Source organism: Corallococcus exiguus (assembly GCF_009909105.1).
Lineage (GTDB): Bacteria > Myxococcota > Myxococcia > Myxococcales > Myxococcaceae > Corallococcus > Corallococcus exiguus.
The window spans coordinates 1-111,726 of record NZ_JAAAPK010000011.1; the positions used below are offsets into that span (position 1 = coordinate 1).

The following is a 111,726-nucleotide window of genomic DNA, read 5'->3' on the forward strand; positions in this document are numbered from 1 at the left end:
CGGCATGCGGCGCGGGTGGCGGCGCGTCCCGGGCACGTGCTCCTCGTTCAGTCCCTGCAGCGGGCATTCCTGGGAGGCGCCGCCCAACTGCTGCCGCTCATGGGCGGAGAGGCGCTGCGCGAGTGTGCCTTCCGCGCGATGGCGATTCTGAACGAGCGCGACATGCAGGCACTTCAGCATGAGCTGCCAGCGCTGCTGAAGGCTCGCGATGAGCGCGTGCTGAATGCCTTCGCTCCCGTCCCCATGAAGCCTGCGTCCCCCGAGGCCCCATGCGCCCAGGAGGGACTCGTTGGTGCGCCCGTGGCAGCCACTGAGATGGCGGACGCGCCGGAGGTACGCCCTTCTGTCGAGGAGCGGAGCCCCGGTTGCCTTGAACCGGCCTCCGAGGACACCGAGACGCTCGGGGTTGCGCCGTGCCCTCAGGTGCAGGCCCTCTCCGTGGCTCCGGCCAGCGAGCCACTGCTATCTCCAACAGCTCCGGGGCCTACTCCCCCTGAGGTTGATGGAGCGCGCGCCGAGAGAGAGGTAATGGGCTCGGCCTTGGGCAACCTGTCCAGCTGTCGGGCTGATGGGGACGGTTCGTCTCCGGAGAGCGGCCTCCCGCGGATCGACGCTTCAGCTACCGGCCCTTGTGGACCACCCTGCGCGAGCCTTGCTTGCGCGCAGGATGGGTCAACGTGCCTCGGGCCTCCTGATCAGCCGCCGTAGCAGTTCAGGGTCGAGCCGCCACAGTAGCTGGAGCCGGAGTTGCTCCAGGAGCCCGCCGAGTTGGTGCAGATCTGGTTCTGCCGGCGCTCCAGCGTGGGCGTGCAGCAGCCCACCTTGATGGTGCGCGTCTGGCCGGGGATGCAGCCTGCCTGCGCGGACACCTCCTGCGTGTCCTCCTGCAGCGGTGCGCCCTCCTCCGGCGCCTCCACGCCACAGCCCACGGTCCCCAGCAGGCAGCCCACCAGCAACAGTCCCCGCTTCAGCGTCTTCATGTGTCGCTCCCGGTTGTCGTGCTTCACGGCGGCCCGGGACGCTATCAGGGACTTCCGTCTTCACCAGGATGAACGGGATTGCCCGAACCCGGGAGTCGGGCCCACAACACCGTGGCGTTGGGCCGGGCGGGCTCCGGGGTGATGCCCAGCCTCTTGAAGTCCTTCGAGTAGCGCGAGCCCTTCAACACCACCACCCGGCGTGCCACGCGCCGGGCTTGGTCCACCGTCTCGCGCGTCAGCGGCGAGTAGTCCGCGTGGCGGCGCAGCGCTTCGAACGCGGCGGAGGACTTGCGCTCGCGCTCGAACATCGGATCGAAGAGCACCACGTCGAACGCGCCGTCTGGCAGCCCGCGCAGGAACTCCGCCGCGTCCGCGTACACCGCGCTCACCGCGCAGGCGGCCGGGTGGCGCTCGAGCCCCTTGAGCCCGTGCCGCACCAGGAGATACAGCGCCGGACTCTTCTCCAGCGCGATGACGCTTCCGCCCGGCCCCACCAGCCGCGCCGCCACCTGCGCATCCGCGCCCAGGCCCAGCGTGCAGTCCAACACGCGCTCCCCTTCGCGCAGGGCCGCGACGCGCACGAGCTGGTCCTCCATCACGCCCGCGTCCAGCTGCTTCACTCGCAGGTGCGCCAGCCCCGGTGAGAAGCGCAGCGTCCCTTCCGCGTCCACCAGCGACACCGCCGTGGACTCGAAGACAATGAGCGCGTCCGCCATGTCGGTGAGCAGCTTCTTCAGGGGCAGCTTGTGGTGGCGCTCCACATACGGCACGCCCACCGCCTCCGCCGCACTCCGCGCACGCTGTGCGAGCGGTGCGTCCACCCGGTCCGACGTGGTGACCACCAACGGCTGGCGGGAGGAAGTCTGCGTTCCGGGCGGAAGGGACATGGGACGGCACAGCCTACCCCGCGCGCAAGCCGTCCCTCCGGGACATGCGCCTGTCCACCGCCCATCACCCCACCGTCCCCCGGGACGCATGGCCCCACCCGGCGCCCCTTCTTACTTCTTCAACACCACACGGGGATGTCACGGAAACCGTGTTCATACGGCCTTGCCGGTTCAGGGCCGTGAATCGTGAATGAAGAGGGGGATGAACATGAGACACCCACGAATGGCCCATGCGGGAGTGATGCTGTTCAGCGCCGCGGTGCTGATTGCCATGGCGCTGCCGCGGATGGCGGCGACTGCACCCCAGCCGCTGCTGGACGCGCCTCGCGCCTCTCCCACGGGGATGGGGCCTCGCGCCGTGGCGCTGGGCGATTTCGACGAGGACGGGCGTCTGGACGTCATCACGGCCAACCACACCGCGGGCACCGTGTCCGTGTTGCGGAGCCTGGGGGACGGAACGTTCGCGCCCGGCATGGAGCGGCCCACCGGGGCGTTGCCCGGCGCGGTCGCGGTGGGGGACTTCGACGGGGATGGCCACCTGGACGCGGTCACCAGCCACTTCGGAGGCACGGTGTCCGTGCTGCTGGGGCGCGGGGATGGGACGTTCGGCGCGCGGACCGACCACTCCGTGGGCGCGGAGCCCTCGGCCGTGGACGTGGGCGACCTGGACGGCGACGGACGCCTGGACGTGGTGACGGCCAACTCGCTCGACGACTCCGTGTCGGTGCTGTTGAACCGGGGCTCCGGACGGTTCGTGCATCAGAAGGATGTCAACGCCGGCACCAACCCGTTCGCGGTGAAGGTGGCCGACGTCAACCACGACGGGATGGCGGACCTGGTCACCGCGAACTTCGTGGACACGGTGTCGGTGCTGCTCGGCAACGGGGACGGGACGTTCCGGCCGCGCATGGACTTCGCCACGGGCAACGCGCCCTACTCCGTCGCGGTGGTGGACGTGGATGACGACGGGAAGCTGGACGTGGTCACCGCGAACTTCCGGGGCCAGAGCGTGTCCGTGCTGCGCGGCACAGGCGCCGGTACGTTCCCCGTGCGCGTGGATTTCGCCGTGAAGGGCGGGCCGTACTTCGTCGCGGCCGGCGACTTCAACGGCGATGGGATGCCGGATCTCATCACCGCGAACTTCAACGAGGACACCGTGTCCCTGCTGCCCGGCCAGGGCCACGGTTCCTTCGGCGCGCCCACGCGCCTGGCCACCGGCGAGGGCCCCGCGGCGCTCGCGGTGGGCCTGCTCGACGGCGACCTGAAGCCGGACGTCGTCACCGCCAACACCCGGAGCCATGACGTGTCCGTGCTTCGGGCCGCGGCCTCCGCGGACGTGGAGGTGACGCTCACCGCTGTCCCCAGGCCGGGTGTGTCCGTGCCGCGCATCGACTACACGCTTACCGTCACGCAGCACGGGCCGGATCCGCTGAACCGGGCCGTCATCACCGTGGCCCTGCCCCCGGGCCTCCAGGCCAGCACCCGGGACTGCCTCATGGCCGCCGGCACGCTCCAGTGCGAGGTGGGACCGATGGCCGTGGGCGACACCGCCCTCCTGCGGTTCTCCGCGCCGCTGCCTCGCTCCAGCGTGGGCCTGTCCTACCGCATCACCGCCACGCGGACGCTCAGCGTCCCCGAGGACCCCCACTCCGCCAACGATGCCGCGAGCCAGGACTACGTGTCCCTGGGCGGACTCGCGGCGACGTGGTGGTAGCGGTCCAGCCGGAGCGCCTTCCCTGGAGCGCATCAGCCAACGACGTGGCGAGCCTGGACCGCGTGTCCCTGGGCAGGCTCGCCGCGACGTGGTGGTAGCGATCCAGCCGGAGCGCCTTCCCTGGAGCGCTTCAGCGCGGGCGCTTCAGCTTGGACCACATGAGCCCGACGAAGGTGTCGGGGGCGGGCTCCGCGGTCATCAACTCCTCGTCTTCGTGACCGCGCGCGGGTGGCGGCAAGGGCTTGGGGGCCACGGGAAACGGCAGGGGCTCCGAGGTGTTCAAGCCCTGTGCCTGGCGCTCCATCACCTCCGCGAAGGAGCGCTGGGGCGCGTTGCGCTCCGCCACCGGCGCGGCGCCTTCCACGCTCTGGAGGGCCCGGATGCGAAGGATGACGCTGGCGCCTTCCGCGCGCGAGATGCCCGTCACCCGCCCGATTGGACCTCGCGGCCCGCGTTCCCGGCTCATCGGTTCCCTCCCGGTCTTCGCTAGAACCGTAGCGCCTCCGGCCCCCCGCCGGCCACTGCCCGGCCCTCCGGCGAGCCACGGAGAGGCCCGCCCGGCCGGCAGGTCATCGTGGCCCCGCTGTAACCGTTCCCCGGTGTCGCGCGTAAGTTGGAATGGCGCCCTTTCTTCCGACGGCGCCCGGAGGCTTCGCGACCCATGTCGTCCGCCCGTGCAGTGCCGTCTCCCACCCCGCGGCCCGTGGCGCACCGGCTATGGCCCGCCCTGCTGGTGCTGGCCGCCGCCCTGAGCGCGTGCACCGAAGCGCGTGGTGCTCCGCCCGGCGAGAAGCCCGCGGCCACCGCGTACGCCCCGCCACAGGACGGCCGCGCGTACACGAAGCCGTCCGACGCGGAGCTGAAGCGCAACCTGTCCCCCCTCGCCTACCAGGTGACGCAGCACGAGGCCACCGAGCCGCCCTTCCGCAACGCGTACTGGAACAATCACGATGAAGGGCTCTACGTCGACGTGGTCAGCGGCGAGCCGCTGTTCTCCTCGCGCGACAAGTTCGAGTCCGGCACCGGCTGGCCCAGCTTCACCCGCCCCCTGGACAAGGCCCACGTGGTGGAGAAGCGCGACAGCACCCTGGGCATGGAGCGCGTGGAGGTTCGCTCGAAGGACGGCGACTCGCACCTGGGCCACCTCTTCGAGGACGGGCCCAAGCCCACGGGTTTGCGCTACTGCATCAACTCCGCGTCGCTGCGCTTCATCCCCGTGAATGAGCTGGCCGCGAAGGGCTATGGCAAGTGGCTGCCCTCCTTCGGCCGAGCGGCCCCGAGCGAACCCCAGGGCACGCTCGCTCCCGCCGCGGGCGCCGTCGTGCTGGCGAAGGCGACGGCCCCCACGGAGGCCACTCGCGAGACGGCGTACCTGGCGGGCGGGTGCTTCTGGGGCATGGAGGACATCCTCCGGAAGATCCCGGGCGTCATCGACACGGAGGCCGGCTACACGGGCGGCTCGAAGAAGGACGCGACCTACGAGGACGTGCACACCGGGGAGACGGGGCACGCGGAGGCTGTGCGCGTTGTCTTCAACCCGAAGCTGCTGACGTACGAGGCGCTGCTGGAGCAGTGGTTCTTCCGCATGCACGACCCGACGACCCTCAACCGTCAGGGTAATGACGTGGGCTCGCAGTACCGCTCCGCCATCTTCTATCTGTCGGACGACCAGCGCCGGACGGCGGAGGCGGTGAAGGCCCGCGTGGACAAGTCCGGCAAGTGGTCCCGGCCCGTCGTCACGCAAATCACCGCCGCCAGCGAGTGGGTGCCCGCCGAGGGCTACCACCAGGACTACCTGGTGAAGAACCCCGGCGGCTACACCTGCCACTACCTGCGCGACTGAGAGCCCCGCCGCGCCCTCAAGCGGCGCGGTCGTGCACTTCGAACGTCATGCCCGCCTTGCGCAGGCGCTCCACCAGCACCATGCCCATAGCGGACGCGGGGGTGAGGACGCCGCCCCGCTTGGGGATGGTGTCGAAGGCGAGGCACAGCGCGGACTCCGCGAGCATGCGCGCCGTGGCCGCGTAGCCCGGGTCGCCCTTCGACGCGACCTTGCCCTCCACCTTCACGCGCTGGCCGCTCTTGGGCGAGTGGCCCTCGCCCAGGAGCCGCACCTCGAAGAGGCCGCGCTCACGCACGGTGGCGGACGGACCCTCGCCCGGCGCGGGCAGCACGTGCTTCTCCAATAGCTCCCGCGCGGGGTCCACGTTCGACAGGAGCATGAACCCGCCCAGCCCCGCGGTGGTCGCCGCGGCGAGCGCCAGGCCCTTGGGCCCGGGACCGAAGTCGGAGACCTCCGAGTAGAAGAAGTCGCGGCCCCACGGGTAGCCCAAGAGCGCGTTGGAGCGCCGCACGACGCGCGTGTTGACGGAGGCCATCACGAAGGGCGCGGTCCACGTGCCCGTGTCCGGGCTCTTCTTCACCGTGGCCAGGTCGCGCTCCTCCTTCGTGCCTCGGGAGGGCTCCGGATCCAACGCGTGGGCGCTGGTCAGCACCTTCTTGAGGGCAGGCTCCGCCTTCACCGCCGCCAGGGTGTCCATCATGCTGGCGATGGTGCCGCCGCTGAAGCCGCCGCGCATGCGCGTCAGGTGGAAGCGCACCTGGTCGCAGTGGCCGCCGTGCTTCTCACGCATGTAGTCCTGGACCATCAGCGTGCCCAGGTCGGAGGGGATGGAGTCGAAGCCGCAGGTGTGCACGATGCGGGCGCCCGTCTCGCGCGCCCGCGCGTCGTGGGCGTCGATGGTCCCGCGCATGAACTGCACCTCGCCCGTCAGGTCGCAGTAGTCCGTGCCGGCGCGGACGCAGGCGTCGACCAGCTCGTTGCCGTAGCGGGCATAGGGCCCCACGGTGGAGATGATGACGCGCGTGCGCGCCACCATCGCGTCCAGCGAGGCCGCGTCCTTCGCGTCCGCGAGCACCACCGGCAGGTCCGCGAACTCCGGCCGCACCTTCACCAGCTCCGAGCGGACCTGATCCAGCTTCGCCTCGTCACGCCCGGCGATGGCCCACTTCGCGCGGTGCGTCTCCTGATTGCGAGCCAGGTACTCCGCCACCAGGCGGCCGGTGAATCCCGTGGCGCCCCACAGGATGATGTCGAACGCGGGCTTCTTGTCGTGGGCCATGGGGCGGCGCGTAGCCGGACCCTCCATGTGAGCGCAAGCGCGATTCCACGGCCCGTGAACGCCCTGTGCGGGGCACCACATCAGGCGCGCAGGCGCAACCGGATGGGCCCGCGCGCGGTGGAGGGCTCCACCACCCTGCCCCCCTGGACGATGTCCAGCACGCCGCGAGCGACGAGCCTGCGCGCTGCCTCGCGCACGGGCTCCATGCACGCGCGCCAGTCCTCGCCGCCGGACGCGCGGGCGACTTCAGAGGGGCACACGGTGGCGCCGCCTGCCCGCTGGGAGAGCAACTCCAGGATGCGCGCCTCCCACGGGGAATCCCGCGCCTGGGTCCGCTTCCCCCGGCACGCCTCCGAGCAGTACCGCACCTGTTCCCAGTCGCGCGCCCACTTGCGGCGCCAGGTGATGGCGCGGCCGCAGACAGCGCAGGGCTTGGGAGGCGGAGGGGACGTCATGCACTCCCATCGATGCGTCCCGCCACGCCGGGTTTCAACCCCCGCCGACGTCGATGACCGGGATGCGTCAGCCCAGCGCCGCCTCCACCTCCACGGCGCGGTGCGCGTACGTGTGCTCGGCCAGCACGCGCCGGAGCGCGGCCTGTCCCATGCGCCGGGCGTCTTCCGGGGTGAGGCGCTTCACGTGCTCGGCGACCTCTTCACCGGAGCGGGCCACCAGGACCTCGCGGCCGGGCTCCAGGAATTGCTCCACGCCCTCGAAGGCGTCGGTGATGAGGCAGGCTCCCGCGCCCGCGGCCTCGAACACGCGCGGGGACGGTGAGAAGCCGAAGCGCGCCATGCTGTCGCGGTGCAGGTTGAGCACCGCGCGCGCCGAGCTGTTCACCGCGTTGTGGTCCTGCGTGTAGACGTGGCCCAGGCGCCCGACGTTGGAGGGCACGACGCGTTCCTCCCAACCGTTGCCGCCCAGGAGCATGCGCGAGCGGGGCAGCGACTCCGCGACCTTGAAGAAGCAGGCCTCCACGCGCGCCTCTCGGTCCGGCAACCGGTTGCCCAGGAAGGCCAGGTCGCAGGCGAAACGCGACTCAGGCGCCACGGGGTGGTGCGTGTCCGGATCCACCGCGGGGTGGATGGCCACGCAATGCTTCGCGCCCAGCTCGCGGTACGCGTTCACCACCGGCGCGCCGCCGCCGGACGTGAGGATGTGGTCGAAGCGCGGGATGAGCTGACGGAAGAGATGGTGGGCGTCCTTCGCCACGTGCTCCAGCGTGGCGGGCGCGCTCATGTCCCAGAACACCACCTGCGTGCCGGAGCGGCGCAACTCCAGCACGCGCGAATCCAGATACGCGTCGAGGGCGCCCACGCCACTGGCCTTCACCACCACGTCCACGCCGAAGGCGTCGTCCAGGCACTCGTCCACCGAGCCCAGGTTGTTGGAATAGACGACGACGCGTGCCTGGTCCGGCCCCTGGAGGTCGCGGTGCTCCTGCCGGCCGGAGGCATCCGGTTCATAGAAGGTGACCTGGTGTCCGCGCGCGTGCAGGGCGCGCAGCAGGCCCCGGTAGTAGGTGGCAGCGCCGTTCCACCAGGTGGACACGAGGCTGGAACCGAAGAAGGCGAAGCGCAGGCCACGGCTCATGCGAGGACTCTTTCCGAGGACAGCGGGTGAAGGACGTCGCCGGACATCCCCAGCTCCTGACAGAAGACGAGCAGCGCCTCCACCCGGTGCGCGCAGGTGTGCCGCGACAGTACCGTGCGCAGGCCGGCTTCCGCGAAGGCGTGCCGCATCTCCGCGTCCGCGACCAGCGCGGACAGGTGGCGCCGCATCTGCGCCCCGTCCCGGGCGACGAGGTAGTCCTTCCCCGCGGTGAACAGCCCGTCCGAGTCCTCCCACGGAGCGGACACCAGCGGGATTCCGCACGCCAGCGCCTCGAAGGGGCGGATGGTGGGGACGCCGGGCAGCAGCGTGGCGTAGGGCCGCCGGGGGATGTGCACGGTGACGCGCGCCTGGGAGAAGGCCAGGGGCACGCGGTGGTTGGGCAGCCAGCCGGCGTACTCGATGCCGGCGTCGAAGAGGGCTCGCAGGGCGGGGACCGGGTAGCGCACGCCATGCACTCGCGCGGTGAAGCCTCGCTCGTGCACCGGCTCCACGAGGAACTCCTGCAGCTCCTTCGTGCGCTCGTCATCCCCCCAGTTGCCAATCCAGACCAGGTCCCGCACCTCGCGGTTGCGCGGGTGCGGGTGGAACACGCGCACGTCGGCGGCCTCGTGCCAGGTCCACGCCCGCCGCGCCCAGCCCCGCTCCAGGTAGAGGTCCCGGAGCACGTCTCCGGAGGCGAGCACCCCGTCGTACCGGGACAGATCGTAGCCGGCCATCACCTCCGGCGCGCTCACGCTCCGGTGGAAGGTGTCGTGGAAGAGGAGGCGGAAGCGGCCGCCGTCACGGCGGTGCACTCCGATACGGCGCACCAGGTCCGGCGGCGTCCAGGCGTGCACCAGCACCAGGTCCGCGCCATCGAGCACCGCCTCCAGGTCCAGCGTGTCGGGCGCGTACCGCTCCGGACGCACGTGTGGATAGAGGGCGCGGACCTCGTTGAGCGCGGCCACGCCGTGGGGCTCCTCCAAGAGGCACTGGAAGCTCCCCGAGTCCTCGGGTTCGAACACACGCACGGAGTGGCCTCGCGCGACCAGCTCCGTCGCCACCCCGCGCAGGAAGTGGGCGTCACCATGGTTCCAGTCCGACAGCAGGGAATGACAGAAGAGGATGACACGCATCGATGGACGACTCCTCGGGCTCCCCGCCGCGTGGCCATGGCCCGGTCGGGAAAACGGTAAACACCCCGCCGTCCGGTTCACCCCTCCCTGATGGCTTGTCTGGGCGTCAGCCCTCGGGGACGCCCTTTCCCCTCCCTCCAGGGTCCCTTGTTCGCGAAGTACGAAAGGCTTCGTTGACACCTACGAAATCGTTCGTATAACTATGCGTAGGAAGCGGTGAGGAGAGAGGAAGCCATGAGCCGAGGAAAGCTGCCGCGACCCACGGATGCCGAGCTGGCCATCCTGCGGGTGCTGTGGGACGGGGGCACGCGCACGGTGCGCGAGGTCCACGAGACGCTCCAGGACGGGAGCGGCTACACGACCGTCCTGAAGACGATGCAGATCATGACGGAGAAGGGGCTGGTGACGCGCGACGAGTCCCAGCGCGCGCATGTCTACAGCGCCCGGCTCCCCCGGGAGAGCACCCAGCAGCAGCTGGTCACCGATCTGATGGACCGCGTGTTCGGCGGCTCCCCGGCGCGGCTCGCCCTGCAGGCCCTGTCCACGAAGAAGACGTCCCCGGAGGAGCTGGCGGAGCTGCGCCAGCTGCTGGATTCGCTCGAGAAGGAGTCGGAGTCATGAACGGTCTCATCCTGGAAGCGGTGGGTTGGGCGCTCGTGCACCTGGTGTGGCAGGGCGCGCTCGTGGCGGTGGCCCTGGCGCTGGCGCTCCGGTGGGTGGGGCGGCGTTCAGCGAACCTGCGCTACGCGCTGGCGTGCGGCGCGCTGGGCATCATGCTGGCGCTGCCGGTGGCCACCGCGTGGCGGCATGCCTCGCGCGCTGTGGAGTCCCGTCCGGCAGTGAGCACGGCGTCCGTCCCGCGGACCGTGAAGCCCATGGCGGCACCGGTGTCCGTTGCACTGACGCAGCTGCCCGCTCCGCGTCACCTGAAGGAGACCGCGACGCTGCCCCGGCTGGACGGGGTGTTCCAGCAGGTGGGCGAACACCTGCCCTGGCTGGTGCTGGCGTGGGGCCTGGGCGTGGCGGCGTCGTCGCTGCGCCTGCTCAAGGGCTGGATGGGATTGCGCCGGCAGGTGGACGAGGCGGTGCACGCGTCGTGGGAATGGCAGCAGCGGCTGGAAGTGCTGGCGCGGCGGCTGAACCTCACGCGTCCGGTGCGCCTGCTGGTGTCGTCGAAGCTGGATGTGCCGTCCACGCTGGGCTGGCTGAAGCCGGTGGTGCTGGTCCCCACCGCCACGCTGACCGGGCTGGCCGTGCGGGAGCTGGAGCTGGTGCTGGCCCACGAGCTGGCCCACATCCGCCGTCACGACTTCGCGGTGAACATGATTCAGACGCTGGTGGAGACGCTGCTCTTCTACCATCCGGCCGTGTGGTGGATGTCCCAGGTCATCCGCGTGGAGCGCGAGAACTGCTGTGACGACCTGGCGGTGCGGCAGGGCCCCGGCGCCCTCCCCTACGCCCGAGCGCTCACCGCGCTGGAGGCGCTGCGGTTGCAGGGCATGGACGCCAGCGGGCCCGCGCTGTCCGCGCTGGGCGGTTCGCTGAAGGACCGCGTGCGGCGGTTGGTGGTGGCGCCCACGTCGCGCTGCTCGTCGCGCTGGGCGGCGGGGGTGTCCATCGTCACGCTGGCCAGCAGCCTGGCGCTGGCGGTGCCGCTGACGGCGCTCGCCGTGCAGCCCACGAAGCCGCCGGAGGTGAAGGCCCTGGCGTCTCCCGCCGTAAGCGTTACGCCCCGTCCCCACGTCTCCGCGCCCGCGCCGGTCGCGGCTCCGGTCCTCGCGGCGCCCCCTGCTCCGCCACCCGCGCCCGCGCCGGTCGTCGCGCCGGCTCCGAACCCCGCGCCCTCCTCGAAGGAGAAGGCCCGCGCGGCGAAGAAGGATTCCGATGATGCCGACGAGAAGACCCGCGTGGGCGTGGATCCGCTGAGCGTGGACCAGTTGGTCGCGCTGAAGATCGCGGGCGTCACGCCGGAGGTCGTCGACCGCATCACCGCCATGGGCTACGAGCCCACGGTGGACACGCTGGTGGGCTTCCAGCACGCAGGCGTCACGCCGGACTACGCGAAGTCCATGACGGACCGCTTCGGCCGCTCCATCCCCGCCGAGCAGCTGGTGGCCATGAAGCACCTGGGCGTCACGCCGGAGTGGCTGGGTCAGATGGCGGCCCTGGGCTTCGGCAAGGAGGACTCCGACGACCTGCTGTCCGCGAAGGCGCTGGGCATCAACGCCGCGTGGCTCAACGAACTGAAGGCCGCGGGCTTCGGGAAGCTGAGCCTGGATGAAGCCGTGCAGCTCCGTGCGCTGGGCGTCGACTCCAGCTACTTGCGCGAGCTGGAAGGCGCGGGCGTGAAGCCCGCCACCGTGGATGAATTGGTGCGCCTGCGCACCGGCGGCGTGGACGCGGACTTCATCCGCCGCATGCAGAAGTCCCGGAAGTAACCCCTCCCTTCCTCTCCCAAGCGGCCCCACCGCGCGCTCCATCCCGAGCGCGCGGAAGGGCCGCGCCTTGCCGAAAAAAGGAGTCGCCGTCATGACGTCGCGCCTGTCTCCGTGGCTCACCCTGGTCGTGATGCTCCTCACCCTCCCCGTCCTCGCCGCCGAGGCCCAGCGCACCGGCACGTGGGGCGCGTACGTGAAGGAGCAGCAGCTGCAGCTGTCATTGCAGCCCAAGGACCGCCCTGATTCGCACCATGGCTTCTCCGCGCCGCTCGCCGACTTCCAGGGGCTGTCCACGGCGGAAGGAAGCAGCGCCCCCTTCAAGCTGGTGCGTGAAGCGGGCACGTTCGATTTCGAGGGCCGCTTCAAGGACGGTCAGGGCGTGGGCACCTGGCGCTTCACCCCGGACGCAAGCTTCACGAAGAAGCTCGGGGAGCTGGGCATTCCCAAGCCGGACGCGGACGAGCAATTCCTCCTGGCCAGCGTGAACGTCGGCCCGCAGCGCGTCCAGGCGCTCGCGGCGGTGGGCCAGAAAGTCATCACCGTGGATGAGCTGGTCCAGGTGGGCATCTTCAACGTCACCCCGGAATACGTCCGCGCCATGGCGGCCGAGGGCTACCCGAAGCTGACCATCGAGCAACTGGTGAGCTGCCGCATCCACAACGTCACGCCGGAGCGCATCCAGGGCCTCGCGGCGATGGGATTCAAGGGCCTGCCCCTCGACTCACTCCTGGCCATGAGCATCCACGGCGTGACACCGGACTTCGTCCGCGAGATGCGCGGCCTGGGCTTCAAGGACCTGAGCGCGGATGACCTGGTGGCCATGCGCATCCACGGCGTCACGCCCGCGTTCGTGAAGGAGATGCGCGACGCGGGCTACGAGAACGCCACCGCGGAAGACTTCGTCTCCATGCGCATCCACGGCATCGACTCCATCTTCGTCCGCTCCATGTCCAAGAAGCGCAAGTAGCCAGACACGGTGTCGTAGGTTTCCCCTACGTCATCCGGCCTACCCCGCTTGTCATGCGAACGCGGCCATGCCGCAATCCGCCGGTGCAAGGCATTGCCGCCTTGCACCGACCGGAGCGTTGCCCATGCGCAGCATGATTCGAGCGTTGTTCGTGATGAGCCTCACCCTGGGCGTCGTCACCGCCTGTGGCCCCGCCACGGGGGCTGACGAAGCCGGTCTCCCCAGCGGCGAGGGCCAGGTGGAGCAGGAGATCGGCACGGATCCCAACTGCCCCTCCTCGCAGATGCAGTCGATGATCACCTGGCAGGCCGCGTGCAAAACGTCCTGCTCGAACTCCGCCGGGTACGACGAGCCAAACACCACCTACGGTGGCTATGGGTTGCCCGGCACCAAGTACAAGCGCTGCTGTCCCCCGGGCGGCAGCTGTACGACCTGGAAGCTCATCGGCCCGGTCTGCCAAGTCTGCGAACTCAACTAGCCCACAGCCAGGGCCCCGCCCGGCCGGACGCACGGCCGGGCGGGGCCTTGACGTTTGGAGCGCCAGGCCTTAACACTGAACCAAATGGTTCAGTCTCAAGTCGCCCTCGACCGTACGTTCGCGGCGCTGTCAGACCCGACGCGCCGGGCCATCCTCCTGCGACTGGGGGGAGGGACCGGCACGTCCATCGGCAGCCTGTCCGAGCACTTCGAGATGACGCTCACGGGCTTCCAGAAGCACGTGCGCATCCTGGAGGAGGCGGGGCTCGTCACGACGGAGAAGGTCGGACGGGTCCGCCAATGCAAGCTCGGGCCGAAGCGACTGGAGGACGTGGCGAAGTGGATGGCCACCTACCGGACCATGTTGGAGCAGCGCCTGGACAACCTCGAGGACTTCCTCGAGCGCACGAAAGGAACGCCATGACGACCCAAGTCGCGAGTGCATCCCCCAACAAGGCCATCGTCACCCAGACCGCGGAGCGGGAGCTGCGCATCGAACGCATCTTCAACGCGCCCCGCGAGCGGGTGTGGAAGGCGATGACCGACCCCGCGCTCGTCTCCCAGTGGTGGGGCCGGGGCAACAAGGTGGTCGTCGAGCGCATGGACGTCCAGCGCGGCGGCCACTGGCGCTTCGTCGAACACACGCCTGAAGGCACCCACGGCTTCGAGGGCCGCTACCGCGAGGTGAAGCCCATGGAGCGCATCGAGCAGACCTTCGAATGGGACGGCATGCCAGGCCACGTGACGGTGGAGACGATGACGCTGGAGGACCTGGGCGACGGCCGCACCAAGCTCGTCAACATCTCCCTGTTCCACACCGTGGAGGACCTCCAGGGCATGGTCGGCTCCGGCATGGAGCAGGGCCTCAACGAGAGCTACGCGGCGCTGGACAAGCTGCTCGCGCGGCCCAACTGAGGCAGGGCCCCAAAGGCGGGAGGCTCCGGGCCTCCCGCTCCCCCTGGGTCCAGCAGGAGCTCCGGCGGATTCCGCACACGCAAAGGTCCGCTGCCGGATGCTCCGGCGGCGCGGAGTGGTACGCGCCGCACATCCCTCCCACCCTTCAATCCGTCGTACCGTCCACCCGCTTTTCGGTGTATCCCTGGCTCCCCCTCAACGGGCTTCCCCCCTGCCCGGCCCATCAGGAGCGAGCCATGCATCACAGCCGACTCAGCACGTTCGTCATCGACTGCAAGGTCGAGGACTTCGACGCCGCCACACGGTTCTGGAGCGCGGCGCTGGGGCGGGCGGTGAAGCCGGTGGATCCGGACTCGCCCACCTACCGCGAGCTGGAGGCGAAGGACACCGAGCCCATGCTGCTCCTCCAGCAGGTGGAGCACGAGAGCCGCATCCACCTGGACATCGAGTCGGATGACCTGGACGCGGAGCTGGAGCGGCTGGAGGCCCTGGGCGCGAAGCGCGTCGCCTACGTGCAGCGCTGGTGGGTGATGGAGGCCCCCACCGGCCAGCGCTTCTGCATCGTCCGTCCGCAGCGCGGTCCCCTGGCGGGCCGCGCCAACGTGTGGGACGGCGAGGGTCGCTGAAGCGCGCCCTACCCCGGGCCCAGCGCGGCCTGGAGCAGGTCCAAGAGCCCCGGCCACTCCTCCGCGGACAGCCACAGGCCCTCCGGCGCGTGCTCCGCGGTCATCCGCAGGGAGGAGGACTCGAAGAGGCGGGCCGCCAGCGCGCCCTCCTTCGGCAGCGCCCCCTCCACCCGGAGCACCTGTCCGTCCCAGGCCAGTCCCGGCGGCAACAGCTTGCGCGCCAGGGCCTGGAGCGCGGCCTTCCCGGCCCCCGTGCGCAGCGCGCCCATCAGCAGCGATGACGCGCCGGGGGACTCCTCCAGCTCCACCCGGCCGGGCGTGGCCAGCCACAGCGTGTAGCGCCCCCCGGCCAGCTCCACGCGCTGGGGGGTGGTCTCCACCCGCAGCTTCCAGCCCCGCACGTCCAGGCGCAGGTCGTACACGGACGGAGTGATGTCCCAGGAGCGCAGGGTGAGCCCCTTCACGCGGCCCAGCACGCCCCGCGACAGCGCCTCCACCCGCGCGTGCGACAGGCGCACCCGCCGGCCGCTCACGTCCACCGCCACCTGGTTGGACAGCCCCGCCGGCAGGGCCCTGGCCCACGCGACCACCCCGTCCAGCATCTCCGTCCACGGCTGCCCCGCCATCTCGCGTCACTCCCTGGGGGCCCGGCCGGGGCACCCGTCGGGTGCACAATGGGGGACGCGGGCCCCCCGTGCAAAGCATCCGCGCGGTGCTACGGTGCGCCCCGTGCCCCAGAGCGAGTCCCTGTCAGAGCGGGTGGAGCGGTTGGAGCTGCCCTTCAACGAATACGGTGTCGACCCCTACGGCATCTCCAAGAAGCACCTGAAGCTGGCGCTGGAGTTCTTCGCCTTCCTCTACCGGAACTACTTCCGGGTGCGTTGCACCGGCGTGCAGCACATCCCCAAGAAGGGCCGCGGCATGCTGGTGGGCAACCACTCCGGCGGCGTCGCGGTGGACGGGATGATGGTGCTCACCTCCACGATGCTGGAGATGGACCCGCCCCGGCTCGCGCAGGGCATGGTGGAGCGCTTCATCCACAAGTTCCCCGTGGCCTCGCTGTGGGCCAGCCGCACCGGCCAGTTCACCGGCCTGCCCGAGCACGCCGTGCGCCTCCTGGAGGACGACCGGCTCCTCATGATTTTCCCGGAGGGCGCCCGCGGCACCGCGAAGCTCTACCCGGACCGCTACTCGCTGGTGGACTTCGGCACCGGGTTCATCCGGTTGGCGCTCCAGACGCGCTCGCCCATCATCCCCTTCGCCTTCCTGGGCGGCGGCGCGGCCATCCCCACGGTCACCAACGCGTACGCGCTGGGCAAGCTCTTGGGCGTCCCGTACGTGCCGCTGACGCCGTACCTGCTGCCGCTGCCCCTGCCCATTGGCCTGGAAATCCATTACGGCGAGCCGCTCGTCTTCGAAGGCACGGGCGACGAAGAGGACCACGTCATCCAGGGCTATGTGGACCAGGTGAAGGCGAGCATCCAGCGGCTCATCGAAGACAACCGCGCCGAGCGCAACCTGCGCCGGGCCCGGAGGCTGTTGCCATGAGGGTGTTGATTGCGGGCATCTCCGGCGGCATCGCGCGGAGGCTGGCGCTCAAGCTGCGCGACAGCGGCCATGAAGTCGCGGGCATCGACATCCGCCCGTGGAGGGACGCGCCCAAGGGCATCGAGGTCCACCCGGTGGACATCCGCAAGCGCGCCGCCGAGGACCTCTTCCGGCGCTGGAAGCCGGAGGCCGTGATTCACATGGCCACGGTGACGGCGTTCACCGTGCAGGGCCACGAGCGCGGCCGCATCAACCTGGACGGCACCAAGGCGCTGTTCGACCACTGCGCGGCGCACGGCGTGAAGCAGGTGCTCTTCGTGGGGCGCCACACGTTCTACGGCGCGGCGCCGGACTCGCCGCTGTACCACTCCGAGGACGAGCCCCCGCGCGCGCTGGAGGCCATCCCGGAGCTGGCGGACCTGGTGGCCGCGGACCTGTACGCGGCGACGGCGCTGTGGCGCATGCCGGACGTCACCACCGCGGTGCTGCGGCTTGTCTACACGCTGGGCACGCCGGGCACGGGCACGCTCGCGAACCTGCTGCGCGGCAAGCGCGTGCCCATGGTGCTGGGCTACGACCCGCTCTTCCACGTGCTCCAGGAGGAGGACGTGGTGACGGCGCTGCAGTTGGCGCTGGAGAAGCAGGTGCGCGGCATCTTCAACGTGGCGGGGCCCGCGCCGGTGCCGCTATCGGTCATCATCAAGGGCACGGGCCGCACGCCGGTGCCGCTGCCGTCGCCGCTGTTCTCCGTGCTGATGGGGCGCGCGGGCTTCCCCCGGCTGTCCGTGGGGGCCACGGACCACCTGCGCTACCCCATCGTGGTGGACAACAAGCGCTTCCTGGAGGCCACGGGCTTTCAGGCCACCTACGACGAGGGCCGCATCCTGCGCGCCTACGCGGACGCGCTGCCGGTGGACCGGGCGGGCAATGGTGGCTGACAGCGTGGGTGCCTCGTCCGCCGCCACGCCGGGCCTGCTGCGCCGGGTGGAGGCGGTGGTGTTCTTCACCGTGTTCCTGGACCTGGTGGGCTTCGGCATCGTCATCCCGATGCTGCCCTTCTACGTGCAGTCCATGGGCGGCTCGGCGCGCACGGTGGGCATCCTGCTGGGGTGTTTCAGCTTCACGCAGCTGCTCGCCACGCCGCTGCTCGGTCGCTATTCGGACCGGCACGGGCGGCGGGCGGTCATCCTGCTGAGCCTGTTGGCGAACGCGGTGGCCATGGCGCTGTTCGCGCTGGCCAGCCACGAGCTGATGCTGCCGCTGCTGTTCGCGTCGCGCATCCTGGCGGGGGCGACGTCCGGCAACATCGCCGCGTGTCAGGCGGCGCTCGCGGACGTGACGACGAAGGAGACGCGCGCCCGGGCCATGGGCCGCATTGGCGCGGGCATTGGCCTGGGCATGGTGCTGGGGCCTACGCTGGGCGGCCTGTTCTCCGGCCTGGGCCCGTGGGTGCCGCCGCTGCTCGCCGGAGGCCTGGCGCTGGTGGGCTTCGTGGCCGCGTTCTTCGCGATGCCGGAGACGCACCCGGTGGAGAAGCGCGTGGCGGCGAAATCCCAGACGCGCTGGTCGGCGTTGCAGGACCCGTCCCGGCGCAAGGCATTGGGGCTGGTGCTGGGTTTGTTCTTCGCGGTGTTCCTGGCCATGACCACGCTCCAGGTGGCGTTCGCGCTGCTGGTGCAGGCGCGGCTGGGCTGGGGCTCCAAGGAGGTGGGCTACACCTTCGCGGTGGTGGGTGGCCTGGGCATGGTCATCCAGGGCGGGCTGATTGGTCCGCTGTCTCGCGCGGCGGGTGAGTTCCGGCTGCTCATCTGCGGAGCGCTCCTGCTCGCGGGCGGGATGGCGGGGCTCGCGGTGTCGTGGCAGGCGATTCCGATGATGCTCTCCGTGGTGCTGGTGGGCGTGGGGATGGGCTTCCTGCAGCCGTTGATTTCAAGCCAGGCCTCCCAGGTCGCCCCGCCGTCGCAGCAGGGCGCCGTGCTGGGTCTGGCGCAGTCGTGCGGTGGACTGGCCCGCACGGTAGGTCCGGTGGCGAGCGGCTGGATGTATGCGTCATGGAGCACCCAGGCCCCCTTCCTGACGGGCATGGTTTCAGCGCTCGCGGCGGCCGGATTGGGACTGCTTCTCCATCGGGAAACCGGCGACGACGCAGGGCGGTAAAGCCTTTCAGACCCACCCGGGTCTCTTCCTTCCCGGAATGCCATACCTCCTTTGGGGGGCTTGTCTTCACCCAACCCGTGGGAGCAGTCTTTTGCTCACGAGGGGCGGTGAAGCCATCACTCCCGGGGGGTAGTGCTTGCCATTGGCGGGTGAAGTCGCGCTGCTGGATGCATTGGACCGCCAGGCCCGGCGCCGGGCGGAAGGCATCGCGACCCTGAGCGTGTTGGAGGGACCGGAGGCCCTGGGAGGGACCCTCTGGAGCCAGTGGGCCGCGAGGCACGGGCTGACGGTGGTGGAGGTCTCCGGGGAGGACCCGCACGAGGCGGCGCTGGGCTGGGCCCGGGCGCTGGCGGCGACCCGGGACCTGGGGGCGGACGCGGAGGCGCTGGCGACGTTCAGCCTGACGGCGGCGAATCCCAGACACACGCCGCGGTTCCAGGGAAAGACAGCACATGAGCGGCGCGTGCTGCTGGAGGCGCTGCCGCCGCCCTCGATGCTGGCGGACGCCACGTGGGCGCTGTGCCGGGAGCTGGTGATTGGCCGTGAGGCGGTGGAGCCCGGAGCGCTCCCGAATGCCGTGCGCACGGCGCTCGCGAGGAACCTGGGCGCGGGGCTGCGTGCGGTGCACGCGCTCGTGCCGCCCGGGAAGGCGCCGGCGGTACGAATGGCGGTGGGGGAGGCGCCATCGTACCGCGGGCTCCAGGTGGCGGGGGTGTTGAGCAGCGCGGTGCCGGCGCTCGCGGTGGCGTGCGTGGTGTCCAGCGAGGCGCTGGGGGCGTTCCTGGCGGGCGGGGAGACGCGGCTGAAGGCGCTGGTGCGCGAGGGCGTGCTGGAGGTGCCGGCGGAGCCCTCGGAGACCGCGAGCGCGGTGGCGACGCTCCGGAAGCTGGAGCGCACGGGCGCGCCCGAGAAGCAGCGGGTGAGCGCCGCCGAGGTGGCGCTGGCGGTGCTGACGGGCGCGGGCGCCGCGGGCGCGGACCGGGCGCGGAGCAAGGCGGAGGCGTACCTGCGCGACCGGCTGGAGGAGCACCGGAGCACGGCGGGCCTCTTCGAGCTCAACACCCGGCTGCACCCCGAGGACAAGCGCAGCTGGGAGGTGGACCTGCTGTGCCGCTCGCTGCGCATCGCGGTGGAGATCGACGGTTACCACCACTTCCAGGATCCAGAGCGGTTCCGCCGCGACCGGCGCAAGGACCTGGACCTGCAGCGCGAGGGCTACTGGGTGTACCGGCTGCTCGCGACGGACGTGCTGTCCCAGCTGGAACACATCCTCCACACCCTCGACACGTTGATTGAAGCCCGCGGGCGCGAGCCTGGCGGGCGGGAGCCACGACATGGACACCGACACTCCTGACACCCGGCTTCAGGGCCTGGCATTGGCCTGGTTGGCGACGCGCTCGGAGAAGAAGGCCGGCACGCGCAACGAGCTGACGAAGACGCTGCACGCGTTCGTGGAGCACCGCTGGAGCCGGGGCGAATGGACCGGCCGGTTCGACGCGCTGCTGACGGAGCTGCTGGAGGACAAGCTCGTGGAGGCCCGGGGCCGTTCGGGGCTGGCGTTGACGGGGGCGGGCCGTCAGCGGGCGTTGAAGTTCCTGCGGGTGGATTCCCCCAAGGGGCTCACGTGGAAGCGCGTGAAGCAGCAGCACCTGCTGGCGAAGGGGCTGGGCCTGCCGGGTTCCAAGTCCGCGCTGGGGCGCTTATCGGACGCGGACGGCGTGCGGGCGCTGGTGCTCAAGCGGGCGCACAGGCTGGAGGGGCCGGAGACGCCGACGCTGGCGCAGGTGCGTGACCAGCTGTTGTGGCGGCAGCTGGGCGTGGAGACGGACGAGGCGTTCTCGCTGCGCGCGGTGCAGGCGCACCTGTTGGGCAAGCTGCTGGGCCAGGAGGTCCGCGACCCGAAGCGCGGCTTGGAGCAACTGGCCGCCCGCGCGGTGGGAGCGCCGCGAGTGGACGCGGAGGTGGTGCGGATGGCGGCGATGCGGGAGTGGGTGCTGGCGGAGGCGGACAAGGTTTCCGCGCCCAAGCCGAAGCTCGTGGAGTCGGCCGTGAAGGTTGCCCCCAAGACGCCGCCCACGGACACGGTGTCTTTCGCCCGGCGGGTGCTGGACGCGGCGGGAGCCGTGCCCCCTACGGGCCGCTTCGGTGACAACAAGGTCTTCATCTCCCACGTGTGGAAGGCGCTGCAGCCGGAGTGGGCGGACCGCCCTGCGTTCAACGAGGCGCTGCTCGCGGCCAACCGCGCGCATCAGCTGTCCCTGGGCCGGGCGGACCTGCTGGCGGCCATGAACCCCCGGGACATCACTGAATCCGAAGTGCGTGCCGCCGGCGCCAGCTTCCACTTCGTCGTCCTCTAAGCGGAACCCGTTCTCAGGAGCCCCCCATGTCCAATGACGCCCGTCTGAAAGCGTTCCTGTCCGATGGCCCCGAGATCTTCAACAGCGTCCAGCAGGGGCAGACGCTGTGGAAGCGGGATCCGTTCGACGTGCCCTCCATCAATGCGCCCGCGCGCGCGGCGTTCGAGCGGCTCGTGAAGCGCGCCACCGCGCAGACGCCGCCGGAGGACGGGAGGATCCTCCTCTTGAAGGGGGACTCCGGAAGCGGCAAGACGCACCTGGTGCGCGCCTTCCGCAACAGCGTGCATGAGAGCGGCAAGGGCTACGTCGGCTATCTGCCCATGACCGTCGATGTGACGCACTACGACCGTTACATCCTGTCGGAAGTCATCGACTCGCTGGAGAAGCCGTACGACCACGGACACGTCGAGGACACGGGGCTGATGCTGTTGTCCGAGGCCGTGCTGAAGCGTTGCACGAACATCTTCGCGGCCCACATCCCGGACGAGGACGTGCTGGACGACGAGGAGTTGCACGGCAACATCCGCGCGGTCGCGGACGACCTGCACGCGGACCCTGCGTTCCGCAACATCGACGTCAACCTCCTGCGCGCCCTGCTCTGCCTCCAGCGCCGCGAGGCCCGCTTCCACCACCGCATCGTCCAGTGGCTGCGCTGCGAGGAGATGTCACCGGAGGACCGGGCCATCATCGGAAACCTGGTGCCTCGCAACACCGAGGAGTCCCCCAGCCGGATGCTCATCCAGTTGGGTCAGCTCATGGGCATCTTCGGCAAGGCGATGGTCCTCTGCGTCGACCAGGTGGAGGACATGCTCGACTTCGAGAAGAAGCCCCAGATGGAGCCCTCCTTCCGCCGCGCGATGAGCACGCTGGTGGCGCTGGCGGCCCAGGTGCCCTCGGCCATCGTGGTGGTCTGCTGCCTCTCCGACTTCTGGGTCGCGACGCGTTCGCACCTCAACCGCGCGATGCTCGACCGCATCGAGCGCAACCCCGAACCCGTGGACCTGGAGATCAACGTCACCGCGCAGACGGGGCGCGACATCGCGGCCCGCCGGTTGAAGTCCCTGTACGAACAGCAGGGCATCGCCTTCAACCCGGCCCAGCCCACCTACCCCATTCCGGCCCAGGGCTTCGAACTGCTGAGCGGACAGCGGACGCGAGACATCCTGAACGCCTGCCACCGCTACCGGGAACAGGCCATCCAGGACGGCAAGCTGCCAGCGGCGTTCCCCCTGCCGGAGAAGAAGCAGCAGACGCCCACGACGGGAGTCACCGTCTCCCCCAAGGAGCCTCCGGCGCCGGACCTGGACCAGGCCTGGACGGACTTCAAGGCCAACTTCAAGACAAGGGTGCCGGAAGGAGACGCGGACATTACCGCGTTGCTCGCCTGGGGCATCAAGGCGAGCGCGGAGGAACTGGGCGACCCGAACCGCTTCAAGGTGAAGGCCCGCGATGAAGGGGACTCGCTCGACGTCACGGCCCAGCCCGGCGACGCACAACTGCATGTCGCGCTCTGCAACAACACGCCCAAGGGAGGCTCCCTGGGCAAGCAGATGACCCAGGCCATCAGGACCGCGGCCAGGAAGCTGCCCGTGCTGGTGCGCACCACGGAGTTCCCCGGCAGCCTGGGCACGATGGTGGCGGAGCAGACCGCCGTGCTCCAGCGCAAGGGCGGTCGGCGCGCGGTGGTGGCCCCCAGCGACCTGCGGGAGCTGCTCGCGTTGCAGGCCTTCCGCAAGCAGCAGGTGGAGTCCGTGTTCCTCGGGTGGAGCCGCGTGGCCCGCCCGGTGACACGGCTCCAAGGCATCACGGACCTGCTGGCGCTAGAGAAGCACGCTCCCGCCGCTGTCACGCCTCCCGCGCCCCTGGTGGCCAGGCCCGGCGCCGTGAATGAATCCGTCGTGTCCGACGGCGAGTCCGAGTGGGAGGTGACGCCGGCCAGCCAGATTCTGCCGGTCAAGCCGGACAGGGCCCCCGAGCCCACCAGCAAGTCGAAGAAGGACGACGGTCCCAAGGGCCAGATGCGCGTGGGTATCTCCGAAGGCGTCTTCTCCAACACCGTCTACATCCAGCCGGATGAACTGAAGCAGCACAGCGCCTTCCTCGGAGGGCCCGGCAGCGGCAAGACGACGCTCGCGCTGAACCTGGTCGAGCAGCTGTTGATTCAAGGCATCCCCGCCATCCTCGTGGACCGCAAGGGCGACCTCGCCGCCTACGCGAACGACACAGCATGGGAGGAGGCATTGGACGACCCGATGATGGTCGAGCGCCGCAAGCTGCTGCGGGAGCGCGTGGACGTAGCGCTCTACACGCCGGGCCGCTCGGACGGACGCCCGCTGTCGATTCCGGTGGTGCCCCGAGGGCTCGACAAGCTCTCGCCCGAGGAGCGCGACCAGATCCTCCAACAGGCCGCGGACGCCCTCTCCACCATGCTGGAGTACAAGAGTGGTGCCCGGGACAGGGCCGCGAAGGCCCTGCTGGCCCTGGCGCTGCGGCTGCTGGTGCAGCGTCCGTCCGGCAAGGAGATCACCCTGGACCTCATCCAGCGCTTCGTCGCCGCGCAGGACATGGCGCTCGTCCAGGAGGCGCATGGGCTGGATGACAAGGTCTTCACCAAGCTGGCGCAGGACCTGGCGACGCTGCGACTCAACGCGCAGACCCTGCTCTCCAACAACGGCGAGAAGCTCGACATGAACGAGCTGCTGGGCCTGGGCACCGCGAGGGTGCCGGGCAAGACGCGGCTCACCATCATCAGCACCAAGTTCCTGGGCGGACTGCACAGTTCGCTGTTCTGGGTGTCACAGTTGCTGGTGGAGGCCAATCGCTGGGCCAGCCAGAACCCCTCCCCGAAGCTCCAGGCCGTGCTGCTCTTCGACGAGGCGGACATCTACCTGCCCGCCATGAGCGTCCCCGCCACGAAGCAGCCCATGGAGAACCTGCTCCGGCGGGCGCGTTCGGCCGGCGTCGGCGTGATGCTCGCGACGCAGAGCCCGGGCGACCTGGACTACAAGTGCCGCGACAACGTGCGCGCCTGGTTCGCGGGCCGCGTGAAGGAAGAGGTGGCGCTCAAGAAGCTCAAGCCGATGTTCTCGGAAGCGCGCGTGGACCCCTCGGTGCGGCTGCCTCCACAGAAGACCGGCCAGTTCCACGTCCTGCGTGAGGGCCAGGTGGAACAGCTCAAGGCGGACCGGAACATCATCAAGACGGAGCAGCTGTCGGAGGAGGAGATCCTCCAACTGGCGCACCGCTCCGGTGAGCAAGGCATCCGCCACGCGGGGTGAGCCCGGCCTGCGACGCCCGCGAGCAGGACACCTGACGTCCGCCTCACAGGCTCCCCTTCTCCGTGGGCTTCCAGGCCCGCGGGCAGGGGGGCGCTCCCCTTCCGGGGACGGGACTGGCCCACGAGCGGGGAGCCGTCCTCGCGCGGCTTCGCGCGGCAGCAACTCCCATACTTCCCTCAAGTGTCTTTCATGAGGGGGTGGAGGAATGGCCGTGCGACAGGGCCACGAACGGACCTCGCTTGAGCGCCCGGCGTCAGAGGCTCCCTCATCCATCCAGGCCCTCGATGCCCTGGAGCGCATCTCGGACGCGGTCTTCGCGCTCGACCGCTCCTGGCGCTTCACCTACCTCAACTCGAGCAGCGAGTGGATGCTGCGCCGCCCGCGCGCGGAACTCCTCGGGCGCGACGTGTGGGAGGAGTTCCCCGAGGCGCGCGGCTCCTTGTTCGAGCAGGAGTACCGGCGGGCGCTCACGGAGCAGGTCCATGTCGCGTTCGAGTCCTACTACGAACCCCTCGATGCCTGGCTGGACGTGCGGGCGTACCCCTCCTCGGGAGGCCTCACGGTCTGCTTCCGGGATGTCAGTCCCCGCAAGCGCGCCGAACGTGCACTGCATGCGTCGGAGAAGTTCCTGCGCTCCACGCTCGACTCGCTGTCCACGCACATCGCCATCCTGGATGGACAGGGCACCATCATCGCCGTCAACGCCGCCTGGAGGCGCTTCGCGCGCGACAACGGCTGCGCGGACGGGGACAGCCGCTGCGGCGTGGGCGCGAACTACCTGGAGGTGACCGAGAACGCACGGGGCGAGTACGCCGAGGAAGCCGCCGCCGTGGCGCAAGGCATCCGCGACATCCTCGCGGGCCGCAGCGAGTCGTTCCTCCTGGACTACCCGTGCCACGAGCCTGGAGGAGGCAAACGGCGCTGGTTCCTGCTGCGCGCCACGCGCTTCGTCGGGTCGGGCCCGCTGCGCGTGGTGATGGCCCACGAGGACATCACCGCCCGCTACGAAGCAGACGAGGCGCGCAACCGGCTGGTTCGGGAAGAGGCCGCCCGCGAGGAGGCGGAGGTCGCGCGCGAGCGGATGAACGCGGTGCTCGAGCGCATCACCGACGGCTTCGCCGCGTTCGACCGGGACGGGCGCTTCACCTATGTGAACCGGCCCGCGGAGACCCACTTCGGCCTCAAGCGCGAGGTGCTGCTGGGTCGGCGGCTGGAGGAGGTCTTCTCCAGCGACCACGGCTCGGCCATGGCGGCCCTGGTGCGCCGGGCGACGGCGGCGCAGCTCCCCGTGGAGGAGGAGCAACCCTCGCTCGTGGACAGCCGCTGGCTGCGCGTCGTGGCGTACCCGTCCCCGGAGGGGCTCTCCGTCTACTTCCGAGACATCACCGAAAAGCGGCGCGTCGAATTGTGGGGCCGCTTCCTCTCCGACATGGGCGCCGCCAGCACGCGCTCGCTGGACTGCGGAGAGGTGGTCCGCACCGTGGTGACGCTCGCGGTGCCCACGCTCGCGGACGGCTGCGCCATCTCCACGCGCAGTGGCTGTCTGGATGAGGAGTCCTCCACCGAGGTCGCCGCCGTGACGCACGGACTGGCGGACGCGCTGCGAGCGGCATGCGCCCCTGGAGCCGAGACCGTGTTGGGGCGGACCGTGGCGCAGGCGCTGCGCACGGGGTCGGGGGGGCTCCTGCAGGGGCCCTCCGCGGACAGCCCCGGAGTGGAGTCCGCGGTGGCCGTGCCGCTGGCCCTCCAGGACCATTCCCTGGGCGTGCTGCTGCTGGTGTCCGCGCACCCGGGCCTGCGTTACGGGAAGGAGAGCCTTCCGCTCGTGGAGGAGCTGGCGCGGCGGACCGCGCTGGCGCTGGAGAATGCGCGGCTGTACCGCACCGCGAAGCAGGCCATCGCCGAGCGGAACGAGACGCTGGGCATCGTCTCCCATGACCTGCGCGCGCCGCTGAACACCATCACCCTCCTGTCCCAATCCGCGGAGCGCAGCCTGGTCCGGACGCACCAGGAGGCCCATGCCACGGAGGCCCTGCGCAAGGTCCGCCTCGTGGTGGGCAACATGGAGGGGCTCATCGACGACCTGCTGGAGGTCGCGCGCGTGGAGTCAGGGCGCACGGTGCTGGACGTGGAGCCGCTGGACGTGCCCCGGCTGCTCCACCAGGTGCAGGCCTTGAACGAGCTGTTGGCGGCGGACAAGGCGCTGCGGCTCGAAGTGGAGTCCGAGCCGGACCTCCCCCAGGTGCGCGCGGACCGGGCACGCATGATGCGCGTCTTCCAGAACCTGGTGGGCAACGCCATCCGCTTCACCCCGGCCGGGGGCCACATCCTCCTGAAGGCCGAGCGCCGGGGGGACCATGTGTGCTTCCGCGTGAAGGACTCGGGGCCGGGCATCGACTCGCAGTCGATGCCCCACGTGTTCGACCGCTTCTGGCAGGCCATCCACACGCGCAAGGCGGGCGCCGGATTGGGGCTCGCCATCGTCAAGGGGCTGGTGGAGGCCCACGGCGGCCGCGTCTGGGTGGAGAGCCAGCCGGGCCACGGCGCCGCGTTCTTCTTCACGCTGCCCGGCATCCCGGCGGCCTCCGCGAGCCTTCCGCTCGGCGATGCAGCCAGCCCGTGAAGCCTGGCGCTGGCCTAGAATGAGGCCATGCACCCGCAGCCCGCTTTTCATCTGCCGCCGTGGCTCTTCTTCGTCATGTTCCCGGGGATGTTCGTGCTCGTCTCGTACGTCCTCGCCGCGATGGGAGGCTGGCGGCGGCTCGCGCGGGACTACCGTCTGGACAAGGGCGGAGGCTTTCCGTGCAGCTCCTTCGTCTCCGGCGAGGTGGGCGGGGTGTCGTACGGCAACTGCCTCACCCTGGGCGGCGACGCGCGGGGGCTCTACCTCGCGGTGTTCTTCCTCTTTCGCCTGGGCCACCCGCCGCTGTGCATTCCCTGGGCGGACGTCCATGACCGCGTTCGCGAGCGGCGATTGTTCCTCTTCTCCTGGGACACCTTCAGCGTGGGACCCGACCGGGTGAAGCTGCGCATCCCGAGCACCGCCACGGCACCGCTCGACGGCTACCTGCCCGCCGTCCTCCAGGCCTGATCATGTTCTCCACCGTCTCCGTCGATGGCGTCGTCCAGCGCTGGGAGGACCTGCGCCTGCACGACTTCTCCCAGGGCTTCTTCTTCGGCGCGGGCTTCTTCACCACGTTCCGCATCGACGCCGGGCAGCCGAGGTTCCTCGCACGGCACCTGTCCCGCCTGCGCGGAAGCCTGGACGCGTTCTCCACGGCGGTGCGCGCTCCGGCGCCCTCGCTCCTCCGCGAGGACGCCGTGCGGGAAGCCCTGCGCCGCTGTCTCACCGCGGATGCGGCGATGGGTCCCCGCTTCACCGGCGTGGGCAAGCTCGCGGTCAGCGACGGTCACGTGCTGTGCACCTTCCGTCCCCTCCCCGCGGAGCTCGAAGCCCTGCACCGGCAGGGCCGCGAACTGGAAGGCGTGGAGGCCGGGGCCTACCGGCGCGCGGAACGCACGGTGAACCACAAGGGCCTGGCGTACTTCCGCCAGCACGCGCTGCTGCCGTGGATGCCCGTGCTCACCAACGAGGCAGCGGAGGTCTGCGAGCTGCCCACGGCCAACCTCTTCGTGCAGTTGGACGGCGCGCTCGTCACCCCGCCGCTGTCCGCGCCGTGCCTGCCAGGCATCGCGCGCGCGGTGCTGCTGGCCATGGCGTCCGTGGAGGGCCTGCCGGTGGTGGAGCGCGTGCTGCCGCTCGCGGACCTGTCGCGGGCGCAGGCGTGCTTCTACAGCAACGCGGTGGCGCTGGCCGTGGGCGTCCCCAGGCTGCTGGGCCGGGAGCTTCCCGACAGCCTCCGGCTCGCGGAGCGGGCCCGTGCCGCGCTCGAGGCCCGGGCCATTCGCGAGGGCTGAGTCCATGTCCCACCCGCGCCCCGGGAGTGCCGCGGGACACAAGGCGCTTTCGTGGAGGCCGGGAGCCATTAACCTGGGGCGCATGTCCGCACCCTTCGTCTCCCGCGTCCCCTTTGAAGCGGTCCACCCGAAGACCCTGGCCGTGTACTGCTCGGACGGGCGCTTCACCGAGGCCGTGGAGGACCTGGCCCGGCACCTGGGCCACCCGCGCATCGACACGCTCACCCTTCCTGGAGGCCCCGCGCTCCTCAACCGCTGGGCGTCGGACTACCTGGAGAGCGAGGGCTTCACGAAGGCCGCCCGCTTCCTCATCGAAGGCCACCACATCGAGGACGTGCTGCTGCTGGCGCACGCGGGGTGCGGCTACTACCACGCGAAGCACAGCGCGCTGGGCCCGGACATCGCCGTGGAGCAGCAGCTGAAGGACCTGCACTTCGGCGCGAAGGAGCTCCAGACGGCGTACCCGCACCTGCGCATCCACCTCTATTACGTGCGCCCCCACGGGAAGACGATCGAGTTCGAGCCCATCCCCCGCGAGGGTTGAGCCCCGAAGCGACAGGCGTCCGCCGACCTGATACGGGGCCCCCCATGAAGCAGCAAGACGTAGGAAGGGCGCTCCTGGCGCTGTCCCTGGGTGGCTTCGGCATCGGGACGACCGAGTTCGCCACCATGGGCATCCTCCCGCAGATCGCGAGCGGGCTGGGGACGACGATTCCCCGGAGCGGGCATGTCATCGCCGCCTATGCGCTGGGCGTGGTCGTGGGAGCGCCGCTGGTCGCCATCGTGACCGCTCGGATGTCGCGCCGGGCGTTGCTGCTGCTGTTGATGGTGGCGTTCACCCTGGGCAACACGGCCTCGGCGCTGGCACCGACCCTCGACACGCTCGTCGTGGCCCGGTTCATGGCGGGCCTGCCGCACGGCGCCTACTTCGGGGTGGCCTCCGTCGTGGGAGCCGAGCTGTTGGGAGCCGGGCGCAAAGGGCGCGCGGTGGCGCTGATCATGGCCGGGCTCACCGTCGCCAACATCATCGGCGTCCCGGTGGCGACGTTCCTGGGGCAGCAGCTGGGCTGGAGGAGCACGTTCCTGCTGGTCGGTGCCATCGGACTGGTGACGCTCGCGGCCCTGTGGCTGTGGGTGCCACACGTGGCGTCACTGGGAGGCAGCAGCATCCGTCAGGAGTTGTCCGCGCTGAAGCAGCCGCAGGTGTGGTGGACGTCGCTGGTGGGCGCGGTGGGCTTCGGAGGGCTGTTCGCGGTCTACAGCTACATCGCGCCGACGCTGACGTTCGCGTCGGGCCTGCCCGAGTCGGCGCTGCCGTGGGTGCTCGCCCTCTTTGGCGTGGGCATGACGACCGGGGCGATGCTGGGAGGCCGTCTGACGGACCATTCGGTGTCGCTCGCGATGTGGGTGGGGTTTGGCGCGACGACGCTGGTGATGGCCCTGTTCGCGCTCACGGCGACGTCGCCCTGGGCGGCGGTCCCGCTCGTGTTCCTCATCGGCATCTCGGCGCAGTTCCTCGCGCCCGCGGTGCAGGTGCGGCTCATGGAGGCTTCGCCCGGTGCGCCCTCGCTGGCCGCGTCGATGTCGCACTCCGCCCTGAACATCGCCAACGCCGCGGGAGCATGGCTGGGCGGCGTGGTCATCGCGGCCGGGTATGGATACCTCGCGCCGGCCTGGGCCGCCGTCGCGCTCACACTGGTCGGAGCCGGGATCTTCGCGGTCTCGAACCGTGTCGGCGGCCGTCCCGCGCCGGCACAAGTCGAGCACGCGTAGCCATCCGAGGCAGCACGGCAGTCCCGAGGACAGCAGCGCTCAGCGCGTCCCGTCCTCACGGGATGCCGCGTCCTGGAGCCCACGTCGAAGCGCGTCCAGCAGCGACGGCGGGTCACCCACGCGGAAGGCCTGGAGCCCCGCGTCGAAGTCCGCGCGAGCGCCCGTGACATCGCCACGCTGAAGCCTGAGCACGCCCCGCTCGTGCAGCAGTTCGGGATCCACCGCGTCACCGACCTGGGACGCGAGTGCTTCGGTGAGGTCCGCTTCCGCGGCATCCATCCGCCCCGCGCGGGTGCGACTCCGGGCCCGCTGCTGGAGCAGCCACGGATTGCCCCGGTCCTCCGCCAGGGCCGCCGTCCAGTCCGCCTCCGCCTCCGTCAGCCGCCCCAGCACTTCGAGCGACTCCGCGCGCTTCATGTGCAGCACCAGCGCCTTGCGGAACCCCGCGGCCTCCACCTGCGCGAACTCCTCCACCGCCTCCGCGTGCCTGCCCAGTCGAGCGAGCGTGAGCGCCCGGTGGTAGCGCGTGGCCACGTGGCCCGGCGCCAGCTCCAGCACGCGGTCGAACCAGGGCAGCGCCTCCGCCGGCTGGCCACCCCACACCCCCAGCGTCAGCCCCACCTCCACCAGCCCCCGCACCTGCGTCGGATGCGCCTCCGCCAGTGTCCGCGCCAGCGCCAGCGCCGACGTGTAGCGGCCTCCCCGGCGCAGGCGGTCCACCTCGCGCAAGGGCTCGGAGAGCTCCGGGGGCCACGCCTGTCGTCCGTTGCGTTCCATGGGGTGGGGGCGGTCGTCCGCATTTCGCAGGCACGTCCCGGGGTGTCAAGGCGGCGACTTGACCCGGAGGCCCGGTCGCGCGAAGAGCGCTGGCATGAAGCCCTGGGAAACAGTGGAGCGAGCGCAGTTGCCGGACGTGGGCGAGGTCGTGCTCGCCAAGCGGGACGAAGAGTACGTGCTGCGCGTGCGCGGCCAGACGTTGATGTCCAGCCGCCAGCATGGCTCGGAGATGGCCATGGCCGACGCCGGCTGCGCGAACTTCGCGGCGGACGCGCCCGCCCGGGTGCTCGTGGGCGGGCTGGGCTTCGGCTTCACGGTCCGCGCGGTGCTCGACCGCCTGGGACCGGGCGCCCGCATCGTTGTCGCGGAGCTGATGTCCCCGGTCGTGGAGTGGAACCGGGGTGTGCTCGCGTCGCTAGCGAACGCGCCGCTGGAGGACCCGCGAGTCACCGTGGTGGAGGGTGACGTGGGCAAGGTGATGCGCAGGCAGCAGGGCGCCTTCGACGCCATCCTGCTCGACGTGGACAACGGCCCGAAGGCCCTGACCCACCCGGACAACGACAGCCTCTACGACCTCACCGGCGTGTCGCACGCCTTCAACTCCCTGCGCTCCAACGGAACGCTGGTGGTGTGGAGCGCCGGGCCCTCGCCCGCGTACGTGAAGCTGCTGGAAGAGGTGGGCTTCACCGTCAACCTCCTCCACCCCACGGCGCACGGCACCAAGGGGCCGCGGCACACCCTCTTCGTCGCCCGGCGCGTGCCCAAGGCGAAGTCCTCGTCCTCGTCGTCCCGTTCGCCGTCCCGGCGCTGAAGAACCCGAGCATTCATCCCTTCCAGAGGTGGCAGCCCATGCGGTGTGTCCGTCTGTTCCTGCTCGCCGTCGTCCTTGTCAGCGGCGTGACCCATGCCGCTGAAACGGAGCCGATGCCTCCGCACGCGACCTTCACGCTGCCGTCGAAGAAGCTCCGGGAACCGCGGCGCATCAACGTCTACACGCCGCCCGGCTATGACTCGGCGAAGGGCGTGCGCTACCCCGTCCTCTACATGCCCGACGGCGGCGAACAGGAGGACTTCCCGCACGTCGCCACCACGGTGGACTCCGCCATCCGCGCTGGGGAGATGCGGCCCGTCATCCTGGTAGGCATCGAGAACACCGAACGGCGCCGGGACATGACCGGCCCCACGCAGGTCGCGGAGGACAAGAAGATCGCCCCGCGCGTGGGTGGCTCCGCGGCGTTCCGCGCCTTCCTGCGCGACGAACTGATGCCCCACGTCCGCCGCAAGTACCGCGTCACCGACGAGACGGCCATCATCGGCGAGTCGCTCGCGGGGCTGTTCATCATGGAGACGTTCTTCCTCCAGCCCGGGATGTTCGGCACATCCATCGCGCTGAGCCCCAGCCTCTGGTGGAACAACGAGGAATGGGTGCGCAAGGCCGGCGACCAGCTCAAGGCAAGGCCGGGCCTGAAGGCCACGCTCTACATGGCGTCCGCCGGCGACGACGTCGCAGCCGAAGCCGGACGCCTGGCCGAAGCGTTCCGCGCGAACGCGCCCACGGGACTGAAGTGGAAGTACGAACCCCATCCCGACCTGCTCCACGCCAACATCTACCGTTCGCTGGAGGCGAAGGTGCTGCGAGAGGCCTTCGCGCCCGCCTCCACGAAGGCGGTTCCTTGAGCAGCTAGCCAGACGCAAGTCGCCGCAGGAACAACAGAGGACGCAGGGGCTGTCGCCACTCACGAAGCAGGCAGACCCAGGGTCATGGCAATGAATCGCCAGAGGCGAGCAGCCCACCAGCCCAGGGGGACCCGGCCGCCGTGAAGCGGACCCGCGTCCGTGTGCCCCGCCCCCTGAGAGAAACCGCGAGAGCCCCTGGGCACGAGTTGCTCCTCCACTCCCAAGGCGGCAGAACCTGTCCGACAGCAGGACACGTCGCCCACGGCCGCGCTCACCGAATCCCCGTCACACGCCCCATCTGGCTCACAGGGTACGAGCCCGATGGATGCTGGAGACCGTAGCGGCCCGCTGGTTTGCTCCACGCGGAAGCCGTGTTCCTGGACGAGCCCCTCACTGCTCTCGACTGCTGGGGTGGGACAGTCAAGGCCACGCTCCTCCACGCCGGGGCGTGCTTCCACTGCATTGACCTGCGCGGTGGCTGATGCAGGGGCAGGGGGGATTTCCTCCTGGGCGCGGTTGTCCTGAGAGGATGAGCGCCCCTGAGGAGCAGGAGCGAAGGCATTCAGCACGCGCTCATCGCGAGCCTTCAGCAGCGCTGGCAGCTCATGCTGAAGTGCCTGCACGTCGCGCTCGTTCAGAATCGCCATCGCGCGGAAGGCCCACTCACGCAGCGCCTCTCCGCCCATGAGCGGCAGCAGTTGGGCGGCTCCTCCCAGGAAGGCCCGCTGCAGGGACTGAACGAGGAGCACGTGCCCGGGACGCGCCGCCACCCGCGCCGCATGCCGCAGCAACTCGAACTCCACCTGCGCGCAGGTTTCCCCTGACTCCCAGTGCGCCGCGTCCTGGAGCTGGTAGCACGTGCTCCCCAGCCGGTCCAGGTCGAGGTCCGAGGCCCTCGCGCAGCAGTCGGCCAGCAGCTCCACCAGCACCTGCCGCTTGAGGCTGAAGTAGCCCTCCAGAAGCCACCGGGCATCCGGGTTGCTCGCGTCATGCAGCGCCAGCCCCAGGTTCTCCAGCGTCAGCGACTCATCCAGCGGCACCGCGCGCGTCTTGCGTCCGGAGCGCTGCACCACCAGGCCTCGCGCCGCCAGCCGCCGCAGCGCCTCGCGGATGGTGCCCCGACACACCTCATAGCGGCGCGCCAGCTTCGCTTCGGAGCCGAATTGTCCGCTCGGGTGCAGACGCCCCAGCGCGATATCGCGCTCGATTTGCGCCTCCACATAGGCCACGAGTCCTCGCCGTTCCATCCCCATTCCCCCTCCTCGTCACAGCATCGCCATCCAACCACAGGGGTCTGACATGGACGTGCGGGCCCACCCTTCTCATTGCCAGCCAGGGGGCACCCTCCGGGCCCGGTCGGAGAAAAACCTGTCCGACTGTCGGACAAGTTCGCGGGCCGCATGCGGCAAAAACCTGTCCGACTGTCGGACAGGTTTTGAGGCAACCGGCCCCGGGCGGGGCATCTGTCCGTGCCCACGTTCGCGTCCGCGTACGGCCACGACCGCAGCCCACCATCGAGGTGGGGCTTCATGCGGAGCATCCCTGTCCGACTGTCGGACAGGTCTTGAGGTAACCGACCCCGGGCAGGGGCCTCTGCCCGTGCCCCACCTTCGTGTCCGCGTACGGCCACGACCGCGGCCCACCATCGAGGTGGGGCTTCATGCGACGCATCCCTGTCCGACAGTCGGACAGGTTTCCGGAAAGCGTGCCCGGTGGGCGGCGCTGTGCTCCTCGCGGAGAACTTCAGGCCATGCCAACCCCTGTGCAAGTCGCTGCACGTCCGGGCGCCGGAAGGACGGGGTCTGGAGTTCGCGACGGCTGAGGGCGCCATCGACACGGCGTAGTGGCTCGACCCGGCCGTGGTGGCCTTTCGTGGTGGCATCAGTCCTTCGGAGCTGGAGGGCTTCGTTCGTCTTCACTGGCAAGTGGGCCCAGCGCAGCGAGGCCTTCTTCCAACTCACCGACCCGCAGCTCGCCGCTGCCCTGGACTCGCCCACGCCGCCAGTGCTGAAACGGCGTCCGGCATCCTGAGCCTGGGCACGCCGCTACGGCGCGAGCCGCGCGGTGCCCGTGCCCACCGTCTCCGGAGGCCGCATCATCCCGGCCGCCACGCGCAGGCCCAGCCAGCGCGGCGTGAAGCGCGTCAGGTTCGCTTGCATCCAGTTGCGCCACCCCGGCACCACCGACGCGCGGCCCTGGTCCAGTGCCTTGAGGGCGTGCAGCACCACCTCCTCCGCTGTCGCCATGGGACCGACCGCGGCCTGCTGGGTGCCCACCACCTCGAAGAAGGCCGTCTTCACGGGGCCCGGGCACAGCGCGAGCACACGCACGCCTCGCTCGCGCGTCTCCTCCGACAGCGCCTCCGTGAAGGACAGCACGAACGCCTTGCTGGCCGCGTAGATGGCCATGTACGGCACCGGCTGGAAGCCCGCGATGGACGCCACGTTGAGGATGCCGCCCACGCCGCGCGCGAGCATGTCCGGCAGGAACAGGTGGCTGGTGTCCGCCAGTGACGTGACGTTGAGCATCACCTGCTCGTGCTGCCGCGCGAACGGCGCCGCGTCGAAGGCGCCGTGCGTGCCGAAGCCCGCGTTGTTCACCAGCAGATCCACCCGCAGGCCCTTCTCCTGGCAGCGCGCGTACAGCTCGCGGCCCGCGCCCTCGCGGCCCAGGTCCAACGCGATGACCTCCACCTGGATGTGGTGGGCCTCCGTCAGCTCCGCTGCCAGAGCGCGCATCCGGTCCTCGGAGCGGGCCACCAATATGAGATCCATCCCTCGCGCCGCCAGCTCGCGGGCGAACTCCACCCCCAGGCCGGACGACGCGCCCGTCACGAGCGCGCGGTGGCCTGCGTAGGGGAAGGCCTTGCCCCTCGGGGCGGACGGCGAGACAGACGAACGAACAGGGGACTGGGACGAGGTCGTTTGCATGGGGTTAGAATGTGAGCGATCGCTCACGTTCTCAACTCGCGTGGTGCTCACATTCCCTTGAGGAGGCCTCATGCCCCGCCGTCCCCCTCCCTCCCGTCGCAGAGCGCCCCGCCAGGAGCGGGCGCAGGCCACGGTTGACGCCATCCTCACCGCGACTGCTCGCGTTCTGCTCAGGGACGGCTACGAGGCCGCGAGCACCAACCGCATCGCCCAGGAGGCGGGGGTGAGCGTGGGCTCGCTCTACCAATACTTTCCCAGCAAGGAGGGGCTGGTGACGGCGCTGATGGAGCAGCACCGCGCGCGGTCGCTGGCGGACTTCGAGTCCGGGCTGGTGCCGCTCGCCGGGCAGCCGCTTCCGGTGGCGATGCGCGCCATCATCCGGCAGGTGCTCGCGGTGAAGCGGGAGAACCCTCGCCTGCAGCAGGTGCTTCACGAGCTGATGCCGCGGATGCGGCAGTGGGGCCTGTCGGATGCGTACTCGCAGCGGCTGCACCGGCTGGTGCGTGCGTTCCTCGCGCCCCGCTTCGAGGACCTGCGCCCCCGGAACCTGGACATGGCGGTCTTCATCCTGGTGAACACCGTGGAGGCGCTGTGCCATACGGCGCTGACGGACCGGCCGGACTACGTGGAGGACGATGCGTTCGTGGATGAAATCGCCGCGCTCGCGGTCGGCTACCTGCGTCCGGAGCCGGCCCAGGCGCGTCCAAGGCGCGCGACGCGGGAGCGCGTGGCCCGCGTGTGAAGGGCACAACGTCCTTCCGCGAGGAGGGTCCGACGCGTGGCCTTGGAGGGGCGTTCTCGCGCGTGGACACCCTCCTCGCGGGAGGAAGGCCGTGTGTCAGGGCGGCGCGGGTGCGCGGCCCAGGGGAATCACCAGCGGTCCGGGCAGGTCCGGCCGCGACACCACCTCCACCTGCAACCCGAAGGTGCCCGCGATGAGGCCGGGCGTCAGCACGCCCGAAGGCGTGCCCGTCTCCACGCACCGGCCCTGGTCCAACACCGCGATGCGGTCCGCGTACCGCGCGGCCAGGTTCAGGTCATGCAACACCGCGAGCACCGCGCCGCCGTCCTGCGCGAAGGCGCGGGCACGCTCCAGCACCAGGTGCTGGTGGGACAGGTCCAGGCTTGCCGTCGGCTCGTCCAGCAGCAGGTAGCGGTGGCCGTGCGCGGGCGGCGTCCACAGCTGGGCCAGCACGCGAGCCAGTTGCACGCGTTGCCGCTCGCCACCGGAGAGCGTGGTGTACGCGCGCGAGGCCAGGTGCTGCGTGTCCGTGGCATCCAGCGCCGCGCGGGCGATGTCCAGGTCGGACGCGTCACCGCCACGCCGGGCATGCGGGCTGCGGCCCAGGGCCGCCACCTCCAGCGAGGTGAAGCCGAAGCCCAGGGATGACTCCTGCGGCAGCACGCCCAGCCGCTGTGCGCGCTCCAGATAGGGCCACTGATGCAGCGCGCGACCCTCCAGGTACACGTCGCCCGTCTTGCAGCGCAGCTCGCCCGACAGCGCCGCGACCAGGGACGACTTGCCCGCGCCGTTGGGGCCCACCACGGCCAACACCTCGCCGGGCTGGACCTCCAGCGACAGCGGACCGGCCACCCTGCCCCGCCCGCGCCACACCTCGATGCCGCGAGCTTCCAGGCTCATGCCGCCCCCTTGCGCGCGAGCAGTCCGATGAAGGCGGGCACGCCCAGCACCGACGTGAGCGCGCCCACCGGCAGCTCCGATGGGGAGGACAGCGTGCGCGCGAGCAGATCCGCCGCGAGCAGCAGCGAAGCCCCCGACAGCGCGGACGCGGCCAGCAGCCTGCGGTGGTCCGGACCGAGCGCGATGCGCAGCAGCGCCGGCACCAGCAGGCCCACGAAGCCAATCATCCCGCAGAACGACACCGCGGCTCCCACGCCCAGCGCGGCGGCGAGGATGAGCTTTCGCTTGAGCCGCTCCACGTCCACGCCCAGGTGCCACGCCTCACGCTCGCCCAGGAGCATCAGGTTGAGCGCCCGGGCCTCGCTCAAGAGCAACCCCAGCGTCACGACCAGCGGAATCGCCGCGGCGCCCACGGTCTCCCACGACGCGCCGCCCAGGCTGCCCAGGCTCCAGAAGGTGATGGTGCGCAACTGCGCGTCCGACGCGACGTGCGTGAGCAGGCCCATGCCCGCGAACGCGCCCGCGCTCACCGCCACGCCAGCCAGCAGCACGCGCGGCGCGTCCGTGCGCCCGCCTCCCGTGCCCAGCCGCAGGGCGAGCACCGTCGCCGCCAACGCGCCCAGGAAGGCCGCCCCCGGCACCACCAGCATCCGCAAAGGCCCCACGTGCGCGGCCAGCGTCACGTCCAGCACGATGGCCAGCACCGCGCCCAGCGCCGCCCCGCTGGAGGTGCCCAGAAGGCCGGGCTCCACCAGCGGATTGCGGAAGAGTGCCTGGAGCGCGGCGCCCGTCGTCGCCAGCACCCCGCCCACCATCACGGCCATCAGCATGCGCGGCAGGCGCAAGGTGAGCAGCACCGCTCGCTGCATGGCGTCCAACTTGTGGGAGGCCTCGCCCAGGCCCAGCGCCTCCCAAAGACTTCCGAGGATGGCGGACGGCGGCACCGTCATGGAGCCCACCGCCAGCGACGCCAGGACCATCAACGCCAGCAGCAGCCCCAGCGTCCCCCAGGGCCCCGCGCCCGGCAGCCGCGAAGGCACCGGACGCGAAGCGGGCACGGGCATGGCCTCCGACGCGCTCATTTGCCGCCGCCCTTCGCCGGAGCCGAAGCCGGGGCCAGCGCGTCCTGCACGCGGGCCACCGCCTGGCCCAGGTTGGGCCCCAGGCCCATGAAGTCCACGTCCTCCACGGTGACGAGCTTCCAGCCCTTCACCTGCGACAGCCCGGGCAGCTTCGCCAGCCCCTCCGCGCCGCCCACGGACGGCACCGAGCTCGCGGGCAGCAGCACGAACTCCGGCGCCGCCGCCACCACGGCCTCCGCGCCCAGCGGCTTGTAGCCCGGCAGCGAGTCCGCCGCGTTCATCCCGCCCGTCAGGCGGATGAGCGTGTCCGCCACGGTGCCCGAGCCCGCCACCATCATCGTGCCCGCGCCGCGAGCGTAGATGGCGAGGATGCGCGGCGGCTTCGTGCCCTTCACCTGCGTCGCGCGGTCCGCAGCCTTCTTCAGGTCCGCGTCCAGCTTCGCCACCAGCGCCTTGCCCTGCTCCAGCGTGCCCAGCCGCTCCGCGATGCCCTGGATGCGAGCGCGCGCCCCCTCCACCGTGGGCTCGTTGGCGAACGTCTCCACCTTCATGCCCGCCTGCGTGAGCTGCTCCAGCACCGGCGGAGGCCCGGCCTCCGCGGAGCCCAGCAGCAGGCCCGCGCCCAGCGACAGCACGCCTTCCGCGGACAGCGCGCGCTGGTAGCCCACCGTGCGCACCTTCGACGCCTCCGGCAACGCCGCGCTGGAGTCGTCCACGCCCACCACCCGGTCGCCCGCGCCCAGCGCGAACACCGTCTGCGTGATGGCGGGTCCAATGGTGATGAGCTTCGGAGCCGGTGCGGGCTTGGGGGCGGGAGGCGCCGCGTGCGCCGCCAGCGCGAACAGGGCCGTGGCGAGGCCCCACTTCCAGGCCGTCCGCCTCATGACGCCACCTCCACCGCGGGCAGCGTCCGGACCAGCTCCTCCATCAGCGTCCGCCACGCGGGGGACTCCAGCTCGCCCGGCTTCCGCTTGCCGAACAGCAGCGCGATGTTCTCTCCCGCCTTGTCGAACAGCTCCAGCGAGGTGACGTCGCCGTCGCGCGTGGGCTTGCGCACCACCCAGGCGGTGTGGACGTGGTCCGCGCGGACGTGCAGGTTGAAGCCCGGGTCCATCACGTTCATCCACGGCCCCATGGGCCGCACCGTGCGCACCGGGCCGGTGTGGATTTGGATCGCGCCCGGGTTGCCCACGAACACCATGATGGGCAGCTCGCTCGCCGCGGCGCGCTCCAGCGTCCAGCCCAGCGAGTCCGGCGTCACCGGCTTCGCGAACTCCGTCCCGGCAAGCCGCAGCGCCTGCGTGCGCGCCACCTTGAACTTGCCGAGCAGCGCGAAGAACTCGTGCGTGTCCTGGAGCGCGCGCCAGCCGGCCTTGAGCCCCAGCGCGTCGATCTCCGAGTCCGGCCGGGGCTCGGCGGGAGGAGACACCGGCACCACGTCCAGCACGTGGCTCTGGTCCTCGTGCTGGAGCTCGCGCACCAGCCCCTCGAAGGCGGCGACGTTCGCGTCGTCCTGGAGGTAGATTTTGTGCACCGCCGTGCCGGCGGCGTCGAACACCTGGAAGCTGCGGCGCACCGTGCCGGAGAGGTCCTCGCGCAGCGCGAAGACGAAGCACCAGCGCGACAGGAACAGCCGCAGGTCGATGTCCTCGTCCAGCACCAGCGCCCGGGCGCCGTGCAGCTCCACCTTGCGGTAGATGCCCTTCTTCTCGTGCACCGCGGACGCGTTGCGCGTGAGCGCCATCACCCGGCCCAGCGACTCCAGGCGGGGCAGCAGCACGTCCAGGCGCGGTTCCAGCCGCACCAGCTCGCCGTTCAAGCCGGTGGCGAGCAACTCCGCCTCGCTCACGCCAAGCTTGTCCGCCGCGTCGCGGATGCGCATGCGCGGCTCGGATTCACGCAGGGCCACCCAGCGCTCCCGCAGCGCGGCGAGCGGGCTCCCCTCCCCCGTGCGGCCCATCACGGCTGCCCCCCGGCCGGCGCGGCCACCTGCGCCCAGAGCAGCTTCATCATCGCGGGCGTGCCGGCGGCGTCGTAGTACGACTGCACCTGCACCTTGAAGTACGTCCCGGAATCCGAGCGCACGACGTAGAGCTGCTCACGCGGCGTGAGCGTATGGGTCGGCAGGTCGTAGACGTACCAGCCGTCCCCCAGGTTGAAGACGGTGTCCGGGCTGTCGCCGGTGTCCGGGCCATCCGCCGCGTCCGTCATGTAGCCGGACGCGGGCGCCTGGGTGAGCGCCGAGAACGTCGTGCCCGGCACGATGGCCACCTGCACATTGCCCGTGCCGCTGACGCCCCCGCGCGCCTTCACCGTGTAGCGCTGGAAGGCCAGGTCCCAGACCGCGTCCTCCGTCGCGCTCACCTGCTTGCCCGTATCCAGGTCCATGCCCACCCAAACGGCCCCGTCGGTCGCATCGACGACGGAGGTGAACGAACCGTCGCCGTTGTCCTGGTGCTTCAGGTTCGCGCCGTCCTGCGGCGTGACGACGGGGTTCTCGTCCTCGCCAGGCCCTGGCGTGGGCTGGAGGTCGTCACCGCATGCGGTGCCCAGACCCGCGATGAGCAGCGCCGCGCAGGCGCGGCCCAGGAAGCCGGGACGGAAGGGAATGAGGAACATGCGGACTCCTTCAGTGTGCAGGGGTGAAGAATCAGAACCGGGTGGAGACACCGGCCTGGAGGGTGCGGGGTGGGATGGGCAGGTCCGTCGGATTGCCCGCACCGGTGAGGTTGCTGCCCACTACGAAAAGCTGGAGCCCGCCCGCTGGCATCAGCCAGGCGACTCGGGCATCCAGGGAGACGGTGGGGCTGGCACGGTAGGAATCCGCCACACCGTCTCCGTTGGTATCGGGATAGAAAGGACGCTCGCCAGTGAGCGCGCCGCGCAGGTTGGCCTCCAGGCCCCACTCGCGGTGGCGCCACGTGGCCTGCGCGGTGAGCCGGTGCCGCGCCTGCCCCTCCAGCGCGCGGTCCAACTCCTGGTCGGTGCCGTCGGTGAGCGTGTAGCCCAGCTCCACCTGGATGCGGCCGGGCAGCGTCTGGCGCAGGCCCAGCTCGCCACCGCGCACGCGCGCCCGGGCGATGTTGATGTACGAGTAGCGCAGGAAGTCACCCTCGGACTGCAGCGACGCGGAAATCATGTCGCGCAGCGAGTGCTGGAACACGCCCACCCACACCACGGAGTCGCGCGTGGGGCGCGTCTCCACGTTGAAGCTGAAGCTGCGCGAGCGCTCCGGCTTCAGGTCCGGGTTGCCGCGCACGGTGTAACCCACGGAGGGGTTCTCGAAGTCGATGAGCAGGTCCTGGAAGCTGGGCGCGCGGTAGCCCCAGCCGTAGCTGCCGCGCACGGTGAGCCACGACAGGGGGTCCACCTTCAGCGCGAAGCGGGGCGTGAGCGCGAGCCCGAACTGCGAATCCACATCCGCCCGTCCGCCGCGCATCGCTACCAGCCCCTTGCGCTCCCACAGCGTCCAGCTGTCCTGCGCGTACAGGGAGCCACGGCCGCGCCGGCCGCGTCCGCCGTCCAGCCGGTCCGACTGCAGCCATTCGCCCAGGTACTCGGTGCCCACCACCAGCGCGTGGCCGCCGCCGGGACGCGCGTCCATCTGCGCACCCACGCGGGCCTGCTGGTCGCGCGTGTCCTCCACGGTGTCCAGCGCGGAGGCGTTGCGCTGGTCGCGCAGGTAGCGCCGCTCGTAGTGACCGTAGGACACGTCCGCACGCAGGTTCACCTTCTCCCCCAGCCGCCAGGACGGAGACAGGCGCGAGGCGAAGGTGTTGTCGCGGGTGGCCCGGTCGAACACCGCGCCGGCGGCGCCCAGGTCCACGCCGCGCTGGATGCGGTGCGAGTAGGAAGCAGTGCCCTCCAGCGACATCGTCTCCGAGCCGCGCCAGTCACCGCGCGCGGACAGGTCGTAGCCACTCAGCGTGCTGCCCGTGGTGCCAATGTCCGTGGTGTCCAGGTCGTAGGCGTCGCGCCGCTGGAGTCCGGCGCTCATGCGCAGGCCCCACGCGTCGCCGCGCGTCTCACCAGTGGCGTCCAGGTCCAGGCGCCCGAGCGTGCCGTACGCGGCGCGCAGGTCCGCGCCCAGGGTGCGCTGCGCGCGGCGGGTGATGAAGTTCACCACGCCCGCCACCGCGTCGCTGCCGTACAGCACGGACCCGGGGCCCTTCACGATTTCGACCTGCTCGATGTCCTCCAGCGACAGGCGCGACAGGTCGATGTTGCCGTCCACCTTGCCGGTGACGCGCTCGCCGTCCACCAGCACCAGCACGTACTCCGGAGCCAGGCCCTGCATGGACAGCCCGGAGCCCGAGAAGCCCTGCTGCACCACGAAGCCCGGGCGCGCGTTCAACAGCTCCGACGCGTCTCGCGCGCCGCTGGCGACAATCTCCGAACGGGTGATGACCTCGGTGGCCACCGGCGTCTCGCGCAGACGCTCCTGCGTGCGAGAGCTCGTCACCACCGTCTGGAGCGCGGGAGGCTCCTCCACCGGAGGCGTGGCCTCCACCGCTTGAACGGGCTTCGCGGGCACGGCCTCCGCGGACACGGAGGCGGCATCCGGCTCCGACGGCGATGCGGGCACGGCCTCCGCGGACACGGAGGCGGCATCCGGCTCCGACGGCGACGCGGCCACGGGCTCCGCTGACGTGGCGGCCTCCGCGGCGGGCGCGGACTCCTGCCCCGGCGTCTCCCGCGCGGACTCCTGCCCCGGCGTCTCCGGCGCGGACTCCTGCCCCGGCGTCTCCGGCGCGGGCTCCGCGTCAGACAGCGACGCGGGCTGCGCCACGCCTCCGTTCTCGGACGGCACGTCCTCCGCCCGGGCCAGGCCGGACACGGCACTCCACAGCAGCGCGCACAGCCACCAACGCCCGGACATCCCACGTCCTCCCGGCACGAAAGCCGGGGGCCTCCGCTCACGGGAAGCCTGTCGGGCGCTGGGCTCAAGGGCCTCGGGCCGCAGGAAACACACTGCCGCGAGCCCCTCACCGAAAGGCCCGGTCCTTCAAAGCGTCTCAGCCGCCATTGCCTCGGGGGGCACCGCCGCCCCGTGGCTCCGCCGACGAACCCGGCTCCAGCGGAACCACCTGCGTCCGGTGACACCGGCGGCACTTCAGCTCCACGCCGCCCGGCACCAGTCGCGCCAGCAGGCTGCCGCACATGCAGCGCAGCTCTCCGGCACTTCCCTGTGGCCCGCATCCCTCGTGCATCGCGGCTCCCTGCGTTTGATGGGGCCGGACGATATTGATACTGACTATCAAAGTCAAAAGACTTCCAGTGAACGCTCCAGGTAGGCGTCTGGAGGAGGACCGTCTACTTCGTCCCCGTCTTCGCCTCGGGGCGCGGGGCGGGCGCGGCGGCCTTCGGTGTGGGGAGCAGGGGCACCCGGCCTTCCGGGTAGAGCGCGGTGAGTCGGTCGCCGCGAAGCTCCAGCGCGGCCAGGTGGCGGCCGTAGTGGGTGCTGAGGCCGGTGTCGATGACGATGACGCGGCCGCCGAAGCGGACGGAGAGCCGGCCATCCTTGGACGGCGTGTGGCCCATCACGATGCGGCGGGCGCCGAAGCGCTCCAGCACCTGGGTGAGGCCCGCGTCCCACTTCGCCTCGTCGTCGATGGCGTAGCCGCGAAACCACACCGGGCCCTGCGGATCCACGCCGCCGCCCGGTGCCTGCCCCGGCGTCAGGTCCTGCCACACCCAGCGGTTCACCTCTTCCAACGTGGTGCCGGGAACGGTGGGCGCCAGGCCGCCGTGGAGGAAGAGCGTGTCGTTGATGCGGATGACGGCGGGGTGCGAGCGCAGCCACTTCCCGTAGCGCCCGTCCGCGGCGTAGGCGGCGGCGTGGCCGTGCAGCCCCTTGGGTTCTCCCGGGCCGTCAGCGACGGAGGACTGGTCCGCGAAGGAGGCGAACTCGCCGGGCGTGACGTAGCGCAGGTCTCCGCGCATGTTCATCAGCTCGTGGTTGCCCAGGAGCGGGTGCACGCGGCCGCCGGCCTTGCGCGCCTCGGTCTCCAGGCGCATCAGCAGCTCGAAGGCGTCGCGGGTGTGGTCGCCCCGGTCCGGCAGGTCCCCGGTCTGCACCAGGTGCGCCTTGCCGCCAATCCAGCGGTCCTTCGCGTCGATGAGGCCCGCGAGCCGCAAGACTTCCTTCAGCGCGTCCACGTCGCCGTGCACGTCCGCCACGGCGACGATGCGCTCCACGCCCGTGAACACGAAGGGGTCCTGGGCCTTGGGGGCGGCGGCACCCACGAGCGCGGGCAGGAGCAACAGGGACAGGAGAACGGGACGCACGGGCTTCCTTCCTTTGAAGAGGGAGGAAGCCTAACGCACGTCCCGCCTGGGCCTACGCGTTCGCGGCGGCGTAGATGTCCAGCAACGTGATGCCCGCGACAGCGCCGGTGGCGGCGAGCAGGCGGCCCTTGCGCACGCCGGGCTCGCGCAGGCCCTTGCCCATGGTGGCCAGGTCGAGCGCGTCACCGGCCACGCGCGCCCACAGCCACGGACGCTTGTTCGCGGGGCTCAGCAGGGCCGCACCGGCGGCGAGTTCCCGGGCGCCGTAAGCCCGCACCCACCTGTCGCCGCGCGAGATGCCGAAGAACCGGAGCAGGTTCCACGCACCCAACAACTCCGTGACGCCCAGGCCCACGCTGAACCACCCCAGCGCGCGCGGCAGCTTGCTCATCGCCTTCGCCATGTCACCGTCTCCTCGAACAGAAAGGTCCGGTGGAAAGCTGAGGGTGTCCCCGGCGCACGCCAAGGCCCTTGGCTGTCCGGGCGCTGACGCATGCTGGAAGGCAGGCAGGCGACGGAGCCTCTGACCTACGGGGAGTTGCCGCGGAAGCGGGCCGGAATGGCGCGCAGGAGCTGCGGATCCTTCCAGTCCCAGACGCGCTCCGTCGCGAAGTCCACGTCCACCGGCACGGAGTTCCACGCGTGCACGTCGTAAGAGGTGGAGGCACGCCAGTGGAAGACGACGCTGAACGCGGCCGTCGCGGCGAGCACGCCCGCGAGAACGCGATGCTGGCGGGGCGCATCCACCGCGAGCTGCACGGGATACGCGAGGAAGACGACGAGATAGGGCAGCACGTCCGTGAAGAACCGCGGCCCCACGGAGTGCCCCGCCCACCAGATGGGGAACGCGGAGATGGCCACCCAGTGCAGGAACACGATGACGGCGAAGGCCTTCTCGGAGGGCGTCAACTCCCTGCTCCGCCACCGCTGGACGAACCCCACCCCGGCGAGCACCAGGAACGGCGAATAGAGGAGCAGCCCGCGCGACGGGCTCACCAGGTTCGCGGCCAGCGCCATCACGAAGCGCGACCCCATCACGTCCAGCGGATGCGTGTAGTACGGCGACAGGATCGAGCCGTAGAGGTGGAGGTTGTACCCGCAGAACGGCAGCGCCACGAGCGCCGCGCCCGCGAAGTACGCGGGCAGCAGCCGGCGGAAGCGCAGGACGAAGTACGCGGTGACGACGACCACGGAGATGGAGTGCGTGGGCCGGCACACATACGCGAGCGCTACCGCGAGCCCCGCGAGGAACGCGGTGCGCCGCGTCTGCGCGGGCCTCGCCAGCAGCAGCACGACACAGGCAATGGCGAGCAGCCCGGGGCCGTGCTGCCAGAGGACGCGGCTGGCGGTGGAGTACGCCGTCGTCCCCAGCCCGAAGAGCAGGACGGTGACGAGCGCGGCGCGAGCGGACACGCGCCTTCGCAGCGCGACGAGCAGCACGCCCGCGGCGGCGCACACGTAGAACGAACCGATGAGCTGTTCGGTGCGGTGGAAGGAGCCCAGGTCCACCTTACCGGTGCTCCGGAACAACTCCAGCCACGCCAGCGCATCCGCGCCAGGAGTCCCCAGGTGCGCAAGCACCGGCCGGCCCAGCGAGAACAGCCCCTCCGCGGCCGCCAGGAACGGGAGCGCGGCGACCATCACCCCGGGCGGATACTCGTAATAGGTGCGGCCGCCGTAGATGCCTCGCGCGTACGCGGTCGCCGGGGTGAACGACGGCGCGTACTCGTCCAGGTCGGCGTTGCCCTCGTGGAGGATGCTGGCCGCGGAGGGGATGGACCACAGCGAGTCCGTCTGCATCTGCACCTGGCTCGCGGTGTAGACCGCGAACAAACCCAGACACAGCAGCCAGGCCGCGAGGGCCGAGGCCGCGAAGTCGCGAGAGGACGGAGAGGACGCCGGAAGCATGACGCCGCTTCTAGCGAATCCCCGCCCGGAGCGCGCGGACTGACGTCACTCAGCCTCTCCTTGCAACGGGGAGGGGGCTCAGGGCGGCGACGAAAGGACGGGGGCGCAGGATTGCTGGCGGTTGCGCCAGTACGGCGCTCCGGGCCAGCGGCGCTCCAGGCGATAGTAGCCCTCGCGGATGCGCAGGTGTTCCTGGAACTCGTGCCGCGTTCGCACCTCGTGGAGGCGCAGCGCGGCGGAGTCACCCCGGAGGTACCGGCTCACCACGTCGGCGGCCTGATTCGCGGTGCGCAGGGCGTGGGACGTGCCCTGCGAGGACAGCGGATCCAACATGCACGCGGCGTCGCCCACCGCAAGCCAGTCCTCGCCGTGCAGCCGGTCCAGGCAGGCGACGTTCGCGGACACCGCGCGCAGGGGTTCGCCGGTGAAGACACATGCCTCCAGGCGGCGGCGCGTCTCGGGCGCGCGCTCCATCCGCGCACGCCATGCCTCGGCATCCTCCGGCATCAACCCCTGGAGCGAATCCTTGTCGCCCATCAGCCCGAAGACGACCTGGTCGCCGGGCATCCGCGCGGAGTACCACCAGCCGTCCTCGCACGACTCCACCAGCGTGAGCGCGTCCACGGCGCGGCCGGGCTGGAGCGCGAACGTGCCGCACAGGCCGGAGGTGCGGTCCACCGTGTGACGTCGGGCCCCCTGCGACGTGGCGAAGACGGCGCTCCGGCCCGTGGCGTCCACGACGAAGCGCGCGTCCACGAAGTCGCGGGGCGCATCGCCCTCCGTGGGAACGAAGAGGCGGTGGCCGCCGGTCTCCAGGGGCGTCCAGTCCGTCACCGCCGAGCCGATGCGCACGTCGACGCCGAAGCGCAGGGCCTCGTCCGCGAGCATCCGGTCGAACCGGGAGCGGTCCAGGTGCCAACCCGTGCCCCACGGCGAGCGCAGGTGATCATTGTCGCCCAGCGCGGAGTCTCCCCAGCGCGAGCACGAGCCCATGGAGCGCAAGTGGCCCTGGCGCGCGAAGGCCTCCCAGACGCCCAACCGCGCCAGCAGCCGCCGGCTGTCCGGAGGCAGTGTCTCGCCCAGGTGGGAATGCGCGTAGGTGGAACGCTCGAACAGGACGACGCGCAGGCCCGAATGCCTGCACAAGGCCAGCGCCAGCGCCGCGCCCGCGGGACCGCCGCCCAACACGGCGACGTCATACCGGAGGGTGTCCAAGGCTCAGGCCGTCCCGTCCGCGTGTGCCAGCGGCCGACGCTCGACCTCCAGGAATTGAGGCATGCCCGCCCCACTGCACCCGGCGTACCAGCAAGCGGCGAATGACTGCCTGTGGGGTTCGCGAGGCGCGGTGGCCGCTGGACGCGTCAAGGGTTGCGTCCGCGACGTGTCAGCCAGGGGGATGACGCGTCAACGCGCCTGACCCGGGCGGGACAATCAGCGAGGATGGCCCGCATGAAAATCTGGGTCGATGCCGATGCGTGTCCGGGGCCCGTGCGGGACATCCTGCTGCGCGCCGTGCAGCGCGTGAAGGTGCCCATCGTCTTCGTGGCGAACAAGCCGCTGGCGCTGCCGCGTCTGGCGTACGTGTCCACCGTGCAGGTGGGTGCGGGGCTGGACGTGGCGGACCGGCACATCGCCACGTCCGCGGAGGCCGGGGACCTGGCCGTCACGCAGGACATCCCGCTGGCCGCGCTGCTCGTCCCCAAGGGCGTCGTGGTGATGGATCCGCGAGGAGAACTCTTCACGCCGGAGACCATCGACGAGCGGCTGTCGATGCGGAACTTCATGCAGGAGCTGCGCGACAGCGGCGTGAACACGGGCGGCCCCGGGGGTTTCTCACCGCAGGACCGCCAGCAGTTCGCGGCCACGCTGGACCGCGAACTGACCCGGCTGGTGAAGCAGCAGGGCTGAAGAGGACAGAGCCTAGTGGCCGGCGCCGCCGCTGCCCTCCGCGGGAGGCGTGCCGGTGGACGGCGCCACGGGGCTCGTGCCGATGCCCTTGTTGCGGTGCCAGGCCTCCGGGATGATGTCCAACCGCGCGCCGGGGTTCTGCGACGGCACGACTTCCGGGGCCAGGTTGTCCACGCCGCGCATGTCGATGCCGCCTGAGCCACCCGTGCCCACCTCGTTGGCGTCCACGCATTTGAAGTCCTCCGGCTTCGAGGACTTCTCGATGCCCGTGCCTCCGGTGGCTTCCGCGTTGGCCTGGGCCTCGGCGCCCACGGTTCCGTAGAAGTTCAGGTCATGCTCGCGCAGCATCTCCTGCGTGCGAGGCGACTCCTCCGAGTCCCAGGACATCTCGTCGCTGGCGAATGCCTCGGACGGGGACTCCTGTGGAACGGACGCGGTCTGCGTGGCACAGCCGCCCAGCAGGAGCGCGGTCATCGAGGCCATGAGCGGAAGCTTCATCGGGATGTCCTTTAGAAGTGTCGTCCGCCTCTCAAGTTGGAGGCACTCGCGGCGGGGGCAAGCGACGGGGAGCCAGCCGGGCCAGCGACCCCGTTCCAGGCCGGGGCCGCTCTCAGGGGTTCACGGACGCATCGCCCGCGTGCAGGCAGGCCAGCGCCGCCACGGTGAGTGACTCGCAGCCGCCGCGCAGCGAGCCCTTGCGGTCCGGGGCATAACCGCTGGAGTGCGGCCCTGGCACGTGCGCCATCTTCTCCTGCGGCGTCGCGCCCGGTGCCTCCTCCCAGGCCTTTCGCGGCGTGATGCCCATGAACCAGTACGCGGTGGGCACGGGATGTTCCGGCCCCTGGGCGAAGAAGGGGAAGTCCTCGCTCGCGGTGGCGAGCACCCCCGGAACCAGTGCGTCGCGCCCGAACCATTCCGCGTGCGCGTCCCGGACTCGGCGCATGAGCTCCGGGTCGTTGCGGTTCACCGGCCCGCGGTTCAGGACCTCCACCTGGGGAGCCCTCGGCGCGCCCGACGCCGCGGCCTCGCCCTTCGCGATGCGCTCGATGGCCGCGAGAACCCGCTCCTGCACCGCGGCATCCTCCGTGCGCACTGTCAGCTCCAGCAGGGCTTCGTCCGGAATCACGTTGGCGCGAGTCCCCGCCTGGAAGGCCCCTACCGTCACCACCGCGGCTTCCAGCGGCGACAGCGCGCGCGACACGATGGTCTGCAGGCGCATCACCACGCTGGCCCCCAGCACCACGGGATCCACGGACAGCTCCGGCTGCGCGCCATGCGCTCCCCGGCCGAAGAGGCGCAGGCGCACGTGCGCGGAGCCCATCATCGTCACGCCCTCGCGGTGCATGAAGGTGCCCACCGGCAGCGGCGCCGTGTGCTGGCCCAGCACCGCGTCCGGCGTGCCGAAGCGCGAGTAGAGCCCGTCATCCAGCATCGCCTTCGCGCCCTGGAAGGTCTCCTCCGCCGGCTGCCCCACCACCATCACCGTGCCGCGCCACGCATCGCGCGAGCGCGCCAGCACCGCCGCCGTGCCCACCAGGCACGCGGTGTGGACGTCATGGCCGCACGCGTGCATCACCGGCTCGCCGTCCTCCGTCCGCACGCGGCTCGCGTAGGGCAGCCCCGTCTTCTCCTCCACGGGCAGCGCATCCATGTCCCCGCGCAGGAGCACCGTGGGCCCGTCGCCGTTGCGCAGCAGGCCCACCACGCCGTGGCCGCCCACGTCCCGGCTCACCGCGTAGCCCTCCGCCTCCAACCGGCGCGCCACCTGGGCGGCCGTGCGCGCTTCCTGGCCGGACAGCTCCGGGTGTTCGTGCAGGTCTCGATAGAGCGCGTCCACGCCCGGCAGCACCGCCTCCAAATGCGCGAGGACGCGCCTGGCGCGGGCCTGGAGGACAGAAGGGGTGGACCCCACGACGGACTGGGGGTGGGCGGCGTCATTCATGGCGGTGTGCTCCCGTCCCGGACGCGAGGAGGAGGTACCGAGGGCATCCGGGTACGGCTCAAGGTGGAAGCCGCTCGCGGGGAATCACAGAGGATGGGCGGGGAGCCAGGCAGTGGACTGGCTTCGTGCGTCGCCTCCCCCACCCTCCGGGGGACCGTGGGCCTCCGGGGTACCGCCTGTCCGTTCGTTGTTCGCCCCTCCCCCCAAGGTCACCTTCTGGCTGCGCACGCGACACATGAAGGGAGCGGTCATGAGGCGAAGCATCGCGTTGGGGCTCTGCCTGGCAGGATTGACGGGTGGCGCCGCCAGAGCCCAGGACCCACCGTCGGACGCGCCCACGCGGATGGGACGGGTGGATTGGCAGGGCCCCTACTTCCTCCTCGGATTGGGCGTGGAGGGCTACACGGGCAAGCTCGCGCCCAACCTGGATCCAGGGCCGTCGTATGGCGTCGTCGTAGGCTACCGCGCCAATGACTACGTGGGCCTGGAGCTGGGCTACAGCGGCGGCGTGAGCAGCCTGTCCGTCGCGGACAGCGCCGACTTCTTCGGCACGCCGGACCTCGTGCGAAACGGAGCGCAAGCGGCGCTCACGGTTGGCTTCACCCCCACCCGGCTGCAGCCCTATGTGCTCGGGGGCATCGGCGTCGAGCGCTACTCGGTGCGCGAGGGCAGCTTCTTCCGGTTCTTCGACGACACCGGGGGCTACGCACCCGTGGGCGCGGGCGTGCGCTTCAAGATCAACCCCCAGCTCACCGCCGAGGTGCGAGGCAGCTACAGCTTCCTCTTCGGGCAAAACTTCGCGCCCTCGCAGGACATTGGCGCGGGGGACGGCCGCTACTCGGGCCTGCTGATGATTGGCGGCAGCTATTGAGGCACGCATGCCCGTCACGCTGATCGACCTCCTCGACGAGCGAAGACGCGCACACCGAGCGTTCCGCACGGGAGTTCCGGGTCCTGGCACGCGTGCCGGCGCGCTTGCGAGCAAGGGTGGAGGACCTGGATTCCCAGACGCCCTGCCCCCAGGGGGCCGGGCGCCCTCCGAAGCATGAAGCCGAGAGCGCCCACGCTCCCGGCCGACACGGCCCCAAAACCTGTCCGACTGTCGGACAAGTTTCCGCGGCCCGGGCTACGAGGAGGCCCCCCGGCGGCGGTTCTCCAAAACCTGTCCGACAGTCGGACAGGTTTTTTCGGTGCGCCTCTGACGGGGCGCCTCTAAAGGGTTCTCACCTTCTCATCCCAATGGAGCGCATTCGTTTCCGAGGGCCTGGCGCCTGGGCGGTCGGGCCTTGGGGCGCAGCCGGGCGGAAGACCTGCGCGAACTCGTGGCCGGCGCGCCCCGAACGAGATGAGCGGCGTGTCACTGGCGGCCTGGGCGCGCCTTGCTAGCATCGGGTGCACTCCCCCCGCTGAAAGCCGACTCCGCTGAACGCCACCGAACCGCGCCATCTAGCCGGCCTGGACCTGCTCCGGGGCCTGGCCATCCTCGTCGTCGTCGTCTACCACTACCCCCGCCCCCAGGGTCACGAGGCCTTCCAGGCGTTCGCCAACTTCGGCTGGACGGGCGTGGAGCTGTTCTTCGTGCTCAGCGGCTTCCTCATCGGCTCGCAGCTCCTGGAGCCGGTGTCGCGCGGTGAGACGCCGTCACTGAGGCGCTTCTACCTGCGGCGCTCGCTGCGCATCCTTCCGTCCTTCCTCGTCGTGCTGGGCCTCTACCTCTTCGTGCCAGCCTGGAGCGAGCGGCCCCTGGTGACGCCCGCGTGGCGGTTCCTCACCTTCACGCAGAACTTCGGCCTGCGCATCAACGGCTTCTCCCACGCGTGGTCCCTGTGCGTGGAGGAGCACTTCTACCTGGTGCTGCCTCTCACCGTGCTCGCGCTGCGTGGACGCCTTCGCGCGCCGTCCCTCATCGCGCTCGCGGTGGCCGTGATGGGCGGAGGCATGCTCCTGCGCGGCGGGCTGTGGCTGCACCACTTCTCCGCGCTCGGGCCCGAGGATCCGGGGTGGCGCGACTTCGACATGCTGCTCTACTACCCGACGTACGCGCGGCTCGACGGGTTGACGTGCGGCGTGCTGCTCGCGGCCTTGCGCGTCTTCCGGCCACAGGCCTGGGAGCGCTGGACTCGCGGCGCCCGCGCGCGGGGGATGGCCGTCGTGGGACTCGCGTGTCTGGGCGGCGTCCTCTTCATCAACGAGGAGCACTTCCGCTACCTCCCCTATGTCCTGCTGTCGTTCCCCCTGGCCGCGCTGGGCTTCGCGGCGCTGGTGCTGGCGCTGGCGGGCCCCGCGGCTTCGCGCGTCTGCGCCCGCATCCCGGGCGTGAAGACCTTCGCGGTCCTGAGCTTCACCGTCTACCTCACGCACAAGGCCGTGCAGCATGGCGTGCGGGACGCGCTGGCGCCCCATGGAATGGACGCGTTCCACGTCGTCACGTTGTTGGGCGGCGCCGTGGCGGTGCTGCTCGCCTCGCTCGCGCTGCACCATGGCGTGGAGCGGCCCGCGCTGAAGTGGCGGGAGCGGCTGGAGCGGGAGCTCACCTCCCGGAAGCCCCAGGCGCGGCCCGCCGTTCCCTGAAGGCTGCCCGCGCTTCTGCGCGACAGAAGCCGCGCAAGGGGGCGGGCCTGGGCCCGGGCGTCGCGTGCGCGCTAGACCTCGCGCATGCGCCCCTTCCTGACGGCGACGTGGCGGTACCTGCTGATGCTCAACTACGAGGTGGATCCGGCGGTGCTGCGGCCCCTCGTCCCCCGTGGCACGGAGCTCGACGCGTGGCAGGGCCGCACGTTCGCGAGCATGGTCGGCTTCCGCTTCCTCGACACGCGCGTGCGGGGACTCGTGGTGCCGTTCCACCGGGACTTCGATGAGGTGAACCTGCGCTTCTACGTGCGCCGCCTGGGCCCCGAAGGCTGGCGGCGCGGCGTGGTGTTCGTGCGCGAAATCGTGCCCCGGCTCGCCATCGCCACCGTGGCGCGCGTCCTCTACAACGAGCCCTACGTCGCGCACCCCATGCGCCACGCCGTGAACATGGACGGCGCGGACACCGGCGCGCCCGGCCACGTCGAGTACGCCTGGAAGTCCCACGGCCGCTGGCACCAGCTGTCGGCCCGGACGCTCGGCACGCCGTCCGAGAGCGCCCCCGGCTCCCAGGAGGAGTTCATCACCGAGCACTACTGGGGCTACACCGCCCAGCGCGACGGCGGCTGCGCCGAGTACCGCGTGGAACATCCCCGATGGAGCGTCTGGCGCGCCCAGGAGACCTCCTTCGACTGCGACGTGGCCCGCTTCTACGGCCCCGCCTTCTCCGAATGCCTCCGGGGCACGCCCCACTCCGCCTTCGTGGCCGCCGGCTCGGAAGTGTCCGTCTTTCCTGGAAATGAACTCCAGCCCTTGTCAGCGCCGTAGAAATCAATATTCTCAATCTCTAAATTGATTTTCTGAATAACCCACCATGACAACCTCCAAGTCCACCTGGCCCGTGCCCACCCGCTGCCCCTTCTGTGGAGGCGGCACCGTCATCGAACGGGTTCGCTGCGACGGGTGCGCGTCCGCGGTGGAGGGACGCTTCACGACCGGCTGGGTGCAGCAGCTGTCGCCGGAGCAGCTCGCGTTCGTGCGCGTGTTCATCGCGTGCCGGGGGAAGATCAAGGACGTGGAGCAGGCGCTGGGCCTCTCCTATCCGACGGTGGTGGCGCGGCTGGACGACGTGGTGGAGGCCCTGGGCCAGACGCCCGGAGGCCCGCCGCCTCCCGCGCCTCCTCCACCGCCACCTCCGCCCCGGGAGCGCGGCTCTCCGCGCCGGGCGCAGATTCTCGATGACCTCGCGGCCGGGCTCATCGACGCGGACGAGGCCGCTCAACGTCTCAAGAAGGCACGGGAGTAACCACCCATGATGGACCCTGAAGCCACGCCGTCCTCCGACGCCTCGTCTTCCTCGCGCGACGGCACCCAGCGCCACGCGATTCCGTGGGGACAGCACGCGGAGCTGGTGCTGCACGCGCCCGCCGCCACGCTCGTCGTGTCGCCGCTGCCGGAGGGAGAGAAGCCCTACCTGGTGACGCACGGCCGGGTGGAGACGCGCATCCAGGAGCACGGCCGGGTGACGAAGGTGGAGCTGCTGCCGCGCGAGGCGGGCTTCCTGTCACTGTTCTGGCGCCACGGCGGACAGGCGGAGCTGTTCGTGCCGCCCGACGTGCGCGCGAAGCTCCTGCTGGACGCGGGCGCGGTGCGCATCTCCGGCCTGAAGGACTGCGAGCTGGAGCTGAACACCGACGCGGGCACGGCGAGCCTGCGCGACGTGCACGGCAAGCTGACCCTGCGCACGGGCGCGGGCCGCATCATCGGCGAGCGCGTGGGCGGCACCCTCCACGTCCACGCCGCCGCGGGCGCGGTGAAGCTGGACGTGGACGCGCTGGACGTGGGCGAGCACCGCATCGGGACGCAGGTGGGCGCGGTGGAGCTGCGCCTGGTGCCCGGGCTGGATGTGAACATCTCGGCCCATACGTCGCTGGGCTCGGCGCAGACGCGCTACCCGTCCAACCCCCAGGCGGCGACGACGATCCTCCTGGAGACGGAGCTGGGCTCGGTGCGCATCCGCGACTCGGGCCGTTCACGCGGCGAGGACGCGGAAGCCTGGGAGGAGGACTCGATGCGCTGGCAGCGTCAGGCGGAGCGCTGGCAGCGCCGCGCCGAGCGCCACGCGAACCAGTGGGCCCATGCCTGGGCGAACTCGTGGGGCGCGCCGCCCTGGGCGGGCCAGGGGTCCCAGCACCACCGGCCTCGGCCGCCCGCACCGCCCCCTCCGCCCCAGTCCCAGGGCATCCCCGATGAGGAGATGCGCCGCGTGCTGGACCTGGTGGAGGCCGGCAAGCTCAGCGCGGAGGACGCCCAGAAGCTGCTCAAGGCGATGCAGCGGTGAGGATCATCCCGCACGCGCCCATCCCCAACTCTTCCATTCCGCGTGCGCCGGGCCCTTCACGACTGCTGTACGAGGTGCCCGACGGCAGGTGGGGCTGGGACTCCCTCCTTGCGGCGATGGATGAGGCGATCCGCTGGTGCGCGCCCCGGGCGACGTTGGACGCGCCAGCCACCTGCCTGCGCACGCCTGCCTTCCAGCCTCGGGTGATGGTGGATCCGGATCGCTTCAATCTGATGGATCGGATCATCAGCAGCCGGCACCACGCCCTGCGTGGCAGCCCGCCGCTGTCTCCGCCGCTGAGCGGAAGGGAACGTCTTCAGGGAGGTCGGCTGCTCGTGTTCTTCCCGGATGACACCCTTTCCGACGGCGTATCCGACCAGGTGACCCGGGGATTCTTCGACGAGCACAACGTGCCGCCCTGGGACACCTGGGTCGGCATGTTCCGCGAGGACCCCGAGTCCGACACCCAGTCGGCGGACTACCTCATCGCCTGGGTGCCACCGGTGTTCCTCGAGTCCGTGGCGTACGGCATGCTCGTGAACCCCGAGCAGTGCATCCAGTGGCTGGAGGACTCCACCACGATGATGGCGAAGCGGCTGAAGGACCTGACCGCGCCCTGAAGCCGCTCAGGCGCCCTGGGTGAGGAAGCGGAACGGACGCACGCAGTCCTCGCGGGTGCAGAGGAAGAGGTAGCCACGGCCGTTGTCGCCGAAGTCCAGGCCGAACGGCATCGCGGTCAGCTGCGCGACGAAGCGCATGGGCGCGTCACAGCACTCCGGGGTGCCCTCGCCGTTGAGCCACACCGGCACGCCGCCCACCTTGCTCTCCGGCGCCTCCTCCTTGGCGCGGTCCAGCGCGGCGAACTGCTCCTCGGTGGCCTCGTTGACGTCCACCGACAGGGCCTCGGTGTCCTCGGTGGCGGGCTCGAAGCCGAGCGTCCATTCCGCGTACGGCTTCACCGGCCCCGGCGGCGCGCTCACGGACGGCGTGCCGGCCTTCACCGGCACCGCCGCGTTGGCGCCCTCCTCCGGGTCCCACCGGAAACAGACCGTGTCGGGGTTCTCGCACTGGAAGACGTGGACCGACGCGTGGGGCGCCAGGTCCAGCCGTCCTTCGACGTGCGGCAACTGGAAGAGGAAGCGCTGCGGTCCGCCACACATCGCGCAGGCGGGCCACTCCAGGGGCCCCGGCGCCTCGGGCGTGCCCCCCACCTTCATCAGGGGGACACCGGTGCGGCCAGGGACGAGCGCCCAGAGGGGCGCGAGCGGACGGGACATGCCCCGGACTCTAGAAGTCCGCGATGCGGTCTGCCAGTGACGCGTCGTCCACGAAGGGGTTGCGGTTCTGCTGGTAGGTCTCGATGGCGTCGTTGCGCGCGATCTCCGCGGCGTCCACCTTGTCCAGCTTGTTCCACTCCTTGAGCACGGCCTCGTCCTGCGGCGGGATGTCCTTGTTGTATACCGTGGAGAAGTAGAACAGCGCGCGCGCCACGTTGCCCTTGTGCGCGTCCGGCGGCTCGAAGACGGTGCGGCCCTGCGCGTCGGTGCCGAACTTGGCGCCGTTCTCCTCCCACTTCACCTTCGTCACCGTGCCGAACGGGTAGTTGCCCCGGACCGAGTTGGCCTTGCTGTCCGTGGGGAACAGGTGGTGCAGGTCCGCCTTCGCCGCGCCCGTGGCGCCCTTGGACTGGGGCCAGGTGTGCTCGGTGTTCATCACGTTGCTGCTGGGAATCTTGTTCGTCTTCACTTCCTTGCCCGTGTAGACGCACGCGACGACGCCGTCGTGGTTGTCCAGGGTGGTGAAGATGATCTTCCGCGCCTGGTCGTAGCCCAGGTTCTTGTGCTTGCTGACCGCGTCATGCAGGGCGTTGATCAGCGCCTGGTCCTTCAGCCCGTCGTAGCGCGGATCCGACTTGGGCGGCACGTCCTCCACCGGCACCTGCGGCGCGGGAACCGGCGTCGTGGGCGTCGTCGGGGCCTTCTTCGCCGACGCTCCGGACTCGAACGTGGAGACCGAAGAGAACGCCTTCGGGATGATACGGGCCGTGGAAGTCGTGGCCGACGCGGAGTTCGTCGAGGGGCGGGTCGCGGAGAGCGGGCGGGACGGGATGATCATGACGGCCCTCAAGATTCGAGGTGGGGGATGACCCATTTTCGTCCGGACGTGCCCCCAGTTGCGTGACGCATCGCATTTTCCCTCCGAGCCGGTGGGTTTCTTCCGCCCGACCCAGGACATCCCGGGAAATGCCCCACCACCGGGCTCCGGAGCCGGGGAAAAGCGGGGCTCATCGACGGCACCAGGACGGCCCGGGGGACCGTTTCCGGGAGCCGGGCGGCCCGGACGGGGTGCGCGCTATGCCTCCGGGTGTCGCAATCCATGAGGGGGTTTCGTCCATGAAGGTCGTGATTCCGGGTGGCACGGGACAGGTGGGCGCCCTGCTGGCGCGGGCGTTCATCGCGCGAGGGGATGACGTCGTCCTCATCAGCCGGGGAGGCCGGGGCGAGGCGCGCACGGTGTCCTGGGACGGACGCACCCTGGGTGATTGGGCGAAGGAGGTGGATGGCGCCGACGCGGTCATCAACCTGGCGGGACGCAGCGTGAACTGCCGCTACTCGGAGGAGAACCTGCGCCAGATGATGGACTCGCGGGTGGACTCCACGCGGGTGGTGGGCCAGGCCATCCAGCAGGCCGCGAAGCCGCCGCGCGTGTGGCTGCAGATGAGCACCGCGACGCTGTACGCGCACCGGATGGACGCGCCCAACGACGAGGCCACCGGGCTCATTGGCGGGAACGAGCCGGGCGTGCCCGCGTACTGGAAGCGCAGCATCGACATCGCGCTGGCGTGGGAGCGCACGCTGGCGGAAGCCAACACGCCCCACACGCGCAAGGTGGCGCTGCGCACCGCGATGGTGATGAGCCCGGACAAGGAGGGCATCTTCGACGTGCTCCTGGGCCTGACGCGCCGGGGGCTGGGCGGCCCCGCGGGCAGTGGGCGGCAGTACGTGTCGTGGATCCACGGCCAGGACTTCGTGCGCGCGGTGCAGCTGCTGCTGGAGCGCGACGACCTGGACGGGCCGGTGAACCTGGCCGCGCCGAATCCCCTGCCCCAGCGAGAGCTGATGGCGAAGCTGCGCGAGGCGGCGCACGTGAGCGTGGGGCTGCCGGCGGCGAAGTGGATGCTGGAGGTGGGCGCGTTCTTCATGCGCACGGACACGGAGCTGCTGCTCAAGAGCCGCCGCGTGGTGCCTGGCCGGCTGCTGGACGCGGGATTCACCTTCGAATATCCCGACTGGGGGACCGCCGTGACGAACCTCGTCGAGCGCTGGCGCGCCGGGAGCGGGCCCGTCCGGAGCTGACCGTGTCCACGAAGCAGTACCGCGTCCGCTGGGGTCGCATCGCCGCGCTGGGGCTCGCCCTGGGCGCGCTGGGTACGGGCGGCTTCACGGCGACGCGAGGCCTTCGCACGGCCCAGGCGCTGTTGCACCCGGCGCGCGTCCCGGTGACGCGGCCCTCCGGCCCGGACGCGCTGCCGGGCCTGGAGGACGTGTCCTTCGAGGCCGCGGGGCGGAAGCTCCAGGGGTGGTATGTCCCATCGCGCGACGGGACGGCGGTGGTGCTGGTGCACGGCTTCGCGGACAACCGCACGCGGCTCCTCTTCGAAGCCCGGGTGCTGTCGGAGGCGGGGCACGGCGTCCTGCTCTTCGACCTGCACGGCCAGGGCGAAAGCGAAGGCGACGCGATTGGCTGGGGCGACAGCGAGCGCGAGGACGTGCGCGCGGCCCTGGCCTTCGTGCGGGCCCGGCCGGACGTCACCCCGGGGCGCGTGGGCCTGTTTGGATTTTCCATGGGCGGGACGGCGGCCCTGCTGGTGGCGCAGGAGGACGCGCGGGTGAAGGCGGTGGCGGCGGTGGGAGCGTTCCCGGACCTGGCGGGGGACATGGGCTCCCACTACGGCCTGAGCACCTGGGCGGTGCTGTGGGGGCTGCGCCGTTCCGGCATCGACGTGGACGCCGTGCGGCCCGTGGACGGCATGTGCCGCCTGGAAGGCCGGCCGCTGCTGCTCATCAACGGCGGCAGCGACCCGGACGGCCCCCAGAAGCTGGACGGCCGCCTCTACCGCGCCGCCTGCAAGCCCCGCGAGCAGTGGCTGGTGCCCCAAGCAGCCCACGGCGAGTACGCCCGGAAGGACCCCGAAGGCTACGCCCGCCACCTGCGCGACTTCTTCGCCCGCGCCCTCTGAACGCTGTCCTGTTCAACTTTTCACGTCTTGAGAAGACGTGGGCGGGCCGCGCCAGAGGGGAAGCGCCGCCGGAAATCGCCCTGGAGGCGAACGACGACTCATTCCTCTCAACAAATCTCCTTTGAAACCCTCAGCGTCTTGCGGAAGCGCTCCGCCTGAGGCTGGCCGCCTACCCGCGGCGGCCCTTGGCGACGAACTCCCCGCGGCTGTGGATGCCGGTCTTCTCGAACAGCGACTTGATGTGGACCTTCACCGTCTCCACGGAGCACCCCAACCGGGAGGAGATCTCCTTGTTCGCCAGCCCCTCGTGAAGACAATCCGCCACGCGTGACTCCTGGGCGGTGAGCTTCTCCTTCCAGTCCGGACGCAGCCAGTGGACCCGCTCGTGCATGCGCACCTGCCACAGGTTGCGGCCCCCCCAGCTGACGGCGGAGGGACTGAACGTCACGTCCAGCCGGTCCGCGCCGCGCTCCAGCGTGAGGGACTCCAGCCGTGGATCCACCGCGACATCGAAGCGGGACAGCGCCCTCACCCGCTCCGCCCAGGCGCGGGGAACCCCGTCGCTGAGCTCGTGGGGCGCGAACCACTGCTCCAGCAGCGGAATGGCCGGCCCCGTGTCCGCCACCTTCCGCCCCAGGCTGTTGAGCACCAGCACCGGGTTCGCGCCCATCGCGATGGCCTTCAGCAGGTCCCGCTCGAAGCGGACGGCGTAGAGCTCCTGGAGCCGCGCCACCGCCCGGGAGATGTACGGGATGATCTGCTGAAGGAACCACTGCGCCCGGAGCGTGAAGGGCCGGGAGGATTCCCGGTACATCGCGACGCCGCCCTTCAGGTCCTGCTCCGTGAAGAGGAGTGACGCCAGCACGCGCTTGAGCTTCAGCCCCGCGCCCTGGCTGCGCCGGAAGGTCTCCGTCTCCACCAGCGGCTGCCCCCGCAGCATCTGGACGTCGCTGAGCACCAGGTTGGGCTGCGCCACCGTGGCGCGGAAGACGAAGTCCTCCTGCACCCATTCCGCGTAATCCTTGAGGAGGGGGTGGACGGTGTCCGTCTTCCACTGCACCCCCGCAGTCCCATCCGGATTCGCGCAACCCACCGCCAGGTGGTCCGCCTCACAGAGCGAGAGGAGCGCCCGGGAGAGGGCCTCGTAGACGTCCTCCAGCGTCCGGGCGTTGCCCAGCGCTTCCTTCAGCTCCGCGACCAACGCCTGCTCATGCGACAGGAACTTCCGCGCCTTGCCCATGGGTACAACCCCCGTTTGCAATACCCATCAAGTATTACGAGGGCTGAAACAGGGCCCATCCCTCCAAAGTGGTATGACAGCTCTGTCGGAAGCGGCCGCCTGCCGCGAAGTCCTGCGTCACCCATTCGGGAGCAAAGGCATCGCCGTGCGGCGCGTTTCCGCCCCCTGACGGGGCGGCGACGTCGGGCTGGACGGCTCCCCCCCTGGCAGGTCAGCCTGGACATCCTGGAGGATGCAACCCACATGGCCGCCCCGCTGCCCCCTGAAGCCCAGTTCCATATCGAGGTCATCAAGCTCCTGCTCCAGGTGGCCACCAGCGACGACCGCGTCACCCGCGAGGAGATTGATTCCATCATCGACACCGCGCGCGGCTTCAGCGTGCCCCTGACGGAGCTCAGCGCCCTCACCCGCTGCCTCCAGGAGGGCCATCCGCTCCCGCCGCCGAACCTGGGCATCTTGCGCGAGGACCCCAGGGCCGTCCTCGACGCCGTCCACACGCTCATCGCCGGCGACGGCCACGTGCACGAGTCGGAGATCGCCATGGCCCGGCAGATCCGCGAGCTGCTCGGCATCGCGCCCTGAAGCCTCTCACGGGCGGCCCCAGGCCCGGGCCGCCACGCACCGCTCTTCACGTCACGCCGGCATCTGCAATGGGTGCCCGTCCTTGTGCTCGGGCGCGCCCGCGAGTCTGCGGGTGAGCCGGCGGCGCACGACGTCCACGTGCTCGCGGAAGAAGTACAGGTTCTCCGCGTAGGCGATGGGCACCGCGATGCGATTCACCTCGCGCTCGGCTTCCTCCAACCGCTTGAGCATGGCCTGGAGCATCTCCTGGTCCGGGTCCTCCTCCAGCTGGATTTCAATCTCCTTCAGCCGCGCGTACCACCGGTGGATGCGCGAGCGGACCCGCCACAGGAACACCGCGGGCACCGCGCGCCCCAGCGGCACCACCACCGCGATGATGGGCACCAGCATCACCCACAGCCGGTCCACCAGGTTCGCCGCCCAGAAGGGCAGGTAGCGCTGCAGCAGCGGAACGCCCGACGCGTAGTAGCGCTTCGCCTCGCTGCTCAGCGCGAAGCCCGCCGCGAGCGGCGCGGGGAACTCGCCCGTCTTGTCCAGGATGCCCGCCGAGCCGTGGATCTCACTGGCCGCGCGCATCAGCAAGTATGCGAGCGCCGGGTGCAGCGTGTCCTTCGCCAGCAGCAGCGCATTGGGAGAAAGCAGCACCACGTCCTGGTCCGGCACGTCCTTGGCGAAGTCGAACACGCCCCGCGGCAGCACGTGGCGTGACAGGTACGGATAGCGGCGCGTGTACGCCTCCGCGCGATTGAAGCTCAAGAGGCGCACGTCCTTCACCGCGGCCAGTTTCTGGATGCGCGGCGACTCCGCCATCGACACCAGGAACACCGCGTCCACCTTGCCCTGCGTCAGCGCGTCGATGGCCGCGTCCCGGTCCAACGGCAGCAACTCCGTGGGCGCCGTGTCCACCTTGTTCGCCTGGAGCAGCGTCATCGCCAGCGCGCGCGTGCCGCTCTCCTCGGGCCCCACCGCGATGCGCTTGCCCTGAAGGCCGCGCACGTCGTCCACGGGCTCGCCCCGGTAGAAGACCCACAGCGGCACGTAGGAGAGGCTCCCCAGCGACGCCACGTGCTCCGGCACCTCCTGGCCCTTGCCACCGGTGGTGCCGCTCTGCGCGAAGGCGATGTCCACCCCGCTGTCCTCCGCGCTGAGCAGCGCCACGCTGCCCACGGAGCCCTTCGTGTTGCGCAGCTCCAGCGTCACCCCGTGCTGCGCGAGGAATTTCTGGTAGCGCTTCGCCATGTAGTTGAAGCCGCCCTCTTCCGGCGCCAACGCCATCACCAGGGTCTTGGGCGGCGCGGGCTTGACGAAATAGAACGTCACCGCGAACGCCACCGCGATGAGCAGCGTCGCGGGAGCGACGGCGATCCACAGGTCGCGCCGCAACGTGCGCTTGAGCTGCGCCTTCAACGTGTCCGTCTTCATGAGGCCGCGCAGTATACCGACCGCGCCGTGCGTGGCCCCGCCGTACACCGCGTCGGTCCAGGCAAGCGAGCACGTCACGACCCGGGGGCACTTGGCGCAACCCCTTGCGCGACACACCCTCCCTCCCAGGCCTTATTGAAGGGGTGTGGCATGGGTTGGCGTGGCGGGTGGGTGATGTCCTTGCTGGTGGTGGGGGTGGGCTGCGGCGGGGCGCTTCCCGAGGAACTGACGGAGGCGGAACTCGCACAGGAACCCACCTCGGCCCCAGAGGTGACAGCCGAGGGCCTCTGCCTTCCCACCGCCGCGGGCACCCAGCGGGTGAAACGCATCCTGCCTCCCTCGGAGCTGGGCATCCCGCGCTTCGCGATGGGGCCGGGCAGCTTCGTGGACTTCCAGGGGACGCTGCACTTCGCGGTGAACGACGAGGATGGCCGCCGCGGCCTGTGGCGGAGCACCGGCACGGACGCGGGCACCACGGAGGTGAAGGGCTTCCCGGCGACGGCGGGCACCTGGACGCCGCTGTTGTCGCAGCTCACCGCCACCCCGGCGCAGCTCTTCTTCCAGGCGCCGGACGCGACGCACGGCGCCGAGCTGTGGGTGAGCAACGGGACGACGGCCGGCACCCGGATGGTGAAGGACCTGACGCCGGGCGTGGAGGACTCGTACCTGACGCACCTGACGGCGGCCGGCTCCACGCTGGTCTTCTTCAAGGAGACGTACGACGCCACGGCGTCCGCCACGCGCTATGAGCTGTGGAGGTCGGACGGCACCGACGCGGGCACGGTGCGCGTGCGCGACTTCGGGACCGGCGTGGACGTGAGCTACCTGGACGCGAAGCAGGGCAACGCGCTGCAGTTCTTCGTGCGCGAGCTCCAGGGCGCCACCTCCCTGTGGCGGACGGACGGCACCTCCGCGGGCACCTTCCAGCTGAAGCGGCTGGACGCGGGCCCCGACACCTACCCGAACGACGTGCGCCCCACCGGCGCGCAAACCCTCTTCAAGCTGGATGAGCCGAGCGGCCTGCAGGAGCTGTGGAAGACGGACGGCACGGCGGGCGGCACGGTGCGGCTGGCGTCCTTCGGCTCCACGCGTGGGATGCGAGTGCTGGGCGCGCTGGGCACGTATGCGTACGTCACGACGACGTCCTACAGCACCCAGTACATGGTCATCTACCGGGTGCCCCTCACCGGCGGGAACCCGGAGCCCGTGGTCACCCTGCCCAATGACTACGCGTCGCAGGGCGAGGCGTTCCCATACATCGATGCCGTGAGCCAGGTGCCGGGGGGCAAGAAGCTGTACTTCGCCGTGGCCATTGGCAGCAACGGCCCCGCGCCGCGCGACACGCAGCTGTGGGTGACGAACGGCACCGCCGGGGGCACCACGCTGCTGCGCCGGCCGCTCAGCCTGTCGGACGAGTACAGCTCGCCGGTGTACGCGGCGGCGGACAACCTGGTCTTCTTCAGCGCCTATCAGGTCACCGACGGCATCGAACCCTGGGTGAGCAACGGCACGGTGGCCGGGACGCGCCGCCTCAAGGACATCGCCGCTCCGGCCCAGGGAGGCTCCTCCTATCCGCGCGAGTTCTTCCGCCTGGGCAGCCGCGTCTACTTCAGCGCCTACGACGACACGCTGAACGCGCAGCTCTGGTCCACCCAGCTCAGCAACGCCTGCGTGGCGCCGGAAGACGCACAGTAGGCGCATGGGGCCTCCCCGCCTGGTCTCCAGGCGGGTGGCCGTGCCCGGCGGATGCGTGGGTGTTAGACACCTTCTCATGCCCACCGTCAGCGACAGCGCGCGCAGCGCGGGACTCCGCCTCGAACGCAGCCGGGCCTCCCGTCAGTTCGAGGGTCACGGCTTCCGCAACACCGCCCCCGTGGGGGCCGGCCTCCAGGGGAACGCGCTGCCCCTGCTGGGCGAATACTTCTTCGGAGGCGCGCAGCGCACGCCGCCCGCGCCGCTGCCGGTGGATGATCCGCGCGGCGCCTGGACCCGCGCGCCGGACACCGGCCTGCGCGTCACCTGGCTGGGCCACAGCACGATGCTGCTGGAGGTGGATGGGGCGCGCGTGCTGACCGACCCCGTCTTCGGCGAGCGGGTCTCGCCCGTGTCCTTCGCGGGCCCCAAGCGCTTCCACGCCACGCCTGTTGCACTGGACGCGCTGCCGGACCTGGACGCGGTGCTGGTGTCGCACGACCACTTCGACCACCTGTGCCGGAGCACCATCCGGGCGCTGGCGCAGCGGCGGGTGCCCTTCGTCACCGCGCTGGGCGTGGGGCGCCACCTGGAGTCCTTCGGCGTGGCGCCGGAACTCATCACCGAGCTGGACTGGTGGGAGGAGCACCGCGTGGGCCCGGCGGCCTTCCGCGCGACGCCCTCCCAGCACTTCTCCGGCCGTGGCCTGGGCGACCGCAACAAGACGCTGTGGGCGTCGTGGGTGCTCACCACGGACAAGCATCGGCTGTTCTTCAGCGGCGACACCGGCCTCACCACGGAGTTCGAGGAGATTGGCCGGCGATGCGGCCCCTTCGACCTGGTGATGCTGGAGGTGGGCGCGTTCCACCCGAGTTGGGGCGGCATCCACCTGGGCCCGGAGAACGCGCTCAAGGCGCACGCCATGCTGGGCGGCGGCACGCTGATGCCGGTGCACTGGGGCACCTTCAACCTGGCGCTGCACGCGTGGGACGAGCCCGTGGAGACGCTGGTGAAGCTGGCCACGGAGCAGCAGGTGCGCCTCTTCACGCCGGGCCTGGGCCGGAGCCTGGAGCCCTCGCGCGTGGAGGGTGTGACGCCGTGGTGGCGCGACGTGGGCGAGCCCCGCCTCGTGGCCCCGGCTGGCGCCGTGACGTGAAGGCCGCGTGACGCCAGGGCTCGACGCCCACCCGACGCCCGGGCGTAGAGTCCCTGGCCATGCGCCCCTCCCTCCGGATCCCCGTCGCGCTGTCCCTGGCCGTCCTGCTGTCGCCGCTCGTGGCGTGCGACCCCGCGGCCGGGGAGCCCTCAAAGCCAGATGATCAAACGCCCGGCGTGACGAAGAGCGCGAAGCGGGGCCTCGGGTATGGCTATCACTCGGCGGAGGACCTGAAGGCGCTCTCCCCGGGGATGAGCTGGTGGTACAACTGGTCGCCCAAGCCGGAGAGCGGCGCGGCCAGCGTCTACGTCTCGGAGAAGGTCTCCTTCGTGCCCATGGCCTGGGGCGGCACGCCCACGGTGGCCCAGCTGGAGTCGGAGATTCCGGCGGGCGCGCAGGTCCTGCTGGGATTCAACGAGCCCAACTTCAAGTCGCAGGCGAACAAGACGCCCCGCCAGGCCGCGGCGCTCTGGCCCGTGCTGGAGGAGGTGGCCCGCCGCAAGGGACTCAAGCTGGTGTCCCCGGCGGTGAACTACTGCGGCGACTGCGTGTCGGAGGACGGCGTCACCTTCACCGACCCCGTGGTGTACCTGGATGCCTTCTTCAAGGCCTGCGCGAACTGTCAGGTGGATGCCATTGCCATCCATTGGTACGCGTGCGACCTGAGCGCGCTCAAGTGGTACGTGGGGAAGTTCAAGAAGTACAACAAGCCGCTCTGGCTGACGGAGTTCGCGTGCGGCGATCGGCCGCACAACGAAATCACCGTGGACGTGCAGAAGAAGTACATGGTGGATGCCATTGGCTATCTGGAGACGGAGCCCTCCATCGAGCGCTACGCGTGGTTCTCCGGCCGCAACAATGAAATCCCCTCCATCAACCTGCTGGGCGCCTCGGGTGAGCTGACCGAGCTGGGCCGCCTGTACGTCACGCTCGCCGCCGGGACCGCGCAGCCGTCACCCTGACCGGGGTGAGGTTCCAACCTACACAAGGGTTGGACAGACGCGAAGACGTCTATTCGGTGCTCCTGGGATTCTGGGGCTAAAGTAGACGTCTCATGACGCTCGACGCGGGGGACACCTTCGGAAGGTATGAGCTGGTGTCCTGGCTGGGCCGGGGCGGCATGGCGGAGACGTGGCATGCCCAGCTGGTGGGCGCGGCGGGCGTCACCAAGCCCGTGCTCATCAAGAAGGTCCTTCCGGAGTACGCGGACGACGAGGCCTTCATCTCCATGTTCATCAGCGAGGCGCGCATCTCCGCCACGCTGTCCCACGGCAACGTCGCCCAGGTCTTCGACTTCGGGCAGGTGGAGGGCGAGTACTTCCTCGCCATGGAGTTCGTCGACGGCAAGCCGCTCGACAAGGTGCTCAAGCGCGCGATGCGCAGCGGGCTTCCGGCGCTGCCCATCCCCGTGGCGGTCTTCATCGCGATGGAGATGTGCCGGGGCCTGCACTACGCGCACTCGCGCACGGACAGCAGCGGCAAGCAGTTGGGCATCGTCCACCGCGACATCTCTCCGGACAACGTGCTCGTCAGCTACGAGGGCCAGGTCAAGATCGTCGACTTCGGCATCGCCAAGGCGCAGCTGCTGCGTGGCTTCAAGACGGCACCCGGCGTGGTGAAGGGCAAGTACCTCTTCTTCTCTCCAGAGCAGGCGCGCGGAGAGGACGTGGATGCGCGCACGGACGTCTGGGCCACCGGCGTGGTGCTGTATGAGTTGCTGTGCGGCCGGTTGCCCGTGGATGGTCCGCCGCATGTCGTGATGATGAAGATTGCTCACGGCGAGATTCCACCGTTGAGCCAGCTGAGACCGGACCTGCCGGAGGCGCTCAACCGCATCGTCCTCCAGGCGCTGAGCCCGGACCCGGCGCAGCGCTTCGCCACCAGTCACGCGTTCGGGGATGCGCTGGCGGGGTTCCTGTATGCGAATCATCCCCGCTTCTCGTCGTTGAGCCTCGCGCACCTGCTGCGCGTGCTGTTCCGGGGAGACCTGCTGAACGAAGGCCGGGAGCTGGCGGTTCCCGATGACTTCCTGGAGGAGCTCAAGGCGTGGCGGAACCCCGCGACGCCAGACCAGATCCCCACGGTCCCCCACCTCCGGGCCATCAAGACGCCCCGTCCGTCCCCCGCGCCGGTCATCATCACACGCGAGTCCCAGGAAGAAGAGGTGCCGGATGTGCCCACGGCCGAGGTCGCGCCGGTCCGCCGCTCCCGCTCGCCATGGGTGGGGCTCGCGGTGGGGGGCGCGGCGCTGCTGGCGCTGGGCGGTGGCGTCTGGTGGACACAGGTCCGGCGCGTGCCTGAAGTCCCGCGGGCAGAAAGCTCCACCGTGCCGCCCGTGGTGGCGACGGTGTCGGATCCAGCACCTGCACCCGTGGGCGCGGATGCAGGAGTGACTCCGGAGCCACCGCCACCTCCTCCCCCGTCCCCGCCCCCGGCAGCCCTTGCGTGGAGTGAGACCCGGGTGCGCAGTCTGCTCGATGACGTGTATCGCCTGAGCAGGAACAGCAAGGAGCTGACGCGGGCCGCGAAGCTGGTCCAGACCTGTGTGGACGCAGTGCCTGACAACGTGGACTGCCGGCTGGCGGCGGGCCTCACCCACGAACGGCTCCGGTCCATCGACAAGAGCGTGAGCCACTACCAGGCCTTCCTGCAGTACGCGTCCCCCACCGATCTCCGGCGGAGCGCCGTGACGGATCGACTGGCGGCCTTGCTGCAGCGCAAGCCCCAGGCGCAGACGCCCGCCAACGAGGCGGAGCTGGAGTCCTCCCGAAGCGCCGTCCTGATGCACCTGACGCGAGGCCACCCGAAGGAAGCACTCGACGCAGCCAACCAATGCGTGGCGCGGCTTCCCCGGGAGCCGGACTGTTACCTGTTGCAGGGTGACGTCCTGGCGAAGATGAATCAGGCCTCGGAGAGCACGCGAAGCTATGAGCGCTTCATGGCGTACGCGCCCGCGAATCATCCGCGGCGTCCCGATGTCGTGCAGAAGCTCGTCGAGCTGCGGGCGACCGCCCCCTGAGAACCCCTGCGGCTTCACGCTGTCCGCGGGAGGGGCTGCTCGCGAACCCGGCAGGCAGGGGGCCTTCATTCGGGCTTTGCTGGCTTCCGTATAGGATGCGCGCCCCATATGGAACTGCAAGCCGGAGATACCTTCGGACGGTATGAGTTGGTGTCCTGGCTGGGCCGGGGCGGGATGGCGGAGACGTGGCGCGCCCAGTTGGTGGGCGCGGCGGGCGTCACCAAGTCCGTGCTGATCAAGAAGGTCCTTCCGGAGTACGCGGACGACGAGGCCTTCATCTCCATGTTCATCAGCGAGGCGCGCATCTCCGCCACGCTGTCCCACGGCAACGTCGCGCAGGTCTTCGACTTCGGACAGGTAGAGGACGAGTACTTCCTCGCCATGGAGTTCGTCGACGGCAAGCCGCTCGACAAGGTGATCAAGCGCGCGAAGAAGGCGGGCCTGGGGGCGCTGCCGATTCCCGTGGCGGTCTTCATCGCGATGGAGATGTGCCGGGGCCTGCACTACGCGCACTCGCGCACGGACGGCAGCGGCCAGCCGCTGGGCATCGTCCACCGGGACATCTCTCCGGACAACGTGCTCGTCAGCTACGAGGGCCAGGTCAAGATCGTCGACTTCGGTATCGCGAAGGCGCAGCTGCTGCGCGGCTTCAAGACGGAGCCCGGCGTGGTGAAGGGCAAGTACCTCTTCTTCTCCCCGGAGCAGGCGCGCGGTGAAGAGGTCGATGCACGCACGGATGTCTGGGCCACCGCTGTCGTGCTGTACGAGTTGCTGTGCGCGAGGCTTCCGGTGGAGGGGCCGCCCCAGACGGTGATGATGAAGATCGCCGAGGGGCAGATTCCCGCGCCCACGACGCTCCGGCCGGACCTGCCCAAGGAGCTGAATGCGCTGGTGATGCAGGCGCTGGCTCCGGACCGTGAGCGGCGCTTCGAATCCAGCCATGCCTTCGGGGATGCGCTGGCGGAGTTCCTCCATGCCCACTACCCGCGCTTCTCCTCGCTGAGCCTCGCGAACCTGTTGCGCGTGCTGTTCCGCGCGGACCTGACGCACGAGGGCCGCGAGCTGTCCGTGCCCAAGACCTTCCATGACGAGGCGAGGAAGTGGGGCGAGCCCGCGCTGGCGAAGCTCCTGGATGCCCCTTCTCCAGAGCAGATCCAGACCCGGCGGATGGTGCGCGCCGTCGCGAAGCCTCCGCCCACGGAGACGACACAGCCGGATGCGCCCACGGTTCCGTCAGGTCCTTCGCGCAAGGTGCTCTACGGCGCGAGCGCGGCAGGAGGCCTGGCCGTGGCTGGAGCCTGTCTCTGGTTCCTCGTGGGCTCGCGTTCGCCGGAGCCCGTCGCACAACCCGCACCCGTGCCCCAGACGGTGGCGGTCGAAGCCCCCGCCCCGAAGGTCGAACCCGAACCGCCCGCCCCGAGTCCGGTGCAGGAGCCGGAGCTCGTTGCGGAGGTTCCGGCCACGAGTCCCGCCGAGCCAGAGTCCACGCGGTCCGCGCATCCCACCCGGAAGGCGTCCAAGCCCGTCCGCGCGGCCCAACACGTCCAGGCCGAGGAACCAACGCCAGCTCCAGTCGTCGAGCAGCCCACGGTCGTCGCAGCCAGCGCCGTCCAGGAGCCGCCACCCGCGGTTCCGGAGAGCGAGCCCGCGCCCAAGAAGGGAGTCTTCGGACTGCTCGACTCCAAGCGGCAGGAGGTGCAGCAGAAGGTCTCCTCGCTCGTGAAGACGAAGCAGCAGGAGGTCCAGCAGAAGGTGTCCGGCCTGATGCAGAGCAAGGACTACGACGCGGCCCTGGAAGCGGCCAACGACTGCGCGGCGAACAACCCAGACATGCCGGAGTGCTATCTCATGCTGGGGGCCGTCCACGCGAAGCTCAACCATCCCCGGGAGAGCACGCAGCACTACGAGACCTTCCTGAAGCTCGCGCCCACGGACCACCCGCGCCGGGCGAAGGTCGTCGAGATGCTGGGAAAGGCCGGCAACGCGGGTTGAGCGGTCCGCCTTTCCACTCGCTGACATCCCAAGCGGCCGAGCAGGAGAAAGACAGTCTCGATTCTGTCCTCCCTGGAATCTGGGTTTAGAATGTCCGCCCCATGGCACTGCAAGCGGGCGACGTCTTCGGGCGGTATGAGCTGGTCTCCTGGCTGGGCCGGGGCGGCATGGCGGAGACGTGGCGCGCCCAATTGGTAGGCGACGCGGGCGTGACGAAGCCCGTGCTCATCAAGAAGGTGCTTCCCGAGTACGCCAACGACGAAGCCTTCATCTCCATGTTCATCAGCGAGGCGCGCATCTCCGCCACGCTCTCCCATGGAAATGTCGCCCAGGTCTTCGACTTCGGCCGGGTGGAGGGCGAGTACTTCCTGGCCATGGAGTTCGTGGATGGCCAGCCGCTGCACCGCATCCTCAAGCGCGCGTTGAAGAGCGACCTGGGTGCCCTGCCTGTTCCTGTCGCGGTCTTCATCGCGATGGAGATGTGCCGGGGCCTGCACTACGCGCACACGCGCACGAGCAGCAGTGGCCAGCCGCTGGGCATCGTCCACCGGGACATCTCTCCGGACAACGTGCTGCTGGGCTACGAGGGCCAGGTCAAGATCGTCGACTTCGGCATCGCCAAGGCGCAGCTCATCCGGGGCTTCAAGACGGCGCCCGGGGTGGTGAAGGGCAAGTACCTCTTCTTCTCCCCGGAGCAGGCGCGAGGGGAGGACGTGGACGCGCGCACGGACGTCTGGGCCACGGGCGTCGTGCTCTATGAGTTGCTCTGCGGGAAGCTGCCGGTGGAGGGGCCGCCGCACGTGGTGATGATGCGCGTGGGACGCGGGGAGATTCCCGCGCCGAGCGTGCTCCGGCCGGACCTGCCGAAGGAGATCAACGACATCGTGATGAAGGCGCTGACTCCAGACCGGGAGCATCGCTTCGAATCCAGCCACGCGTTCGGGGATGCACTGGCGGGGTTCCTGTATTCGAACTTCCCGCGATTCTCCGCCATGACCATCGCGCACTTGTTGCGCGTGCTGTTCCGAGGGGACCTGGCGCAGGAAGGCCGGGAGATGTCCGTACCGGGCTCCTTCCTGGAAGAACTGAAGGCCTGGCGACAGCAGACCCTGCCGGAGGAGCCGGTGACGCCGCGGCCCTCGACAGAGCGCCAGACCCGGCGCATCCGGGTGGCCACTCCGCCACCGGTCACGGAGACGACCCAGCCGCGGTCCATCGTGGCGTCCTCTGGAATCTCACGCCCGCTGCTCTATGGGTTGAGCGCGGGAGGATTACTGACCGTGGGTGCCTGCATGTGGTTCTTGTTGGATGCGCACTCGCCCGGGCCAGCTGTAGGAGCCCCACCGCCCACGCCCATCCAGCAACCGTTTGCGAGTCCCACCCAGCTCGGCAAGAAAGAGTCCCAGACAAACCCTCCTGTAGCCCCTCCGGTCGCCGGTGCTGATGCCCTCTCGGAAGTGGAAGCATCCACCGTCCAGGAGATGACGCTCTACATCCGGGACTCCATCACAGAAGACAAACTCGACGAAGCACTCACCACGGCGAACAACTGCATCAAGATGTTCCCCGACAACCCACGCTGCCGGGCTGCGCTTGAGCTCGTTCAATCAAAACAAGTCGGCACGCGGCCGCCCTCTCCCACAGGCGCCAGATCCAAAGGCTCAATCTACCTTCCGACGAACATCAACGAAGTCCGCTCTCTCGTCGACAGACTCAACAAAGAAGGTCGGGTACGTGAGGCACTGGAGGTAGCGCAAGCTTGCGCGGACAGGGACCCGAAGGTCCCTGAATGCCATCTCATGCTTGGCGTGCTCTACGCCAAGCTCAATGAGCCCAAGAAAAGCGAACAGCATTACGGAACATTCTTGACGCTGACTCCTGCTGGCTATCCCAGGAGAGACCGTGTCATCGAGATCCTGAGCAAAAGCGCTCCATAGAACTGTCTGCATTCTCCGTCCCCCTCAGCTGAACTCAGGCCCCCCCATCCATGGCACTCCAGGCAGGCGACACCTTCGGGCGGTATGAGCTGGTGTCCTGGCTGGGCCGGGGCGGCATGGCGGAGACGTGGCGCGCCCAGTTGGTCGGCGACGCGGGCGTCACCAAACCCGTGCTCATCAAGAAGGTCCTCCCGGAGTACGCGGACGACGAGGCCTTCATCTCCATGTTCATCAACGAGGCGCGCATCTCCGCCACGCTGTCGCACGGCAACATCGCCCAGGTCTTCGACTTCGGCCGGGTGGAGGGTGAGTACTTCCTGGCCATGGAGTTCGTGGACGGCCAGCCGCTCCACCGCGTGCTCAAACGGGCCATGAAACAGGGAATGAGCGCCCTGCCCATTCCCGTCGCCGTGTTCATCGCGATGGAGATGTGCCGGGGGCTGCACTACGCGCACTCACGTACGGACAACAACGGCCGGCCCCTGGGCATCGTCCACCGGGACATCTCTCCGGACAACGTGCTGCTGGGCTACGAGGGTCAGGTCAAGATCGTCGACTTCGGCATCGCCAAGGCCCAGCTCATCCGGGGCTTCAAGACCGCGCCGGGAGTCGTGAAGGGCAAGTACCTCTTCTTCTCCCCGGAGCAGGCACGAGGAGAGGACGTGGACGCGCGCACGGACGTCTGGGCCACGGGGGTCGTGCTGTATGAGCTGCTCTGCGGGAAGCTGCCAGTGGAAGGCCCGCCCCCCGCGGTGATGATGCGGATCGGACGCGGCGAGTTCGCGGCCCCCAAGGTCTTGAGGCCCGACCTGCCGGACGCCTTGAATGAAATCCTGCTGCGAGCGCTCGCACCGACCCGGGACATGCGCTTCGAGTCCAGTCATGAGTTCGGGGATGCGCTGGCGGGGTTCCTCTACTCGAACTTCCCGCGCTTCTCCGCGATGACCGTTGCCCACCTGCTGCGCTCCCTCTTCAAGGCGGAGTTGTCCCAGGAAGGCCGGGAGCTGGCAGTGCCGCAGTCCTTCCTGGAGGAGATGAGCGCCTGGCGCTCTCCTCCGCCCACCGGGGCTCCTCGCAAGCGGAGCTCCCCGGCGCCAGGCGAGCCGCGCGCTTCACGCATTGAAACCCAGCCCTCCGGCTCGGAAACACCCGCTCCCATCCAGGAGGCGCCACGTCAGTTCTTCTACCCGCTGGCCCTGGCGACACTGGTGGGGATCGGCGGGTCCTGGTGGCTCCTGTCGAACGCCAATGCCCCGGAGGTCCAGCCCCTTCCCCTCTCTGCCAGGAGCATTCCGCAGCCTGTCAGGGAAATGCCCGCGACCCCGCCCGCGGTCACCCCTCCGCCCCCAAGCCCTCCTCCCGCCACGGCCAGTCCCACCGCGACCGCCGTGAGCGCCAGGCCGCCCACCGTCGGTGACTTCCTGTTGAAGCTCCGCGGCTTCATCGGGCAGCAGGACTTCAATAGCGCGCGGCTCGTCGCCAATGACTGCGTGGCCCAGTACCCGGAGGCGCCGCAATGCTATCTCTTCCTGAGCGTGATCGAGGCCAGGTTCCGGAATCTGCAAGCCAGCGCCGACCACTACGAAGCCTTCATTCGGCTGACTCCCGAAGGCGATCCCCATCGCAGTCGCATCATGGAGCTGCTGTATTCATCGGACTTCGATCCGAATCCATTCGATGTGGTGCTCCTGCTGGCGCAGATGACCGAGGAGCCGTCCGCGACGGCCTCACCAGCCTCGGCGGCCTCCGGGCGCAGTGACGGTGATTGGAGCAAGCTCTTCCACAAGAAGGCCGCCGAACTCAACAGGCGAAGACCCAGTGAGGACGCGCTGGGCCCGGCGCGGATGTGCGTCCTGCTCGACCCCCAGAATGCGGAATGCCATCTCATCCTGGGCGACAGCTACGACCGCAGCTACAAACGCAAGCAGAGCCGCGAGCACTATCTGCGGTTCCTGACGCTTGCACCCGAGAACCATCCCGCCAGGGCGCGCGTCAGCGATATGACCGAATAACGGTTCTGCGCTTAGGATGCCCGACCCATGGCACTCCAACCCGGCGACACCTTCGGACGGTATGAGCTGGTGTCCTGGCTGGGCCAGGGCGGCATGGCGGAGACGTGGCGCGCCCAACTGGTCGGCGACGCGGGCGTCACCAAGCCGGTCCTCATCAAGAAGGTCCTGCCGGAATACGCCAACGACGAAGCCTTCATCTCCATGTTCATCAGCGAGGCGCGCATCTCCGCCACGCTGTCCCATGGCAACGTCGCCCAGGTCTTCGACTTTGGCCGGGTGGACGGTGGGTACTTCCTCGCCATGGAGTTCGTGGACGGCCAGCCGCTCCACCGCTTCCTCAAGCGCGCGATGAAGAGCGGCATGGGCACCCTGCCCGTTCCCATCGCCGTCTTCATCGCGATGGAGATGTGCCGGGGGCTGCACTACGCGCACACCCGCACGGACAGCAGTGGCCAGCCATTGGGCATCGTCCACCGCGACATCTCCCCGGACAACGTGCTCATCAGCTACGAGGGCCAGGTCAAGATCGTCGACTTCGGCATCGCCAAGGCGCAGCTCATCCGGGACCTCAAGACCGAACCCGGCGTGGTGAAGGGCAAGTACCTCTTCTTCTCTCCAGAGCAGGCGCGCGGAGAGGACGTGGATGCGCGCACGGACGTCTGGGCCACCGGCGTCGTGCTCCATGAATTGCTCTGCGGGAAGCTTCCCCTGGAGGGACCGCCCGCGGTCGTGATGATGCGCATTGCTCGCGGCGAGCTTCCATCGCTGAGCGAGTCACGGCCGGACCTGCCGGCGGCGCTCCAGCGCATCCTCCTCAAGGCCCTGCATCCGGACCTGTCCCAGCGCTTCGAATCCAGCCATGCCTTCGCGGAGGCCCTCGCTGGCTTCCTGTACGCGAACCACCCGCGTATCTCCTCGCTGAGCCTGGCGCATCTGCTGCGGATGCTGTTTCGTGAAGACCTGCTGTCGCATGGCCGCGAGCTGTCCGTCCCGGACTCATTCCAGGAGGAGCTGGAGTCCTGGCGCGAGCAGGAACCGGCACTCGCGAAGAAGCCCCTGCATCCCAGGCCGCTGCTCCATACCGGCAGGATCCCCCTCCCCGAATCCTCCAGCGTCGAAATCGTGGAGGAGGAGGCCCCGGCCGCGCTCGTCCCCTCGACCTCGCGCAAGTGGATGCTGGGATTGAGCACCACGGGTGTGGCGCTCGGGGCCAGCGTCCTGTGGTTCTTCTCCTCCGCCGTGCCGCCGGAACCCCTTGGAGCCGCGAGCCCCATCGAGCGTCCCTCCAGCACGGTTCAAACCCTTCCCAATGATGCACGGCCTTCCGCGGTCCCCCAGACGATAGGCAGCGCGCCCCTCACCGTGGCACCGCTTCCGGAAGAGCCCCTGTCGCTGGCCAACTACCAGGACCGCGTCCAGGCGCGCGTGCAGCAGGGAGCGATCCAGGACGCCGTGGACCTGGCGCACCAGTGCGCGAAGCAGTTCTCCCAGGAAGCGGAATGCCAGCTCCTCCTTGGGATGCTGTACGCGCGACTCAATGACAGCCGCACCAGTGTGACGCACTATCAGCGCTTCCTGGAGTACGCCCCGGACACGCACCCCAGCCGCGCGAAGGTGGTGCGGGTCCTGGACGATGCGAAAGCCCTCTCGTCGGCCTCCGGCCGCATCGTGAAGCCGGAGACCTTCGCCGACATGATGGAGACCGGCCGCACGGCCTTCCGCGACGAGAAGTACCCGGAGGCCGCCGCCACCTTCCGGAACGCGCTGGCCATGAAGCCGGGCTCGGTCGAGGCGAAGCTCGAGCTGGGCCTGACGCTCATCAAGCTCAAGCCGGGCACGTCCAAGGACCACAGGGAGGCCGTGAAGCTCCTGGAGGACGTCACCTGGAAGGATCCCGGCATCCGGCGAGCCTGGCTGGGTCTGGAGACCGCCTACACTCTGGTCGGCAACAAGGCCAAGGCCAAGAAGGCCCATGACCGGTACCTGCTGATGTCCCCCAGGAACATGGCGAACCCAGCGAAGGCGAGAGAGCGGCTCAAGAACATCGGCTTCTAGTCCGCGCCGGGTTGGAACCCCAACCCCTCCGCCACCTCCGCGTCCGTCAGCTCGCGCCACGCCCCTTCCGCCACGTCCAGCACCACCCGCCCCACCGACTCACGGTGCAGCGTGAGCACCGGGTGCCCCACCGCCGCGAGCATCCGCTTCACCTGGTGGTGCCGCCCTTCTGTAAGAGTGAGCGCCACCACGTCGGGCGCACGGAGCATGGCTTCCGCCGGTCGCGTGGGGCCGTCCTCCAGCGTCAATCCCTCTCGCAGCCTCGTCAGCGCCGCCTCCGGGGGCTGCCCCTCCACGCGCGCCACGTACCGCTTGGACAGGTGCGTCTCTGGCGCCGTCGCGTGCCGCACCAGCCGCTCGTCGTTGGTGAAGAGCAGGAGCCCCGTGGTGTCCCGGTCCAGGCGCCCCACCGCGTACCACTCGAAGCCTTGAAGCTCCGGCGGCAGCACCGCGCGCAACCGTTCGAAGACAGTGCCCACGCCTTCGGGATCCGACCCGTGCACCACCGGCCCCGAGGGCTTGTGGAACATCAGCGCCCGCACCTGGCGCGTCAGCACGCGCTCCACGCCGTCCACGCGCACCCGCGTCCCCTGCCCCACCGGCGCGAACGGCTCCCGCTCCGCCCGGCCGTCCACCTCCACGCGGCCATCGCGTATTGCCTGCTCGGCCTCGGTCCGGGGCAGCACGCCGGCCCGGCCCAACGCTCGCGACAGCCAGTCCGCGCCCGGGCCCGCCGGGGTCTCCGCGCCCCTGCGCCTCGCGGCCTCCAGCCACCTGGGCGTCCGTTGCTTGCGCGCCATGCGTCCTCCCGTGTGCCGCTCGCTGTATCAGATGCGTCACGCCAGCGGATTTCCCCGAACACCCTGGAGATAAGTACGAGCAGGAGGGCTTCCAGGGGGGCTCCGCGCCGTTTGACTCCCCCAGGCGGCTCTGCGCATGTGCGCGCCCGCCGTGTCCACGCGTCCCTCCGAAACCGCTGAAGCCCCGCCCGAGTTCGTCGCCTCCCTCGCGCCCCCGCCGCCCGGCCCCGCGGTGGCCTTCGTGCTGCGCCTGGGCCACGCCCTGCACCGGCACGGCACGCCCGCCCACCGCCTGGAGGGCCTGATGATGAAGGTGAGCGAGCGGCTGGGCCTGGAGGCCCGCTTCTTCTCCACGCCCACCTCCATCTTCGCCTCCTTCGGCCCGCCCGAGGACCTGCGCACCAGCCTCATCCGCGTGGAGCCCGGCGACATGGACCTGGAGCGCCTCATCCTCCTGGACACGCTCGCGGACGACGTCATCCACGGGCGCCTCACGCCCGCGGTGGGCGCGCGCCGCGTGGAGGACATCCTCGCCCGGCCTCCGCGCTACGGCCCCGCCCTGCAGCTGCTCTGCTGGATGCTGGCGGGCGCTTCCGCGGCGCTGCTGTTCGGCGGCGGCTGGAAGGAGATGGGCGTCGCCGGCGTCAGCAGCCTGGCCATTGGCGCGCTGGACCTGCTGACCCGCAAGCAGCCGACCACCGCCCGCGTGCTGGAGCCCGTGGCGGCCGTGCTGTCCGCCGCGTTCGCGGGGCTCGCGGCCCACTTCTTCGGCCCGCTGCACGGCGAGGTGGCCACGCTCGCGGGCCTCATCGTCCTGTTGCCCGGCCTCACGCTCACCATCGCCGTCAACGAGGTGGCCACGCGCAACCTCATCTCCGGCACGTCGCGCCTCACCCACGCCGCGCTCATCTTCCTCCAGCTGGGCTTCGGCGCGGCCCTGGGCAGCCGCGTGGCCACGGTGCTGCCTCCCGTGCCCATGCCCACGCCGGCCCTGCCCGCGGTGCTCCCCCCGGGGGTCGCCATCGCCGCGCTCGTGGTGGCGGGCTTCGCCATCGCGGTGCTCTTCCGAGCCCGGCCGCGCGACTGGGGCTGGATTGCCCTGGCCGGCGCCGCCGCGTTCATGGGCGCACGGCTGGGAGCGCTGCTGCTGGGGCCTCAGCTGGGCGCCTTCGCGGGCGCGCTGCTGCTGGGCATCGGGAGCAACGCGCTGGCGCGGCTGCGCAACCGGCCCGCCGTCACCACCGTGGTGCCGGGGCTGATGCTGCTCGTCCCCGGCAGCGTGGGCTTCCGCAGCCTCGCGTCGCTGCTGGAGCGCGACGTGGTGGCCGGCGTGGACACGGCCTTCTCCATGCTGATGGTCGCGGTGGCGCTGGCGGCGGGCCTGCTGTCCGCCAACGCCATCATGCCTTCGCGCAAGGTGCTCTAAAGGGCCGGCCTCACGCCAGCCGCAGCAGGTACACGCCCGCGAGCGCGACGATGAAGTACGGCACCAGCACCGCCGCGCCCGCGTACTCCTTCGCCATGCGCTGACCGAAGAAGAGCGCCAGCAGCGACACCGCGGAGAGCACCGCGCCCAGGTACGCGAAGAACGGGTTGCCGTTCACCAGCAGCGCCACCGCGCCCGCCCCGCTCAGCGCACCGGCCGCCAGCTCCATCAGGGTGATGACCGCCAGCATCGGCGTCACCACGCCCTTCAGGGGCGACTTGGAGAAGTGGCCGGTCAGCCACCCCAGGTTCCCCTTCCAGTCCACGACCTTGTCCAGGCCGGACTGCAGGAAGAGGATGGCCAGGAAGGCGGCGCACAGGAGCTGCGGAAGCCAGAGCGTGAAGCGGGCGGAGTCGAAGGGCGGCATGCGCGCACTCTAGCGCCCCCTCCGCCGCTCCCAAGCCCCGTGAGCAGGCAGGCGGCCGGGCCGAGGGGAATGTTCCGAAGACAATCCGGCCGGGCAGGCTCCCGCCGACAGGTCCGGCTCCCTAACTTGGCAAGGCCATGGCCTCCGATCAGGTAGCGCGACGCGTCTTCGTGGGTCTCATCCTGCTGTCCATCGTCCTGTTGTGCCTGGTCATCCGGCCCTTCGCGGAAGCGTTCTTCCTGGCGGCGGTGCTGGCGGGCACCTTCTACGGACTGCACACCCGGCTGAAGAAGCGGCTGCGCGGCCACGGCAACGTGTCCTCCGGGCTCATCGTCAGCGGCATCCTGCTGGCCCTGCTGCTGCCCCTGGGCGGCCTCACCGCCTTCGTCGTCGCGGAGGTGTCCGAGGGCGCGCGCTTCGTGACCCAGGCCGTGCAGAAGGACGGGATGACGGGCCTGGTGGAGAAGCTCCCCAGCGGCATCCAGGGGCCGGTGAGCAAGCTGATTGAGCGGCTCCCGCTGGAACAGGCCGAACTGGACCAGAAGCTCCAGGAGCAGATGACGACCCAGGGTGGCACCGCCGCCAAGGCCGTGACGGGAGCGGTGGCCGCCACGGGCACCATCATCCTCCAGCTGACGATGATGCTCATCGCCCTCTTCTTCTTCCTCACCGACGGCGCGCGGCTGGTGCAGTGGATTGAAAGCGTGTCGCCGCTGCGGCGCGGACAGACGCGGGAGCTCTTGCGCGAGTTCAAGAGCACCTCCGTGTCGGTGCTCGTCTCCACCATCGCCACCGCGGGCGTCCAGGCCGCGGTCGCGCTCATCGGCTTCCTCATCGTGGGGGTGCCCGCGCCGCTGTTCTTCGCGGGCCTCACGTTCTTCCTCGCCCTCATCCCCGCGGTGGGCGCAGCGGTGGTGGTGCTCTTCGCCGCGGGCCTGATGTTCCTCAGCGGCCACCCGTGGGCGGCCCTCTTCCTGGCCATCTGGGGCGTCGTCGTGGTGGGGCTCGTGGACAACGTCGTCAAGCCGCTGCTGGCCCGGAAGGGCATGAACCAGCACGGCGCCATCGTCTTCTTCGCCCTGTTGGGCGGCCTGGCGGCGTTCGGCGCGGTGGGCCTGCTGCTGGGGCCCCTCATCGTCGCCTTCTTCCTCTCCGTGGTGCGCATCTACGAGCGCGACTACGGCCGGCCCAACGGACGGATGGGCGACCCGGCCACGCCGGGAGGCCCCATCCAGCCGGGCTCCCAGCATGTCGTGCTCACCACGGAGTCCGGCACGCCCATCACGGACACCGACACGCCGTCCAACCACTGACGGCCCCTGAGCCCCGCTCAGGGCGTGGACTTCACCGGCGCCGCACCCTTCTTCGCGGGGGTCGGCGCCGGAGCCGTTTCCGGCCCCAGTTCCCTGAAGGCCTCGCGCACCCCGTCCGGCGAGCCCGCCACCTGCGCGGCGACACGGCTGGCCTCCGCGGGGGACAGCCGGCCCAGCAGGCTGCGCTCCAGGTGCTGATCCACGAAGGCCTGGGTGGTGTCCTCCTTCAGGTCCACCACCGCCCCCTTCGCGTCCAGCACCGGCACCACGCGCGGCGAATTGAGCAGCAGCACCGTGGGCACGTCCACGGCCTTCACCCGGCGGGCGACCTCGTCGCGCAGCTTCGGGTCGAAGTGGATGCCCTTCTCCTGCACCAGCGCGCGGATGCCCTCGTAGTCGCCGGTGGCCTTGATGACCATCAGCTTGGAGAGCAGCTCGCCCACGGCCTCGCGCATCTTCGCGTAATCCGGAATCACCAGGTACGTGCGGCCATTCTCCGTCACCTGCTTCACCGCGCCCTTCTCCTCCAGGAACGTCACCGTCATGTGGTGGCCGCGCTGGTGGTCCTCCTCGAAGGCGTTGCCCGTCTCCACGCGGCGCAGGTTGGTGAGCCCCTCCACCAGGAAGTCCCGGTACATCTGCCGGGCGATGGCCTCGTGGTCCGGCGACAGCTCCGCGAGCGCCGGGTCGAACGCGTGCCACAGCGCGACCAGGTCCGCGCGCGCCTCCTCCAGCGTGTTGTCGTACTCCTTGAGGAAGACGGACGGGGACTGGCCCTTCAACTTCGGATCCACCTGGCCGGAGGCGTGGCCCAGCACTTCGTGGAAGGCCACCAGCCACTTGCGCGCGGTGACGGAGTACTTCTGAGCCTGCTCGCGGTCCTCCGCCGTGCGGGAGAACTCCAGCGCCAGGGGCAGCCGCGTCACGGCGGAGGCGGCGTCCATGACGTTGGTGATCATCACGCTCTTGCTGCCGTACTTCTCCCGGATGTGCTGCTCGTTGGGCAGGTTGATGCCCGCGGGCGGCTCCGGGTTGGACGTGATGAGGTTGATGGCCTTGGCCACCGGCGGCGAGACCTTCTTGCGGCGGTACTTCTGCGGCCAGGGCAACCGGTCCTCGAAGTACTGGGCCTTCTGGCCCATGAGCACCATGATCTGGTTCTCCGCCGTGTCGCGGTAGTTGACCAGCCCTTCCCACTGTCCCTTGTGGCCGCGCGGGTCGACGTACGTCTCGATGAAGCCCAGGTTGGCGTCCACCTTCGGGTCCACCTTGAGCCACGCGATGTTGTACGCGTCCCAGTCCTTGGGGCTGCCCGTCTGGAAGTAGCGCACCAGCTTGCCCAGCGCGGCCTTGTGCGCGGGCTCGGCGGACTTCATCGCCTCCTGGAGGTGCGCGATGACGCGCGAGAGCTCCTTCGCGTACAGCCCCGGCTTCACCTTGCCGTCCGGCGTGCCCGCGCGGAACACCTGCTCCACCAGCTTGCCGTCCTGCTTCACCACGCGCGAGTTGAGCGGGTACTTCTCCTTGAAGCCCACCAGGTCCTTCTCCGTCACGCCGGGGCCATAGGCCGTGTTGGAGGACGCGGTGAGGAGGTCCTGTCCCGGCGGCGGGGCCTTGGAGGTGAGCTGCGCCTCGAAGGCCGCGTCGAAGAGGGTGGGCGTCAGCTCCTGGAGCCAGGCCTGGAGCGCGGCGTCGTCCTTCACCGTCCAGGGCGCGCCGGCCTTGAGTGCGCGGGAAGCGCCGGCCGCGAGCTGCTCCGCGGTGAAGGCCGGGACGAACTTCTGGCCGGTGGTGCTGTCGTGGTTGCCGCCGTGTCCGTAGAAGCGCAGCAGGTAGTCCGCCAGCTTCGCGTCGAAGCCGGACGCGGAGCTCTGCGCGTCGCGGCCGAAGAGCCAGACGCCCTCCAGCAGCTGCTTCGTCGGCACCAGCTTCCAGCCGAGCTGATCCAACGCGATGTCCTCGCCCGCGTGCGCCGCGAGCGTCAGGGACCACGCCACGCGCTTCTCCGCCAGTGACAGCTCCGCGATGCCCGGCGCGAACATCTGGGCCACGGCGGTGTTGCCGGAGCGGGCGCGGAGGAACTTCCCTCCGGGCACGGTGAGGGAGGGCTGCGCGGCCTGCGTGAGGCCGGCGTCAGGCGCCGGGGACTTCTGCGGGGTGGCGGGCGCGGCGGCGAGGACCGCGGCCAGCAGCAGGGGCTTCATGGAGGGCTCCAGGGAGACGTGACGGGACGTGGCTACCCCGCGCGCGGGGTGGACTCAAGCCGCGCGCCGCCGCCCCCCTCACGGCCAGACAGAGTGTGCGGCCGGGGCAGGCAGGGTTCCGCGCGCCGCAAGGAATGCGCGGGATGCCGCCGGCTCGCGCAAGGTTTGCGCCGGGACACCCAGGAGGGATGCGCACCCGCGCCCGGGCCCACCTCCACGGAGGGCACGAGTCCACTCCGGTACGGGGCATGCAGTGTCGAAGGCCGGACAGGTTTCATTCCTCCCCTCCGTTCGAGCCAGCGACCATGACCTCTTCGCTCTCCCTGCGCCGCGCCGTCCTGCTCGTCGCCCTCAGCGCCGCGGGGTGCGCGGGGTCCTCGATGCAGACGCGTGCGGATCCCTCGCCCCCGCTGCCTCCACCTCCCACCTCGGTGGCGCTCACCGTGGGCTATCAGGAGGCGGTGAGGCTGGGGGCCGCGTTCGCGCGGAGCCAGGACCAGGCCCTGGAGCTGGTGATGGCGAAGCAAGGGGAGGCGTCCTGGTGGCTGCGGTACTCCTCGCCGGCGGGCCAGCAGTCCCTGGACCTGCGCGTGGACGGGCAGACAGCGCAGGTGGAGCCCATCCCCCTTCCGCCCTCCGCCGGGGAGCCCTCCCGGTAGCGCGAGACGCCGTTGCGGCGGCCCTCCGGGTCCCCCAGCGCTCCTGAATCGCCTCACTGCACGGTTGTCACGACCCAGACTCCATGGAGGCTCCACTGCCCACCCTCATGATTGTGATTGTCAGCGCGGTGGCCGTGCTCGTGGGGATGATTGCCCATGCCGCTGGCCACCTCACCGCGAACGGGCTGGGACGCCTGGTGCTGCTCGGAGGACTGGCCATCCTCCCGCTGGCCGTCAGCGGTGCCGGGGTCGCGGTGGGCGTGCGCGAATCGAGCCAGACCCAGTTCTGCATGGGTTGCCACGAGATGGAGCGCTACGGGCAGAGCCTGTTCGTGGACAACCCCAACGCCCTGGCCGCGGTCCACTACCAGAAGCGGCTCATCAACCGCGACTCCACCTGCTTCTCCTGCCACACGGACTACGCGCTCTTCGGGGACGCGAAGGCCAAGCTCAACGGCCTGAGGCACGTCTGGGTCCACTACTTCGGGACCATCCCCCCGGAGCCCCGGCTCTACCAGCCGTATCCCAATTACAACTGCCTCCACTGCCACAACGATGCGCGCGGCTACCTGGAGGCCGGGCCGCACCGGGAGCTCCAGGCGGAGCTCCAGAGCGGGGCCCGCTCGTGCCTGAGCTGCCATGACCTCGCGCACGACCTGGAGGGCGTGAAGGCCCAGAACTTCTGGCTGCCGGAGCGGCCGCGTCCATGAGCCACGACAAGCGCATCCGCGTGGCGGCCCTCTTCGTCCTGGCGGGGCTGCTCATCCAACTGTTCGCCCTCCTCTATTGGACGCCCTTGACCTTCGTCATCTCCACGGCCGTGGGCGTCCCTCTGGTCCTGCTGGGGGTCCTGCTCTACGGCGTCACGGTCTGGAAGATCTTGAAGGAGCAAAAGGCCCTATGAGGCGCTCCGCGTCCGACGCCTCGGGGCCGTCCGCGTCCGTCCTCCTTCGCGGGGGACGGTGGCGGGTGGGGCTCGTCGCCCTCCTCCTGTTCACGACTCCCATCTTCGCCGTGAACTCACCGCAGGACGTCCGGCTGCCTCCGCTCAAGGAGCGCGCCGCGCCCGCTCCGGCGCTGTTCTCCCATTGGGGGCATGGCTCCATGTATTGCTACAGCTGCCACCCCGGCACGTTCCCGCAGGCCCGGCTGGGCTTCACGCATCAGGACATGCGAGAGGGCCGCTACTGCGGGCGCTGCCATGACGGACAGGCCGCCAGGGCCTGGCGCACCATGGAATGCGAGGCGTGCCATGCGCGTCGCTGACCTGGGCACCTGGACGCTGTTCGCCTGCGCGCTGGTGCTGTCCGTCCCAGGCCCCGCGCGAGCGCAGTCGCAGGAGGAGAAGCGGCGGCAGCTCCAGGAGCGGCTGGGAATCAAGCCGCCCCCCGCGCAGGCTGCGCCCGACGCGGGAACGCCGTCTCCCACGGAGGCCGCCAGGCCCACGTCAGCGCCCACCGCGCGGACGCCCGCCAGCGCGAACCGGCCCCGCGTGCCGGGCTTCGCGGAGGACGTGCGGCCCATCCTGGAGAAGGAGTGCGGGTCCTGCCACGGCCCGGAGGGAATGGCGTCCCGGTCCCGCTGGGTGCTCCGGGGCGAGCCGGCGGACTACGAGGCCACGCTGCGCTTCGTGCAGCCCGCCACCGCCGCCCAGAGCCCGCTGCTCAAGAAGGGCACCGGCACCACGCTTCACGGAGGCAAGAAGGTCTTCGCGGTGGAGTCGGCGGAGTACGCGACGATCCTGCGGTGGATTGAAGGAGGCGCCCCGCCCGGCAAGGCACGCGGCGGCACGACCGCGGCCAGCCCTGGCGCTCCGCATCCCTCCCACGACAGCGTGCCTGCGGCCGCGCCTCCTGTTTCCAGTCCAGCGCCCACCGCGCCCGTCACTGCCACGCCCTCCGTCTCCAACCCGGCGCCATCCGCGTCCGCGAGCGCCGGCCCGCCTTCCGGGGACGCCTCGGCCGCGCCGCGCTTCGCCCCCCAGGTGCACGAGGCCCTGCTGGCGGACTGCTCCAGCTGTCATGCCTCGGACGGGATGGCTGGCGCCAGCCGCTACGTGACCCACGCGGATCCGGAGCAGCACCTGCGTTCGGTGGAGCCCCTGGTGGTGCCTGGCACTGCCGCCAGCAGCATCCTGTACCAGCGCGCGAAGGGCGACTCGCACCCGGGCGGCGCGGTGTGGGAGCCGGGCAGCGCGCAGCTGTCGCTCCTGGCCCGGTGGATTGACGCGGGCGCGTTGGGGACGACCGCACCGGCCCCCGCGAACACCGCAGTGGCCACCGCTCCGCCCGTGCCCACCCAGCCCGGGACGGCCGTGGCTCCCCCGGCACCGCCGTCCACCCCGGCCAGCCCGCACGCGCCGACGGGCCCTCACGGCGGCGTGCCGCTGGGGACCTTCCCGGTCCTCGGCTCGCTGAGCCTGAACGGACGCTTCGACCTCAACTACGAGCGCGTCAACTACAACGACCACCCCTTCAAGTCGGAGGGCGAGAGCGCGCTGCGCAGCTACCACCACTTCCTCTTCCTGACGCGACAGTCCGCCGAGGATCCGGTGACCCTCACCCTGGAGATGCTTTCGCTCCAGTTCTGGGAGGTGGGCTACCGGATCAACGGGGCGTCCTGGCCGGTGAAGGTGTTCGCCAAGGGGGGCAAGATCCTGGTGCCCTTCGGCGCGGATCCGCTCTTCCACCACAGCTACGGAGGGCTCGCGGGCTTCGACCAGCGGGTGATTCCGGTGGTGTTCGCCCGCGAAGGGCTGACGGTGAACGTGGAGCGCCGCATGGGGCCCATCGCCTTCTCCGGCGACGCCTATGTCATCTCCGGCTACCGGCTGAAGCGCGCGGACGCGGTGCTCAACCTCCAGTCGGACCTGGCACCGCTGGAGGACACCCGCCTGGGCGTCGGGGCGAGGCTTGGCGGCTCCTGGGGCCCCATCAACGTGTGGTACTCGCCCTACTTCAATTCGCTGGGGTTCGGGCGCCGCCTGTTCCTCCAGGCGCTGGACGTGGCGGTGTGGCGTCCGCGCGGGCTTCCGGTGCTGGAGCACTTCTCGCTGGGCGCCGGGCTGCTGCGCGCGGATGTCTCCGGAGGCGAGGCGGAGGGCTACGGCGGGCCGGGCGCGGACTACTACCACTTCGCCAGCTACCTCCAGCTGCGCTACCACCCCACGGACTGGCTCTACCTCCAGTACCGGCAGGGGCTGCGCACCTTCGGAAACCGGCGGGGCCTCATCCTGGACTCGAACGCGCTCACCCGGGAGGACGCCTCCGGCCACAACGTGGGCGTGGTCGCGCGGTGGCGGGGCTTGAGCGCAGGCCTCTTCCAGTTCTGGAACCTGGAAAAGACAGACGAAACGCCGGACGACTTCACCCGGCTGGTGGTGGCGTATGAGTTCTGACTCCCGCATCCAGACACGGGCCGCGGTCCTCACCGCGATGTTCGCGCTGGCAGTTGGCTGCGCTGACTTCGAGCGTGGCCCCGTCGCCGCCGACGCCGGTGCGCTCCCCACCGACGGCGGTGGCAAAGGGGACGGAGGAGGCGCCGTGTCCTTCGCGAGCGACGTCCATCCGCTCCTCACCACCGGATGCCAGAGCTGCCATCGCAGCGGGGGCGCCGCTGGCAGCACCTCCTTCCTGCTGACGGGCGATGCCGACGCGGACTACGCGGCGGCCATCTCCCTCACGGACACCTCCAATCCCTCCGCCAGCCGGCTGCTGCGCAAGTCCTCCGGCGCGGGCCACGGCGGCGGGGCCGTCTATGGGGAGGGCACCCCGGAGTACCAGACCCTCCTCGCGTGGATCTCCGGAGGCGCTCAACCATGACGCACTTTCTTCCCGAGGAGTCCCCCATGAGACGACCCCTCCTGCTCCTGGCTGGACCGCTGCTCCTGACCTGCGCGCTGAGCGCCTGCGCCAAACTGGAGACGCCCCACCCGGAGCTCGTCACCGACGGCCCGCATTCGGTGCTCGTGGGACAGGCGATCCAGCTCACGGTCACCACGCGCGAGGCCACCGACGACGGATACCACTGGGAGAGCGAGGCCCCGGCCATCGCGACCGTGGACGACTCCGGGCAGGTGACGGGCGTGGGCGCGGGAGAGACCACCATCAAGGTCACCGGCGCGAGCTCCAGGCTGGAGGCGCGCCATGTGGTGGTGGTGATGGGAGGCCTCGCGGGCGACGGCGGAGTCGACCCCAACCAGGTGCCCTACTACCTCGCCTGGTCAGGCTCTCCGCACGCGGACACCACCGCCGAGGCCTTCTCCCACTGGAACGAGGACGGCCTCGTCCCCGCCAGCTGCGCGCGGTGCCACAGCTCGGAGGGCTACATCGACTTCCTGGGCGGTGACGGGTCCGCCCCTGGCAGGGTGGACGCACCCGCACCGACGCAGTCCGTGGTCCGCTGCGAGACGTGCCACGACAGCGCCGCCTCCAGCCTGACCGCAATCACCTTCCCCTCGGGCAAGCAGGTCACCGGCCTGGGCCCGGAGGCGAGGTGCGTGGTGTGTCACCAGGGGCGCGCCGCGGGCAGGGACATCGACGCGCAGGTCGCGGACGCGGGCGTGGTGGGCGAGGACACCGCCTCGCCCGCCCTGGGCTTCACCAACATCCATTACTACCCCGCGGGCGCGACGCTCTTCGCCAGTCAGGCCGCGGGCGGCTATCAGTACGCGGAGCAGGTCTACGACTCGCGCTTCCGCCACGTCCCCAGCTTCGACAAGTGCAACGAGTGCCATGACCCGCACACCACGCGGGTCCGCTGGGATGCCTGTGCCACCTGCCACCCCGGCGTGACCGACGTCACGAAGGCCTGGGACATCCGGCAGATTGCCTCGCGCAATCAGGACTACGACGGGGACCACAACCGCACCGAGGGCATCTACTACGAGATCCAGGGCCTCCGGGACCGGCTGCTCGCCGCCATCCAGCGGTACGGCGCGGAGCGGGCCCGGCCCCTCTGCTACGGCAACGCCCACCCCTACTGGTTCCGGGACACCAACGGAGACGGGACCTGCAATCCAGCCGAAGCCACCGCCACCAACGCGTTCGCCGGCTGGACGCCCCGCTTGCAGAAGGCGGCGTACAACTACCAGCTGTCCCGGGTGGACCCGGGCGCGTTCGCGCACAACGCGAAGTACATCATCCAGTTGCTGCATGACTCGACCCAGTCGTTGAACACGGCGCTGAGCGTGCCCTTCGACACGTCGCTGCTGGTGCGCAACGATCCAGGCCACTTCAACGGCGCCAGCAAGGCGGCGCGCAACTGGGACTCGAGCGAGACCGTCCAGGCCAGCTGCTCGCGCTGCCATAGCGGCGCGCAGGGCTACCGCTTCTTCGTCCAGTACGGGGTCGGGCAGCTGGTGCCGGAGACCGCCAACGGCCTGGAGTGCTCCACCTGCCACGAGAACTTCGAACCGGACTACGACGTCTTCGTCCCCGCCCAGACGTGGCTGCCGGACGGCAAGACGGTGAACCTGCCGGGCCAGGACAACCTCTGCGCCAACTGCCACATCGGCCGCGCGTCCAAGGCCACCATCGACACGGCGCTGAGCGCGGGAGGCACGCCGCGCTTCCAGAACGTGCACTACCTGCCGGCCGCGGGGACGCGCGAAGGAACGCTGGCGCGGATCGGCTACGAGTACCCCAACAAGACCTACGCGGGCCGGCTCACGCACATGGGCGGGGTGCAGTGCACCAGCTGCCATGTCCCGGGCAAGAGCAACCACACCTTCCGAATCCAGGACGCGTGGAACGAGCGCTGTGAGACGTGCCACGCGGACCAGAGCTCGGCGGAGCAGATCCGGCTCGTCCACCTGTCGGACTACGACGGCGACGGGAACACCGCGGAGCCCCTGGAGGCGGAGGTGGAGGGCATGGCCGCACGCCTGCTGACCGCCATGCGCGGGGTGACGAACAACGGCCTCTGCTACAACGGCGACGTCAATCCGTACTTCTTCAAGGACACGGACAAGAACGGGACCTGCAGCGCCACCGAGTCCGTCTCCGCCAACGCGTTCGCGCCGTTCACGCCGGCGCTCGTGAAGGCCGCCCACAACTACCAGCTGAGCAAGAAGGACCCCGGCGCCTGGGCCCACAACTTCAACTACGTCGGGCAGCTCCTCTACGACAGCGTGGAGGACCTCACGGGGGCGGCCCCCTTGAACATGCAGCGGCCTTGAGGCTGGAATCCGCGCTCGAGCACCGTCGCTCGCCGGGACACGCCCGGCGAGCACGGTCGCCGAGGAACGCGGACCGATGAAGCCCTACCTGTTCTCCCAGCCCTCCAAGCCGTCGCGCCTGGCCCACTGGGCGTCGCTCGTCCCCCTGCTCATGCTGCTGGGGGGACCGGTCGCCTGTGGCGATGACGAACCGAACGAGCCGCGTCCCGACAGCGGCACCCAGACCGTGGACGGCGGCTCGGACGCGGGCCCCGATGCGGGCGCGGACGCGGGCTCCGATGCGGGCACGGACGTGGACGCGGGCTCCGATGCGGGCACGGACGTGGACGCGGGCTCCGATGCGGGCACGGACGTGGACGCGGGCTCCGATGCGGGCACGGACGTGGACGCGGGCTCCGATGCGGGCACGGACGTGGACGCGGGCTCCGATGCGGGCACGGACGTGGACGCGGGCTCCGATGCAGGCACGGACGTGGACGCGGGCTCCGATGCGGGCACGGAGAGCGATGCGGGCACGGAGGCCGATGCGGGCACGGACGGCGGCGTGGTGGCGTGCACCCCGAGCGGCTGGGTCGACACGCCACCGGACCTGAGCGTCATCCAGAACACGTCGTTGGACATCCGGACCCGGTTGGAGGCCATCCCAGGCCTCATCGTGGACCAGGACCGGACCGGCGGCAGTGTCCCCGCGGGCTACCGGCACTTCGTCCTGCGATACAACCAGCCGTCGGACCACGCCCACCCGGAGTGTCAGCGCTTCGAGCAGCGCTTGACGCTGATGCACAAGGCGGACGCCAGCCCGATGGTGCTCTCCACCAGCGGCTACAACGTCTCCCCCGGCACCGGCCGCTCGGAGCCCACGCAGCTCCTGTCCGCCAACCAGGTCGCCGTCGAGCACCGCTTCTTCCCGCCGAGCATCCCGTCGCCCGCGGACTGGAGCCACCTCACCATCCGTCAGTCCGCGGATGACTTCCACCGCATCGTCCAGGCGCTCAAGCCCATCTACACCGGCAAGTGGGTGTCCACCGGCGGCAGCAAGGGCGGCGAGACGGTGGTGTTCTTCCGCCGCTTCCACCCGGACGACGTGGACGCCACCGTGGCGTACGTGGCGCCCATCGCCCTGCGCAACGACGAGCGCTTCGTGACGTTCCAGGACACCGTGGGCGGCGACGCGCAGCTGGCCTGCCGCGAGCGGCTGTGGGCCTTCCAGCGTGAAGTGCTCTCGCGCCGGAGCCAGATGCTCTCCCTCGTGGACGCCTACGCCGCGAGCAACAATCTGACGTACTCGCAGCTGGGCCGGGAGCTGGTGCTGGAGCACGCCGCCATCGAGACCTACTTCGCCTTCTGGCAGTACGACTCCGCGGCGAACTGCAACCGGAACATCCCCACCGCCACCGCCACGGACCAGGAGCTGTTCGACGCGATGGACTACGCGGTGGGCATGGGGTCGTTCGCGGACTCAGGCATCACCCCGTACGCCGCCTACTACTACCAGGCCGCGGCGGAGCTGGGCTGGCCCCAGCCCTATGAGAAGCACCTGGGCGCGCTCATCCACTTCCCGGACACCGACACCGGCGAGGTGTACTCGCCGCCGGGCATCCCGTTCGTGTTCCGTCCCGAGGCCATGCCGGACATCCAGGACTGGGTTTCCTCCCAGGGACAGCGCCTGATGTTCATCTACGGCAGCTACGATCCGTGGACGGCGGCGGCCTACGTGCTGGGCAATTCGCAGGACTCCTACCTGTACACGGTGGAGGGCGGGAACCACGGCGCGCGCATCAGCCAGCTCCCGGCGGCCCAGCAGGCGGAGGCGAAGGCCAACCTCAACCGTTGGATGGGCATCGCCCCGCTGAAGCGCGCTCCCAAGTACCTCCGGTCGGAGGAGCCGCCTGACTTCGGGCCCCACGTGCCGCCCCGTCTGCGCGCGGCGACGCGAAACTAGTCCGACAGTCGGACAGGTCGCGGGCCGTCCCGGTGTACTCAGGGGCGGCCCGTCGTCTTTTCAGCGGCCCATCTTGTACGGCCCGCCCCGCTCCAGGGCCCGCTGGTACGCGGGGCGCGCATGGAGCCGGTCGAGGTAGGCCGTGAGGTTCGGCAGCGCCGCCAGCAAACGGAAGGACTTCGCGGCCTCCAGCACGAAGCTCAGCTGGATGTCCGCGCCCGTCAGCCCGTTGCCCACCAGGTACTCACGGCCCTGAAGCACCCCCTCCAGGTAGTCCAGGTGGTTCTTCAGCTCGGAGTCGATGCGCGGCTTGATGGGCGCCGCGGCGTCGCCCAGCCGCTTCACGTAGAGCAGCTGCACGATGGGCAGCATCGCGGAGCCTTCCGCGTAGTGCAGGAAGTGCGTGTAGCGGTCCAGGTCCTCCGGCGCGGGCGACAACCGGCCCTGGCCATGCTTGCGGATCAGCGATTCGATGATGGCGCCGGACTCCGCCAGCACCCGGCCGTCGTCCTCCACCAGCGGCGACTTGCCCAGCGGGTGGACGGCCTTGAGCTCCGGCGGAGCGAACCCCGTCTTCGGGTCACGCTCGTAGCGGACGACCTCGTAGTCGAGCCCCAACTCCTCCAGGAGCCAGAGGATGCGCTGCGAGCGGGATTCGGAGAGGTGATGGACCTTCAGCATGATGGGAGGGCTCCTCGCGTCCGGAAGCAGGACGTTCCGGGGGCACACTCTCCCAGGTCGCTCCTCCGGACCCGCGTCGTCCGGAGGAGCGGTGTTCAGGACTAGAACGCGGCGCCGCTGGCGCTCTTGCCAGGAGAGCTCGTCAGGCTGGACACGCCCGTGTGCAGCACGAAGCTGGCCGTGGAGGACGCGTCCGGGCTGCGGTTGGCGGACACGCCGTCCGTGCCCGCGAGCGACGAGGCGAACGTGGCCGTGCTCACCACGGTGCCCGCGCTGTTCTTCACCGTGACGGTGTCACCGCTGTTGCCCAGGTTCAGCTGGCCCGTGGACGCGGCCACCGCACCTGGCGTGCCGGACGGGATGCCGGACGCACCGCCGAACACCACCACCGCCTTGCCCGCCGCCACCGAGGTGCCGCTGGCGAAGGTGTGACGCACGGCCGTGCCGTCCGACACCGTCCAGCCGCTCAGGTCCACCGCCGCCGTGCCGCTGTTCACCAGCTCCACGAACTCGCCGTTCACGTCCGAGCCCGGCTCGTTGATGAGCACCTCGTTGATGAACACGTTGCCCGTGCCGCCGGTGCCGCCCGTGGTGATGGTGAAGGCCGCGTTGGACAGGTCGGTGACGGTGGCGTTGCTCGCGTCGCTCACGCGCACCCATGCGGTGGTGCTGGCGCTGGAGGGCACCGTCCACGCCACGCTGCCGGAGGACGCGCCCGTGCTGGACGTGATGGTCGTCCACGTGGAGCCGTTCAGCGAGTACTCCACCTTCACGTTGGAGACGCCGGACGCCGTCCAGGTGATGGTGCGCGCAGAGCCGGCCGTCCAGCTCTCACCGCCGTTGGGCGACAGCACCGTCACGGAGGAGGACGTCACGCCGTCCCCCGGGATGAGGAAGTCCTTGATGACGCCCATGTGCTGCATGCCGGACGCGCCGCTGTCGCCCGACAGCGCCGGGGAGATGTCGGACAGGGGCGAGTACACGCGCGTGTCCACCACCAGGCCGTTGGCGAAGGTGCTGGAGCCCATCACCACCGACGTCTGGTAGGCGCGCAGGTCGTTGTCCACCAGCACGTGGTCGTACGGCGAGCTGCGGCCCGCGTTGGTGTTGGTGTTGCCATTCTTGTCCGCCGGGTACGGCGACGCCGTGGACACCACGCTGGAGAAGGTGCTGAAGGTCGCCTCGCTGCGGCTGCCGGTGTTGAAGTCACCACCGATGACCAGGTAGTCGCTGGCGGGCACGTTGGCGTTGATGAACTTCACCAGGTTGTTCGCTTCCGTGTTGCGGACGCTGGAGCTGGTGGTCAGCAGGTGCACGCTGATGGCCCACAGGTCCTTGGGCCCCGGGATGTCGATGCGCGCCCACGCGAAGTCGCGGTTGGACACCTGCGTGTCGTCCCACTCGCCGGCGGCGATGATGGGGTAGCGGCTGATGATGCCGTTCGGAATCTGCGCACCGGCCTCGCGGTAGTACGAGAAGCCCGTGCCGAAGGCCGTGTCCACGAAGGCGCGGATGTCCGCCGCGGAGTCCGTCTGGTAGTTGAATTCCTGAATCATCACGACGTCCGCGTCCGTGCCCTGGAAGATGCGGAGGCCGTGGCCCGGGTTGTAGTCCTGCCCATTGCCGCTGCTCAGGTTGGCGGCCATCAGGCGCAGCCTCACGTTCGCCAGCGAGTCCTCACGCGCGACGAGCTCCGGCGCCGTCTCCTCCGCGTCCGCCTCCACGGAGCCACCGCACGCGCTGAGCGCCGCGCACACCAGCGTGAAGGACCACGTACGCCAGGAGGCGGCAGGCCGCCGGAAGAGGTCTTGTTTCAGGCTCACGATGTTTCATCCTGCTCCCGGAGAACCCAGGAGCCGTAGAGGGTCAGGGACGTCACGGCAGCGCCGCGGACGCAGTATTCCGCGTACACGACGCCACCGCCGTTTATCCGTCACATTCCTTGAAACGTTTCGTGAGCGGCGCATCCCCCCCGCCAGGGACGCGCAATGTTACGCATTGTTACATGGCTGCCGTGGTGGACAGCGCGACAAAGGCGTAGCGCAGACCCTTGCCCAGGGTGACGAAGACGACGAAGGGAAAGGGGCGCACGCCCACGAAGCCGCCCGCGAGCACGAACGCGTCGCCCAGGATGGGCAGCCACGACATGAGCAGGGCGGGAGCGCCCCAGGTGCGCAGGTTCGCCTCCACGCGCGCCATGCGCGGGCCTTCCTTCTCCCGGCGGCGCGACACCCAGCGGCCCACGGCCCCGCCTCCGCCGCGCGACACCCACTGCCCCAGGATGTAGAGCGTCACCGCGCCCAGCACGTTCCCCACGGTGGCCACCACGGTGGCCATCACCGGCGGCGTGCCGTTGTAGATGAGGGCGGCGAGCATCGCCTCGGAGGGCACCGGCACCACGGAGCCCGCCAGCATGGCGACGAAGAACATCCCGGGAAGGCCCCAGGTGGACAGGATGGACGGCTCGGCGGGCATGGGCGGCCTGGGCCATACACCCGGCACGGGGCGTTCGTCTTGTGCGACGTCAGCGCTCCCCTGCCCGCCACCCTGGCCCGCGGGGCCGGAGGCTGTCCGGCGACGCGGCCCTCCCAGGGGCAGGGGTTGTAGGCCCGGGTGGGGGTCCCCATCGTCCCCGCCATGCGACGCTCGACGCGCGAACGGTCAGGACTGCGGTCCATCGATACGGAGGACGAGCGGATCGCCTCCCTGCTGGTGGCGGAGAACCCGGCGCTGCACTTCGAGGGCTCCCGGAACCTGGTGGTGCGGCTGCGCGACGGACGCACCTTCGTCCTCACCGTGCTCACCCTGGAGGCGCTGGAGGCACGGCTGGGAGGCGCGCCGTCCTACGTGGCGACCCGCATGGTCCTGGTGCGGCGACTGTCTGACGGCGCCCTGCTCCACGCGGTGCGCTCCGCGCTGGACCAGGGGCTGGAGCACTTCGGCACGCTCCAGCCGCCGATTGAAGAATGAAGCGCCGGCTCAGTGCGCGGGAGCCCCGGTGAGCTTCCCCGCCACCTTGTGCCCCTGGCGCCACACGCCGGTGATGTTCAGCTCGCGGTGCTCCGCGTAGCCGGGGATGCGCAGCGGGGTGGTGCCGGAGTCCGTGCCGAAGGCCGCGTCCACGGGCTGGTCGCGGACGCCGTGGGCGATGATGTCCACGCCCGCGTCCACCACGGCCTTCGCGTCCTCCAGGTCGTGGATGTGGGCGGCGACGCGCAGGCCCTGCTTGTGGGACTCGTCGATGACGGCCTTGTAGATGTCCGGCTTCATCTTCGGGAGCTTGCCCAGGAACGTGTCCACCCAGACCTTCACCAGGTCCACGCGGTTCTTCGCCAGCGTGCGCACGGCGGCGCGGGCCTCCTCCACCGTGGTGGGGCGGAAGAGCTGATCCGGCGCGCTGTTCGTCATCGCCTGGGGAGGCCCGCCCTCCGGCACGCCAATGCCCTGCCCCGCGCCGAAGAGGTCCGCGCCAGAGAAGGAGTCCGCGTGGGCCTCCTTGCGCAGTTCGTTGAACAGCGGCCGGTTCATCCCGAGCGCCGTCACGGTGGTGACGCCATACGCGGCGAACTGGCGCAGCTGCTTCTCGACGTTCTCCCGCGTGTAGTTCTGGGAGCCCGTGGTGGTATCGGACGTCTGGCCCACGTGGCTGTGGTCGGAGATGAGGCCGGGCAGGAGCGTCTGGCCCTTGAAGTCGATGACCTCCGCGCCCTTGGGCACCTTGACGTTGATGGCGAGCCCCACGGAAACAATCTTCCCGTCGCGCACCACCACGGAGCCCCCCTCCAGCGGCTGCCCCCCGGAGCCATCCAGCACCGTGCCGCCCTGGAAGACGACGTGCGCGCGGCGGCGGGCGCCGCGCTGGCGGACAGCGGCAGCGCGAGGGCGAGCAGGGCGGCGGTCAGGCAACGCGAGTGCATCAGGAAGGTCTCCAGGGGGAAGAGGGAAACCCTAGGAGCGCGTCCGGGTGGCGACAACCCTTCGTGGCGGCGACTGTCGTGACGTCGGTGCTACAGGCCGGGCGCACGGTGGGAACCCAACGCCGCATCGCGGCGCGCGAGCGACTTCCACCGGGAAACACGGCGCCGTGATTATGCTGCCCGCCCGATGGATGAACCCGGCCTGCAATATCCCGGAGAAGCCCTGCGCGGGTGGCTCCGGCAGTTCGCCAAGACGCCGCTCGCCGAGCCGACGCTGAAGCTGCTGGTCGTGCTGGCGGACACGGTGTTCTTCGCGAGCCTGGGCCGCGAGGAGGGCGAGGCCACGCGCGTGCGCATCGCCTATCACGCGCAGGGGTTGCAGGGCCTGCAGGCGGTGCGAGAGACGGTCTACATCGGCGGACAGAAGGGCAAGCGGCAGGCGTGGGAGACGCTGCCGCTGGAGGCCAAGTCGAGCATCACCGACTTCAGCGTGGAGGCGCTGGTGAAGCTGGCGCCCGCGGCGAACCTGCCGCGCACGGCAGTGGTGGTGGGGCCGCGAGACGGCAAGCTGCGCATCCAGGGGCTGGCGCGCCGGGTGGAGTACACGGAGTTCCACGCCGAGGGCGAGGAGGACGTCTTCATCCTGCACGCGCCGGAGCCGGGCCACCTGGTGGTGAGCACGCAGGGGCGAGAGGTGTTCCGCTACGAGCAGGGCGCGCCGGTGCCGCCGGGCCGGCGCGTGGCGTTGCACGACCTGCTCTTCCACGAGGACAGCGCGGTGCGCGCGGCGCTGATGGAGATGTGCGCCACGCTGGTGGAGTCCCTGCCCAAGGTGCAGCCGCTGATGGGCGGCAACCGCGAGTGGTACGTGTCCAACGCGGTGCAGGGGCTCATCCGGAGGATGGCGGGCCTGCATCACGGAGGGCTCATCGCGTTCCTGCCCAAGCAGCACGACGTGGAGCGCTTCCGGGCGCGAGGCAAGTACGTCCTGCCGCCGGAGCAGGGCTCGCTGTTGCGCCAGCGGTTGCAGCGCTTCGTGCAGGCGAGGGCGAACCTCATCAACGGCGCCTGGCAGGCGGAGGCCGGCAAGGCGGCGGAGGAGGAAGAGGATCCGGAGTTGAAGAAGGCCGCCGCCGAGCACGACGACAAGGCGACGGAGAGCGACTTCCAGGCGCTGGTGGAGAGCATCGGGCAGTTCACGGCGGTGGACAACGCGCTGGTGCTGGGGCCGGAGCTGGAGGTGCTCTGCGCGGGGTATCAGATTGCGCTCCCGAGAAGCGGCCCGCCGCAGGTCTTCGAAGCGCGAACGCTCCAGGGGCGTCCCGGGCCGCACTACCCCATCCACCAGCACGGCTCGCGCCACCGGGCCGCGGCCGTCTTCGCCAACCAGCACTCTGGAGCCATCGTATTCGTGGCGTCCCAGGACGGCCCGCTCCGCTGCCTGCACCGGCCACCCGGCAAGAAGAAGGTGCTGCTCTGGAGCCTCCTGCTGACGGAGGACTGAGCACCGGGCGAGGAAGAGGCACGGGCGCTGTGACTTCTGGATGCGTCGGACGACCTGATGCGCGGCTACCAAAGGACGTTAGCAATCCATGGCTGCCCGTTACTTTGACCTTGGGATGGACGTTCAGGAGGGTATTTGGGTTCTCGATACGCCCAGGAATGATCTCCGTCAGGAGGAAGAAGATCCCTGGATGTTCACCCAAGGGACCCGTGTCCAGGTCGACGGGTCGCTGACCGTTCCAGTCGATGAGCCAGGCAGACCGTTGGACTTCTCCTGGATTGCCGTCGGGATGACCCCTGTCATCCACATCAAGCTCGCCAACGTCCTACTGGAACATGCAGCGGACGATGTTCAACTCATCCCGGTCACGATTCCCAAGCACCCGGACCAGTACGTCATCCTTGTCACCACCCGGGTCATCCGCTGCATCGATGAGCAGGCTTCGGAAGGAGTCCGATTCTGGGAGGCCCGGCACGGCAAGCCGGAGCGAATCGGTGAGTACCGCTCCGTGGACATCATGCGCATCGACAAGTCGAAGGTGGGTGACGCGAAGATCTTCCGTCCCTGGGGCACCCACGCGGCCCTCATCGTCTCCGAGAACCTCAAGACCGCGCTGGAGCGCACCGGCGCGACCGGCATGTACTTCACGGAAGTGTAGTGAGCAGGTGCTGCACAGAAGCCTCATCTTGACGGAGGACTGAAGCAGACATGAATCGACTGGGCTGGGCACTGCTGCTGGGGCTGCTCGTGTCGGGCTGCGCGACGACGCGGGTTGTGCGCCTGGAGGTCGATGGCGGCGAACGGATTGTCGTCACGCCCCAGGAGGAGGAAGGGACCTCCCCGTCCGAGGCCCGACTGGAGGAGGACGAGTTCAAGGCGGCAGTGAGTACGCTTGCCAGGGACGTGCGGCCCTTCGCCCATCCGTTGCGGCAAGCACGAGAGCTGTTCGGCCTGCCGGAGCGCAGCGGCCTCTTCGGCTTCCGGGAGCGCACTCGGCAGATCATCCCACTGGGCGAGGAAGAGGCACGGGAACTGCGGCTTCTGGATGCGTCGGACGACCTGACGCGCGGTTACCAGCAGTGGTGCGGCAAGAAGCGAAAGCAGCAGGGAGACTGTCTGCGCTTGTTGGAGGAAGGCCCCTTGCTGGGCAGCGACGGTCGTTATGCGTTGGCGATGGCCATCGCGATGGACTCCGTCTGGACCGAGACGGCCGAAACCCTGGCGGGCATGGCAAGCCCCCAGGCCGTCATGGCCACAATGACATCCGCCGTGACGATGTACCTGCTGTTGTGGGCCATGCCGGAGCCTGTCTCCAAGGGACTGGCCGCTCTCATCACCGCCACTGCGATTGCATACCTGGGCGTGGACACCGTGTGGACCCTCCTCGACGGATGGGTGACGCTGATGCGCCACGTGGACCAGGCCACCACGTTCGCCCAGGTGCGCGACGCGGGCGAGGCCTACGGAGCGGTAATGGGTAAGAATGCCGCGCGTGTCTTCGTGATGCTGGCCACTGCTGCGATTGGCAACACTGCGGGACTCACGATGAAGGCCCCCACCCTGCCGGGCTCCGCACAGGCGGCGGTCGCGGTGGAGACGCAGGCAGGCCTCCAATTCGTGTCCCTCGCTGGTGTGCGTTCCGTGGCCATGACGGCCGAGGGGTTCACCATCGCGCTGGCGCCCAACGCGGTGGCCATGTCATCGCGGTCCGGGAAGCCCCAGCGTCACCACCTGGCCACCATCCGCAATGAGAAATCTTCAAGGAATGGAGGGCCGTGGACACCCCAGTTCCGGCGCATCTTCAAGCGAGCCGGAATGGAGCTGAAGGACCCGGAGAACATCGTCGAAGTCGCAGGCCACCGGGGTCCGCATCCCAGGGCGTACCACATGCGTGTCTATCGCCGTTTGAACGAAGCCACCATTAGCTGTCGCAGTGTGGAAGCATGCCGGGAAGCCCTGACCAGGGAACTGCGGGTACTGGCGGATGAAGCCGTCACCCAGGGCTCCGAAATCAACCGCTTGCTCACCCAGGGGCGTTAACGGAACAGGCCATGGTGAAGCGCTACTTCGACTTGTCAGAGGATGTGGAAGCTCCAGGCCGTTGGTACCTGGGGGACCCCGTCGATGAGAACGGAGTGGAGCTCGAAGATCCCTGGATCTTCCGGGCCGGGGAGCCCGTACGAGTGAAAACTCCTCTGCGGATCCCCATCGACGAGCCGGGGAAGCCCCTGCACTTCTCCGCAGCAGGCATCGGGCAGGCGCCCATCCTCCACGTCAAGCTGGCCACGCTCTTCGCGGAACTGGCCCCCAACGACGTCCAGCTCCTGCCGGTGGACATCCCGGGGCAACCCGAACAATTCAGCATGCTCGTGGCGACCCGGATGATCCGCTGCATTGATGAGCGTGCATCGGAGGAAGCCCGGCGATGGGAACCCGGGGACGGCCGGCCGGAGAAGGTCGGTCAGTACCGTTCCGTGTACGGCATGCGCATCGACCCATCGCAAGTAGGCGACGCCAAGGTCTTTCGCACCTGGGGCTGGTCCATCGCCCTCATCGTCTCAGAAGAGATGAAGACGGCGCTGGAGCGCACCGGCGCCACCGGCATGTACTTCATGGAAGTGTAGTGAGCAGGTGCTGCACAGGAGCCTCATCTTGACGGAGGACTGAAGCAGACATGAATCGACTGGGCTGGGCACTGCTGCTGACCCGGGGCCCCTGAGAGCCACGACCATGACCGCCCGCTACTTCAGATTGTCAGAGGACGTTTACGCACCGGGGCGCTGGTATCTGGGTGATCCCGTCGATGAAAAATCCGTGGAGGTCGAGGACCCCTGGATGTTCAGCGCGGGGAAGCCCATCCAGGCCCCCGGCTCCCTCCGGTTTCCCATCGACGAGCCTGGAAGGCCGTTGGACTACTCCGAAGCAGGCATCGGAAGTACGCCCATCCTCCACGTCAAGCTGGCCACTGTGTTCGCGGAGCTTGCTCCCAATGACGTCCAGCTCTTCGCGGTGGACATCCCGGGGCAACCCGAACAGTTCAACATGCTCGTGGCCACCCGGTTGATCCGCTGCATCGACGACAAGGCCTCCGTGGAAGTGGAGTACTGGGACCCCATCAAGCACAAGCAGCCCGAGAAGGCAGGCCAGTACTCCTCCGTCGTAGGAATGCGTATCGACGAGTCGAAGGTGGGCCAGGCCAAGGTCTTCCGAACCTGGGGTTGGTCCATTGTCCTGATCGTCTCCGAGGACCTCAAGACGGCGCTGGAGCGCACCGGCGCCACCGGTATGCGGTTCACGGAAGTGTAGAGCCTCTTGTGGAGGAAGCCCATCAGGGGCCCTGGTACACGCTCCGGATTGTCATGGTACAATCCATCTCATGTCCCAGTCCAATTGGAAGCCGCGCCTGAAACGGTCCGAGGGCCCTCTGTACGGGGCGCTCGTCGATGCGCTCGCGGCGGACATCAGCGCGGGGCGGCTTCGTGCAGGGGACCGGCTGCCCACGCACCGGGAGCTCGCGAGCACGCTGGGGACGTCTCTGGGAACGGTGACCCGGGCCTACGCCGAGGCGGAACGGCGGGGACTCATCTGGAGCCAGGTGGGCAACGGGACGTTCGTGAAGAACCTGCGGGACGGAGACCGCTACTCGCCCCAGCTCGACCGGACGCGCATCGACCTGGGGCCCACGGCCGTGCCCATCGTCCCCGGCGATATGGGGCACCTCGCGTTCGCCGCCGCGCTTCAACGGCTGAGCGAACGCGCGGACCTGGGCGCGCTCAGTGGCTATCAGGCCCATGCGGGCACGGAGGCCCAGCGGGCAGCGGGGGCCCGCTGGTTGGAGTTCGCGGGTGTTCCTGCCACGCGCGAGAACGTCATCGTGAGCAGCGGGGCCCAACACGCGACCCTGATGGTGTTGTCCCTGCTCGCGAACGCGGACGGACTGCTGGTGGAGGACGTTACCTATCCCGGGGTCCTCGCCGCCGCGGAGTGGCTCCGGCTGCCCACGCATCCGGTGGCGCTCGACGCGGAGGGGCTCGTGCCCGAAGCGCTCGCGGAGGCCTGCCGGAGGAGCAAGGCGCGGGTGCTCTACTGCACGCCCACGAACCACAACCCGACCACGGTCGTCATGCCCTTGAAGCGGAGGCAGGCGCTGGTGGAGGTCTGCCGGAAGTTCGACGTCACCGTCATCGAAAACGGCGCGTTGGCCCCGCTCGTGGCGAAGGCGCCGGCACCCCTGGCCGCACTGGCGCCCGAGCGGACCTATCACCTGGGGAGCCTGTCCAAGGCGGTGCTGCCCGCGCTGCGCGTCGGCTACATCCGGGCGCCGGGGTCGTCGTGGCAGACGCTGGAGCACGCGGCCGCGGCGACGGTCTGGTCGGGGTCTCCCCTGCTGAATGAACTGGCCACGCAGTGGGTGACGGACGGCACGGCCGAGTCCCTGCGCGACGCGCGGCGCGCCGAAGCCACGGCCCGGCAATCCCTGGCGGCGAAGGTGCTGAAGGGCCATCCCTATATGGCGCATCCCAGCGCGTATTTCCTGTGGATGCCCATCCCCGAACAGCGCCGCGCCACGGAGCTGGTGGAAGCCGCCGCCGCGCGCGACGTGCTGCTCGGACCCGCGCATCTGTTCGCGGCCCGTCCGGGTCAGGCGCCCAATGCGCTGCGGGTGTCGCTGGCCGCGGCCGGCTCCCGCGAGGAGTTGGAGCGGGGACTGAAGACGCTGGCCGAACTGCTCGGCGCCACGTCTCCAGCACCGCGACGCCTGGCCTGACGTTTCCCTTCACCTCGTTCCTAAGAGAGTGCCCATGACGCCTTCCCTGCCCCGCCGTGGTGGACTCCTGTCGCGTGCGCGCCTCACGCTCCTCCTCGCGGGACTCGCCGTCCCCTGGCAAGCGGTGGGAGCCGAAGCCGGGGACGCCCTCCAGGCACGACTCGACTTCTCGGAGGCTTCGCTCCGCTGGCCGGACCGCATCCGGGACACCCTGACGCCGCCCCGGTGGCTGCCCGAGGGCGACCGCTTCGTGTACTGGTCCAGGGTCGAGCCCTACCGGGACACGTGGGTCTTGGTGGATGCGCGGCGCCGCACCCAGCAGCCCTTGATGGATTCGGAATCGCTGCGGTCGCAACTCACTGAGCTGTTCGGCAAGCCGATGACGTTGCCCGTCGTCATGCCTTTCACGCTCACCACGGATGCGAAGGGAATCGTCTTCACCGTCCAGGGCCGGGCCTTCTCCCTGGGCCTCACCGACAAGCGCCTCGTGGCGCTCGAACCCACGAATCCGGTCGCGATGTCGCTCGTGCCCGGCAACAGCCTGTCGCCGAACGGAGCGACGGTCGCGGTACAGCGGGACGAGGGGTTCGCCGTGGTGGACGCGAAGGGCGCGACCCGGCTGGAGCGGACCGGCACCGAGGACTCGCCCTGGCGGCTGCCCGAAGGCGCATGGTCTCCCCAGGGCCGGTTCCTCGCGGTCTGGCGCGACGACATGCGGGGCATGCACCGGATTCCGCTGGTCGACTACAGCACTCCCCTGGAGAAGGTGACGTGGGTCCCCTACTCCAAGACGGGCACTCCGCTGATGCGCTCGGAGCTGCACTTCGTGTCGGTGGAGTCGGGGCAGGTGACGCCCGCGCCCGGTGACGCGGTGGAGAGCTACGACTGGTTCGCGGGCTGGCGTCCGGACGGCAGCGAGGCGCTGGTGCTCCAGCTGTCTCGGGATGGCAAGCGGCTGGACCTGGTGGCGGTGGAGCCGGTGACGGGCAAGCGCCGCCGCGTGCTGAGGGAGGAGCGGAAGGAGACCTTCGTGGCGGCGCTGGAGTTCTCGGTGGGAGGATGGTCCCAGCAGGTGAAGCCGCTGCCAGACAACCAGCACTTCCTCTGGATGTCCGAGCGCGATGGCTGGCGTCATGTCTACCTGTATGACTATTCCGGCAGGCTCGTGCGCCAACTCACCCAGGGCGCGTTTCCGGTCCACACGGTGGCGGGCATCACACCGAAGTCAGACGCCTTCTTCGTCACCGCGTCCGCCGAGCCCGGAGCCCCCTATGACCGGTCGGTGTATCGGGCACGAATCGCAGGCGGGGCGCTGAAGCGACTGACGCCCGAGCCCGGACTTCACCGACCCGTGTTGGCCCCCTCCACGGGCTACTTCGTGGATGGACACTCCACACGGGAGCAGCCCAGGGTCTGGGACGTGGTGTCCACGGAGGGGCGCTCCTCCTTCCGCTACGCGAAGTCAGACACGAGCGCCCTGGCGGAGCTGCACTACACGCCGCCGGAAGGCATCACGGTCAAGGCCACGGACGGCGTCACACCCGTGTACGGCGCGCTGTACAAGCCGAGGGACTTCGATCCGAAGAAACGCTACCCGGTCATCGACGTCATCTACGCGGGGCCGTTCACGACGGTGGTGCCCTGGAGCTACGTGGGCCCGTATGAATCGATCATCGCGCACTCGCTGGCGCAGCTCGGGTTTATCGTGATGGTGCTGGACGCGCGAGGCACGCCAGGGCGGGGCAAGGCCTTCCAGGACGTGAACTATGGCCGCGTGGGCCAGACGGAGATTCCAGACCACGTCGCGGCGCTGAAGCAGGCAGGAGCCAGCCGGCCCTACATGGACCTGGAGCGGGTGGGCATCCACGGCCATTCCTGGGGTGGCTACTTCGCGCTGCGCGGCATGCTGACGGCGCCTGGGTTCTTCAAGGCAGGCTACGCCGGAGCACCGGGCGCCCTGACGGAAGAGGCCATCATCAACGAGCCGAACATGGGCCTGCTGGCGGACAATCCAGCGGGCTACGCGGCGGGCTCCAACGAAGCCCTGGCGGACAAGCTCCAGGGAGCGCTCAAGCTGATGCACGGAACGAGCGACGTGAACGCATCGCTGTCCACGACGATGCGGATGGCCCAGGCACTGGTGCGCGCGAACAAGCACTTCGACCTGTTGATCATGCCCGGCGAGGGACACGGCCCCGAAGGCAGGTACTACCGGGACGACGTGCGCCGCTTCTTCCTGCGGGAACTGGGTGAGCCCCGGTGAGGACGTGAGCAAGCCATGACTCCCCGATTCTTCGACCTCACCGAGGACGTTCAGGAAGGCATCTGGGTACTGGAGGTCCCCTGGAATGAGCTGCGTCAGGAAGAGGAAGACCCCTGGATGTTCACGAAGGGGAGTCGTGTCCAGGTGGAAGGACACCTGACCGTTCCCATCGGAGACCCCGGTCGTCCCCATGACTTCTGCCGGATTCCCTTTGGCCTGACGCCCGTCGTTCACGTCAAGCTTGCGAATGTGCTTCTGGAGCACGCAGCTAACGACGTGCAGCTCATCCCCGTCACCATCCCGAAGCACCCCGACCAGTACGCACTCCTCGTTGCCACGCAGCTCATTCGCTGCATCGACGAGAAGGCCTCCACGGCAGTTCGCCACTGGGAAGCCCAGCACGGCCGTCCGGAGAAGCTGGGCCAGTACCGCTCCGTCTACGGCATGCGCATCGACAAGTCGAAGGTGGGTGACGCGAAGATCTTCCGTCCCTGGGGCTGGAACGTCTCGCTCATCGTCTCCGAGGACCTGAAGACAGCCCTGGAGCGCACCGGCGCCACCGGCATGTACTTCACGGAGGTGTAATGCCCTCAACATCCGGGGCCCCCACCACCCCGGCGACAGCCATGCCCGGTGCTTCCCCCAGGTGGAGCGTTCACCTATGACGCCTTCCCGCAGGTGAACACCGGGGGCTGACCACGTGAATGCGGACGAACTGTTCGGCGGGCCCGGAGAGATGGCTGCCCGGATGCGCGAGAAGGACTGGGCGGCCACGCCGCTCGGTCCCGTGGAGGGCTGGCCCGTCTCCCTGCGGACCCTCGTAAAGACCCTGCTCCATTCGCTCCACCCCATGGTCCTCATGTGGGGCCCCCAGCTCCTCCAGCTCTACAACGACGCCTTCATGCCCAGCTTCGGCAGGGGGAAGCATCCCGAGGCGCTCGGGATGTCCGCCCACGAGGTCTGGCCGGAGGCCTGGCCCATCATCGGACAACAGCTGGAGGACGCGATGCGCGAGGGCAGGCCCAGCTGGAACGAGGACCAGCTCGTCCCCATCTTCCGCAACGGACGCGTCGAGAACGTCTACTGGACCTACAGCTACTCCCCCGCCTTCGGCGACGATGGGAAGGTCCACGGCACGCTGGTGGTCTGCACGGAGACCACCTCCCGGGTGCTCGGAGAACAAGCCCTGCAGCGCAGCCAGGAGCGGCTCCGCCGCGTCGTGGAGGCCTCCGGCGCGGGCACCTGGGAGCTGGACGTGCGCCGCGGCCAGATGCAGGTGGACGAGCGGATGGCCCAGCTCTTCGGCCTCCCGGAGCCGGGGATGTTCAGCCTGGAGCGGGTGCTCGACCGCGTCCACCTCGACGAGCGCGCGGCTCTGCGCGAAGGCATCGCCGCCACGCTCGCGGGAAGGACGCAGGGCCTCTACGTCGTGGAGCACCGTGTGGTGGAAGCCCAGGGACACCCCACCCGATGGATCGAGGTCCGCGGACAGGTGACCTTCGACGCCGAAGGCCGCGCCCTCCAGTTCGTCGGAACGGCGCTCGACATCAGCGACCGCAAGCAGGCCGAGGCGGACAGCCTGCACGCACGCCAGGAGCTCCAGGGGCTCCTCACGTCCCTCGGCGGCGGCACCACGTCCGGGTGAGCCTGCGCGACGAGGACTCCGAGCGCATCTTCCACTTCGTGCTGCCGTTGGACTAGGAGAGCCCCATGCCCCGCTCGGACAGCTTCATGGAGTACACGGTCGAATTGCTGAAACCGCTCGGCCCGGTGCAGGCCCGCTCGATGTTCGGCGGCTGGGGCCTGTACTTCGGCGGCCGGATGTTCGGCCTCATCATCCAGGGCCAGCTCTACCTGAAGACGGACGACGTCACCCGCCCCGACTTCGAGGCCGAGGGCTGCCGGCCCTTCATCTACCAGAGCCGGGGCAAGGAACAGCCCATGAGCTACTGGACGCCGCCCGCGGACGCCGAGGACGACGGCCGCCGGATGCTGCCCTGGGCCCGTCGCGCCGTGGACGCCGCCAACCGCGCCGCGATGAAGAAGGCCGCGAAGAAGGCACCGGCGGCGAAGAAGGCACCGGTGGCCAAGAAGCCCCCTGCCGCGAAGAAGGCACCGGCGGCCAGGAAGGCCGCCGCGAAGAAGAAGCCTGCCGCGAAGAAGAAGCCCGTCAGGCGGTCTTGATGTTGGCCACGTCGCCGAGCCCCAGCTCGGCGACGGAGACCTCGCGCATGCGGAACTTCTGCACCTTGCCGGTGACGGTCATCGGGAAGCTGTCCACGAACTTCCAGTGGCGGGGAATCTTGAACGTGGAGATGCGGCCGGTGCAGAACGCCGTCAGCGCCTCCACCGTGAGCGAGGCGCCGGACTTCAAGCGCACCCACGCCATCACCTCCTCGCCGTACTTCACGCTGGGCACGCCGATGACCTGCGCTTCGGAAATCTCCGGATGCGTGTGGAGGAACTCCTCCACCTCGCGCGGGTACACGTTCTCCCCGCCCCGGATGATCATGTCCTTGATGCGGCCGACAATCTTGACGTAGCCCTCCCCGTCCATGGTCGCCAGGTCACCGGTGTGCATCCACCCCGCCCGGTCGATGGCCGCCGCCGTGGCCGCCGCGTTCTCCCAGTACCCGAGCATCACGCTGTAGCCGCGCGTGCACAGCTCCCCCGGCTGCCCCTGCGGCACCACCGCGCCCGAGTCCGGGTCCACCACCTTCACCTCCAGGTGCGGATGCACGCGGCCCACCGTGGCCACACGCTTCTCCAGCGTGTCATCCAGCGGGTTCTGCGTGGACACGGGCGACGTCTCCGTCATGCCGTAGCAGATGGTGACCTCCCCCATGTGCATCCGCGACTGCACCTGCTTCATCACCTCCACCGGACACGGCGAGCCCGCCATGATGCCGGTGCGCAGCGTGCGCAGGTCGAACTCGCCGAAGCGCGGGTGGTCCAGCTCCGCGATGAACATCGTGGGCACGCCGTAGAGCGACGTGCAGCGCTCGGCCTGCACCGTCTGGAGCACCGCCAGTGGGTCGAACGCCTCGCCCGGAATCACCATGGCCGAGCCGTGCGACGTGCAGGCCAGGTTGCCCATCACCATGCCGAAGCAATGGTAGAAGGGCACCGGGATGCACACGCGGTCCTCCGGCCCGTAGCGCAACACCTCGCCCACGAAGAAGCCGTTGTTGAGCACGTTGTGGTGAGACAGCGTCGCGCCCTTCGGGAAGCCCGTGGTGCCGGACGTGTACTGGATGTTGATGGGGTCGTCGAACTGGAGCGACAACTCCCGCGCCTCCAACACGTCGTCGCCGATGTTCGCGCCGCCCTTCACCAGCCGGTCCCAGTCCGAGTCCAGCACCAGCGCCTCGCGCAGGCCCGCGCACCGGGGCCGCACCTCCGCCAGCATCTGGGTGTAGTCCGTCTGCCGGAAGCCCTTCGCCAGCAGCAACACGCTCACGCCCGCCTGGTTGAGCGCGTACTCCAGCTCCGACGTGCGGTAGGCGGGGTTCAGGTTGACCAGGATGGCGCCCGTGCGCGCGAGCGCGTACTGCGACACGGTCCACTCGAAGCGGTTGGGGGACCAGAGCCCCACCCGGTCCCCCTTCTGGATGCCCAGCGCCAGCAGGCCCTTGGCCACCGCCGTCGTCGCGTCCCAGAACTGCCGCCAGGTGACGCGGTAGTTCTGCGATGCCACCACCAGCGCCTCGCGGTCGCCGTAACGCTCGACGGTGCGGCGCAGGTTCTGACCGATGGTCTCCCCCAGCAGCGGGGTGGTGCTGGTGCCGTGGGCATAGGACAGGGCGGTCGTCATCCCTTCATCGTCCCCAGGGTGCTTCGGGTCGGCAAGCACCGGCGTGGAGCGGAATCCGCTGTGAACCACCGTGGCGCCCCGCGCCCTGCCCCCTGGACGACCGGACAGCCGCGACGTTTTCCCGCCGACGGCATCCACGTCCACACCCCAGCCGTTACGCCCCGGCATGCCGGGAAAAGACCAATCCCGCCTCCATCAGCGTTTCGGACGGCGGAAACAAAGAAAACGCCGTCACGGCACGCTATTCTGACGCAACGCCCCATGGACGATCCGAACGCCCGATTGGTTGCCACCCTGCTGGAGGCGCGGCAGCGCCACTGCTTCCCCCCGGACGTGCGCAAGGCGGCGCCGGAGTTCGTCGCGCAGGTGCTGGGGTTGCTCTTCCCCCACTTCGCGGAGCGGCTGGAGTGCAACGCCGCCGCCGTGCGCCGGGACGTCACCGCCGTGGAGGCGAGCCTCCAGCGCATCCAGTCGCTGCTCGCGCCGCACTACCCCGTCTCGGACGCGGGCATGTCCTCGCGCTTCATGGCGAAGCTGCCGGACCTCTATGAGTGGCTCCAGCAGGACGCGCGCGCCATCTTTGAAGCGGATCCCGCGGCGCGCAGCGTGGACGAAGTCGTCCTCACCTACCCGGGCTTCTACGCCATCGCCATCTACCGCGTGGCGAACGCGCTGCACCGGCTGAACTTCCCCCTGCTGCCGCGCCTGCTCACCGAGTACGCCCACCAGCGCACCGGCGTGGACATCCACCCGGGCGCCACCATCGGCCGCAAGTTCGTCATCGACCACGGCACGGGCCTGGTCGTCGGCGAGACGACGGTGATTGGCGACAACGTGAAGCTCTACCAGGGCGTCACGCTGGGCGCGCTGATGGTGGAGAAGGCGCTGGCGGACCGGAAGCGCCACCCCACCATCGAGGACGACGTGGTGGTGTACGCGAACGCCACCATCCTCGGAGGCGGCACCGTGGTGGGCAAGGGCAGCATCATCGCCGGCAACGCGTGGCTCACGCAGAGCGTGCCCGCCCAGTCCGTCGTCACCCGCCGCAGCGAGGTGCGCGCGCGCCACGGCGAAGAGGGCCTGGACGTCCTCGACTACCAGATTTGAGCTTCCCCCACGCAGTGCCCGTTCCCCATTCACAGGAGACGCCATGAAGGTCGACAACATCCTGCAGACCATTGGCAACACGCCGCACGTGCGCATCAACCGGCTGTACCCGTCGCGCGTGACGGTGCACCTGAAGCTGGAGCGCGCCAACCCGGGCGGCAGCATCAAGGACCGCATCGGCCTGGCGATGATTGAGGACGCGGAGAAGAAGGGCATCCTCAAGGAGGGCAGCGTCATCATCGAGCCGACGAGCGGCAACACCGGCATCGGCCTGGCCATGGTCGCCGCGGTGAAGGGCTACAAGCTCATCCTGGTGATGCCGGAGTCCATGAGCATCGAGCGCCGCCGCGTGCTGGCCGCCTACGGCGCCCAGTTCGACCTGACGGAGCGCGCCAAGGGCATGAAGGGCGCCATCGCCCGCGCCCAGGAGCTCGTCGCGCAGACGCCCAACGCGTGGATGCCCCAGCAGTTCGAGAACGAGTCCAACATCGAGGTCCACAAGCGCACCACCGCGCAGGAGATCCTGAACGACTTCCCGGACGGGCTGGACTACCTCATCACGGGCGTGGGCACCGGCGGCCACATCACCGCGTGCGCGGAAGTGCTCAAGGCGAAGTGGCCCAAGCTGAAGGTGTTCGCGGTGGAGCCGGTGAAGTCCCCCGTCATCAGCGGCGGCCAGCCGGGCCCGCACCCCATCCAGGGCATCGGCGCGGGCTTCATCCCGAAGAACCTGCACACGGAGGCCCTCGACGGCACCATCCAGGTGGATGAGAAGGACGCCTTCGAGTTCGCCCGCCGCTCCGCGCGCGAAGAGGGCATCTTCGTGGGCGTGTCCTCCGGCGCCTCGCTGTCCGCGGTGAACCAGAAGCTGGCGGAGATGCCGGACGGCAGCCGCGTGCTCGCCTTCTGCTACGACACCGGCGAGCGCTACCTCTCCGTGGAGAACCTCTTCCCCGCGCAGTAGCCGTCGTCGTGCCCTCCGGTCCGGGTGAAACTCACCCGGGCCGGTACGCGCGCACCAGCTCCACCAGCCGGTCCATCTCCTCGTGCGTGTTGTAGAAGTGCGGCGACAGGCGGATGCGCCCGCGCCGGACGGAGTGGGACACCGTCTTCTCCGCCAGGTACGCGCTGAGCGCCCGGACGTTCGCGCCCGGCGGCAGGAAGGTGAGGATGCCCGCACGGTCCTTCGGCTCGGGGCCCACGTCGCAGCCCAGGTCGCGCAGGCCCGTGTCCAGCCGGGCCAGCAGCTCGCCAATCCGCGCGCCGATGGCGTCCGTGCCCACCTCCAGCAGCAACTCCAGCGCGGCGCCCATCGCGTAGATGCCGGGGTACGCGGCGCTGCCCTCCTCGAACTTCGCCGCGTCCGCGCGCAGCTCGAAGTGCGAGCGGTTGAAGTTCCACGCGTCCGTGGTGCTGCGCCAGCCCACCAGCGCGGGCCGCACGCGCGGCAGCACGTCCTTCGCCACGTACAGGAAGCCGATGCCGGAGATGCCCAGCATCCACTTGTGGCTGTCCGCGCTGAGGAAGTGCACGCGGCTCTTCTTCACATCCACGGGGATGCAGCCCACGCTCTGGATGCCGTCCACGCACAAGAGCACGCCGTTGCGCTCACACACTTCGCCCAGCGCATCCAGGTCCGTGCGGTGGCCCGTGGCGAATTGCACCGACGACACCGCCACCAACCGCGTGCGCGGAGTGAGCACGGACGCCACGGCCTCCGGCGTCACGCCGCCATTCGGGGTGGGAATCTCACGGACCTCCACGCCCCGGGTCTTGAGGTGCAGCCACGGGTAGACGTTGGACGGGTACTCGAGGCTCGTGGCGACGGCGACCTCGTCCCCGGGCTTCCAGTCCAGGCCTTCCGCCACCAGCCCCAGTCCATGGCTGGTGTTGCGCACGAAGGCCACCTCTTCCGGTGACGCGCCGATGATGCGCGCCGCGAGTCCGCGCACCTTCTCGCTCTGGGCCTCCCAGCCGCGCTCGTTCAGGACGCCGTGATTCACCACGTCGTCCATCCAGGCCTTCACCGCGGCGGCGGCACGCGTGCTGGTGGGCGCGACCCCGGCGTGGTTGAGGTAGAGCTGTTCCTTCAGGACGGGGAACTCGGCGCGGTAGGACTCGAACGAGACGCTCATGGGTGGCGAGTGTAGCCACCCCTCCACCGCTCACGACACGCGCCGTAGGCCCCGTCGACTACAGGACGACCAGCAGGCCCAGCGACGCCGTGGGGTACACCGTGCGCAGGCCCAGGTTGCTGGAGCCCACCTGGAGCTCGCGCACGTCCGTGAAGGTGAAGCCCGGGCCCGCCCGCGCCGACAGGCCCACGCGCCCGGAGCCCGGCCGCCACATCACGCCCAGCGTCGGCTCCAGGAAGGCCGTCGTCGTGTAGTCCTTGCGGTCCGGCATCGCCGCGCCGTCCGGGCGCGC

104 protein-coding genes (1 of these 104 only partly in view) are annotated in these 111,726 nt (G+C 70.0%); 65 read left to right on the top strand and 39 right to left on the bottom strand.

Annotated features, from left to right (window positions below; translation table 11 throughout):
• The 3 genes from GTZ93_RS43330 to GTZ93_RS32805 all read right to left on the bottom strand — a co-directional run.
• Positions 1-180 (bottom strand): hypothetical protein (locus GTZ93_RS43330; protein ID WP_222595354.1); only part of this gene is annotated, 180 nt, incomplete at its 3' end.
• A gap of 515 nt (positions 181-695) precedes the next feature.
• Positions 696-980 (bottom strand): hypothetical protein, encoded by a 285-nt coding sequence (locus tag GTZ93_RS32800; RefSeq protein WP_126932750.1) that lies wholly within the window; start codon positions 978-980, stop codon positions 696-698.
• Positions 981-1,024: 44 nt separating this feature from the next.
• On the bottom strand, positions 1,025-1,867 hold the full coding sequence (locus GTZ93_RS32805; RefSeq protein ID WP_139924115.1) for a class I SAM-dependent methyltransferase: 843 nt from the start codon (positions 1,865-1,867) through the stop codon (positions 1,025-1,027).
• Between the two features lie 208 nt (positions 1,868-2,075).
• Between GTZ93_RS32805 and GTZ93_RS32810 the strand changes: the two genes are divergently transcribed.
• The gene (locus tag GTZ93_RS32810) at positions 2,076-3,581 is read left to right on the top strand and encodes an FG-GAP-like repeat-containing protein (protein WP_161663195.1); all 1,506 of its coding nucleotides are present in this window, start codon (positions 2,076-2,078) and stop codon (positions 3,579-3,581) included.
• Between the two features lie 130 nt (positions 3,582-3,711).
• Here the strand turns inward: GTZ93_RS32810 and GTZ93_RS32815 are convergent, their stop codons facing one another.
• The gene (locus GTZ93_RS32815; protein WP_139918121.1) at positions 3,712-4,047 is read right to left on the bottom strand and encodes a hypothetical protein; all 336 of its coding nucleotides are present in this window, start codon (positions 4,045-4,047) and stop codon (positions 3,712-3,714) included.
• A gap of 195 nt (positions 4,048-4,242) precedes the next feature.
• Here GTZ93_RS32815 and GTZ93_RS32820 point away from each other — a divergent pair, with 195 nt between their 5' ends.
• Positions 4,243-5,424: a bifunctional methionine sulfoxide reductase B/A protein gene (locus GTZ93_RS32820; RefSeq protein ID WP_139918123.1), complete on the top strand. Its 1,182-nt coding sequence runs from the start codon at positions 4,243-4,245 to the stop codon at positions 5,422-5,424.
• 16 nt (positions 5,425-5,440) lie between these two features.
• On the opposite strand, the gene GTZ93_RS32825 is transcribed toward GTZ93_RS32820, so the two are convergent.
• The 4 genes from GTZ93_RS32825 to GTZ93_RS32840 all read right to left on the bottom strand — a co-directional run bounded on the left by GTZ93_RS32825 (position 5,441) and on the right by GTZ93_RS32840 (position 9,432).
• Positions 5,441-6,703 carry a saccharopine dehydrogenase family protein gene (locus tag GTZ93_RS32825; protein ID WP_139918125.1) on the bottom strand — a complete coding sequence of 421 codons (1,263 nt, stop codon included), beginning with the start codon at positions 6,701-6,703 and terminating at the stop codon, positions 5,441-5,443.
• Between the two features lie 80 nt (positions 6,704-6,783).
• Positions 6,784-7,158 (bottom strand): DUF2256 and DUF3253 domain-containing protein, encoded by a 375-nt coding sequence (locus GTZ93_RS32830; protein WP_120598254.1) that lies wholly within the window; start codon positions 7,156-7,158, stop codon positions 6,784-6,786.
• A 67-nt stretch (positions 7,159-7,225) separates the two neighbouring features.
• Positions 7,226-8,296, bottom strand: coding sequence for a CgeB family protein (locus GTZ93_RS32835; protein ID WP_139918127.1), 1,071 nt, complete (start codon positions 8,294-8,296; stop codon positions 7,226-7,228).
• Positions 8,293-9,432, bottom strand: a complete 1,140-nt coding sequence (locus tag GTZ93_RS32840; protein WP_139918128.1) for a CgeB family protein — start codon at positions 9,430-9,432, stop codon at positions 8,293-8,295. The genes GTZ93_RS32835 and GTZ93_RS32840 overlap by 4 nt, the downstream gene beginning before the upstream one ends.
• A gap of 234 nt (positions 9,433-9,666) precedes the next feature.
• Between GTZ93_RS32840 and GTZ93_RS32845 the strand changes: the two genes are divergently transcribed.
• The 7 genes from GTZ93_RS32845 to GTZ93_RS32875 all read left to right on the top strand — a co-directional run bounded on the left by GTZ93_RS32845 (position 9,667) and on the right by GTZ93_RS32875 (position 14,855).
• Positions 9,667-10,053 carry a BlaI/MecI/CopY family transcriptional regulator gene (locus GTZ93_RS32845; protein ID WP_120598257.1) on the top strand — a complete coding sequence of 129 codons (387 nt, stop codon included), beginning with the start codon at positions 9,667-9,669 and terminating at the stop codon, positions 10,051-10,053.
• Positions 10,050-11,870: a M56 family metallopeptidase gene (locus tag GTZ93_RS32850; protein ID WP_139918130.1), complete on the top strand. Its 1,821-nt coding sequence runs from the start codon at positions 10,050-10,052 to the stop codon at positions 11,868-11,870. The genes GTZ93_RS32845 and GTZ93_RS32850 overlap by 4 nt, the downstream gene beginning before the upstream one ends.
• Before the next feature lie 91 nt (positions 11,871-11,961).
• Entirely contained in the window at positions 11,962-12,837 is an 876-nt protein-coding gene (locus GTZ93_RS32855) for a 4-hydroxy-3-methylbut-2-enyl diphosphate reductase (protein WP_139918132.1), read from the top strand.
• Between the two features lie 124 nt (positions 12,838-12,961).
• The gene (locus GTZ93_RS32860; RefSeq protein WP_139918134.1) at positions 12,962-13,315 is read left to right on the top strand and encodes a hypothetical protein; all 354 of its coding nucleotides are present in this window, start codon (positions 12,962-12,964) and stop codon (positions 13,313-13,315) included.
• 84 nt (positions 13,316-13,399) lie between these two features.
• Positions 13,400-13,738, top strand: a complete 339-nt coding sequence (locus GTZ93_RS32865) for an ArsR/SmtB family transcription factor (RefSeq protein WP_126932742.1) — start codon at positions 13,400-13,402, stop codon at positions 13,736-13,738.
• Positions 13,735-14,229, top strand: a complete 495-nt coding sequence (locus GTZ93_RS32870; protein WP_120578358.1) for an SRPBCC family protein — start codon at positions 13,735-13,737, stop codon at positions 14,227-14,229. Before GTZ93_RS32865 ends, GTZ93_RS32870 begins: the two co-directional genes overlap by 4 nt.
• Before the next feature lie 236 nt (positions 14,230-14,465).
• On the top strand, positions 14,466-14,855 hold the full coding sequence (locus tag GTZ93_RS32875; RefSeq protein ID WP_120578359.1) for a VOC family protein: 390 nt from the start codon (positions 14,466-14,468) through the stop codon (positions 14,853-14,855).
• Positions 14,856-14,863: 8 nt separating this feature from the next.
• Here GTZ93_RS32875 and GTZ93_RS32880 read toward each other — a convergent pair whose 3' ends face one another.
• Entirely contained in the window at positions 14,864-15,481 is a 618-nt protein-coding gene (locus GTZ93_RS32880) for a hypothetical protein (protein ID WP_120598263.1), read from the bottom strand.
• A gap of 94 nt (positions 15,482-15,575) precedes the next feature.
• On the opposite strand from GTZ93_RS32880, the gene GTZ93_RS32885 reads away from it, so the two are divergent.
• The 11 genes from GTZ93_RS32885 (at position 15,576) to GTZ93_RS32935 (ending at position 29,886) form a co-directional block, all read left to right on the top strand.
• Positions 15,576-16,403 (top strand): lysophospholipid acyltransferase family protein, encoded by an 828-nt coding sequence (locus GTZ93_RS32885; protein ID WP_121754317.1) that lies wholly within the window; start codon positions 15,576-15,578, stop codon positions 16,401-16,403.
• Entirely contained in the window at positions 16,400-17,341 is a 942-nt protein-coding gene (locus GTZ93_RS32890) for an SDR family oxidoreductase (RefSeq protein WP_139918136.1), read from the top strand. Before GTZ93_RS32885 ends, GTZ93_RS32890 begins: the two co-directional genes overlap by 4 nt.
• Positions 17,331-18,560: an MFS transporter gene (locus GTZ93_RS32895; RefSeq protein WP_139918138.1), complete on the top strand. Its 1,230-nt coding sequence runs from the start codon at positions 17,331-17,333 to the stop codon at positions 18,558-18,560. The genes GTZ93_RS32890 and GTZ93_RS32895 overlap by 11 nt, the downstream gene beginning before the upstream one ends.
• A 136-nt stretch (positions 18,561-18,696) precedes the next feature.
• Entirely contained in the window at positions 18,697-19,914 is a 1,218-nt protein-coding gene (locus GTZ93_RS32900; RefSeq protein ID WP_161663196.1) for an endonuclease domain-containing protein, read from the top strand.
• Complete coding sequence (locus tag GTZ93_RS32905; RefSeq protein WP_139918144.1) at positions 19,895-20,917, top strand: hypothetical protein; 1,023 nt, start codon at positions 19,895-19,897, stop codon at positions 20,915-20,917. Before GTZ93_RS32900 ends, GTZ93_RS32905 begins: the two co-directional genes overlap by 20 nt.
• Before the next feature lie 26 nt (positions 20,918-20,943).
• Positions 20,944-24,195: an ATP-binding protein gene (locus GTZ93_RS32910; RefSeq protein ID WP_139918146.1), complete on the top strand. Its 3,252-nt coding sequence runs from the start codon at positions 20,944-20,946 to the stop codon at positions 24,193-24,195.
• Positions 24,196-24,400: 205 nt separating this feature from the next.
• Positions 24,401-26,818, top strand: a complete 2,418-nt coding sequence (locus GTZ93_RS32915) for a PAS domain-containing sensor histidine kinase (protein ID WP_139918148.1) — start codon at positions 24,401-24,403, stop codon at positions 26,816-26,818.
• Between the two features lie 27 nt (positions 26,819-26,845).
• Positions 26,846-27,286 carry a hypothetical protein gene (locus tag GTZ93_RS32920; protein WP_139918150.1) on the top strand — a complete coding sequence of 147 codons (441 nt, stop codon included), beginning with the start codon at positions 26,846-26,848 and terminating at the stop codon, positions 27,284-27,286.
• A gap of 2 nt (positions 27,287-27,288) precedes the next feature.
• Positions 27,289-28,113 (top strand): aminotransferase class IV, encoded by an 825-nt coding sequence (locus tag GTZ93_RS32925; protein WP_139918152.1) that lies wholly within the window; start codon positions 27,289-27,291, stop codon positions 28,111-28,113.
• A gap of 82 nt (positions 28,114-28,195) precedes the next feature.
• Complete coding sequence (locus GTZ93_RS32930) at positions 28,196-28,657, top strand: carbonic anhydrase (RefSeq protein WP_120578369.1); 462 nt, start codon at positions 28,196-28,198, stop codon at positions 28,655-28,657.
• Between the two features lie 44 nt (positions 28,658-28,701).
• Positions 28,702-29,886 (top strand): MFS transporter, encoded by a 1,185-nt coding sequence (locus GTZ93_RS32935; RefSeq protein WP_139918154.1) that lies wholly within the window; start codon positions 28,702-28,704, stop codon positions 29,884-29,886.
• A gap of 39 nt (positions 29,887-29,925) precedes the next feature.
• Here GTZ93_RS32935 and GTZ93_RS32940 read toward each other — a convergent pair whose 3' ends face one another.
• A complete protein-coding gene (locus GTZ93_RS32940) occupies positions 29,926-30,663 on the bottom strand; it encodes a tetratricopeptide repeat protein (RefSeq protein ID WP_161663197.1) in 738 nt (245 codons plus the stop codon).
• A 94-nt stretch (positions 30,664-30,757) separates the two neighbouring features.
• On the opposite strand from GTZ93_RS32940, the gene GTZ93_RS32945 reads away from it, so the two are divergent.
• Both GTZ93_RS32945 and GTZ93_RS32950 read left to right on the top strand, forming a co-directional pair.
• Complete coding sequence (locus GTZ93_RS32945; RefSeq protein ID WP_120580944.1) at positions 30,758-31,474, top strand: spermine/spermidine synthase domain-containing protein; 717 nt, start codon at positions 30,758-30,760, stop codon at positions 31,472-31,474.
• A gap of 38 nt (positions 31,475-31,512) precedes the next feature.
• Positions 31,513-32,340: an alpha/beta hydrolase gene (locus GTZ93_RS32950; protein WP_139920210.1), complete on the top strand. Its 828-nt coding sequence runs from the start codon at positions 31,513-31,515 to the stop codon at positions 32,338-32,340.
• A gap of 59 nt (positions 32,341-32,399) precedes the next feature.
• Here GTZ93_RS32950 and GTZ93_RS32955 read toward each other — a convergent pair whose 3' ends face one another.
• The gene (locus GTZ93_RS32955) at positions 32,400-33,593 is read right to left on the bottom strand and encodes a FadR/GntR family transcriptional regulator (RefSeq protein ID WP_161663198.1); all 1,194 of its coding nucleotides are present in this window, start codon (positions 33,591-33,593) and stop codon (positions 32,400-32,402) included.
• 622 nt (positions 33,594-34,215) lie between these two features.
• Between GTZ93_RS32955 and GTZ93_RS32960 the strand changes: the two genes are divergently transcribed.
• Entirely contained in the window at positions 34,216-34,371 is a 156-nt protein-coding gene (locus GTZ93_RS32960; RefSeq protein ID WP_222595355.1) for a hypothetical protein, read from the top strand.
• Between the two features lie 14 nt (positions 34,372-34,385).
• Here the strand turns inward: GTZ93_RS32960 and GTZ93_RS32965 are convergent, their stop codons facing one another.
• A complete protein-coding gene (locus GTZ93_RS32965; protein WP_139924183.1) occupies positions 34,386-35,270 on the bottom strand; it encodes an SDR family NAD(P)-dependent oxidoreductase in 885 nt (294 codons plus the stop codon).
• 70 nt (positions 35,271-35,340) lie between these two features.
• Here GTZ93_RS32965 and GTZ93_RS32970 point away from each other — a divergent pair, with 70 nt between their 5' ends.
• The gene (locus GTZ93_RS32970) at positions 35,341-36,012 is read left to right on the top strand and encodes a TetR/AcrR family transcriptional regulator (RefSeq protein ID WP_120580940.1); all 672 of its coding nucleotides are present in this window, start codon (positions 35,341-35,343) and stop codon (positions 36,010-36,012) included.
• A gap of 96 nt (positions 36,013-36,108) precedes the next feature.
• Here the strand turns inward: GTZ93_RS32970 and GTZ93_RS32975 are convergent, their stop codons facing one another.
• From GTZ93_RS32975 to GTZ93_RS33025, 11 genes are all read right to left on the bottom strand, one after another.
• A complete protein-coding gene (locus GTZ93_RS32975; RefSeq protein WP_120580939.1) occupies positions 36,109-36,912 on the bottom strand; it encodes a heme ABC transporter ATP-binding protein in 804 nt (267 codons plus the stop codon).
• Positions 36,909-37,994: a FecCD family ABC transporter permease gene (locus tag GTZ93_RS32980; protein WP_139923509.1), complete on the bottom strand. Its 1,086-nt coding sequence runs from the start codon at positions 37,992-37,994 to the stop codon at positions 36,909-36,911. Before GTZ93_RS32980 ends, GTZ93_RS32975 begins: the two co-directional genes overlap by 4 nt.
• Positions 37,991-38,878 carry a heme/hemin ABC transporter substrate-binding protein gene (locus GTZ93_RS32985; RefSeq protein WP_139923511.1) on the bottom strand — a complete coding sequence of 296 codons (888 nt, stop codon included), beginning with the start codon at positions 38,876-38,878 and terminating at the stop codon, positions 37,991-37,993. The genes GTZ93_RS32980 and GTZ93_RS32985 overlap by 4 nt, the downstream gene beginning before the upstream one ends.
• Positions 38,875-39,954, bottom strand: a complete 1,080-nt coding sequence (locus tag GTZ93_RS32990; protein WP_139923513.1) for a hemin-degrading factor — start codon at positions 39,952-39,954, stop codon at positions 38,875-38,877. The genes GTZ93_RS32985 and GTZ93_RS32990 overlap by 4 nt, the downstream gene beginning before the upstream one ends.
• Positions 39,954-40,613: an HmuY family protein gene (locus GTZ93_RS32995; protein WP_139923514.1), complete on the bottom strand. Its 660-nt coding sequence runs from the start codon at positions 40,611-40,613 to the stop codon at positions 39,954-39,956. Before GTZ93_RS32995 ends, GTZ93_RS32990 begins: the two co-directional genes overlap by 1 nt.
• Before the next feature lie 31 nt (positions 40,614-40,644).
• The gene (locus GTZ93_RS33000; protein WP_261778930.1) at positions 40,645-42,873 is read right to left on the bottom strand and encodes a TonB-dependent receptor plug domain-containing protein; all 2,229 of its coding nucleotides are present in this window, start codon (positions 42,871-42,873) and stop codon (positions 40,645-40,647) included.
• Positions 42,874-43,009: 136 nt separating this feature from the next.
• The gene (locus tag GTZ93_RS33005) at positions 43,010-43,156 is read right to left on the bottom strand and encodes a hypothetical protein (RefSeq protein WP_233601300.1); all 147 of its coding nucleotides are present in this window, start codon (positions 43,154-43,156) and stop codon (positions 43,010-43,012) included.
• A 151-nt stretch (positions 43,157-43,307) separates the two neighbouring features.
• Positions 43,308-44,282: a metallophosphoesterase gene (locus GTZ93_RS33010; RefSeq protein WP_139921208.1), complete on the bottom strand. Its 975-nt coding sequence runs from the start codon at positions 44,280-44,282 to the stop codon at positions 43,308-43,310.
• A 52-nt stretch (positions 44,283-44,334) separates the two neighbouring features.
• Complete coding sequence (locus tag GTZ93_RS33015; protein ID WP_139921210.1) at positions 44,335-44,685, bottom strand: hypothetical protein; 351 nt, start codon at positions 44,683-44,685, stop codon at positions 44,335-44,337.
• 125 nt (positions 44,686-44,810) lie between these two features.
• Positions 44,811-46,190 (bottom strand): hypothetical protein, encoded by a 1,380-nt coding sequence (locus GTZ93_RS33020; RefSeq protein ID WP_139921211.1) that lies wholly within the window; start codon positions 46,188-46,190, stop codon positions 44,811-44,813.
• A 78-nt stretch (positions 46,191-46,268) separates the two neighbouring features.
• Positions 46,269-47,405, bottom strand: coding sequence for an NAD(P)/FAD-dependent oxidoreductase (locus tag GTZ93_RS33025; protein WP_139921213.1), 1,137 nt, complete (start codon positions 47,403-47,405; stop codon positions 46,269-46,271).
• Between the two features lie 234 nt (positions 47,406-47,639).
• Here GTZ93_RS33025 and GTZ93_RS33030 point away from each other — a divergent pair, with 234 nt between their 5' ends.
• Entirely contained in the window at positions 47,640-48,098 is a 459-nt protein-coding gene (locus GTZ93_RS33030) for a YaiI/YqxD family protein (protein WP_014394487.1), read from the top strand.
• A gap of 12 nt (positions 48,099-48,110) precedes the next feature.
• On the opposite strand, the gene GTZ93_RS33035 is transcribed toward GTZ93_RS33030, so the two are convergent.
• Both GTZ93_RS33035 and GTZ93_RS33040 read right to left on the bottom strand, forming a co-directional pair.
• On the bottom strand, positions 48,111-48,596 hold the full coding sequence (locus GTZ93_RS33035; protein WP_121776807.1) for a hypothetical protein: 486 nt from the start codon (positions 48,594-48,596) through the stop codon (positions 48,111-48,113).
• Between the two features lie 112 nt (positions 48,597-48,708).
• Positions 48,709-50,040 carry an amidohydrolase gene (locus tag GTZ93_RS33040; protein ID WP_139921215.1) on the bottom strand — a complete coding sequence of 444 codons (1,332 nt, stop codon included), beginning with the start codon at positions 50,038-50,040 and terminating at the stop codon, positions 48,709-48,711.
• A gap of 250 nt (positions 50,041-50,290) precedes the next feature.
• On the opposite strand from GTZ93_RS33040, the gene GTZ93_RS33045 reads away from it, so the two are divergent.
• The 6 genes from GTZ93_RS33045 to GTZ93_RS33070 all read left to right on the top strand — a co-directional run bounded on the left by GTZ93_RS33045 (position 50,291) and on the right by GTZ93_RS33070 (position 55,569).
• A complete protein-coding gene (locus GTZ93_RS33045; protein ID WP_139921217.1) occupies positions 50,291-50,911 on the top strand; it encodes an outer membrane beta-barrel protein in 621 nt (206 codons plus the stop codon).
• A 590-nt stretch (positions 50,912-51,501) separates the two neighbouring features.
• The gene (locus GTZ93_RS33050; RefSeq protein WP_139921219.1) at positions 51,502-52,611 is read left to right on the top strand and encodes an acyltransferase family protein; all 1,110 of its coding nucleotides are present in this window, start codon (positions 51,502-51,504) and stop codon (positions 52,609-52,611) included.
• 84 nt (positions 52,612-52,695) lie between these two features.
• Positions 52,696-53,436 carry a YqjF family protein gene (locus GTZ93_RS33055; RefSeq protein ID WP_139921221.1) on the top strand — a complete coding sequence of 247 codons (741 nt, stop codon included), beginning with the start codon at positions 52,696-52,698 and terminating at the stop codon, positions 53,434-53,436.
• 46 nt (positions 53,437-53,482) lie between these two features.
• Positions 53,483-53,914, top strand: coding sequence for a DUF2089 domain-containing protein (locus GTZ93_RS33060; protein ID WP_161663200.1), 432 nt, complete (start codon positions 53,483-53,485; stop codon positions 53,912-53,914).
• A gap of 6 nt (positions 53,915-53,920) precedes the next feature.
• The gene (locus tag GTZ93_RS33065; protein WP_139923924.1) at positions 53,921-54,949 is read left to right on the top strand and encodes an SHOCT-like domain-containing protein; all 1,029 of its coding nucleotides are present in this window, start codon (positions 53,921-53,923) and stop codon (positions 54,947-54,949) included.
• A gap of 116 nt (positions 54,950-55,065) precedes the next feature.
• A complete protein-coding gene (locus GTZ93_RS33070) occupies positions 55,066-55,569 on the top strand; it encodes a hypothetical protein (RefSeq protein WP_257979562.1) in 504 nt (167 codons plus the stop codon).
• A 6-nt stretch (positions 55,570-55,575) separates the two neighbouring features.
• Here the strand turns inward: GTZ93_RS33070 and GTZ93_RS33075 are convergent, their stop codons facing one another.
• Together GTZ93_RS33075 and GTZ93_RS33080 are read right to left on the bottom strand one after the other, a co-directional pair.
• Positions 55,576-56,226, bottom strand: a complete 651-nt coding sequence (locus tag GTZ93_RS33075; RefSeq protein ID WP_139923922.1) for a hypothetical protein — start codon at positions 56,224-56,226, stop codon at positions 55,576-55,578.
• A gap of 10 nt (positions 56,227-56,236) precedes the next feature.
• A complete protein-coding gene (locus tag GTZ93_RS33080; protein ID WP_161663201.1) occupies positions 56,237-57,064 on the bottom strand; it encodes an endonuclease I family protein in 828 nt (275 codons plus the stop codon).
• A 278-nt stretch (positions 57,065-57,342) separates the two neighbouring features.
• On the opposite strand from GTZ93_RS33080, the gene GTZ93_RS33085 reads away from it, so the two are divergent.
• Entirely contained in the window at positions 57,343-58,305 is a 963-nt protein-coding gene (locus GTZ93_RS33085) for a TIGR01777 family oxidoreductase (protein ID WP_139923502.1), read from the top strand.
• 2 nt (positions 58,306-58,307) lie between these two features.
• On the top strand, positions 58,308-59,189 hold the full coding sequence (locus tag GTZ93_RS33090) for an alpha/beta hydrolase (protein ID WP_139923501.1): 882 nt from the start codon (positions 58,308-58,310) through the stop codon (positions 59,187-59,189).
• 169 nt (positions 59,190-59,358) lie between these two features.
• Here the strand turns inward: GTZ93_RS33090 and GTZ93_RS33095 are convergent, their stop codons facing one another.
• Positions 59,359-60,429 carry a helix-turn-helix transcriptional regulator gene (locus tag GTZ93_RS33095; RefSeq protein ID WP_139923499.1) on the bottom strand — a complete coding sequence of 357 codons (1,071 nt, stop codon included), beginning with the start codon at positions 60,427-60,429 and terminating at the stop codon, positions 59,359-59,361.
• 243 nt (positions 60,430-60,672) lie between these two features.
• Here GTZ93_RS33095 and GTZ93_RS33100 point away from each other — a divergent pair, with 243 nt between their 5' ends.
• Positions 60,673-61,011, top strand: coding sequence for a TerB family tellurite resistance protein (locus GTZ93_RS33100; RefSeq protein ID WP_171809919.1), 339 nt, complete (start codon positions 60,673-60,675; stop codon positions 61,009-61,011).
• 51 nt (positions 61,012-61,062) lie between these two features.
• Here the strand turns inward: GTZ93_RS33100 and GTZ93_RS33105 are convergent, their stop codons facing one another.
• Entirely contained in the window at positions 61,063-62,433 is a 1,371-nt protein-coding gene (locus GTZ93_RS33105; protein ID WP_139923504.1) for a TAXI family TRAP transporter solute-binding subunit, read from the bottom strand.
• Positions 62,434-62,583: 150 nt separating this feature from the next.
• Between GTZ93_RS33105 and GTZ93_RS33110 the strand changes: the two genes are divergently transcribed.
• The 8 genes from GTZ93_RS33110 (at position 62,584) to GTZ93_RS33145 (ending at position 76,296) form a co-directional block, all read left to right on the top strand.
• Positions 62,584-64,128 (top strand): ELWxxDGT repeat protein, encoded by a 1,545-nt coding sequence (locus GTZ93_RS33110; RefSeq protein ID WP_161663202.1) that lies wholly within the window; start codon positions 62,584-62,586, stop codon positions 64,126-64,128.
• Between the two features lie 76 nt (positions 64,129-64,204).
• A complete protein-coding gene (locus GTZ93_RS33115; RefSeq protein ID WP_139923597.1) occupies positions 64,205-65,281 on the top strand; it encodes an MBL fold metallo-hydrolase in 1,077 nt (358 codons plus the stop codon).
• A 59-nt stretch (positions 65,282-65,340) separates the two neighbouring features.
• Positions 65,341-66,243 carry a glycoside hydrolase family protein gene (locus GTZ93_RS33120; protein WP_139923595.1) on the top strand — a complete coding sequence of 301 codons (903 nt, stop codon included), beginning with the start codon at positions 65,341-65,343 and terminating at the stop codon, positions 66,241-66,243.
• A gap of 92 nt (positions 66,244-66,335) precedes the next feature.
• Positions 66,336-68,300: a serine/threonine-protein kinase gene (locus tag GTZ93_RS33125; protein WP_161663203.1), complete on the top strand. Its 1,965-nt coding sequence runs from the start codon at positions 66,336-66,338 to the stop codon at positions 68,298-68,300.
• 108 nt (positions 68,301-68,408) lie between these two features.
• Positions 68,409-70,292, top strand: a complete 1,884-nt coding sequence (locus GTZ93_RS33130; protein WP_139923474.1) for a serine/threonine-protein kinase — start codon at positions 68,409-68,411, stop codon at positions 70,290-70,292.
• Positions 70,293-70,393: 101 nt separating this feature from the next.
• The gene (locus GTZ93_RS33135; RefSeq protein WP_139923476.1) at positions 70,394-72,229 is read left to right on the top strand and encodes a serine/threonine-protein kinase; all 1,836 of its coding nucleotides are present in this window, start codon (positions 70,394-70,396) and stop codon (positions 72,227-72,229) included.
• Positions 72,230-72,279: 50 nt separating this feature from the next.
• Positions 72,280-74,241 (top strand): serine/threonine protein kinase, encoded by a 1,962-nt coding sequence (locus tag GTZ93_RS33140; RefSeq protein ID WP_161663204.1) that lies wholly within the window; start codon positions 72,280-72,282, stop codon positions 74,239-74,241.
• Between the two features lie 27 nt (positions 74,242-74,268).
• Positions 74,269-76,296 carry a serine/threonine-protein kinase gene (locus GTZ93_RS33145; protein ID WP_139923855.1) on the top strand — a complete coding sequence of 676 codons (2,028 nt, stop codon included), beginning with the start codon at positions 74,269-74,271 and terminating at the stop codon, positions 76,294-76,296.
• Here GTZ93_RS33145 and GTZ93_RS33150 read toward each other — a convergent pair.
• Positions 76,293-77,096 carry a pseudouridine synthase gene (locus GTZ93_RS33150; protein ID WP_139923854.1) on the bottom strand — a complete coding sequence of 268 codons (804 nt, stop codon included), beginning with the start codon at positions 77,094-77,096 and terminating at the stop codon, positions 76,293-76,295. The two genes, GTZ93_RS33145 and GTZ93_RS33150, sit on opposite strands and share 4 nt — an antisense overlap.
• 136 nt (positions 77,097-77,232) lie before the next feature.
• On the opposite strand from GTZ93_RS33150, the gene GTZ93_RS33155 reads away from it, so the two are divergent.
• Entirely contained in the window at positions 77,233-78,522 is a 1,290-nt protein-coding gene (locus GTZ93_RS33155) for a threonine/serine exporter family protein (protein ID WP_161663205.1), read from the top strand.
• A gap of 10 nt (positions 78,523-78,532) precedes the next feature.
• On the opposite strand, the gene GTZ93_RS33160 is transcribed toward GTZ93_RS33155, so the two are convergent.
• Positions 78,533-78,949 carry a DoxX family protein gene (locus GTZ93_RS33160; RefSeq protein WP_120576085.1) on the bottom strand — a complete coding sequence of 139 codons (417 nt, stop codon included), beginning with the start codon at positions 78,947-78,949 and terminating at the stop codon, positions 78,533-78,535.
• Positions 78,950-79,086: 137 nt separating this feature from the next.
• Here GTZ93_RS33160 and GTZ93_RS33165 point away from each other — a divergent pair, with 137 nt between their 5' ends.
• Positions 79,087-80,262, top strand: a complete 1,176-nt coding sequence (locus tag GTZ93_RS33165; RefSeq protein ID WP_139916220.1) for an AI-2E family transporter — start codon at positions 79,087-79,089, stop codon at positions 80,260-80,262.
• A gap of 17 nt (positions 80,263-80,279) precedes the next feature.
• Here the strand turns inward: GTZ93_RS33165 and GTZ93_RS33170 are convergent, their stop codons facing one another.
• Positions 80,280-82,466 (bottom strand): dipeptidyl-peptidase 3 family protein, encoded by a 2,187-nt coding sequence (locus GTZ93_RS33170; RefSeq protein WP_139916219.1) that lies wholly within the window; start codon positions 82,464-82,466, stop codon positions 80,280-80,282.
• Positions 82,467-82,771: 305 nt separating this feature from the next.
• On the opposite strand from GTZ93_RS33170, the gene GTZ93_RS33175 reads away from it, so the two are divergent.
• The 8 genes from GTZ93_RS33175 to GTZ93_RS33210 all read left to right on the top strand — a co-directional run bounded on the left by GTZ93_RS33175 (position 82,772) and on the right by GTZ93_RS33210 (position 91,245).
• A complete protein-coding gene (locus GTZ93_RS33175) occupies positions 82,772-83,125 on the top strand; it encodes a hypothetical protein (protein WP_139916218.1) in 354 nt (117 codons plus the stop codon).
• 107 nt (positions 83,126-83,232) lie between these two features.
• Positions 83,233-83,835 (top strand): NapC/NirT family cytochrome c, encoded by a 603-nt coding sequence (locus GTZ93_RS33180; RefSeq protein WP_158629083.1) that lies wholly within the window; start codon positions 83,233-83,235, stop codon positions 83,833-83,835.
• Positions 83,832-84,029, top strand: coding sequence for a hypothetical protein (locus GTZ93_RS33185; protein ID WP_139916217.1), 198 nt, complete (start codon positions 83,832-83,834; stop codon positions 84,027-84,029). The genes GTZ93_RS33180 and GTZ93_RS33185 overlap by 4 nt, the downstream gene beginning before the upstream one ends.
• Entirely contained in the window at positions 84,026-84,391 is a 366-nt protein-coding gene (locus GTZ93_RS33190; protein ID WP_120576091.1) for a c(7)-type cytochrome triheme domain-containing protein, read from the top strand. The genes GTZ93_RS33185 and GTZ93_RS33190 overlap by 4 nt, the downstream gene beginning before the upstream one ends.
• Entirely contained in the window at positions 84,378-86,522 is a 2,145-nt protein-coding gene (locus GTZ93_RS33195) for a hypothetical protein (RefSeq protein WP_161663206.1), read from the top strand. The genes GTZ93_RS33190 and GTZ93_RS33195 overlap by 14 nt, the downstream gene beginning before the upstream one ends.
• On the top strand, positions 86,512-86,946 hold the full coding sequence (locus tag GTZ93_RS33200; RefSeq protein ID WP_161663207.1) for a hypothetical protein: 435 nt from the start codon (positions 86,512-86,514) through the stop codon (positions 86,944-86,946). The genes GTZ93_RS33195 and GTZ93_RS33200 overlap by 11 nt, the downstream gene beginning before the upstream one ends.
• 26 nt (positions 86,947-86,972) lie before the next feature.
• A complete protein-coding gene (locus GTZ93_RS33205) occupies positions 86,973-89,303 on the top strand; it encodes an Ig-like domain-containing protein (RefSeq protein WP_161663208.1) in 2,331 nt (776 codons plus the stop codon).
• A gap of 76 nt (positions 89,304-89,379) precedes the next feature.
• Positions 89,380-91,245, top strand: coding sequence for a S28 family serine protease (locus GTZ93_RS33210; protein ID WP_261778931.1), 1,866 nt, complete (start codon positions 89,380-89,382; stop codon positions 91,243-91,245).
• Positions 91,246-91,305: 60 nt separating this feature from the next.
• Here the strand turns inward: GTZ93_RS33210 and GTZ93_RS33215 are convergent, their stop codons facing one another.
• From GTZ93_RS33215 to GTZ93_RS33225, 3 genes are all read right to left on the bottom strand, one after another.
• Positions 91,306-91,926: a glutathione S-transferase family protein gene (locus GTZ93_RS33215; protein WP_120576119.1), complete on the bottom strand. Its 621-nt coding sequence runs from the start codon at positions 91,924-91,926 to the stop codon at positions 91,306-91,308.
• Between the two features lie 101 nt (positions 91,927-92,027).
• The gene (locus GTZ93_RS33220) at positions 92,028-93,749 is read right to left on the bottom strand and encodes a lamin tail domain-containing protein (RefSeq protein WP_139916214.1); all 1,722 of its coding nucleotides are present in this window, start codon (positions 93,747-93,749) and stop codon (positions 92,028-92,030) included.
• 178 nt (positions 93,750-93,927) lie between these two features.
• Positions 93,928-94,401, bottom strand: a complete 474-nt coding sequence (locus GTZ93_RS33225; protein WP_120599380.1) for a YqaA family protein — start codon at positions 94,399-94,401, stop codon at positions 93,928-93,930.
• 162 nt (positions 94,402-94,563) lie between these two features.
• Between GTZ93_RS33225 and GTZ93_RS33230 the strand changes: the two genes are divergently transcribed.
• Entirely contained in the window at positions 94,564-94,896 is a 333-nt protein-coding gene (locus tag GTZ93_RS33230; protein ID WP_120576096.1) for a hypothetical protein, read from the top strand.
• A 9-nt stretch (positions 94,897-94,905) separates the two neighbouring features.
• Here GTZ93_RS33230 and GTZ93_RS33235 read toward each other — a convergent pair whose 3' ends face one another.
• Positions 94,906-95,832: an amidohydrolase family protein gene (locus GTZ93_RS33235; protein ID WP_139916213.1), complete on the bottom strand. Its 927-nt coding sequence runs from the start codon at positions 95,830-95,832 to the stop codon at positions 94,906-94,908.
• 198 nt (positions 95,833-96,030) lie between these two features.
• Between GTZ93_RS33235 and GTZ93_RS33240 the strand changes: the two genes are divergently transcribed.
• The 10 genes from GTZ93_RS33240 to GTZ93_RS33285 all read left to right on the top strand — a co-directional run bounded on the left by GTZ93_RS33240 (position 96,031) and on the right by GTZ93_RS33285 (position 106,562).
• On the top strand, positions 96,031-97,347 hold the full coding sequence (locus tag GTZ93_RS33240) for a putative sensor domain DACNV-containing protein (RefSeq protein WP_139916212.1): 1,317 nt from the start codon (positions 96,031-96,033) through the stop codon (positions 97,345-97,347).
• A gap of 289 nt (positions 97,348-97,636) precedes the next feature.
• Positions 97,637-98,005 carry an imm11 family protein gene (locus GTZ93_RS43335; protein ID WP_306464178.1) on the top strand — a complete coding sequence of 123 codons (369 nt, stop codon included), beginning with the start codon at positions 97,637-97,639 and terminating at the stop codon, positions 98,003-98,005.
• A gap of 50 nt (positions 98,006-98,055) precedes the next feature.
• Positions 98,056-99,387, top strand: a complete 1,332-nt coding sequence (locus GTZ93_RS33250) for an AHH domain-containing protein (protein ID WP_139916210.1) — start codon at positions 98,056-98,058, stop codon at positions 99,385-99,387.
• Between the two features lie 11 nt (positions 99,388-99,398).
• The gene (locus tag GTZ93_RS33255) at positions 99,399-99,971 is read left to right on the top strand and encodes an imm11 family protein (protein ID WP_139916209.1); all 573 of its coding nucleotides are present in this window, start codon (positions 99,399-99,401) and stop codon (positions 99,969-99,971) included.
• 106 nt (positions 99,972-100,077) lie between these two features.
• Positions 100,078-100,653 carry an imm11 family protein gene (locus tag GTZ93_RS33260; protein WP_139916208.1) on the top strand — a complete coding sequence of 192 codons (576 nt, stop codon included), beginning with the start codon at positions 100,078-100,080 and terminating at the stop codon, positions 100,651-100,653.
• 70 nt (positions 100,654-100,723) lie between these two features.
• Positions 100,724-102,115, top strand: a complete 1,392-nt coding sequence (locus GTZ93_RS33265; RefSeq protein ID WP_139916207.1) for an aminotransferase-like domain-containing protein — start codon at positions 100,724-100,726, stop codon at positions 102,113-102,115.
• 34 nt (positions 102,116-102,149) lie between these two features.
• The gene (locus GTZ93_RS33270; RefSeq protein ID WP_139916206.1) at positions 102,150-104,378 is read left to right on the top strand and encodes a S9 family peptidase; all 2,229 of its coding nucleotides are present in this window, start codon (positions 102,150-102,152) and stop codon (positions 104,376-104,378) included.
• Positions 104,379-104,393: 15 nt separating this feature from the next.
• Positions 104,394-104,963 (top strand): imm11 family protein, encoded by a 570-nt coding sequence (locus GTZ93_RS33275; RefSeq protein WP_139916205.1) that lies wholly within the window; start codon positions 104,394-104,396, stop codon positions 104,961-104,963.
• Between the two features lie 115 nt (positions 104,964-105,078).
• Positions 105,079-106,023 carry a PAS domain-containing protein gene (locus GTZ93_RS33280; RefSeq protein ID WP_257979043.1) on the top strand — a complete coding sequence of 315 codons (945 nt, stop codon included), beginning with the start codon at positions 105,079-105,081 and terminating at the stop codon, positions 106,021-106,023.
• A gap of 65 nt (positions 106,024-106,088) precedes the next feature.
• Positions 106,089-106,562: a TfoX/Sxy family protein gene (locus GTZ93_RS33285; RefSeq protein ID WP_139916204.1), complete on the top strand. Its 474-nt coding sequence runs from the start codon at positions 106,089-106,091 to the stop codon at positions 106,560-106,562.
• On the opposite strand, the gene GTZ93_RS33290 is transcribed toward GTZ93_RS33285, so the two are convergent.
• On the bottom strand, positions 106,549-108,192 hold the full coding sequence (locus tag GTZ93_RS33290; protein ID WP_139916203.1) for an AMP-binding protein: 1,644 nt from the start codon (positions 108,190-108,192) through the stop codon (positions 106,549-106,551). The genes GTZ93_RS33285 and GTZ93_RS33290 overlap by 14 nt on opposite strands.
• Before the next feature lie 261 nt (positions 108,193-108,453).
• Here GTZ93_RS33290 and epsC point away from each other — a divergent pair, with 261 nt between their 5' ends.
• Together epsC and cysK are read left to right on the top strand one after the other, a co-directional pair.
• A complete protein-coding gene (gene epsC / locus GTZ93_RS33295; RefSeq protein WP_139916202.1) occupies positions 108,454-109,299 on the top strand; it encodes a serine O-acetyltransferase EpsC in 846 nt (281 codons plus the stop codon).
• A 43-nt stretch (positions 109,300-109,342) separates the two neighbouring features.
• The gene (gene cysK, locus GTZ93_RS33300) at positions 109,343-110,263 is read left to right on the top strand and encodes a cysteine synthase A (protein ID WP_120576109.1); all 921 of its coding nucleotides are present in this window, start codon (positions 109,343-109,345) and stop codon (positions 110,261-110,263) included.
• Between the two features lie 31 nt (positions 110,264-110,294).
• On the opposite strand, the gene GTZ93_RS33305 is transcribed toward cysK, so the two are convergent.
• Positions 110,295-111,434, bottom strand: a complete 1,140-nt coding sequence (locus GTZ93_RS33305; protein ID WP_139916201.1) for an aminotransferase class V-fold PLP-dependent enzyme — start codon at positions 111,432-111,434, stop codon at positions 110,295-110,297.
• A 58-nt stretch (positions 111,435-111,492) separates the two neighbouring features.
• Positions 111,493-111,726, bottom strand: partial view of a hypothetical protein gene (locus GTZ93_RS33310; RefSeq protein ID WP_139916200.1) — the final stretch only. Its footprint extends 417 nt past the window's final position; the window shows 234 of its 651 coding nt (coding positions 418-651); its start codon lies beyond the right edge, outside the window; it ends in the stop codon at positions 111,493-111,495.

Coding starts and splice junctions, on each gene's coding strand:
- epsC (WP_139916202.1), top strand. CDS start 108,454: ATGGACGATCCGAACGCCCGATTGGTTGCCACCCTGCTGGAGGCGCGG.
- GTZ93_RS33250 (WP_139916210.1), top strand. CDS start 98,056: ATGAATCGACTGGGCTGGGCACTGCTGCTGGGGCTGCTCGTGTCGGGC.
- GTZ93_RS33270 (WP_139916206.1), top strand. CDS start 102,150: ATGACGCCTTCCCTGCCCCGCCGTGGTGGACTCCTGTCGCGTGCGCGC.
- GTZ93_RS33195 (WP_161663206.1), top strand. CDS start 84,378: ATGCGCGTCGCTGACCTGGGCACCTGGACGCTGTTCGCCTGCGCGCTG.
- GTZ93_RS32820 (WP_139918123.1), top strand. CDS start 4,243: ATGTCGTCCGCCCGTGCAGTGCCGTCTCCCACCCCGCGGCCCGTGGCG.
- GTZ93_RS33020 (WP_139921211.1), bottom strand. CDS start 46,190: ATGCTTCCGGCGTCCTCTCCGTCCTCTCGCGACTTCGCGGCCTCGGCC.
- GTZ93_RS33165 (WP_139916220.1), top strand. CDS start 79,087: ATGGCCTCCGATCAGGTAGCGCGACGCGTCTTCGTGGGTCTCATCCTG.
- GTZ93_RS33190 (WP_120576091.1), top strand. CDS start 84,026: ATGAGGCGCTCCGCGTCCGACGCCTCGGGGCCGTCCGCGTCCGTCCTC.
- GTZ93_RS32855 (WP_139918132.1), top strand. CDS start 11,962: ATGACGTCGCGCCTGTCTCCGTGGCTCACCCTGGTCGTGATGCTCCTC.
- GTZ93_RS32980 (WP_139923509.1), bottom strand. CDS start 37,994: ATGAGCGCGTCGGAGGCCATGCCCGTGCCCGCTTCGCGTCCGGTGCCT.
- GTZ93_RS32990 (WP_139923513.1), bottom strand. CDS start 39,954: ATGGGCCGCACGGGGGAGGGGAGCCCGCTCGCCGCGCTGCGGGAGCGC.
- GTZ93_RS33100 (WP_171809919.1), top strand. CDS start 60,673: ATGGCCGCCCCGCTGCCCCCTGAAGCCCAGTTCCATATCGAGGTCATC.
- GTZ93_RS33055 (WP_139921221.1), top strand. CDS start 52,696: ATGCGCCCCTTCCTGACGGCGACGTGGCGGTACCTGCTGATGCTCAAC.
- GTZ93_RS32995 (WP_139923514.1), bottom strand. CDS start 40,613: ATGTTCCTCATTCCCTTCCGTCCCGGCTTCCTGGGCCGCGCCTGCGCG.
- GTZ93_RS43335 (WP_306464178.1), top strand. CDS start 97,637: ATGACCCCTGTCATCCACATCAAGCTCGCCAACGTCCTACTGGAACAT.
- GTZ93_RS32915 (WP_139918148.1), top strand. CDS start 24,401: ATGGCCGTGCGACAGGGCCACGAACGGACCTCGCTTGAGCGCCCGGCG.
- GTZ93_RS33030 (WP_014394487.1), top strand. CDS start 47,640: ATGAAAATCTGGGTCGATGCCGATGCGTGTCCGGGGCCCGTGCGGGAC.
- GTZ93_RS32920 (WP_139918150.1), top strand. CDS start 26,846: ATGCACCCGCAGCCCGCTTTTCATCTGCCGCCGTGGCTCTTCTTCGTC.
- GTZ93_RS33125 (WP_161663203.1), top strand. CDS start 66,336: ATGACGCTCGACGCGGGGGACACCTTCGGAAGGTATGAGCTGGTGTCC.
- GTZ93_RS32890 (WP_139918136.1), top strand. CDS start 16,400: ATGAGGGTGTTGATTGCGGGCATCTCCGGCGGCATCGCGCGGAGGCTG.
- GTZ93_RS32895 (WP_139918138.1), top strand. CDS start 17,331: ATGGTGGCTGACAGCGTGGGTGCCTCGTCCGCCGCCACGCCGGGCCTG.
- GTZ93_RS32845 (WP_120598257.1), top strand. CDS start 9,667: ATGAGCCGAGGAAAGCTGCCGCGACCCACGGATGCCGAGCTGGCCATC.
- GTZ93_RS33035 (WP_121776807.1), bottom strand. CDS start 48,596: ATGAAGCTTCCGCTCATGGCCTCGATGACCGCGCTCCTGCTGGGCGGC.
- GTZ93_RS33210 (WP_261778931.1), top strand. CDS start 89,380: ATGAAGCCCTACCTGTTCTCCCAGCCCTCCAAGCCGTCGCGCCTGGCC.
- GTZ93_RS32940 (WP_161663197.1), bottom strand. CDS start 30,663: ATGGAACGCAACGGACGACAGGCGTGGCCCCCGGAGCTCTCCGAGCCC.
- GTZ93_RS33065 (WP_139923924.1), top strand. CDS start 53,921: ATGATGGACCCTGAAGCCACGCCGTCCTCCGACGCCTCGTCTTCCTCG.
- GTZ93_RS33080 (WP_161663201.1), bottom strand. CDS start 57,064: ATGATCATCCCGTCCCGCCCGCTCTCCGCGACCCGCCCCTCGACGAAC.
- GTZ93_RS33110 (WP_161663202.1), top strand. CDS start 62,584: ATGGGTTGGCGTGGCGGGTGGGTGATGTCCTTGCTGGTGGTGGGGGTG.
- GTZ93_RS32865 (WP_126932742.1), top strand. CDS start 13,400: ATGGTTCAGTCTCAAGTCGCCCTCGACCGTACGTTCGCGGCGCTGTCA.
- GTZ93_RS32970 (WP_120580940.1), top strand. CDS start 35,341: ATGCCCCGCCGTCCCCCTCCCTCCCGTCGCAGAGCGCCCCGCCAGGAG.
- GTZ93_RS32925 (WP_139918152.1), top strand. CDS start 27,289: ATGTTCTCCACCGTCTCCGTCGATGGCGTCGTCCAGCGCTGGGAGGAC.
- GTZ93_RS33095 (WP_139923499.1), bottom strand. CDS start 60,429: ATGGGCAAGGCGCGGAAGTTCCTGTCGCATGAGCAGGCGTTGGTCGCG.
- GTZ93_RS32800 (WP_126932750.1), bottom strand. CDS start 980: ATGAAGACGCTGAAGCGGGGACTGTTGCTGGTGGGCTGCCTGCTGGGG.
- GTZ93_RS33200 (WP_161663207.1), top strand. CDS start 86,512: ATGAGTTCTGACTCCCGCATCCAGACACGGGCCGCGGTCCTCACCGCG.
- GTZ93_RS32880 (WP_120598263.1), bottom strand. CDS start 15,481: ATGGCGGGGCAGCCGTGGACGGAGATGCTGGACGGGGTGGTCGCGTGG.
- GTZ93_RS32955 (WP_161663198.1), bottom strand. CDS start 33,593: ATGGGGATGGAACGGCGAGGACTCGTGGCCTATGTGGAGGCGCAAATC.
- GTZ93_RS32830 (WP_120598254.1), bottom strand. CDS start 7,158: ATGACGTCCCCTCCGCCTCCCAAGCCCTGCGCTGTCTGCGGCCGCGCC.
- GTZ93_RS33105 (WP_139923504.1), bottom strand. CDS start 62,433: ATGAAGACGGACACGTTGAAGGCGCAGCTCAAGCGCACGTTGCGGCGC.
- GTZ93_RS33305 (WP_139916201.1), bottom strand. CDS start 111,434: ATGAGCGTCTCGTTCGAGTCCTACCGCGCCGAGTTCCCCGTCCTGAAG.
- GTZ93_RS33115 (WP_139923597.1), top strand. CDS start 64,205: ATGCCCACCGTCAGCGACAGCGCGCGCAGCGCGGGACTCCGCCTCGAA.
- GTZ93_RS32945 (WP_120580944.1), top strand. CDS start 30,758: ATGAAGCCCTGGGAAACAGTGGAGCGAGCGCAGTTGCCGGACGTGGGC.
- GTZ93_RS32825 (WP_139918125.1), bottom strand. CDS start 6,703: ATGGCCCACGACAAGAAGCCCGCGTTCGACATCATCCTGTGGGGCGCC.
- GTZ93_RS32975 (WP_120580939.1), bottom strand. CDS start 36,912: ATGAGCCTGGAAGCTCGCGGCATCGAGGTGTGGCGCGGGCGGGGCAGG.
- GTZ93_RS33285 (WP_139916204.1), top strand. CDS start 106,089: ATGCCCCGCTCGGACAGCTTCATGGAGTACACGGTCGAATTGCTGAAA.
- GTZ93_RS33275 (WP_139916205.1), top strand. CDS start 104,394: ATGACTCCCCGATTCTTCGACCTCACCGAGGACGTTCAGGAAGGCATC.
- GTZ93_RS33255 (WP_139916209.1), top strand. CDS start 99,399: ATGGTGAAGCGCTACTTCGACTTGTCAGAGGATGTGGAAGCTCCAGGC.
- GTZ93_RS32950 (WP_139920210.1), top strand. CDS start 31,513: ATGCGGTGTGTCCGTCTGTTCCTGCTCGCCGTCGTCCTTGTCAGCGGC.
- GTZ93_RS33180 (WP_158629083.1), top strand. CDS start 83,233: ATGATTGTGATTGTCAGCGCGGTGGCCGTGCTCGTGGGGATGATTGCC.
- GTZ93_RS32965 (WP_139924183.1), bottom strand. CDS start 35,270: ATGCAAACGACCTCGTCCCAGTCCCCTGTTCGTTCGTCTGTCTCGCCG.
- cysK (WP_120576109.1), top strand. CDS start 109,343: ATGAAGGTCGACAACATCCTGCAGACCATTGGCAACACGCCGCACGTG.
- GTZ93_RS33185 (WP_139916217.1), top strand. CDS start 83,832: ATGAGCCACGACAAGCGCATCCGCGTGGCGGCCCTCTTCGTCCTGGCG.
- GTZ93_RS33005 (WP_233601300.1), bottom strand. CDS start 43,156: ATGTGCGGCAGCCTGCTGGCGCGACTGGTGCCGGGCGGCGTGGAGCTG.
- GTZ93_RS32835 (WP_139918127.1), bottom strand. CDS start 8,296: ATGAGCCGTGGCCTGCGCTTCGCCTTCTTCGGTTCCAGCCTCGTGTCC.
- GTZ93_RS32935 (WP_139918154.1), top strand. CDS start 28,702: ATGAAGCAGCAAGACGTAGGAAGGGCGCTCCTGGCGCTGTCCCTGGGT.
- GTZ93_RS33160 (WP_120576085.1), bottom strand. CDS start 78,949: ATGCCGCCCTTCGACTCCGCCCGCTTCACGCTCTGGCTTCCGCAGCTC.
- GTZ93_RS33225 (WP_120599380.1), bottom strand. CDS start 94,401: ATGCCCGCCGAGCCGTCCATCCTGTCCACCTGGGGCCTTCCCGGGATG.
- GTZ93_RS33150 (WP_139923854.1), bottom strand. CDS start 77,096: ATGGCGCGCAAGCAACGGACGCCCAGGTGGCTGGAGGCCGCGAGGCGC.
- GTZ93_RS32860 (WP_139918134.1), top strand. CDS start 12,962: ATGCGCAGCATGATTCGAGCGTTGTTCGTGATGAGCCTCACCCTGGGC.
- GTZ93_RS32810 (WP_161663195.1), top strand. CDS start 2,076: ATGAGACACCCACGAATGGCCCATGCGGGAGTGATGCTGTTCAGCGCC.
- GTZ93_RS33040 (WP_139921215.1), bottom strand. CDS start 50,040: ATGAATGACGCCGCCCACCCCCAGTCCGTCGTGGGGTCCACCCCTTCT.
- GTZ93_RS33070 (WP_257979562.1), top strand. CDS start 55,066: ATGGATGAGGCGATCCGCTGGTGCGCGCCCCGGGCGACGTTGGACGCG.
- GTZ93_RS33085 (WP_139923502.1), top strand. CDS start 57,343: ATGAAGGTCGTGATTCCGGGTGGCACGGGACAGGTGGGCGCCCTGCTG.
- GTZ93_RS32805 (WP_139924115.1), bottom strand. CDS start 1,867: ATGTCCCTTCCGCCCGGAACGCAGACTTCCTCCCGCCAGCCGTTGGTG.
- GTZ93_RS33000 (WP_261778930.1), bottom strand. CDS start 42,873: ATGTCCGGGCGTTGGTGGCTGTGCGCGCTGCTGTGGAGTGCCGTGTCC.
- GTZ93_RS33290 (WP_139916203.1), bottom strand. CDS start 108,192: ATGACGACCGCCCTGTCCTATGCCCACGGCACCAGCACCACCCCGCTG.
- GTZ93_RS33175 (WP_139916218.1), top strand. CDS start 82,772: ATGACCTCTTCGCTCTCCCTGCGCCGCGCCGTCCTGCTCGTCGCCCTC.
- GTZ93_RS33140 (WP_161663204.1), top strand. CDS start 72,280: ATGGCACTCCAGGCAGGCGACACCTTCGGGCGGTATGAGCTGGTGTCC.
- GTZ93_RS33015 (WP_139921210.1), bottom strand. CDS start 44,685: ATGGCGAAGGCGATGAGCAAGCTGCCGCGCGCGCTGGGGTGGTTCAGC.
- GTZ93_RS32905 (WP_139918144.1), top strand. CDS start 19,895: ATGGACACCGACACTCCTGACACCCGGCTTCAGGGCCTGGCATTGGCC.
- GTZ93_RS33240 (WP_139916212.1), top strand. CDS start 96,031: ATGGATGAACCCGGCCTGCAATATCCCGGAGAAGCCCTGCGCGGGTGG.
- GTZ93_RS33260 (WP_139916208.1), top strand. CDS start 100,078: ATGACCGCCCGCTACTTCAGATTGTCAGAGGACGTTTACGCACCGGGG.
- GTZ93_RS33155 (WP_161663205.1), top strand. CDS start 77,233: ATGTGCGCGCCCGCCGTGTCCACGCGTCCCTCCGAAACCGCTGAAGCC.
- GTZ93_RS33205 (WP_161663208.1), top strand. CDS start 86,973: ATGAGACGACCCCTCCTGCTCCTGGCTGGACCGCTGCTCCTGACCTGC.
- GTZ93_RS33130 (WP_139923474.1), top strand. CDS start 68,409: ATGGAACTGCAAGCCGGAGATACCTTCGGACGGTATGAGTTGGTGTCC.
- GTZ93_RS32985 (WP_139923511.1), bottom strand. CDS start 38,878: ATGAGGCGGACGGCCTGGAAGTGGGGCCTCGCCACGGCCCTGTTCGCG.
- GTZ93_RS33145 (WP_139923855.1), top strand. CDS start 74,269: ATGGCACTCCAACCCGGCGACACCTTCGGACGGTATGAGCTGGTGTCC.
- GTZ93_RS32910 (WP_139918146.1), top strand. CDS start 20,944: ATGTCCAATGACGCCCGTCTGAAAGCGTTCCTGTCCGATGGCCCCGAG.
- GTZ93_RS32870 (WP_120578358.1), top strand. CDS start 13,735: ATGACGACCCAAGTCGCGAGTGCATCCCCCAACAAGGCCATCGTCACC.
- GTZ93_RS33045 (WP_139921217.1), top strand. CDS start 50,291: ATGAGGCGAAGCATCGCGTTGGGGCTCTGCCTGGCAGGATTGACGGGT.
- GTZ93_RS32875 (WP_120578359.1), top strand. CDS start 14,466: ATGCATCACAGCCGACTCAGCACGTTCGTCATCGACTGCAAGGTCGAG.
- GTZ93_RS33060 (WP_161663200.1), top strand. CDS start 53,483: ATGACAACCTCCAAGTCCACCTGGCCCGTGCCCACCCGCTGCCCCTTC.
- GTZ93_RS32850 (WP_139918130.1), top strand. CDS start 10,050: ATGAACGGTCTCATCCTGGAAGCGGTGGGTTGGGCGCTCGTGCACCTG.
- GTZ93_RS33170 (WP_139916219.1), bottom strand. CDS start 82,466: ATGAAGCCCCTGCTGCTGGCCGCGGTCCTCGCCGCCGCGCCCGCCACC.
- GTZ93_RS32815 (WP_139918121.1), bottom strand. CDS start 4,047: ATGAGCCGGGAACGCGGGCCGCGAGGTCCAATCGGGCGGGTGACGGGC.
- GTZ93_RS33135 (WP_139923476.1), top strand. CDS start 70,394: ATGGCACTGCAAGCGGGCGACGTCTTCGGGCGGTATGAGCTGGTCTCC.
- GTZ93_RS33120 (WP_139923595.1), top strand. CDS start 65,341: ATGCGCCCCTCCCTCCGGATCCCCGTCGCGCTGTCCCTGGCCGTCCTG.
- GTZ93_RS32930 (WP_120578369.1), top strand. CDS start 28,196: ATGTCCGCACCCTTCGTCTCCCGCGTCCCCTTTGAAGCGGTCCACCCG.
- GTZ93_RS32840 (WP_139918128.1), bottom strand. CDS start 9,432: ATGCGTGTCATCCTCTTCTGTCATTCCCTGCTGTCGGACTGGAACCAT.
- GTZ93_RS33230 (WP_120576096.1), top strand. CDS start 94,564: ATGCGACGCTCGACGCGCGAACGGTCAGGACTGCGGTCCATCGATACG.
- GTZ93_RS33215 (WP_120576119.1), bottom strand. CDS start 91,926: ATGCTGAAGGTCCATCACCTCTCCGAATCCCGCTCGCAGCGCATCCTC.
- GTZ93_RS33265 (WP_139916207.1), top strand. CDS start 100,724: ATGTCCCAGTCCAATTGGAAGCCGCGCCTGAAACGGTCCGAGGGCCCT.
- GTZ93_RS33075 (WP_139923922.1), bottom strand. CDS start 56,226: ATGTCCCGTCCGCTCGCGCCCCTCTGGGCGCTCGTCCCTGGCCGCACC.